Source organism: Bradyrhizobium sp. 23AC (assembly GCF_054863025.1).
In genome coordinates this window covers 341,323-454,608 of record NZ_JAVAYN010000006.1, presented here as the reverse complement: position 1 = coordinate 454,608, position 113,286 = coordinate 341,323, and the positions used below count along the sequence as shown (strand labels likewise).

At 62.3% G+C, this 113,286-nt stretch carries 83 protein-coding genes and 5 pseudogenes (1 of these 88 only partly in view); 63 read left to right on the top strand and 25 right to left on the bottom strand.

Annotation, left to right across the window (positions count from 1 at the left end):
- From RAD10_RS17960 to RAD10_RS17945, 4 genes and pseudogenes are all read left to right on the top strand, one after another.
- A pseudogene (locus tag RAD10_RS17960) lies at positions 1–426 on the top strand (Ig-like domain-containing protein); the annotation flags it as partial.
- A gap of 325 nt (positions 427–751) precedes the next feature.
- Positions 752–2,455, top strand: a complete 1,704-nt coding sequence (locus RAD10_RS17955; RefSeq protein ID WP_461618569.1) for a type I secretion system permease/ATPase — start codon at positions 752–754, stop codon at positions 2,453–2,455.
- Positions 2,452–3,768 (top strand): HlyD family type I secretion periplasmic adaptor subunit, encoded by a 1,317-nt coding sequence (locus RAD10_RS17950; protein ID WP_461618568.1) that lies wholly within the window; start codon positions 2,452–2,454, stop codon positions 3,766–3,768. Before RAD10_RS17955 ends, RAD10_RS17950 begins: the two co-directional genes overlap by 4 nt.
- A gap of 652 nt (positions 3,769–4,420) precedes the next feature.
- Positions 4,421–5,035, top strand: coding sequence for a transglutaminase-like cysteine peptidase (locus RAD10_RS17945; protein WP_461618567.1), 615 nt, complete (start codon positions 4,421–4,423; stop codon positions 5,033–5,035).
- 49 nt (positions 5,036–5,084) lie between these two features.
- Here RAD10_RS17945 and RAD10_RS17940 read toward each other — a convergent pair whose 3' ends face one another.
- The 3 genes from RAD10_RS17940 to RAD10_RS17930 form a co-directional block, all read right to left on the bottom strand.
- Entirely contained in the window at positions 5,085–6,086 is a 1,002-nt protein-coding gene (locus RAD10_RS17940) for a methionyl-tRNA formyltransferase (RefSeq protein WP_461618566.1), read from the bottom strand.
- Positions 6,083–7,051 (bottom strand): hypothetical protein, encoded by a 969-nt coding sequence (locus tag RAD10_RS17935; protein WP_461618565.1) that lies wholly within the window; start codon positions 7,049–7,051, stop codon positions 6,083–6,085. The genes RAD10_RS17940 and RAD10_RS17935 overlap by 4 nt, the downstream gene beginning before the upstream one ends.
- Positions 7,052–7,187: 136 nt before the next feature.
- Positions 7,188–8,069: a 2OG-Fe(II) oxygenase gene (locus RAD10_RS17930; RefSeq protein WP_461618564.1), complete on the bottom strand. Its 882-nt coding sequence runs from the start codon at positions 8,067–8,069 to the stop codon at positions 7,188–7,190.
- 239 nt (positions 8,070–8,308) lie between these two features.
- Here RAD10_RS17930 and RAD10_RS17925 point away from each other — a divergent pair, with 239 nt between their 5' ends.
- On the top strand, positions 8,309–8,530 hold the full coding sequence (locus RAD10_RS17925; protein WP_247972547.1) for a hypothetical protein: 222 nt from the start codon (positions 8,309–8,311) through the stop codon (positions 8,528–8,530).
- A 39-nt stretch (positions 8,531–8,569) separates the two neighbouring features.
- Here the strand turns inward: RAD10_RS17925 and RAD10_RS17920 are convergent, their stop codons facing one another.
- Positions 8,570–8,914: an H-NS histone family protein gene (locus RAD10_RS17920; protein ID WP_461618563.1), complete on the bottom strand. Its 345-nt coding sequence runs from the start codon at positions 8,912–8,914 to the stop codon at positions 8,570–8,572.
- 956 nt (positions 8,915–9,870) lie between these two features.
- Between RAD10_RS17920 and RAD10_RS17915 the strand changes: the two genes are divergently transcribed.
- Both RAD10_RS17915 and RAD10_RS17910 read left to right on the top strand, forming a co-directional pair.
- On the top strand, positions 9,871–10,560 hold the full coding sequence (locus RAD10_RS17915; protein ID WP_461618562.1) for a LuxR C-terminal-related transcriptional regulator: 690 nt from the start codon (positions 9,871–9,873) through the stop codon (positions 10,558–10,560).
- A gap of 554 nt (positions 10,561–11,114) precedes the next feature.
- Positions 11,115–11,423: pseudogene (locus tag RAD10_RS17910) on the top strand (hypothetical protein); the annotation flags it as partial.
- 650 nt (positions 11,424–12,073) lie between these two features.
- On the opposite strand, the gene RAD10_RS17905 reads toward RAD10_RS17910, so the two are convergent.
- Together RAD10_RS17905 and RAD10_RS17900 are read right to left on the bottom strand one after the other, a co-directional pair.
- On the bottom strand, positions 12,074–12,865 hold the full coding sequence (locus RAD10_RS17905; RefSeq protein ID WP_461618561.1) for a Crp/Fnr family transcriptional regulator: 792 nt from the start codon (positions 12,863–12,865) through the stop codon (positions 12,074–12,076).
- A 620-nt stretch (positions 12,866–13,485) separates the two neighbouring features.
- Complete coding sequence (locus RAD10_RS17900; RefSeq protein ID WP_461618560.1) at positions 13,486–13,638, bottom strand: hypothetical protein; 153 nt, start codon at positions 13,636–13,638, stop codon at positions 13,486–13,488.
- A gap of 183 nt (positions 13,639–13,821) precedes the next feature.
- Here RAD10_RS17900 and RAD10_RS17895 point away from each other — a divergent pair, with 183 nt between their 5' ends.
- The 26 genes from RAD10_RS17895 to RAD10_RS17770 all read left to right on the top strand — a co-directional run bounded on the left by RAD10_RS17895 (position 13,822) and on the right by RAD10_RS17770 (position 53,466).
- Positions 13,822–18,633, top strand: coding sequence for a LuxR C-terminal-related transcriptional regulator (locus RAD10_RS17895; RefSeq protein WP_461618559.1), 4,812 nt, complete (start codon positions 13,822–13,824; stop codon positions 18,631–18,633).
- A gap of 369 nt (positions 18,634–19,002) precedes the next feature.
- Positions 19,003–19,593: a secretin and TonB N-terminal domain-containing protein gene (locus tag RAD10_RS17890; protein ID WP_461618558.1), complete on the top strand. Its 591-nt coding sequence runs from the start codon at positions 19,003–19,005 to the stop codon at positions 19,591–19,593.
- Entirely contained in the window at positions 19,590–20,192 is a 603-nt protein-coding gene (locus RAD10_RS17885) for an RNA polymerase sigma factor (RefSeq protein ID WP_461618557.1), read from the top strand. Before RAD10_RS17890 ends, RAD10_RS17885 begins: the two co-directional genes overlap by 4 nt.
- A gap of 4 nt (positions 20,193–20,196) precedes the next feature.
- On the top strand, positions 20,197–21,186 hold the full coding sequence (locus RAD10_RS17880) for a FecR family protein (protein ID WP_461618556.1): 990 nt from the start codon (positions 20,197–20,199) through the stop codon (positions 21,184–21,186).
- 143 nt (positions 21,187–21,329) lie between these two features.
- Positions 21,330–32,939, top strand: a complete 11,610-nt coding sequence (locus tag RAD10_RS17875; RefSeq protein WP_461618555.1) for a filamentous haemagglutinin family protein — start codon at positions 21,330–21,332, stop codon at positions 32,937–32,939.
- A 163-nt stretch (positions 32,940–33,102) separates the two neighbouring features.
- Positions 33,103–33,906, top strand: a complete 804-nt coding sequence (locus RAD10_RS17870) for an STN domain-containing protein (RefSeq protein ID WP_461618554.1) — start codon at positions 33,103–33,105, stop codon at positions 33,904–33,906.
- Positions 33,907–34,331: 425 nt separating this feature from the next.
- Complete coding sequence (locus RAD10_RS17865) at positions 34,332–34,628, top strand: energy transducer TonB (protein ID WP_461618553.1); 297 nt, start codon at positions 34,332–34,334, stop codon at positions 34,626–34,628.
- 191 nt (positions 34,629–34,819) lie between these two features.
- The gene (locus tag RAD10_RS17860; RefSeq protein ID WP_092252027.1) at positions 34,820–35,362 is read left to right on the top strand and encodes an RNA polymerase sigma factor; all 543 of its coding nucleotides are present in this window, start codon (positions 34,820–34,822) and stop codon (positions 35,360–35,362) included.
- A gap of 411 nt (positions 35,363–35,773) precedes the next feature.
- Positions 35,774–36,763: a FecR family protein gene (locus RAD10_RS17855; protein ID WP_461618552.1), complete on the top strand. Its 990-nt coding sequence runs from the start codon at positions 35,774–35,776 to the stop codon at positions 36,761–36,763.
- A 319-nt stretch (positions 36,764–37,082) separates the two neighbouring features.
- Complete coding sequence (locus RAD10_RS17850; protein WP_461618590.1) at positions 37,083–38,747, top strand: ShlB/FhaC/HecB family hemolysin secretion/activation protein; 1,665 nt, start codon at positions 37,083–37,085, stop codon at positions 38,745–38,747.
- Positions 38,747–40,735 (top strand): DUF2341 domain-containing protein, encoded by a 1,989-nt coding sequence (locus RAD10_RS17845; RefSeq protein WP_461618551.1) that lies wholly within the window; start codon positions 38,747–38,749, stop codon positions 40,733–40,735. Before RAD10_RS17850 ends, RAD10_RS17845 begins: the two co-directional genes overlap by 1 nt.
- A 5-nt stretch (positions 40,736–40,740) precedes the next feature.
- Positions 40,741–41,145: an ExbD/TolR family protein gene (locus tag RAD10_RS17840; RefSeq protein ID WP_461618550.1), complete on the top strand. Its 405-nt coding sequence runs from the start codon at positions 40,741–40,743 to the stop codon at positions 41,143–41,145.
- 59 nt (positions 41,146–41,204) lie between these two features.
- Complete coding sequence (locus RAD10_RS17835; RefSeq protein ID WP_461618549.1) at positions 41,205–41,690, top strand: hypothetical protein; 486 nt, start codon at positions 41,205–41,207, stop codon at positions 41,688–41,690.
- A complete protein-coding gene (locus tag RAD10_RS17830; RefSeq protein WP_461618548.1) occupies positions 41,687–42,406 on the top strand; it encodes a TonB C-terminal domain-containing protein in 720 nt (239 codons plus the stop codon). The genes RAD10_RS17835 and RAD10_RS17830 overlap by 4 nt, the downstream gene beginning before the upstream one ends.
- A gap of 53 nt (positions 42,407–42,459) precedes the next feature.
- Positions 42,460–44,295, top strand: a complete 1,836-nt coding sequence (locus RAD10_RS17825) for a putative porin (RefSeq protein ID WP_461618547.1) — start codon at positions 42,460–42,462, stop codon at positions 44,293–44,295.
- A gap of 50 nt (positions 44,296–44,345) precedes the next feature.
- Entirely contained in the window at positions 44,346–44,897 is a 552-nt protein-coding gene (locus RAD10_RS17820; protein WP_461618589.1) for a hypothetical protein, read from the top strand.
- Complete coding sequence (locus RAD10_RS17815) at positions 44,894–45,940, top strand: peptidylprolyl isomerase (RefSeq protein WP_461618546.1); 1,047 nt, start codon at positions 44,894–44,896, stop codon at positions 45,938–45,940. Before RAD10_RS17820 ends, RAD10_RS17815 begins: the two co-directional genes overlap by 4 nt.
- Positions 45,941–45,958: 18 nt before the next feature.
- On the top strand, positions 45,959–46,474 hold the full coding sequence (locus RAD10_RS17810) for a YbjN domain-containing protein (protein ID WP_461618545.1): 516 nt from the start codon (positions 45,959–45,961) through the stop codon (positions 46,472–46,474).
- A 66-nt stretch (positions 46,475–46,540) separates the two neighbouring features.
- The gene (locus tag RAD10_RS17805) at positions 46,541–47,026 is read left to right on the top strand and encodes a hypothetical protein (RefSeq protein ID WP_461618544.1); all 486 of its coding nucleotides are present in this window, start codon (positions 46,541–46,543) and stop codon (positions 47,024–47,026) included.
- Positions 47,027–47,071: 45 nt separating this feature from the next.
- On the top strand, positions 47,072–47,767 hold the full coding sequence (locus tag RAD10_RS17800; protein ID WP_461618543.1) for a transglycosylase SLT domain-containing protein: 696 nt from the start codon (positions 47,072–47,074) through the stop codon (positions 47,765–47,767).
- A 70-nt stretch (positions 47,768–47,837) separates the two neighbouring features.
- Complete coding sequence (locus RAD10_RS17795) at positions 47,838–48,263, top strand: hypothetical protein (RefSeq protein ID WP_461618542.1); 426 nt, start codon at positions 47,838–47,840, stop codon at positions 48,261–48,263.
- A 474-nt stretch (positions 48,264–48,737) separates the two neighbouring features.
- On the top strand, positions 48,738–49,697 hold the full coding sequence (locus RAD10_RS17790) for a fatty acid desaturase (protein WP_461618541.1): 960 nt from the start codon (positions 48,738–48,740) through the stop codon (positions 49,695–49,697).
- A 229-nt stretch (positions 49,698–49,926) separates the two neighbouring features.
- Entirely contained in the window at positions 49,927–51,033 is a 1,107-nt protein-coding gene (locus RAD10_RS17785; RefSeq protein ID WP_461618540.1) for an ABC transporter substrate-binding protein, read from the top strand.
- Positions 51,034–51,146: 113 nt separating this feature from the next.
- A complete protein-coding gene (locus RAD10_RS17780) occupies positions 51,147–51,809 on the top strand; it encodes an ABC transporter permease (RefSeq protein ID WP_461618539.1) in 663 nt (220 codons plus the stop codon).
- On the top strand, positions 51,797–52,672 hold the full coding sequence (locus RAD10_RS17775) for an ABC transporter ATP-binding protein (protein ID WP_461618538.1): 876 nt from the start codon (positions 51,797–51,799) through the stop codon (positions 52,670–52,672). Before RAD10_RS17780 ends, RAD10_RS17775 begins: the two co-directional genes overlap by 13 nt.
- Before the next feature lie 68 nt (positions 52,673–52,740).
- Entirely contained in the window at positions 52,741–53,466 is a 726-nt protein-coding gene (locus tag RAD10_RS17770; RefSeq protein WP_461618537.1) for a Crp/Fnr family transcriptional regulator, read from the top strand.
- A gap of 97 nt (positions 53,467–53,563) precedes the next feature.
- On the opposite strand, the gene atzF is transcribed toward RAD10_RS17770, so the two are convergent.
- Positions 53,564–54,946, bottom strand: coding sequence for an allophanate hydrolase (gene atzF / locus RAD10_RS17765; protein WP_461618536.1), 1,383 nt, complete (start codon positions 54,944–54,946; stop codon positions 53,564–53,566).
- Between the two features lie 115 nt (positions 54,947–55,061).
- Between atzF and RAD10_RS17760 the strand changes: the two genes are divergently transcribed.
- The gene (locus tag RAD10_RS17760) at positions 55,062–55,592 is read left to right on the top strand and encodes a LysR family transcriptional regulator (RefSeq protein ID WP_461618535.1); all 531 of its coding nucleotides are present in this window, start codon (positions 55,062–55,064) and stop codon (positions 55,590–55,592) included.
- Positions 55,593–56,188: 596 nt separating this feature from the next.
- On the opposite strand, the gene RAD10_RS17755 is transcribed toward RAD10_RS17760, so the two are convergent.
- Positions 56,189–57,145: a LysR family transcriptional regulator gene (locus RAD10_RS17755; protein WP_461618534.1), complete on the bottom strand. Its 957-nt coding sequence runs from the start codon at positions 57,143–57,145 to the stop codon at positions 56,189–56,191.
- A gap of 212 nt (positions 57,146–57,357) precedes the next feature.
- On the opposite strand from RAD10_RS17755, the gene RAD10_RS17750 reads away from it, so the two are divergent.
- From RAD10_RS17750 to RAD10_RS17725, 6 genes are all read left to right on the top strand, one after another.
- Positions 57,358–58,437 carry an ABC transporter ATP-binding protein gene (locus tag RAD10_RS17750; RefSeq protein ID WP_461618533.1) on the top strand — a complete coding sequence of 360 codons (1,080 nt, stop codon included), beginning with the start codon at positions 57,358–57,360 and terminating at the stop codon, positions 58,435–58,437.
- 34 nt (positions 58,438–58,471) lie between these two features.
- Positions 58,472–59,188 carry an HAD family hydrolase gene (locus RAD10_RS17745; protein WP_461618532.1) on the top strand — a complete coding sequence of 239 codons (717 nt, stop codon included), beginning with the start codon at positions 58,472–58,474 and terminating at the stop codon, positions 59,186–59,188.
- 15 nt (positions 59,189–59,203) lie between these two features.
- The gene (locus tag RAD10_RS17740; protein WP_461618531.1) at positions 59,204–60,511 is read left to right on the top strand and encodes an NAD(P)/FAD-dependent oxidoreductase; all 1,308 of its coding nucleotides are present in this window, start codon (positions 59,204–59,206) and stop codon (positions 60,509–60,511) included.
- A gap of 28 nt (positions 60,512–60,539) precedes the next feature.
- The gene (locus tag RAD10_RS17735) at positions 60,540–61,586 is read left to right on the top strand and encodes an ABC transporter substrate-binding protein (RefSeq protein ID WP_461618530.1); all 1,047 of its coding nucleotides are present in this window, start codon (positions 60,540–60,542) and stop codon (positions 61,584–61,586) included.
- Positions 61,587–61,655: 69 nt separating this feature from the next.
- Positions 61,656–62,468 (top strand): ABC transporter permease, encoded by an 813-nt coding sequence (locus RAD10_RS17730; RefSeq protein WP_461618588.1) that lies wholly within the window; start codon positions 61,656–61,658, stop codon positions 62,466–62,468.
- The gene (locus RAD10_RS17725) at positions 62,465–63,250 is read left to right on the top strand and encodes an ABC transporter permease (protein ID WP_461618529.1); all 786 of its coding nucleotides are present in this window, start codon (positions 62,465–62,467) and stop codon (positions 63,248–63,250) included. Before RAD10_RS17730 ends, RAD10_RS17725 begins: the two co-directional genes overlap by 4 nt.
- A 433-nt stretch (positions 63,251–63,683) precedes the next feature.
- On the opposite strand, the gene RAD10_RS17720 is transcribed toward RAD10_RS17725, so the two are convergent.
- On the bottom strand, positions 63,684–69,560 hold the full coding sequence (locus RAD10_RS17720) for an AAA family ATPase (RefSeq protein ID WP_461618587.1): 5,877 nt from the start codon (positions 69,558–69,560) through the stop codon (positions 63,684–63,686).
- 426 nt (positions 69,561–69,986) lie between these two features.
- Here RAD10_RS17720 and RAD10_RS17715 point away from each other — a divergent pair.
- The 15 genes and pseudogenes from RAD10_RS17715 to RAD10_RS17645 form a co-directional block, all read left to right on the top strand.
- Positions 69,987–70,106: pseudogene (locus RAD10_RS17715) on the top strand (ABC transporter substrate-binding protein); the annotation flags it as partial.
- A gap of 418 nt (positions 70,107–70,524) precedes the next feature.
- Positions 70,525–71,409 (top strand): helix-turn-helix domain-containing protein, encoded by an 885-nt coding sequence (locus tag RAD10_RS17710; protein ID WP_461618528.1) that lies wholly within the window; start codon positions 70,525–70,527, stop codon positions 71,407–71,409.
- A gap of 200 nt (positions 71,410–71,609) precedes the next feature.
- Entirely contained in the window at positions 71,610–72,683 is a 1,074-nt protein-coding gene (locus RAD10_RS17705) for an ABC transporter substrate-binding protein (RefSeq protein ID WP_461618527.1), read from the top strand.
- A 60-nt stretch (positions 72,684–72,743) separates the two neighbouring features.
- Positions 72,744–73,568, top strand: coding sequence for an ATP-binding cassette domain-containing protein (locus tag RAD10_RS17700; RefSeq protein ID WP_183233461.1), 825 nt, complete (start codon positions 72,744–72,746; stop codon positions 73,566–73,568).
- Positions 73,565–74,821, top strand: a complete 1,257-nt coding sequence (locus tag RAD10_RS17695; protein ID WP_461618526.1) for a sugar ABC transporter permease — start codon at positions 73,565–73,567, stop codon at positions 74,819–74,821. The genes RAD10_RS17700 and RAD10_RS17695 overlap by 4 nt, the downstream gene beginning before the upstream one ends.
- A gap of 27 nt (positions 74,822–74,848) precedes the next feature.
- Positions 74,849–75,577, top strand: coding sequence for an SDR family oxidoreductase (locus RAD10_RS17690; protein WP_461618525.1), 729 nt, complete (start codon positions 74,849–74,851; stop codon positions 75,575–75,577).
- 22 nt (positions 75,578–75,599) lie between these two features.
- Positions 75,600–77,225 (top strand): FGGY-family carbohydrate kinase, encoded by a 1,626-nt coding sequence (locus RAD10_RS17685; RefSeq protein WP_461618524.1) that lies wholly within the window; start codon positions 75,600–75,602, stop codon positions 77,223–77,225.
- 167 nt (positions 77,226–77,392) lie between these two features.
- Positions 77,393–78,724, top strand: coding sequence for an extracellular solute-binding protein (locus RAD10_RS17680; RefSeq protein WP_461618523.1), 1,332 nt, complete (start codon positions 77,393–77,395; stop codon positions 78,722–78,724).
- Complete coding sequence (locus tag RAD10_RS17675) at positions 78,721–79,758, top strand: ABC transporter permease subunit (RefSeq protein WP_461618522.1); 1,038 nt, start codon at positions 78,721–78,723, stop codon at positions 79,756–79,758. Before RAD10_RS17680 ends, RAD10_RS17675 begins: the two co-directional genes overlap by 4 nt.
- Before the next feature lie 4 nt (positions 79,759–79,762).
- Positions 79,763–80,683: an ABC transporter permease subunit gene (locus tag RAD10_RS17670; protein WP_461618521.1), complete on the top strand. Its 921-nt coding sequence runs from the start codon at positions 79,763–79,765 to the stop codon at positions 80,681–80,683.
- 9 nt (positions 80,684–80,692) lie between these two features.
- Positions 80,693–81,454, top strand: a complete 762-nt coding sequence (locus tag RAD10_RS17665) for a glycerophosphodiester phosphodiesterase family protein (RefSeq protein WP_461618520.1) — start codon at positions 80,693–80,695, stop codon at positions 81,452–81,454.
- A 44-nt stretch (positions 81,455–81,498) separates the two neighbouring features.
- On the top strand, positions 81,499–82,980 hold the full coding sequence (locus RAD10_RS17660; protein ID WP_461618519.1) for an alkaline phosphatase D family protein: 1,482 nt from the start codon (positions 81,499–81,501) through the stop codon (positions 82,978–82,980).
- Positions 82,981–83,077: 97 nt separating this feature from the next.
- Positions 83,078–84,025 (top strand): sugar-binding transcriptional regulator, encoded by a 948-nt coding sequence (locus tag RAD10_RS17655; RefSeq protein ID WP_461618518.1) that lies wholly within the window; start codon positions 83,078–83,080, stop codon positions 84,023–84,025.
- Positions 84,026–84,177: 152 nt separating this feature from the next.
- Positions 84,178–85,197, top strand: coding sequence for a zinc-dependent alcohol dehydrogenase (locus tag RAD10_RS17650; RefSeq protein ID WP_104462127.1), 1,020 nt, complete (start codon positions 84,178–84,180; stop codon positions 85,195–85,197).
- A gap of 41 nt (positions 85,198–85,238) precedes the next feature.
- Entirely contained in the window at positions 85,239–85,616 is a 378-nt protein-coding gene (locus tag RAD10_RS17645; RefSeq protein ID WP_038946233.1) for an NUDIX hydrolase, read from the top strand.
- Positions 85,617–85,623: 7 nt separating this feature from the next.
- On the opposite strand, the gene RAD10_RS17640 is transcribed toward RAD10_RS17645, so the two are convergent.
- From RAD10_RS17640 to RAD10_RS17590, 11 genes are all read right to left on the bottom strand, one after another.
- Positions 85,624–87,243, bottom strand: a complete 1,620-nt coding sequence (locus RAD10_RS17640) for an inositol monophosphatase family protein (protein WP_461618517.1) — start codon at positions 87,241–87,243, stop codon at positions 85,624–85,626.
- A gap of 70 nt (positions 87,244–87,313) precedes the next feature.
- A complete protein-coding gene (locus RAD10_RS17635) occupies positions 87,314–88,618 on the bottom strand; it encodes an ABC transporter substrate-binding protein (protein WP_461618516.1) in 1,305 nt (434 codons plus the stop codon).
- 28 nt (positions 88,619–88,646) lie between these two features.
- A complete protein-coding gene (locus RAD10_RS17630; protein ID WP_461618515.1) occupies positions 88,647–89,471 on the bottom strand; it encodes a carbohydrate ABC transporter permease in 825 nt (274 codons plus the stop codon).
- Positions 89,472–89,521: 50 nt separating this feature from the next.
- Positions 89,522–90,451, bottom strand: coding sequence for a carbohydrate ABC transporter permease (locus RAD10_RS17625; RefSeq protein ID WP_461618514.1), 930 nt, complete (start codon positions 90,449–90,451; stop codon positions 89,522–89,524).
- Entirely contained in the window at positions 90,448–91,614 is a 1,167-nt protein-coding gene (locus tag RAD10_RS17620) for an ABC transporter ATP-binding protein (RefSeq protein ID WP_461618513.1), read from the bottom strand. The genes RAD10_RS17625 and RAD10_RS17620 overlap by 4 nt, the downstream gene beginning before the upstream one ends.
- A gap of 6 nt (positions 91,615–91,620) precedes the next feature.
- Entirely contained in the window at positions 91,621–92,445 is an 825-nt protein-coding gene (locus RAD10_RS17615) for a metallophosphoesterase family protein (protein WP_461618512.1), read from the bottom strand.
- 894 nt (positions 92,446–93,339) lie between these two features.
- Entirely contained in the window at positions 93,340–94,737 is a 1,398-nt protein-coding gene (gene lpdA, locus RAD10_RS17610) for a dihydrolipoyl dehydrogenase (RefSeq protein ID WP_461618586.1), read from the bottom strand.
- Positions 94,738–94,741: 4 nt separating this feature from the next.
- Positions 94,742–96,013 (bottom strand): dihydrolipoamide acetyltransferase family protein, encoded by a 1,272-nt coding sequence (locus RAD10_RS17605; protein ID WP_461618511.1) that lies wholly within the window; start codon positions 96,011–96,013, stop codon positions 94,742–94,744.
- A 1-nt stretch (position 96,014) separates the two neighbouring features.
- On the bottom strand, positions 96,015–97,028 hold the full coding sequence (locus tag RAD10_RS17600; RefSeq protein ID WP_461618510.1) for an alpha-ketoacid dehydrogenase subunit beta: 1,014 nt from the start codon (positions 97,026–97,028) through the stop codon (positions 96,015–96,017).
- Between the two features lie 3 nt (positions 97,029–97,031).
- A complete protein-coding gene (locus RAD10_RS17595; RefSeq protein WP_461618585.1) occupies positions 97,032–98,291 on the bottom strand; it encodes a thiamine pyrophosphate-dependent enzyme in 1,260 nt (419 codons plus the stop codon).
- Positions 98,288–98,551 carry a hypothetical protein gene (locus tag RAD10_RS17590; RefSeq protein WP_461618509.1) on the bottom strand — a complete coding sequence of 88 codons (264 nt, stop codon included), beginning with the start codon at positions 98,549–98,551 and terminating at the stop codon, positions 98,288–98,290. Before RAD10_RS17590 ends, RAD10_RS17595 begins: the two co-directional genes overlap by 4 nt.
- 135 nt (positions 98,552–98,686) lie before the next feature.
- Between RAD10_RS17590 and RAD10_RS17585 the strand changes: the two genes are divergently transcribed.
- The gene (locus RAD10_RS17585) at positions 98,687–99,199 is read left to right on the top strand and encodes an Lrp/AsnC family transcriptional regulator (RefSeq protein WP_183258897.1); all 513 of its coding nucleotides are present in this window, start codon (positions 98,687–98,689) and stop codon (positions 99,197–99,199) included.
- 107 nt (positions 99,200–99,306) lie between these two features.
- Here the strand turns inward: RAD10_RS17585 and RAD10_RS17580 are convergent.
- Positions 99,307–99,510 (bottom strand): annotated as a pseudogene (locus RAD10_RS17580) (MFS transporter); the annotation flags it as partial.
- A gap of 888 nt (positions 99,511–100,398) precedes the next feature.
- Entirely contained in the window at positions 100,399–101,277 is an 879-nt protein-coding gene (locus RAD10_RS17575) for a GNAT family N-acetyltransferase (protein WP_461618508.1), read from the bottom strand.
- 342 nt (positions 101,278–101,619) lie between these two features.
- On the opposite strand from RAD10_RS17575, the gene RAD10_RS17570 reads away from it, so the two are divergent.
- The 3 genes from RAD10_RS17570 (at position 101,620) to RAD10_RS17560 (ending at position 104,582) form a co-directional block, all read left to right on the top strand.
- Entirely contained in the window at positions 101,620–102,543 is a 924-nt protein-coding gene (locus RAD10_RS17570; RefSeq protein WP_461618507.1) for a 2-hydroxyacid dehydrogenase, read from the top strand.
- A 13-nt stretch (positions 102,544–102,556) separates the two neighbouring features.
- On the top strand, positions 102,557–102,913 hold the full coding sequence (locus RAD10_RS17565; protein WP_461618506.1) for a cupin domain-containing protein: 357 nt from the start codon (positions 102,557–102,559) through the stop codon (positions 102,911–102,913).
- A 211-nt stretch (positions 102,914–103,124) separates the two neighbouring features.
- On the top strand, positions 103,125–104,582 hold the full coding sequence (locus RAD10_RS17560; RefSeq protein WP_461618505.1) for an NAD-dependent succinate-semialdehyde dehydrogenase: 1,458 nt from the start codon (positions 103,125–103,127) through the stop codon (positions 104,580–104,582).
- Between the two features lie 112 nt (positions 104,583–104,694).
- Here the strand turns inward: RAD10_RS17560 and RAD10_RS17555 are convergent, their stop codons facing one another.
- Positions 104,695–105,384: a haloacid dehalogenase type II gene (locus RAD10_RS17555; RefSeq protein WP_461618504.1), complete on the bottom strand. Its 690-nt coding sequence runs from the start codon at positions 105,382–105,384 to the stop codon at positions 104,695–104,697.
- Between the two features lie 343 nt (positions 105,385–105,727).
- On the opposite strand from RAD10_RS17555, the gene RAD10_RS17550 reads away from it, so the two are divergent.
- Positions 105,728–107,104: an aminotransferase class III-fold pyridoxal phosphate-dependent enzyme gene (locus RAD10_RS17550; protein WP_461618503.1), complete on the top strand. Its 1,377-nt coding sequence runs from the start codon at positions 105,728–105,730 to the stop codon at positions 107,102–107,104.
- A 28-nt stretch (positions 107,105–107,132) separates the two neighbouring features.
- On the opposite strand, the gene RAD10_RS17545 is transcribed toward RAD10_RS17550, so the two are convergent.
- A complete protein-coding gene (locus RAD10_RS17545; RefSeq protein ID WP_461618502.1) occupies positions 107,133–107,609 on the bottom strand; it encodes an Lrp/AsnC family transcriptional regulator in 477 nt (158 codons plus the stop codon).
- A 113-nt stretch (positions 107,610–107,722) separates the two neighbouring features.
- Positions 107,723–109,050 (bottom strand): annotated as a pseudogene (locus RAD10_RS17540) (NAD(P)/FAD-dependent oxidoreductase).
- Between the two features lie 648 nt (positions 109,051–109,698).
- Between RAD10_RS17540 and RAD10_RS17535 the strand changes: the two are divergent.
- The 3 genes in view from RAD10_RS17535 to RAD10_RS17525 are tightly spaced (at most 55 nt apart) and all read left to right on the top strand, a layout consistent with a single transcriptional unit that may run on beyond the window.
- Positions 109,699–111,390, top strand: a complete 1,692-nt coding sequence (locus RAD10_RS17535) for an ABC transporter ATP-binding protein (protein ID WP_461618584.1) — start codon at positions 109,699–109,701, stop codon at positions 111,388–111,390.
- Positions 111,387–113,057 (top strand): peptide ABC transporter substrate-binding protein, encoded by a 1,671-nt coding sequence (locus RAD10_RS17530; RefSeq protein WP_461618501.1) that lies wholly within the window; start codon positions 111,387–111,389, stop codon positions 113,055–113,057. Before RAD10_RS17535 ends, RAD10_RS17530 begins: the two co-directional genes overlap by 4 nt.
- A 55-nt stretch (positions 113,058–113,112) precedes the next feature.
- Positions 113,113–113,286, top strand: partial view of an ABC transporter permease gene (locus tag RAD10_RS17525; protein ID WP_018321787.1) — the 5' end (the start) only. The gene runs 777 nt beyond the window's last position; the window shows 174 of its 951 coding nt (coding positions 1–174); it begins with the start codon at positions 113,113–113,115; its stop codon lies off the right edge, out of view.

Genomic DNA, 113,286 nt, shown 5'->3' with positions numbered 1-113,286 from the left:
GCCGACGGCAAGTGGAGCTTCCAGACGTCCGACCTGTCGGGCAAGAGCCACGCCTTTACCGCGGAGCAGGTTGACACGACGGGTCACGTGGTCGGAACCAGTTCGGGCGAGGCGATGATCGGCTCGGGCCGCAGCGACACGCTGACCGGCAGCACCGGCAACGACGTCATGGTGGGCAAGGCGGGCGCGGATACGTTCACGTTTGCGTCCAACTTCGGCCAGGACGTCATCAAGGACTTCGCTGCCCGTGGACCCACGCACGACACGATCGAGTTCAGCAAGAGCGTGTTCGACAGCTTTGCGAGCGTTCTCTCCCATGCGGCCCAGTCAGGCCACGACGTCGTGATCGCGACGGGGAGCGACACCCTTACGCTGAAGAACACGCAGCTCGACAAGCTGAACAGCCACGACTTCCACTTCGCGTAGGAGATGGGTCAGCCGCACAAGCTGATATTCAACAACTGCCTCGGGGGATCGCTTGGGGATCCCCCGACAAAGGCATCATTAAAGGGCAGGTGTCATGACTGACGTTGGACGGCGGGGGGTGATTCCCCCGCCTGCGAATCTTTATCGAATCCCCATTATGCATTTGTCAGGTCTATGGTCGGCCGGGCGCCGGCTGGCGAACGAGGCCGAAGCGCCGACATCGCGGCTCGTCGGCTGGGCAAGGCGCGGGGTTGAAGCCCTTCGGCAACGGATATTCGTCGGCCGTTTCCGGTCGGCGGAGGATTATGAGGAGCCGCACTCAGAGATGTCGGCATTTCTGCGGTCGTGCGGCCGGATATTCTGGGCGCTCGCGGCCTTCAGCGGGATGAGCAATCTCCTCATGCTCACCGGCTCCTTCTTTATGCTGCAAGTCTATGATCGGGTGCTGCCCGGGCGCAGCATACCGACGCTGATCGCCTTGATGGTCCTGGCCGCGGTCCTCTACCTGTTTCAGGGTGGGCTCGACTTCGTCAGAAGCAGGATCAGCACGCGGGTCGGCCGGTACTTTGATGAACGGCTCGGCATTCGCATTTTCGACGCGCTTGTCCGCCTGCCCTTGAAGACCAGGGCCGATGGCGACGGCTTGCAGCCGGTGCGGGATCTTGATCAGGTCCGTAGCTTTCTTTCGAGCGGCGGGCCGACGGCGCTCTTCGATCTACCCTGGATGCCGATCTATCTCGGCGTTTGCTTCCTCTTTCACTTCTGGATTGGCGTCACTGCGCTGGTCGGCGCGTTGGTGTTGATCGGCATTACCATGCTCACGGAAACCAGGACCCGCGGGCCGGCAAAGGCGTCCTCGCGCCTCGCAGTCTCGCGAACGGCACTCGCGCTCGAGGGTCGACGAAATGCAGAGGTTCTGCAGGCCATGGGCATGCGGCAGCAGGCGGCGTTGCGGTGGCGCGATGTCAACGCGAAGTACCTCGCGGCTCATGAGCGGGCCAGCGACGTAGCCAACAGCCTCGGAGGCGCCTCCAAGATCTTCCGGGCAATCCTGCAGTCGCTGGTTCTTGCCGTTGGCGCAGTCCTTGTCATCAACCAGGAATCGACGGCCGGCATCATCATCGCCGGATCGATCCTGAGCGCGCGGGCGTTGGCGCCCGTCGAACTGGCCATTGCGAACTGGAAAGGGTTCGTCGCTGCGCGGCAGTCGGCACAACGGCTTGATGCTTTGCTGAAGCTTCTCCCCGGCGAGGAAGAACGGCTGGCATTGCCTCCTCCTGTTGAAGCTCTCACGGTCGAGAATCTCTTTATCGGCGCTCCTAACTCGGAGCGGCCTACCGTCAATGACGTGTCGTTCCAATTGCGGCGCGGGCAGGCGGTTGGAATCATTGGGCCGAGCGGATCCGGCAAATCGACGCTGGCACGTGCGCTGGTTGGGGTATGGCCGGGCATTCGAGGCCGGATACGGCTCGACAACGCCGCACTCGACCACTGGTCTTCTGACGCCCTCGGCAAGCACATCGGGTACATGCCTCAGGACGTGGAATTGTTCGACGGCAGCGTTGCGATGAACATCGCGCGGTTCGATCCGCAGGCGACCGCCGCCGCTGTTCTGGAGGCCGCGCATGCCGCGGGCGCGCACGATCTCATCCTCTCGTTTCCGGACGGCTACGGCACGAAGATCGGCGAGGGGGGATTGGCACTGTCGGCGGGGCAGCGGCAGCGCATCGGGCTCGCCCGCGCCTTCTACGGCAAACCATTCCTCGTGGTGCTGGATGAACCCTCCTCCAATCTCGACGCTGAGGGCGAGGAGGCGCTGACCGAGGCGATCCTGAACGTGCGCCGTCGCGGCGGGATCGCCGTCGTGATCGCCCATCGTCCGAAGGCGCTTGAAGCCGTCGATCATGTCTTGTGCCTCGGGGAAGGCAGGGTTCAGTCCTTCGGCAAGAGAGAGGAGGTCCTCAAGAAGGTCTTGCGAAATCCCGTGCCGCTCAAGGTGGTCGCGGAAGCTCAAGGAGGCAACCGATGAACGGCCAGTTGGTAGCGCCGGCGATGCAATCCATCCAGCGTTACATGATCGTCGGTATGATCATGTTGGGTCTGGTGACTTTTGGGGTCGGCGGTTGGGCGACAACGAGCCAATTGTCGGGCGCGGTGATTGCCCAGGGCGTCGTCGTGGTGGATTCGAGCGTCAAGAAGGTTCAGCACGCCACGGGCGGGATCGTGGGTGAATTGCGCGTGCGCCAGGGCGATCGAGTCAATGCAGGCGACGTTCTGATCCGGCTCGACGAGACGCAGACGCTCGCGAATGCGACGATCGTCACGAACAGCATCGATGAGCTGCTCGCGCGCCAGTCTCGGCTCGAGGCCGAGCGCGATGGTGCCGAGCAGGTCGTGTTCCCCAAGCTGCTGCTCGACCGAGCCAAGGAGAGCAACTCCGAGGCGAGCCGTGCAATCGCTGCGGAGCGGAAGCTGTTCGACCTCCGACGTCAGGCAAGGAGCGGCCAAAAAGCGCAGTTGCAGGAGAAAGGTGCGCAGCTGGAGAATGAGATCAAAGGCTATACGGGACAGACCGAGGCCAAGCAGAAGGAAGTCGAATTCATCCGCCAGGAGCTGGAGGGCGTGCGCAGCCTCTGGCAGAAAAATCTCGTGCCGATCACGCGGCTCAATTCCCTTGAGCGCGACTCCGCCCGCATCGAAGGCGAGCGCAGCCAGCTCGCAGGAATGATCGCTCAGTCGAAGGGAAAAATCTCCGAAATCGGACTTCAGATCATTCAGATTGACCAGGACCTCCGAACCGAAGTGGGCAAGGACCTGATCGAAACGCGCTCAAAACTTTCCGAACTAGGCGAACGCAAGACTGCGGCGGTCGATCAATTGCATCGGATCGATATCAGGGCGCCGCAATCCGGCCGCGTCCATGAGCTCAGCGTCCACACGGTCGGAGGCGTGATCTCTCCCGGCGAGCAAATCATGCTGATCGTTCCCGATGCGGACTCGCTTGCGGTCGAGGTCAAGATCCCACCGAAGGATATCGACCAGGTCTATGTGGGGCAGACCGCGACGATGCGCTTTGCAGCGTTCAACCAGAAGACCACGCCCGAAATCGACGGCGAGGTCAGCATGGTCTCGGCAGATATCACGCAGGATCAGCGCGCCGGCACGAGTTACTACACGGGCCGTATCCTGCTGAAGCCGGAGGAGCTGGCGAAGCTCGGCTCCGCCAAGCTGCTGCCAGGAATGCCGGTCGAGGTCTTCATCAAGACGGCTGGTCGGACCGCGCTGTCCTATCTGCTTAAGCCACTGCACGATCAGGCGGAGCGTGCATTCAAGGAGCGCTGAGTCTCGGTGCAAGGCGTGGGCAGCGCTCGACGAAACGCACGCGGGCTGGCGCCCTACACCTGGGCGTCAGCGTCGCTGCGCCCACTCTCGCAGCAGATCGCGCGCCCGCCGACCGATCGGCCGCGGCGGATGCCTGTCGCGCCGCGCTGAGATCACGGGCTGTTCAAGCGATCGCCTGCTCAGCACGTCCATCCGCTTGGCGCGCAGGGCCATCGCGACGACGAAACCGAGTATTGAAGCTTCAGCTCCCACAATGACGAGCAACTCAATCGGCATATGAAATCGGTCCGGCCTGCGAGGGCTGTTTTTGCGATTTGAGCATGGCGACCAATTAAATCAATAAAATAATGTGCGGGCCGAATCCGTCCGTCTCGCTCTGGGGCGGCCACGCATGTTCCCTGTGATTGGGCTTCGCGCGGCCTGGATGAAAAGGGCCTGTCTGATCGGGGTTTTTCGATCCATCCGAGTTCCTCGCTTGCAAGCGTTGCCGGCCTGATCGTGTCCGCCGCGGTTTAAATGCAGATATTAATTCAGTTTAATCTTGCGAATTAAATTATAATATATAATTTAATAATGATGAGGTTGCGGCTGCAGCGTTCGGCTGGGTCGTGCCGCGGCCCGCGTCGATTTGGCATTTGCAGGAGAGCGGCAGGTGCAACGAACCTCAGGCTCGATCATCGCGACAGCCATCGTGATCATCATCGGGGGCGTTCAATGGGCGGGTGCGGCATTGCCGGCCGTGCCGAGGGCCCCGCAAGCGGACCCTGCGCGCATCGAGCTGGGGCGTCCGGCTCTTCCCCCCCTCACTTACACCACGTTTTGCCTGCGCTATGAGGCCGAATGCCGCCCGCGGCGCTTCTTCCGCGGCGGGCCGATCCGATTGACCGAGAAGCGATGGGCGGAGTTGCGGGAGGTCAATCGCGCGGTCAATCTGGCGATTGAGCCCGCCCGCAACGAGCTCGGCCTTGCGGGCGAGGCGTGGACCATTAATCCCGCACGTGGCGATTGCAACGATTACGCGGTGAGCAAGCGCCACGAGCTGCTTCGGCGCGGCTGGCCGGCGCGTGTCCTGCTATTGAGCGAAGTCGTCGTCAGTTCCGGTGAACATCATCTGGTGCTCCTCGTGCGGACCAGAAGCGGCGATCTCGTCCTCGACAATCTCACGCCACAGGTTAAGCCCTGGTCGCGGACGCCCTATCGCTGGGTTCGCGTGCAAAGCCCGGGGCGTGACGGGCTATGGGTCACGATTGGACGAGAGGGGGTGTAAGGTACCGGCGCGAAAGCCCCCGAGCCTTCCTTGGCCAGAGCGGTTGCGCTTACTCGTGAGCGCATTTGAGCCGCTCGAGCGAAGCGAGCCTGTCTTCAAGCGCGACGATCCGGCGAAAAAGATCTAGGCGCGACAACCCCAGGGTCGCGCGCGTCGATCCGATGACAGAAGCGGCAGCACAGGGTTGCTCGGCGTTGGGAGGAAGGACGCTGAACATGCGCAGGACGCCGTCGCCGGTCAGCACATCCACCCAGCCTTCGGAAGGTGACCGTCCCACGATCCGGCCTGGTACGCGGCCAATATAGCAGGGAGCATCAAGCCGCGGCGACGCGTTGGTGATGATGAGCCGCTGCCCGTCGAGGTGGCTGAAGGCACCGGGAAATGGCGGTGTTAAGCCGCGGATCAGCCGATCGATGGTGTCGGTAGGCTGGCGCCAGTCGATCTCTCCATCTTCCGGAACACGGGCGCAGCCATAGGAGGCGTTGTCGGTGTCTTGAGAAGTGCCTTGGTAGCCGGTGATCGCTCGTACGACGACCCCGCCGAGCTCACGTTCCTGAATCATGTTGAGGCGCTCGTAAAGTGAGGTGACCGTGTCATTCGCGCCGATCGGAATGGCCTGCTGAAACAGAAGATTGCCGCCATCAAGTTCCGGGATGACGAGGTGAATGCTGATCCCGGCGGTCGTCTCGCCGTTGATGATTGCCCAATTGACGTTGGCGCGGCCGCGATAATGCGGCAGAAGCGAATAGTGCACGTTGACGAAGCGACACAATGCAAGAATCTGCGGCGGGATGATCCGATCGAACGAAGAGATCACAACGGCCGCCGGGCGCAGCTCTGCGATCATTTTCTGAAGCTGGTTCAGGTCCTGCATTGCCGCGACCGGGATGCCGCGGTTGTTGGCAAATGCCCTCAACGCGCTCGCGTCGGGCTGGTCCGGTCTCCGGAATATCTGGACCACGCGGCAGTGCGCAGCCAACGAGCGAAGCGCTGCGAAGCCCGTTGGTCCGTCCGCGAGGAGTACGACATCGGGCTGCAGCCGCTCCGTCATGTCACCTCCGGCCATGGTACGAGCTGGGCGAAGCCGTCCTCTGTGACGGCACCGCCCCGGCGGACCCACTCGGCCGCGCGCAAGCCGCCCGTCTGCAATCGTATGATCGGCTCGGGGCCGATCTCCGACAGCAGAATGCCCATATGGCCCTGTCCGACCGATTGTGGGGGCCAGACCGCAAGACCATTGTCGGCCAGCACGGCTCGATCGATGTCGCCCCAGAACTGCACCACAACGGCGCCGTCGGGCGCGCATGCGGCCAGATGCGCAGCCTCCGCTCGGCCGATGCGCGGCGAGTCCGTTGGCTGCAACGCGACTACGAAGGCCTCCCATGCGCCAGGATGGACTGCCGCAATACTGTCGAACGTCTCGACGTTCGCCCCCAGGTTTGTCAGCCCGGTGTGCAGCGGGGAAAGGAAGTCATTGTCGCAGAGCAGGGCGATTTTGTTGCCGAGAACCGCCAGCCCGCAATCGTGCAGCTGCTTCACGGCGAGCGGGCCCAGGAATGAGAAGACGTCGATGGCGGGGTGTCGCTCGTTGACGCCGACCACCGGGATTTTGCGTCGCGCGCACGCTTCGATATCCAGGTCCTCGCGGCGAAACTCCCAGGCCTCGAACATCAAGGCAATCACGGCGTCGCCGCGCAGCTGGTCGATCAGCGCAGCTGTAAGCGGACGGAGGTGGCCACTGTTGGTCACGATGTCGACGCTGTGAAGCACTTCGGGGCTGATTTTTTCCAGAATCTCGATGCGGTCAGCGACGTCTAGGGTGGCCGCGATCTCGAACGTCTCCCGTTTGGTATCTGTCACAGTCCCATGGCGGCCAGGTTTCGTGAACGCATAGACCTGCTTGGCTCCGGCCATTGCAGCCAAGACTGGGGTGACCGCATAAGCGCCAGTCGCGGCTTCGGTCAGCACAGTCATTCCCGACATGTCCAGTCCCGTTTCAGCGAGGGCGCGCTTCATCAGCATTCGCAGTCGAACAGGTGAGAAACCTGGCCTGCGAAGTGCTCTCTTATCCGCATCAGATCGCAATTGCGCGACTGAGGTTCCGGTCGCGGTCATTGATGGGTCCCGCTGTTGCCGTTGGAAGACGCCGGCCTCATGGTGTTCTCGACCGGTGCGCTCTGGATATCCAATCGCGTGCCGCCCGGAGTACGTTGTGGAGCGGATCGGGTAGGAGCGCGCGCAAGTGATCCTGCCAGCTCATTTGCTCGATCCCCGGATCTTCGCCGGGTCGCGCTGCCCAATACCGCACGCGGCGTTCGCCCGATGCGACGACACGGCGCGTCGTCGTGTAGTAATAGGATGCGACGGAAAGGCGCATTCGACCGGGGGGACAGGAGACCGGATCCGGAAGGCCGTGGAGAGTGGCACCGTGCGTCTCCCAGAGGATCATGGTGTTGAACCGGGGAAAGATGCGGCATCCGAGCGCTGACATGTCCGCAGGCCACAATTCGAGGCTGCCGCCGTAGGCGTCGGGCCAATCACGATTGAGATAGATGAGTACATTGACCCGGTGGAACAACCCGGTCGTCGGGTGAACCTCGAAATCGCGGTGAATCTTCGTGAAGCCTCCCGGGGGCGTTCGATGAACTCCCGCAAATTTGTGCGTCGGATCGGAATGAAGATCTCGAACGCCGGTGACTGCCGAAATGAATGCTCGGAAGCTGGCGCTGTCCACCAGGCTCAGCAGATGCTGAGTGGCCGGCCCCAGTCCGTCCGATACCTCCTGCTTCACCAGGCGATCGGTGGTCGTGGTAATCAGGCGCGCTTCCGGGAGGGCGCTGCATTCGGCCGCCACCATGTCCAACAGCTTCTCCGGAAAGGCATCATTGAGGACAACGTGCGGCCAAGGTCTTGCGGCGGCGTATTCGGCGCGCAGGGAGCTGGCTCGGGCAAAGAGGCCGCTCAACGAGTGAAGCTGGAAATCAACATGCAATTCCGCAGACTCCGGCTGCGGTGCTTGGAGCTGGACCTCCAAGTCCGCCTTCAAATTAAATGTTATTATTAATTGATCCTGGATTAAATGTCAAAAATAAACCGTAGGCTGAATGCTTGAGCTCTGGCGCACCGGAGATTTCAACCTCCGGGCACCGCCGGCCAACGCAATCGTGATCCCCAGTCGCGTAATTCAAATCACTCGATTAACTTATTTAATTTGAGGGTCGACGATTTTGGGTCTACCTTGAGGATTGGGCTGGAATACAGCAGGACGAGCCGATGACCCAACTCGACGCGGAAGGCGATGATCGTCGTGAGTTCTTGAAGACCTGCGGAAAATTCGCCGCGGTTACTCCTCCGACAGTGACGCTGTTGCTCTCCACTTCCCTGACCTCGGCCGCGATAGCCAGTTCAGGGGGGCGCATTGTGCGTGGCAACAATGGCTTCGGGAATGGCGGCGGTGACGGCACTCCCAACGGGAAAGAGGACGACAATCGGTAAATTCGGCGGCCCATTGGGCCGCCGCGGTGCGGCTTGGAATCAGCCGGTCCGGCGGCGTCTTTGTGGGGGCGAGCGGTCGATCAGGAGATCGTTCAGCTTCTTGCCGGCGCGCAGCTGCGCTTTCAGCCAGCGGGGCTGTTTGCCGCGGCCGGACCAGGTTTCGGACGGATCCTTCGGGTTCTGGTATTTCGGCAGCACCGGCGGGTAGGGGCGGCGCGGACGTTCCCCGTTCGGGGACGAAACGGCGGTCCCCTCAATCTTGCGCAGCCGCTCTTCGAGCTTGACCTTTTCCGCGGTCATCCTGCGACCGAGAACGGTCGTGACCTCATCGTAAAGCCCCCACAGCTCGGCTGTGGTCAAGTTGACCCAGTCACTTTTCCCCATGGAAGCCGTCCCCAGCTACTTCCGAACCGAAACAGGAAGGGGCATTATCAGGTCATGGCAGGGTTGGGCAAGCGCGATCCCGGCGCGCGGCGGCGCTTGTGTGCAGCGCGGTACTTGGTGCTAGCGGTTAAGGCTGCATCTCCGACCGGGCGGTCGCTTCCTGAGCCCCCTCCGTCCGTGGGCCCGTCGCTTGGGCGCGAGCAATCGCTCCTCTGCTTTCAACACGCGATTACGTAAGTTCTGCAATTCTGTGAATTGAACGATGAGGGCCTTATGTGTTTGACGCAAAACTGCCGAAGAATACATGTGACCACCTACTCATTACCGACGACGAATCCGTGCCAATCATTGAAAATTTGCTGAATTGACGAAATTCGGCCTCAAGCGCGGTACTGGGACTTCCGTCGGTGCTACACGGGCTACGATCAACCGCAGCCTTGTTTTGTCCTTGATTGCCAGCCGTTGCTTGATGAATAGTAATACTTTCTCTCCTCCCTTCCCGGAGCGGGGCTTCGCGAACGGCCCCGCTTCAATGAAACTTCGTCGAATGTTAGATTTGAATCGTGAATGTCCCTATATATCGTTGGTAATATCCGGTTCTACTAAGTTAATTGGATGTTGACTATCATAGCAAGCCTGGTCGATCAGTGCGCCGATGACATTCTTGGCGGGAATTTTCAGATCGAAGCTATTAAAAATTGTTGTCGGAAGGTCGTTATCCTCGCAGAATTCGCGGTTTCGAATTTTGCATCGAGCACCGCATTCTTACGGTGCTGCACGCATTCTTTGGGCGAGTTACGATAGCGTGGCCATCGAGCGTTGCCGCCAGGTGCTGTCTTCGATCTCGGACCCTGCGACATTATTGACGGAGCTGACTGGTTATAGCTCGCGCGTCTCAAAAGGAGGGTGGGATTAAACGGCTGCAAGCGGGGTTGTTAGCAACAGGCAAGGGAAGCATGCGCCGTATCAGAATTGTTATCGCTGATCGACACCCGATCGTTTTGCAAGGGGTTAGGAGCGTTCTTGCGGCGCAGCGTGATTTTGCGGTCGTTGCTTCCTGCAGCGATGGCGCAAGCTGTGTCGAGGCAATTCGATTTCTTGCCCCGGACGTGGCGCTTGTCGATGCTGCGCTGCCCGACTTCAATCGACAGCAGATGCTAGCTCGTGCGAACGCCGTCGGCCCACGTGCTCCGATAATCTTCTTCACCGGTATTACGGCCGACAGTGAGTTAGAAAGGTTGGCCTTGAACGGCGCCTGCATCGTCCTCTCGAAGGATTCGGATGCGGAGATGCTGGTCGCAACCCTGCGAAAAGCTGCCCAGGGCCAAGCTGCGGTTCTGTCGAGCAACGGCCACGTCAGCGAGGCCCCCCTGGCCAGTGTGAAGCCTCTGACACAGCTAACTGACCGGGAGCGGCAGATCATGCGGCTCGTATCGGAGGGGCTATCGAACAAGGAGATTGGGCGTCGGTTGAATCTCGCCGACGGTACGATCAAGGTCCACCTTCACCATATCTTCCAGAAGCTGGAAATCAGCAATCGTACGGTTCTCGCGGCAATGGCGATCTCGCGAAGCGAGCTGCATGCAGCGCCAGGTGAGCCGGATTCCCTTGATCTGTTGCATCAGGATCCAGCCAGCGCGAACTGACGGGTACGTCTGGCGCGTCTTCGGCAATATGCGCGAGGGGCGGCCTATCGCGGTGCCAGATGCTCAATCATGTTGAGGCAGGCCCCTTCGGCCTCGGCCAACGTTCGAAAGGGCGAGCCGCCAATCTTGATTGCGGCCTGGTTATTGTGGAGCGGACGCCAACTCGCCAGATAGCCGGAGCGTCCGTGAAAACCCGGACCTCCCGGGCTTTCGAAACTGATCACGAACGAGAAGCCGTGGCTGCTCGCACTCCAGATCTCCATGTCCCGGACGGACCGATTGAATTGCAGTGGCATCGCAATGATCCATTGTAGCCGAGCCCGCGCCCGTTGGTTAAATTCAAGTTAACTAAATTAAATGCCCGAGCGCAACTCAAATTGGGTGCGTCGGCAAGGCGCGGCGGGAAAAATCGGAGGAAACACGGGAAATTGCCGGCTTTCTGTCCGGGACACGCACGCCCAGTAACCTCTCACCGGGCAAAGAAAATTCTTGGTTGAAAATCTATATTTAATATATAATAATGTAAAAATGACGTTTTAAATCGAGGAGGACGCATCGTGACCCGGGACGGCAACGAAGATGACGACCGGCGGGCATTTTTGAAGACCTGCGGAAGATTTGCAGCCGTGACGCCCCCCGTCATGACGCTGCTTCTGTCCACCTCCCTGACCTCAAAAGCCATTGCACGTTCGGGCGGCCTGCACGGGGCGAGGCAAAGCGACAGCGGCCAGTCGTTCTTCGACAATGATCGGTCGTCCGCGGCAGGGCCGGGGAGCTCCGGCGGCGGATCATCAGGGGGTGGGGGAGCACCTGGTGGTGGCCCTGCTGGATCTTCTCATGCCGGAGGGACATCCGGCGGCGGGGCCGGCGGTAGCGGCGGGGCCGGTGCTGGCGGAGGCAATGCAAAAGGGCCCTTCGCAACCGGCGGCGGCTCTGGAATTCCAAGTGCAAATGGTGGGGTCGATTGCGCAGACGAAGAGAACGAGGAAAAGCGCAAGGCCGATTGTCCCGGAGCTAGTACTCGGATTTCCAGCGCAACCCAATCCAGCCGGTAAGATCTTCTCAGCCCATGAAGGAGACCTATGGGCTGCCGTGCGGCCAAGCCAGGCTGGGCCCTGTGCTCCGATAGGCCAAACGCGAGGCCGAGAGCATATCTGGCCAGCCGAGCGGCCTCCCGGGAGACTCGGTCAGGAGGCGTGTCATGAATACCCGCATTCGAGCGGAGAGTCCTGCGGCCCTTCTTCGAAAGCGTCTCGAAGCGCTTGTCGCCCGGCTCGCAGAACTCGAGAAGCTCAGAGACCGGGTAGGTCGAGAAGAGAATCGTCAGCGCAAGCTGCGCGAGGCGGACAGTCCCCCATGCCCGAGCTCAGACCACGGGCAGTCGTTCCAGCTTCGCACAGGCGAAGCTCATGCCCGTGCTGCTCGGTTGCAATAAATCGCGGTGTAACGAGCGTCCCAAAGCGAATGGACGACCGAAACGGTGCGTGCGGATGGTTCGCAAAAGCGAACCGGCCTACGAGCCTGTCCCGGCTATTCGGCTACCTGGCGAACGGGAGGGGGGGCGCGCTGGAGCCCCAGGGATGAGCCCGACCGCGCCGTGCGAGACTATCCGATCGATTCTGCGGCTCATGACCTTGTAGCACTCGCATGCCACGGCTTCGAGCCGCGGCCGATCAATCTCGAGCTGGCCGCGCCGGCTGGATTTCAGCGCTCTTGACGCGCGCATTGTGCACACGACATGCGTGACCGTGGTGCGACGAACGCCGAGCAACTCCGACAATGTTTCTTGCGTCAGCGGGAGCAGGTCACCTTCATTCGCACGATCATGGATGTGAAGAAGCCAGCGCGCTAAGCGCGCTTCGACGGAATGCAGTGCATTGCAGGCCGCCACGTGCTGGAGTTGTGTCAACAACGACATCGTGAAGACCTGCACCATGGATGCGATTGCGGGGCTGCGATGTTGGGCTGCCAGGAATTGCGCAGGCGAGATCTGCAGCGCGGCCCCGGATAGGCGGGCGACCGCGGTGGCAGGCGCGGCGGATGCGCCAAACGCTGACGTCAAACCCACGGCGCCCTCGTGCCCGATGATCGCCGTGGCAACTGTTTGCCCGTTCGGCAGCTCCGTGATCGCGGCGATGGCGCCGCTGAGGGGGAAGAAAAGATGTTCGATCCGATCGCCCGATCGGATGAGCACGGAATTGCGTTCGATCACGACTTTCCGGAGATGAGGCGCAAGCAAAGCAAAATCCGCTGGCGGCAACGCTGCTAACAAACGATTACCAATTCTAGTCGCATGGTCCATCATGGGATTGGCTCCCGACGGATACTCGGCACTAGAACTCATGCCGATGTGTCGAGCTGCTCTGCGGCGTGCCAGCTCAACAGGAAGCCAACCGACCACCACAGATATGGTTCCCATGATCAATGGCGAGTACGGGTGGCCCGACAATCGCATGTCGCGTCGTAGGCATATGGCCCGCTAGTATCCGTGTTGAAGACGAGTTCGGGCGGCATCGCTTCAAGCTGAAGCCGAGTCTCCAGCGCCTTCGCGCGCTCGCGCCGCATTGGCGGTGCAGTAAGCTGGGAAGCCTCCTTAACATCGACGAGTTGGCAGTCTCACTCTGCTGGAGGCGTATCGTCCTTCGACATGCTTTCGCTGACGAGTGGCACGCAACGGGCTCGCAACGACGCGTCCGTACGGGAATGCCGGCCTTGCCCCGCAAGGCCAACACGTGACCCAACGCGGGCTTGGATCGTGCCAGGGTCTAGTGGCAGGGACTGCAGTCTAGCTCCTTGATCCTCCCGGTAACGTCAAACGAGAAAAGCGCACTCATGACGCTACTCTTGGTGACGTACGAGATAATGGCCCCCTCGTGCCAGGGATTGAGATCGTCCAACGTGCCCGCCGGATATTCTCGGAGGCGATCAATCCCAATAGGCACGAAGTGCCTCGTTGCCGGTAATGGTCTTGACGCCCCCGCAGCCGCAGCGAACCACGGCACCTTCGGCATACATTCCCAAGATCGCCTCGATGTCGCCCGCGCGGTAAGCATCGAGCCAGTCAATCGCAATGGCCATCGGGTCAAATGATATATCTCTCACCTAAATGCCATAAAAGCTAAATGCCATAAAAGCTTGCGATTTTAAGTCATTTTTAGCCCGCTAAGCCTCTTTCCCTATTCTATTAATTGTATTTTAATAATCCCGCTTGGCGTCGGCCATATGCCGAAGTACATAGATGGCCGGGCCGAGGCAGAGTCCATGTTAGACGTATCTGTGAAGCAGAGACGGATCCGGCTTCTGATCGTAGATCGACAACCGATCGTTCTACAGGGGCTGAAGTCGGTACTCGGGGCACAGCAGGACTTCGACGTTGTCGCATCGTGCAGCGATGGGACAAGGTGTCTCGAAGCAATTCGGAGTTTGACACCCGACGTCACGCTTGTTGCTGACAACCTGCCAGATCTGACGGTCCCCGAGATCCTCGCGATTGCGAAAGCTGAGAATCTCTCCACGCGCTTGGTGTTGTTTACCGAATCCGAAGCAGATCACGATCTAGCCGCCGCTATTGCTGCTGGCGCCTCCAGCGTAATCTCGAAGCATGCTTCCTCGGACACTATGCTGCGATTACTGCGCCTGATGACAGAGCGCAGTGTGTCGCGCGAGCAATCCGATCTCTTGCCAGCCGGCCAGGGAGCTGACGGCGGCGGCAAAGTGGAAACGATGCTGGAGCTGTTGACGCACCGGGAACTTCAAATTGTACGACTAGTGTCAGAAGGAATGTCAAACAAGGAGATTGCGCGCCAGCTAAACGTTTCCCCAGGGACAGTCAAAGTACACCTATACAACATATTTCAGAAGCTTGAGATTACCAACAGAACTGTGCTCGCTACGCTCGCGTTGTTGCAGCGACCGTCGGGCTTCGGCCTGCTTGCCCTGGCGTTTCTGGCGGTCGCAATTGCGGACGAACTCAAGGCGTCGGAAGCGAACGACGTGGATCCGGATGACGACAGCGTCGGTCGCGCGGGAGAGCATGCCGAATATGAGCCCTGGAAACGAGCTATTCTCCGACACTTCGTAGTCTGGGAATCTGGCGAGACGCCCACACAGAAGGACTCCTTTGCCAAGGCGAGCCTGGTCACGGACCCGGCGGCGGCAATAGAAACGCTGCGCCCGGCTGAGCAATCCGTAGGCTCGAAACCGTGGAAAGACTACGGCCCTGTTGGATCGGGCACGCCCAATCTTCCTACGCCATTGCTGCGGGGAACCAGCGACGCACAGATCGGTGTTGACCCGGCCGCTGAACATCAGTTCCCGCGGCTTGCTTCCACTCCGACGTTGAAACACGAAGGGTATGGCACCTTCGCCACTCTGACCGCTGCGTTGATCTACGCACTGAACGACCCCCATCTTGCCGCGCAATTGCATGACCCGGGCAAAGCGTCGATCGACAGCTTCGTGGTGGTCACCGGCGAGAATGCGACCACAAAACTGGCCGCGATAACCGATGCCGATACCAATGATGTAGACGGCTTTCCCCCGGCTTTCCCTTTGCACGATTTGCGCCTGCCTGCCGCGCTTGTGACCACCGGCAACGAACGCGTCGCTGGAGAAGGCGCTTCGAACGAAATGAGTCATGGTGCTGCGGACGACAACCTGCAAGAACCCCATGGCTCACTGGGCTCTGGTCGCGATGCCGGTATTGGCGGAGATGGCCGCGATCAACTGATGGGCGGCGACGTTGGCGAAAACGTTGTTTATCGCTCCCCGATCGATTCCAATTCGACCTCTTCCCACTCTGGATTCGATTTCGCATCTGGATCGAGCAGGATCAATCTTGCAGCTTTCGGAGCGCTTGCCTGGCTCCATATGACGGCAGCAAGCAAGTCCATACCGCCGCACACCCTCGCTTGGATCTACAATCCCGCAACCGACGAAACGATCGTCTACGTGAATCCGACCGATCGGAGTCTTGATGTCGGGGACCGGGGCCTGCTGGAAATCCATCTGCAGGGGATTGTCTCCATTGCGGAGTCGGATTTCGTCGGCCAGCCGGAAGGCGCGGCTGTCGCGATCACCCTGGAGCAGCTCGAAGCGCTGACATCGGCGGCCGCAACCGAAGCTGTTCTGAGTGCGGATAGTGCCCAAACAGTTATCGGGACGAGCGAGAGCACACTCGGGACCGCTGCAGTTTGGAGCACTCTGGCCGACAACGGCTTGACGTTCGAATTCGGGCAGGCTCGGACCGGCTCAGGGGGAGCGACCAGGTTCAGAACCTTCACTAGCGATTCGGTGGGTACAACGAATGAGAGCGATGATGGGTCCGGCGGGTCGGCTCATGTATCACCGGTCGCGCTTTCTCATAGCGCGACGGTCACGGCAGTTGAAAATCTCACATCGAAGAATGAGCCGATCAATGGGGGGGCTGGCTCTAGCATCGCAGCGGGCGATAACTCACAGCACGCTTCGGAGCCAGGGTCTGCAAGGGCGGCAGCGGAATCGACTGACGCCGGCTTCATGCAGGGGAATGGCGTCGGCAATGACAACGAGAATCATCCCGCCGCTTCGGAGGCTTCGCGAGGGGCAGCGAAGTCAGCAGAAGCCGATGGCGTGGAACACGGCAATTCGGGGCGGTCAGCCTCTGCAAAGCCACGGGAAGCAGCCGACCCTGGTGAGCCAGGCGTTGCAAAGGCCGGTAGCGCGGGCGGCGGTAACTCACAGTACGCTTCGGAGAAGCCGCACGCTTCGGAGAAAGAGTCTGCAAAGGCGGCAGCGGAGTTGACCGAAGCCGGCTTCGAACGGGGGAATGGCGTCGGAAATGACAATGAGCATCATCCCCCCGCTTCAGACGCTTCGCGAGGGGCAGCGAAGAGGGCAGAAGCCGATGGCGTGGAACACGGTAATTCGGGGCACTCAACCTCTGCAAAGCCACCGGAAGCAGCCGACCCTGGTGAGCCAGGAGTCGCAAAGGCCGGTAACGCGGGTGGCGGTAACTCACAGCACGCTTCGGAGAAAGGGTCTGCAAAGGCGGCAGCGGAGTTGACCGAAGCCGGCGTCGTGCGGGGGAATGGCGTCGGCAATGACAATGAGCATCATCCCCCCGCTTCAGAGGCTTCGCGAGGGTCAGCGAAGACGGCAGAAGCCGATGGCGTGGAACACGGTAATTCGGGACACTCAACCTCTGCAAAACCACGGGAAGCAGCCGACCCTGGTGAGCCAGGCGTTGCAAAGGCCGGTAGCGCGGGCGGCGGTAACTCACAGCACGCTTCGGAGAAAGGGTCTGCAAAGGCGGCAGCGGAGTTGACCGAAGCCGGCTTCGAACGGGGAAATGGCGTCGGAAATGACAATGAGCATCATCTCCCCGCTTCAGACGCTTCGCGAGGGTCAGCGAAGACGGCAGAAGCCGATGGCGTGGAACACGGCAATTCGGGACACTCAACCTTTGCAAAGCCACGGGAAGCAGCCGACCCTGGTGAGCCAGGCGTTGCAAAGGCCGGTAGCGCGGGCGGCGGTAACTCACAGCAAGCTTCGGAGAAAGGGTCTGCAAAGGCGGCAGCGGAGTTGACCGAAGCCGGCGTCGTGCGGGGGAATGGCGTCGGCAATGACAACGAGCATCATCCGCCCGCTTCGGAGGCTTCGCGAGGGTCAGCGAAGACGGCAGAAGCAGATGGCGCGGAACACGGCAATTCGGGGCACTCAACCTCTGCAGAACCACCGGAAGCAGCCAACCCTGGTGCCCCAGGTAACCCGGGCCACGGTTACTCACGGCACGTTTCAGAGCAGGGGCCTGCAAAGGCGGCGGCCACAGAGTTGACCGAAGCTGGTTCTATGCAAGGGCACAATTTCGGCAACGACAACGAGCATCATTTCCCGGCTTCGGATGCTTCGCCAAGTTCGGCGAAGACGGCAGACGCACATGGCGTGGAACGCGGCAATTCCGGGCACTCAACCTCTGCAAAACCACCGGAAGCAGCCGACCCTGAGCCAGGCCTCGGTAGCGCGGGCCGCGATAACTCACAGCACGATTCAGAGCCAGGGTCTGCAAAGGCGGCACTCACGGAGTTGGCTGAATCTGGTTCTGTGCAAGGGCACAGTCTCGGCAACGACAACGAGCATCATTTCCCGGCTTCGGATGCTTCGCCGGGTTCGGCGAAGACGGCAGACGCACATGGCGTGGAACGCGGCAATTCGGGGCACTCAACCTCTGCAAAATCACCGGAAGCAGCCGACCCTGAGCCAGACCTCGGTAGCGCGGGCCGCGATAACTCACAGCACAATTCAGAGCCAGGGCCTGCAAAGGCGGCAGTCACGGAGTTGACTGAAGCTGGTTCTATGCAAGGGCACAATTTCGGTAACGACAACGAGCATCATTTCCAGGCTTCGGAAGCTTCGCCAGGTTCGGCGAAAACGGCTGAAGCAGATGGCGTGGAACGCGGAAATTCGGGGCACTCAAGTTTTTCAGACGCACCTGAAGCAGCTGAGATCGGTGAGCCGGGCATCGCAACGGCCGGTAGCGCGGGCCGCGGTGACTCACAGCACGTTTCAGAGCCAGGGCCAGCAATGGCGGCAGCCACGGAGTTGGCTGAAGCTGACTTCGCACCGGGAAATGGCGCCGAGCATCGCGCGCCGGTTTTGGAAGTTGCGGCCGCGTCAGCTGGGGAAGAATCGACCGTCGTGGAGCATGGCAACTCCGGGCACGATTCACACGGCTCTGAAGACGCACCGGAAGCAGCCGAGATGGTCGAACCGAGCGTCGCAAATGGCAGTAAGGCCGGAAACTGGCCGCAGGCTGCGCAACCTGCTGCAACCGCGTTGGAACCCGTACAGCCGGCTAAAATTGCCTCCGAGATTGGCCGCGCGGAATTGGCGTTTCGCTTCGACAGCTATGCGACTCCTCCCACATTCGGCGCGGTAGTTGAACTTGATAGCCCGCTCGGTCCGCACGTTTCGCCCGGTCAGGAAAAGGACCTCCACGTCATCGGCAAATCGATTCCTAATGCAATGGACGAACACGCGGTCGCCCCCGTTCATAACGTTCCGCATCACGCCGCGCCTCATGACTTCCTGATTTGAAGCGCTCCATCGTTATTGATCGATGCAATCTTCGTGATTCACGCAACCGACCTTCTTTGAAAGCTCGGGCCAGTGCTCGAGAGCGGGCGCCGCGCCGATTGCGTGCTTCCGGCTCGGGAAGTGATCAGTGACATATCCTTGTCAAGAAACGTTCGTATATTGAGAACTTCTTGTGGCATCCAGGCAAGGGTTCGGGACGATCGTCATTCGCCTCTCGCGGTGCTGATGGCTTGCCGGAGCAATTGATCGGTGTCACGTCGCGTGCCGTATCTGGCTGTGTGTTTGATGTTTGCGGCCGTTGCAGCCGAAGCGGAGCCAAACGGTGCAACAATCGGGTCGCCGCGCGCGAGTTCGGAAATGTCCGCGCCTATGTCGTTCGACATTCCGGCCCAGCAGCTTGCCTCCGCACTCGAGCGATACGGCGATGCGACCGGTCGCGAAGTCCTCTACAGTCCGGCGCTTGCGCAGGGCCGCACCTCAGAAGCCGTCAAGGGCAACTTTGAACCGGAGACGGCGCTACAGCTGCTGCTTGCGGGCACCGGCCTTACCGCCCGCTTCCTGAAAGACGGCTCGTTCGTTCTAGCCCCGGCGCCCGAAGCTGCCGGACCGCCGGAAGAAAGTGCTGCTGCTCTCGCGCGCCAATACTATGGTGTCGTTCAGGCGCGGCTGCGCAATGCTCTGTGCCGGACCAACGGTGCGCGGCCGGGAAGCTATCGTATCGCGGCCCTGGTCTGGATCGCGCCGTCGGGGGCCGTAGCCAGGTTCGAACGACTTGGATCGGCCGGCACGGCCGAGCTGGACCGCGGCATCGACAGCGCGCTTCGACAGTTCAGTGTGGGTGCCCCGGTGCCCCCCGGCTTTGCACAGCCGGTATTGATCGTGGTCCTGCCGCAGGCCTCGGGCGTCACAATGAGTTGTGGTGCGACGGTGTTGCCGCAGGCGGCCGGAGGCGTGCGGTGACCGAGGCCTCCGTGGCGATGCTGCGCCGGCTGCTGCTCGACCGATATGACGATCTCAAGCGGGGCTTGACCCGCCGCCTGGGCTCGTCCGAGATGGCAGGTGACGTCCTGCACGACACTTGGCTGCGCCTTGCCCGCACGGATACGACGATTGGCACCTTGCACAATCCGGCCAGCTATCTGCTGCGCATACTCTTCAACGTGGCACACGACCATCGTCGCGCTGAAAAGCGCCGTTTAACGAAGATCGACATCGAGCATTTGCTCGAGGTCGCCGACGAGACGCCTGGTCCCGCCGAAGTCGCGGAGGCGCGGTCGGATCTGGATGCGATGGCCGCCATACTCGCTGAGCTGCCGCCGCGCCGTCGCACCATCCTGCTCGCGGCCAGGGTGGACAACATGGCGCGGCAGGAGATCGCGGATCGCCTTGGCGTATCCTTGCGCCTCGTCTCAAAGGAGCTGCAACTCGCCCATGAGTATTGTCTGGCGCGGCAAAGGCAAATGAGTGACACGGATTGCGCACCGGACCAGCGAAATTCGTCATTGAACCGAGACCTGTCGCCGCCGCGCGGTGATCGCGACCACGACCAGGCTGAATGACTCCATGATTCAGGGACAGACGCAAAGGCTCGACCTGCTGCAACGCGAGGCGATCGCGTGGGTCCAGCGCATCGATTCCGGACATGCGACGTCGGCCGATGCCGAGACCTTGCAGCGATGGTGTGCCGCGAGCCCGGAGCATGCGGCTGCCTTCGCTGCGGCGAGCGGTGTATGGCGCGACATCCGCCGGGCCGGCGCGAGCATTCCGCGCAGCCAAATCGAGGCGTTGCCCGTCCACCAGACGTCACGCCCGGTGCTCGATCGCCGGCTCCTTCTCGGGGGCGGGCTGGCTGCCACCGCGGCCGCCTATGTCGCTGTTGCCAACCCGCCGCTCGGCCTGTGGCCGTCCCTCCGCGAACTGAATGCCGACTACAGAACGGCCGTTGGCGAGCAGCGGCAAGTCAGTCCGGCGGAGAACGTCGCGGTCCGGTTGAATACGCAGACCAGCATTGCGGTCCACCCCGCTGGCGGGGAGGGCAATCGCCTGGAGCTGCTTGCAGGGCAAGCGCTCTTCGAGTCGGTCGAGAGCGTACGTCCGCTCGTCGTGTTGGCGGCGGATGGGCGTTCGATCGGCCGCCATGCACGTTTTGACGTGCGTTGCATGAACGGTCCGGCCGGCACGGTGGTGAGCGTCGCCTGCTTCGACGGACAGGTGCGCATCGAGCGCAACGACAGTTCTGCCGTCATCGGCCCGGCGCAGAGCTTGCGTTACGACGCCGGCGGGCTCGGTCGGGTTGCCGCGATTGACGCAGAGGCGGAATCCGCCTGGCAACGCGGAATCGTCCTGTTCCGGGCTACCCCGCTCGCGGATGTGGTGGACGAGGTCAATCGTTATCGCGCCGGCCGGATTCTCCTTGTCAATCCGGGCCTCGCGCAGAAGCCGGTGAGTGGCCGCTTCCGCATCGATCAGATGGATGAAATCCTCGTGCGCCTCGAACAGGCCTTCGATGTCAAGGCCCGCAAGCTGCCGGGCGGCCTGGTTCTGTTGGGCTGACGTCCCGCTGACAAGAAACTTTCACACAGAAACCGTGCGCGTTCGCCTACAGGCTTCCGTCTTAGAGCTAGATCGTCATCGCTGGGGATGACGAGGCGCGACCCTTCATCGGGTTTGGCCGTGCTGCCAGAAGGAATGCCGTCTTGTCCCACCGTCCCGTCCGTTTTCGCTCGTTCCGGTCCGTCAGGCACGCGATGTTCCTCAGCGGTGCCAGTGTGGCTGCGTTGCTGGTGGGGTCGGCTGCGGCCGATGCGCGCAACCTCGGCGGCGGCAGCGCGAGCCCGGTGGCAAACGTCGCCGTGACGACCAACGCGGCGGGGCAGGCGGCGTCGATCGCGTCGGCACAAGCGATGAGCCGGATCAACGCGTCGCTCCGCGCGATGCGCGATGTGCAGGCGGCGGCGAGAGCCGGCGCGTTGATCGGTCCGAATAATCTCGGCCTGAACAAAAATCATCCCGGCAATCTGCTTCCGAATGTGCCGAATGGTCTGGCTCCCGGAGGCCTCAATCCGACCAGCAATCCCGCCGCGGTGATCGACGGACAACCGGCCTGGACCGGCGCCGCTCAGCCGACCCAATCGACAAGCTCAAATGGGCGGGTCCAGGTCGAGGTCGTGCAGAACCAGCAGAAGGCGATCCTGACCTGGAACAAGTTCAATGTCGGACGCGACACCGACTTGTACTTCAACCAGTCCGCCGGAGGGGGTGGCGCCGCCAACTGGATCGCGCTCAACCGTGTGCTCGACCCAAGCCTCGTTCCCAGCCAGATTCTCGGCACCATCAGGAGCGAGGGGCAGGTTTATATCATCAACAAGAACGGTATCATCTTCGGTGGCTCCAGCCAGGTGGATGTCGGCACCCTCGTGGCCACATCTCTCGCCTTGTCGAACGCGCAGTTCCTGGCTGGGATCAACACCTCCATAGTGCTCACCAATGACATTCACCTGCCGACCTTCGGCGAATACAATCCGCGGCTGGCCAATTCGCAAAAGCCGGCCACCGATCCGAGCCAACCTGCGCGCTTCACGCCGGATGGCGTGCCGGGTGACGTCACCATCCAGGCTGGAGCTCAGATCAGCGCGAAGACTGGCGGCAAGGCGATGCTGTTCGCGCCGATCGTTTCCAATGCCGGCCAAATCAGCGTCCCCGACGGCCAGATCATCATGGCTGCCGGCGAACAGGTCTATCTGAGAACCAATCCGAGCGACGTGCGCGGTGTGGACGTCGCCGTGACGGCCCCGATGCCCTGGCTGTTCAACTACAACCATTTGATGGGTGCGATCGCCGGCTGGGACCTCTTCACGGAGAAACCCTGGGGCGAAAGCGTTCGCGACATCCTGCTGCCCGAGATGTACGCGCGCGCGGCATCGGTCGGCTACAAGGTCGTGAACACCGGCGTCGTGCAATCCGATCGCGGCAACATCACCGTGATGGGGCGCGAGATCTTCCAGGGCGGCGTGATGCTGGCGGCAACCGCGCTCAACAACCGCGAAGGATCGATCCGGCTGGATGCCTACAGCAACGGCATGATGGCCTCGAGCGGCAGCCTCGACGCCCAGCTGGTGTATTGGAAGACGGGTGACCTGCATCTTTCGCCGGGCAGCGTCACCGCCGTTCTGCCTGATGCCAGCGACACGAGTGAGATCGAGGAGACGGCGAAGGCTACGCGCTACAAGCCGGGGCGCGTCGAATTACGCGGTAACCTGATCGATATCGGGGCGCAGGCGAACATCCTGGTTCCCGCCGGCACCATCAGCATCGTGGCCAGCACCGTGCCCGCGCCCACCGAGGAGCCCATCAACGGCGAGACGCCGGTCCGTGACGGTAGCCGGATCTATATCGGCGAGGATGCCTATGTCAGCGCCGCCGGCGTGCAGGACGTCCTGATCCCGATGTCGCGGAGATTCGTGCAGGCCGAATTGCGCATCAACGAGCTGCGTGATTCACCGCTGCTCCGGAATTCGTGGCTGCGGGGCCAGAAGATCACGGTCGATCGCAGCGCCAGTGGCGTCTTCGCCGATGGCGCCATGGCCGGCGTGAACTGGGGAGGGGCCGCGGGCGAATGGATCGGGACGCCGCTGGGCGACGTCTCGGCCTGGATCGGCAACAGCAAGACAAATCTCGCCGAGCTGTCGACCATTGGCGGCAACATCACGCTCAAATCGGCCGGCTCGATCATCACCCGTCAGGGCTCGCTGCTCGATGTCTCGGGCGGGTCGTTCCGCTATCAGGACGGAATGGTCAACTCGACGAAGCTGCTCGGCGCCGATGGAAAAATCTATGACATCGCCTCGGCGACGCCTGACAGGATCTATGTCGGTTTCGCCGGCGGGTTCAATCGCACGCACAACAATTGGGGTAAATCGGATTCCTGGAGCACGCCGTGGTCGACGAGCCACTTCGAACGTGGCTTCACCGAGGGACGTGACGCCGGCGCCATCCAGTTCTACGCCACCGAAGGTGTTGCGCTGGAGGGCGGCTACTGGGGCGGCGTGATCGTCGGCGAGCGTCAGTCAGTAAGTGGCAAGACCGCCAAGGCCGGCTCGCTGACGTTTGGCGGCGACGGCGACGAAGATCGGCTCTGGCTGCTCGGCAAGCTCGTGATCTCCAAGGATCCCACACAGCTGCCGACGAATTTCACAGCCACGTCGCAGCTTCCGTCCACCTGGTATTCGGGCGCTCCCGGCAACCAGGATTCGTTCCGGTTGCGAACGACCTATCTCGACTCGGATGTGCTTGCAGATGCCGGACTGGGGAAGATCGAGCTCTACGTCTCCAATAACGTCACGATCGAGAAGGGCACGACGCTCGAGCTGACGCCGGGCAGCACATTTTCGATCAAGGCCAATTCCACCGTTGCATATAGCCAGGATTTCAAGATCGACGGGGTGATTCACGCACCCGGCGGCAGTGTCAACCTCTTGGGCGCGGAGAACGTGTCATTCGGAGCCGGTGCGGCCATCGACGTGAGCGGCCAATGGGTCAACCAGGTGAAAGGCGGCGCTGCTTCCGCGCTGCCGCCGGTCGTCAATGGCGGCAGCATCACGCTCGATCAGGCCCACTATCAGCCGGGCGTCGTGCTCGATGTATCCGGCGGTGGCTGGTACAGGCTGCGCGGCGGCAAGCCGCAAGTGAAATTCGGCGACGCGGGCAAGATTACGCTGAACACGACCGAAGTGGCGGAGTTGGCGAACGTCGATATGCGCGCTTATGCGGCTGGCTCCGGCGGCAGTCTGGCCATGAATCTGACTATGGAGTCGCTGCAGATCGGAGGCGGTACGCCGACGTCCCCCAACACCGTCCGCCTGTCGGAAACCTTGTTCGCGGAGCGTGGTTTCCGTTCGCTCCAGATCTCCACGGGCGGCGATATCACGATCGCCGAAGGAGTAAGCGTCACGCAGCTCCCATACAACGTTGATCTCAAGGGCGTCGACGTCTCGAGCTTCAGCACGGGCACGTCGATCAGCGAGATGGGTCCGCTCGCCGTGTTGTCGCCGTCGCAGCGCCTGGCGCTCAAGCCGACGTCGCTCTCGCTCAGCGGCGGGTCATTGACGGTCGGCGCGGGGGCGACGGTGCGGACGGACACCGGCGGCACGATTGCGCTGTCCCTGGTTAATTCTTCGACCGGCACGTTGCGGATTGCCGGCAAAGTGGAGGCGCTGGCTGGCACGATCAATCTCGCAACAAGCGCGGGATTGATCGTTGTTGGTAGTACCGGCGCGATCATCGCGCGGGGGACGGCCGTCGGCGAAACCGATGTCATGGGGCATCGCAGCGGCGTCGTACGCAATGGCGGCGCGGTCGCGTTCGAGTCCGCCGCGGTCGCGTTCGAATCCGGTTCGCTGGTTGACGTCGCGGGCGCCAGCGGCGTATTCGACATCGAGTCGGATGACCACCGGTTCGCGCCAGTCACCCTCGCCAGCAATGGCGGCTCCATCAGCGTCAAGGCACAGCGGGGGCTGGTCCAGGGCACTTGGCTCGGCCAGAGTGGAGGCAGTGGCGCACGTGGCGGCAAGGTGACGTTGGCGTCTGCGCTGTCGACCGTAATCCTGTCCGAAACGGCGGCTTCCCAGTCTGGTATGGTCGTGCGCAGCTCGAGCCTGCAGGGGGCCGGCTTCGCCGATCTCGTTCTCCCGTCGACGACACGGCTGGATGGTGTCGACCTCGCCTTCAGCGGCTCGATTTCGATTACGGGATCCCTGATCAACGGCAACGGCGCCAGCTCGCGATTCTGGGCGCCTTACATCTCGCTGTTCAGCCTGGCACCGAGCAATCCGGCGCGTGCGGGGACGCTGACGCTGGCCGGGTCCGTGATCGACATCGTGCAGGCAAACATCCGCGGCTTCGAACGAACGGTGCTCGAGGCGAGCGACATCCGGCTGACGCACAGCAATGTCAGCCAATCCGCGTTCCTGGACGTCGATGGCACGCTGATCATGAAGGCCGGTCAGATCTATCCCACCTCGCAGATCAATGCGACGATCAGGGCCAGCGACAAGTTGATCGTGGAGCAGAACGGAACTCCCGGTCTGGCGCTGTCGGCCGGCGGGACCCTGACGCTCGAAGCTCCGACTATCGAGCAGAACGGCACCCTGCGTGCGCCGTTTGGCCAGATCACGCTCAAGGCCAGCCAGCGCCTCACCCTCGGCTCCGGCAGTGTCACCTCGGTGACCGGCGAGGGCCTCGTGCTGCCTTACGGTGCTCTCAGCAACAACGAAAACTGGACGGTGACGACCGGGCCGTTGCCGACAACCATTGCCAGCCTGCCGGAAAAGCGCGTGACGCTCGAGGCGCCAACAGTCGAGCTCGCCCCCGGATCGGCGGTGAACATCAGAGGCGGCGGCGACTTGATGGCATGGGAGCACGTGCCGGGACCGGGCGGCTCGCACGACATGCTGGCGCTTCCGGGCATGTTTGCGGTCATGCCGGCTTTCGGGGGGGCGACTACACCCAGCTCGGCCTCGATCCGCAGCGGAGATCGCATCTGGCTCGACGCCGGCAGCGGATTGCCGGCAGGCTGGTACACGCTGCTGCCCGCCTCCTACGCGATGCTTCCGGGTGCTTATGCGATCCAGTCGGTCGCCGGTTCGACAGGCCGGGCGACGACGTCCGCGGTAATGGCCGACGGCACGGCGATCGTGTCCGGCTATCGCGCCAATGCGCTCGACGGCAGCCGCGACCAGCAGTCGTCCGCGTGGCGCGTGATGTCGGGCTCGGTGCTCCGGCAGTACAGCGAGTACAATGAAGCCTTCGCCAATACCTTCTTCGCCTCCGATGCGTTCAAGCTGACACAGTATCGGCTCACAGGTCAGCAGATCGTCACGCCGCGTCTGCCGGTCGACGGCGGCTCGGTGGTGTTCAAGGCGACGCAGGACCTGATCTTGAAGGGCGAGTTGCATTCTCAGGCCGCAGTGGGTGGCCGCGGCGGCCTGGTCGATATCGCCGCCAACAAGATCGCAATCCTGGGTGCCGACCAGAGCGCCGGCACCTTGCGGGCCGATGGTTATCTGGTCATCGATGCCGCTGCTCTGTCCAGCTTCGGCGCCGGCAGCCTGCTGGTCGGTGGTTTCCGCAGCGGCGACGTCGGCGGTCTGCGCGTTGATGTGCAGGCTCACGACATCGTCGTGCGCAACAGTGCAAATTCGGTGTTGACGGGACCGGAGATCATCCTGGCTGCAAGCGACACGATCGATGTCTCCGCAGGCAGCGTCATCGTCGCGCGCGGCGAGGCGCCGACCGGCGCCGGCGATCTCGTGATGGCCCCGCAAGCGTCCGATCGCGACTGGGGTGCTTTGATCCGCCTGTCCAACGGCGATGCGGTGCGGGTCCGCCGCAAGAACGTCGATACGACCGTCGGCGGCCAGGTGAAGATCGGTGCCGGTGCCGTCCTCGATGGCGGCAAGAGTCTTCTGATCGACGCCACAGGAAACGCCCTCGTCGCCCAAGCGCGCTTGGCGGGCGCAGCGTTGTCCCTGGCGTCGGGCCGGATCGGCTTCGGCGGTGGCAGCGGACTGGTGCTCGATGCCGCGGCGCTGACCGCGCTCAACAACACCCAGCACCTGACCTTGCGCAGCTATTCAACCATCGATTTTCACAGCGCGGTGGACCTGTCGGGCCTCCAGGCCGTAACGCTCGATGCCGCAGGGCTGGTGGGCCGCGGCAACAGCGAGATCGCGGTGAACGGCAATCGGGTTGTGCTGGAAAATACGGCGAGTACGTTCAGCGAGCCGGTTGGCGCTGGTCATGGCAGTTTGAAGCTGACAGCAACCGAGCTGACCCTGGGCGAGGGTGCCAAGGCACTGCGTGGCTTCGACACCATCGCGCTGACGGGAACGACACGCATTGCCGGCGAAGGCAAGGGCTCGCTCGATGTTGCCGGCGCGGCGCTGACTCTGTCAGCGCCGGTCATGACCGGCCGGGGCGGCAGCCAGCAGTCGGTCACCACGACCGGAATCCTGACGGTTGCTGCTCACGGGACGGCTAGCCCTGCGCGCGACCAGGACAGCCTCGGCTCCCGCTGGACGCTCACCGGCCGCGCCGTCGATTTCGCCGGACGCATTGACGCGCTGGGCGGAACGGTCAAGCTGAACGCCACCAATGGCAACGTCAATCTCGCGGCAGGTTCGCGAATCGACGTCGGGGGCTTCGAGAAGAAGTTTTTCGACGTGTCCGAATATGCCGATGCCGGAACCATCTCGCTGGGTGCCCGCGGCGGCTCGGTGCTGCTCGCGTCCGGCGCGACCCTCGATCTCGGCTCGGCCCGCGACTCCGAAGGACGTCCCATCGGTGGCGGTGCGGGCACGCTCGCGATCGAACAGGACAGCAGCCAGGTCACGCTGGAGGGCACGATCAATGCCAGGGCCGCGGCGGGCAAACGCGGCGGCTCCTTCTCGCTCGACATCGCCGCGTTGTCGGATTTCGGCGGGCTCAACCAGCGCCTGAATGCCGCCGGCTTCACCAAATCACGCAGCTTCCGGATTCGCTCTGGCGACGTCACGCTCGACGGCGCGACAACGACCGAGGAATTCGCGCTGGCTGCCGATCAGGGTACGGTGACCGTCGCAGGCTCGGTCGACGCGCGTGCGACCTATGGCGGCTCGATCTCGATCTATGGCGGCCAGGGTCTGACCGTGACGAATGCGGCGCTGCTGCGGGCAGGTGCGACCGACACGGTGGACGGGCTCGGCTCCGGCCGAGTCACACTGGGAATCTCGAACGGCGTGCTGCGGGTATTGGGCGGCGTGATCGACGTGGCGGGCGGCGAAGGCGGCAAGGTCACCCTGCGTGCGCCTGTCATCGAGCAGCCAGGGGCCGACAAGGTGAATGTCAGCTTTGCCGGCACGATCAACGGCGCGCGCGAGATCGTGCTGGAGGGCTACAAACGCTTCGACCTTGCGACGCTTGCATCCGATCCGCGCTTCGTCGGCGTCACCGTCAATAGCGGCGGCCAGGCCGAACTCGATCTCACGGCGGCCTCGGCCGGCAAGCTCAACGTGCTGGCGGATTACGGCGCCGGCACGCTGGTCGAATTCGTACGCGACTTCGACGTCAGTGCCGGCTATGCGGATCTTGGCTCACTGACGAGCCAGTCGAACTTCCACGCGCGCGCGGGCATGGAGCTCAATTTTTCCCGCGACATCGTGCTCAAGAGCAACTGGAATCTCGGCGCTGGCGTGGTCAATCAGGCCTCGGCGCTCGCTGCTGGCGTGATGGCGATCGAGCCGGTACTGGGCAAGGCCTATGTGGTTGCCGGCAAGGAAAGCGCTTTGCTCCGTGACCATACGACCATGGTGTATCGCACCGGCGGCAGCATTCTCGGAGAGCCGGGCGTCCTGACTATGCGCGCCGGGGGCAATATCGATCTGAAGGGCAGCGTGACGGATGGCTTCTTCCAGTTCGCCAACCCGCTGGACTCGACCTACGTCGCCGCCAAAGGCACCATCTCGACGAACCTGAGCATGGTGTTCAACGTCGGCCGCACCAGTACCACGTCCAATCTCTCGCCCTACGACAGCGCGAGTACAACCAACCCTTCAGTCTATGCCGGTATCACCTTTGCGACGGTCGGCACGAGGAAAACCGAAACCGTAACGCCGCCGCCCACGCTGGTCGGTGTTCCCTATAGCGCAGAGGCCAACTCTCCGGGCGCAAATGCGCCGAGTACGCTCGCTTATTCGGTCTTGTTCCCCTCCATCACCGAGCCGGACGGCTCGAGGGTGGCGGTGCCGTCCTGGAGTCTGGGGCTCGTCGCGGGCGCCACGCCGATGGGCGAAAGCGCCGACCCGATGCGCCTCGCGAGCGGCGCGACGGGCAAGATTACCCTCAGCGAGCAGGCGGGTTACACCTACGTCAGCGGCCTGAATTCCGTCGCCGCGACTGCTCTTGTCGACTCGGTTGCCAGCTTTGGCGCGGGCAGTGCGCCCGGTTCGACCACGATGAACCCCGCCGATTGGCCTGCGAGCCTGGAGTCCACCTCTGGCACCCGTCTCAACAGCAATTCCAGCGCACAGATTTCTTTCGGTCTGCCGACGGATCCAGCCTACGGCTACGTGCTCGACCTCTGGAATAATTACGCCGCAGCGAAGGGCCTGAACACCAATCCGGCGCAACCGCAGGCCGACTTCAGATGGACCAGCACGGCCGCGAGCGGCGGCAGCCGCCTCAACGTCATCACGAAGTACTCGACCTTCAAGGACTTCTACCTGACGAAGATCGTCCCCAATCTTGCGACCATCACTTCGCTCTATGCGACGACCAAGCCCGGGCCGACCACGACCACCGTCAATCCGATCACCATGGTTCGCACCGGCACCGGCGACATCAACATCGCGGCGCGTGGCGATCTGCAGCTCAAAGGCGGCGCCTCGATCTATACTGCTGGCCGGCGCGATCTCGCCGCGTTCAACGATTTCACCACCGCGCCGGCGAACGCGACCTACGGGGTGGGCGGCGGCCATCTCGCCGTTGCGGTCGGCGGCAATATCGACGTGGCCCTGCCGGCGGACCGCTCGCAGATGCAGCACTATTCGGAGTGGCTAAACCGGCAGGGAGCGACGGATAACGCCTACGTCTTCGGTCCCTGGGCTCATTCCGCATACGGCCAGATGCCGGCTCAACAAAGCTCCTGGTGGGTTGACTACGCTAACTTCCTGCGGGGGGTCGGCGCGCTCGGCGGCGGCAATGTCGAGATCCGCGCCGATGGCGATCTCAACAATCTGACGGTCGCGCTGCCGACCAATGGCCGTGTGCGGGGAGGGCGCTCCACGACGGAGACAAAGCTCCTGGAACTGCGCAACGGCGGCGCGATGACCGTTGAGGCGGGCGGCGCCGTTCGCGCCGGCTATTATTACATCGGGCGGGGAGCCGGCACGATTACCGCAGGTGAATTTGTGGTCGGGCGCGATGTCAAGGCGCTGGTAGGAACGCAAATCGTCACCTATCCGATCGCCCCGATCCTGTCGCTCGGTGACGCAACCCTGGACGTGCGAACCGCAGGCGACCTGCGGCTGCAAACTGTCCTCGATCCGCTTCTGGTCGGCAAGGGGATGTCCCACGAACTGACGTTCATGAGCAGTCAAAGTGAGCGCACCGCGCTCAACTTGACATCGACGGGCGGCGACGTGATCCTGGTCGGGCAGGCGACATATCTGTCCAAGGACATAACGACGCCGGCCTTGCAGGTGTTTGCGAATGTGAACTCGCTGGCCGCAAATATCTATCCGTCGAAAACGCGTGTGACGGCGCTGAACGGCTCCGTGCTGAACAGCACGCTGTACACGATGCCGAGCAGAAATCCGGAGCTGCGGCTTCTCGCCGCAAACGACGTCCTCGTCGGCGAGATCGCCATGTCCCGCGCTGCGCTCGAGATGATTCCGTCACCGTTCGAGCCTGTGGGAGGCACCGTTTCCTCTCCGGTCAACCTCGGTGGTTCCTCGCCGGACACCCTGAGCGGGCTCCACAACGTTTTGGTCAATCCCTTCTCCGCGCCGGCCAGCAATATCGCCGGCCACACGCTGCATCTGTACAATCTTCGCAATCCCGCCCATCTGCCGAACGAGGGGGACTACGAGCCGAGCCGCGTCTATGCCCTGAACGGGTCGATCGTCGGCTCGCTCACAACCCAGAGCGGTTCGATCTTCACGGCCGGCGTCATGGCCAACGAGCAGACCTGGTTCCGCGCCGGCACGGACATCCGCAACATCAACTACTCACTGCGTAACATTCATCCGACCGACGTGTCGTTGCTCGAGGCCGGCAATGACATCATCGGCGGCCCGGTGATGGGCTCGATCTATGTGCAGGGGCCGGGCGCAGTGCAGGTGAGCGCGGGCCGCGACGTCTACGCGCCGGAACTGTCGATCTTCGGGACCGGAAACCGGGAATATGATGCAAACAATCGGCCGAAAGATTTCACGGAGATCATCGGCCTGCCCGGCCGGAGTGCGGCGATCACGGTGATGGCGGGCCTCAAGGGCAAGCAGCCGTCCTATGACGCATTCCTGGCGGCCTATCTCGATCCGGCAAATGTCGGAAAGATGCCCGATTATCTCAAGATCACGCTGGCGGACGGCACGGTGGTGCCGCTCTATCTCACCGAGGAATTCGAGCTACGTTCCTCCGGGCCGCACCAAACGCGCGCGGGCATCATCTCCTTCATGGCGGACGTGACCGGCGAGCTGCTGTCGCCGCTCGATGCCTGGAGCAAATTCCAGGCTCTGCCAATGCTGGTGCGCGAACGCTTCGTGCGGCAGGTCTATATGCAGGAGCTGCGCGAGGCAGGCGACGACCAGAACACACTCGACGGCAACGGCAAGCCGCGCAACGGTGGATACAACCGCGGCTATGCCGCGATCGAGACGCTGTTCCCGGGTGCCGACTGGGCGGGCGACGTCAGGACCGGAAATGCCAAGTTCCGAACCATGTCGGGCGGCGGCATCGAGGTCTTGACCCCCGGTGGCGGCCTGCAAGTTGCTGCGCTCGGCAAGCCGGCGCCGGTGGAGTTCGGTCTCGTGACGCTGGGGCCCGGCGACATCAACCTGTTCGCCCGTGACAGCGTCACCGTGAACCGCTCGCGCATCCTGACCTTCGCCGGCGGCAACGAGATCATCTGGTCGACGCAGGGCGACATCGACGCCGGCCGCGGCGCCAAGACCGCGCGCGTTTCGTCGGCGCCGGAAATCCAGACCGATATCGATGCCGTGACGCGCGTGCTCGAGAAGGCCGATATTTCCGGCAGCGGCATCGGAACGATCCTCGGCTTCACGGGGGTGCCGGAAGGCGACCTCAGCCTGATCGCACCCAAGGGCACGGTGAATGCCGGTGACGCCGGCATCCGCGTCCACGGCAATTTCACCTGCGCCTGCTTCAACATCGTGAACATGGACAACATCCAGGTCTCGGGCCAGAGCAAGGGTGTGCCGAGAGCGGAGGTCAAGACTGCACCGCTCTCGCTCGAGACCAAGGACAAGGCCGCAACGGACGCCGTGAAAGACGTGACCAAACAGGGATCGTCGGACCGGCCGTCGGTGATCATCGTCGAAGTTCTCGGGTACGGCGGCGGTGACGGCGAGCGGCGCCAGCCCGACCCGGGCGAGGATGAGAAACGCCGGGCGCCCGACAAGCAGAGCTACGACCCGAACGGCATGTTCCGCGTGCTCGGCAATGGCGAGTTCACGGCCGATCAGTTGAAGGACCTGACAGAGGACGAGCGAGCCGTGCTGTTGCAGCGGCTGGGGCGCAAGGCGTCGCTCTAAGGCAGGGGCGCGGGCAGGCATCCGGGTCCGACGTGCGGTCGTGCCGGTTCGTATCGATCGGCCGGGTGGGGCCCCACCCGGCCGGATGCACCGGTTAGATCACTGTCATGCAAACGATATAGAGGAGGCATTCGCCCGCGCTTCAACGATCCAGACAGCCGAAGTGCGGTTTCTGGTCGACAAGAGCAGCCCGATGAAAGCAGTTACATTGCATGGCGTCGCGGCGTTGAATGCCGACGGTCCTCGAGGCGGTCGCCGCGCCGCGTTCCGCTTGCTGGTGCTATTGCCCGCCTGGCTGATGACGGTCATCCTCGGCGCCAATGCCGCTGAAGAAGACCGGGTGGCGCGTGCGGAAAGGCCGATCGCATTCCGCATTCCGGCACAGTCCCTGGCCGGTGCGCTGCAAGCCTATGGACAGACTACTGGCATTCAAGTGCTCTATGAAAGCAACTCCGCGGTCGGCCGAACGTCGGTCGCGGTTGAAGGAACGTATGCCGCCGATGAAGCTCTGAACCTGTTGCTCGCGGGCACGGAGCTGAAGGTGCGCTACATTCGTCCCGACGCCATCACGCTTGCTCTTCCCAGCGCAGAGGGTGTCGGCTATGCACCTCCGGCGGCTCCGCTCGCAACATCGGATCTGTTCCTGGGAAGACTGCGCGTGCGTCAGACCGGCGATGCCGACGACGCCGCCAGATTGCAGGATTATAGCCAAAGAGTGCAGATGGACATTCAGAATGCACTTCGAAAGAACGCAAGGACGCGCGATGGCAATTATCGCGCGGTGCTAGATATCTGGATCGATCCCGCACGCACGATCGAGCGCACCGAGTTGTTCCGCTCGACCGGGGACCATGAACGGGACCTTGCGGTGTCGGCGGCGCTTCGGGGCCTGACGATCAGCAAGCCGGCGCCAGCGAATACGCCACAGCCGGTCCGCGTCGTCATCATGGTGAAGTCCTTGCAATGAGCGACAGCGATGTCCGCCCCGGGAACGAGAAGGGACGAGCGGCGGTCTTTGGATCCTATCGAGACGACGAGCTGGATGCCGCCTCGCCATCGGGAGAGTTCTATCGCCTGCTGGGTATTCCCGCCCTGGCGGCCGTTCTTTTCGTGGGCGGCGTTTACTGGATCAGGATGCAAGTGCCAGCCGGCTCTCCTGGACAACAGTCGGCTGCGATCGTGCAGGTTCAGCTGCTTCCGCGGCCCGATGCCGTTCCGATAGCAGTCGCTTCGGATTCTCAACCGGAAACGGCGAATGTCGCCAGTCGCGCCGATACGCCATTGAAGGACCCAAATCCGACGCCATCCGACGATCCTGTTCCGGTCCCGAAAGCGAGAAGCTTCTCGCCCGGAGACGCTCCGCCCTCAAATGTCATGTCGGCGCCGTCGGCCGTGAGCGGACCTGCGAGCAGTGCCGCCATCAAATTTCAGCAGTCGCTGCTTCGGCACGTTTCGCGCTATCAGCGTTATCCCAACGCGGCGCGCGCGATGCACCTCGAAGGAACGGTCGTCACGCAGTTCGCCATGGCCAGGGATGGTACGCTGCTCGGCGTCTGGGTTCGGACGAGCTCGGGTCAATTGCTGCTCGACAAGGAGGCGATCGAGACCATCCGGCGAGCCCAGCCGCTGCCGCCGATTCCGCCCGAGCTGCCGGATCGGCTCAATATTCATCTGGAGCTCGAGTTTTGACCCGTCATGAGGTCCGTGCCCGGGCGATGGACAGGGCATCCGTGCAGTGGCGGGCCGGACGCGATGTCGTCGCTCACGCCTTGTGTCATAAATGTGTAGCCCGGCAACGCTACGACCTTCCGAACCTTTTGCAGTAGTTGCGTAGGCAATGTTTGCGCCGGAAATGCCAGAGTATGTTGGGCACGTGAAACGTGGCTGATAGCAATCGAATACGGCTGCGGGGGCAGTTGGTCGAGAACTATGAAGGCCTGATCCGGAAGCTTACGCGCCGGTTGGGATCGGCCGATTTCGCCCACGAAGCCTTGCACGAAACGTTTCTGCGTCTCGACCGAGTCACGGATGCCGAGCCCGTACGCAGTCCTGCCGATTACATCTTTCGTACCGCCATCAACATCGCGAAGGATCGCCAGAAAGCGCAGAACTACCGTGTCAGCGCGTCGGAGATAGATGCGCTTCTCGATATATGTGATGACGAACCCGATCCGGCCAGAGTGGTCGAGGCGCGTTCGGAAATCGAGGCTTTCAAGCGCGCGCTTGCCGAGTTGCCGCCACGGCCCCGCGAGGTTCTTCGGAGCATTTCGATCGAGGGGCAACCAGCGCACCAGGTCGCCGCGCGTCTCAATGTCAGTATCCGGACCGTCGAGAGCGATCTGAAGCTGGCGCTTGGTCATTGTGCCGACAGCCTCGAACATACATTGCGACGCCGTCTCGGCGGCCCGCGTCCGCGATCCTAGCGCGTCGATATTGCAACCCGGCGCATCGGAGGGCTTTTTTGCGCAGGCAGAAGGTTTGATCGATAGGCTATCCTTGCACGGTTTTTCTTCGGGATAGCCGGGCGCCATTCGTCTATCGAATAGATGCACCGGCAGGCGTCTCAGGCCGCGAGCTAAACAGAGGACTTCCGGGGGGATGACGCAGGTGACGGCAGTGACAGCGATTGCTAGGTGGGCTAAGCCGGCAGTCGCGGCCGCTCGCTTCCCCGACCGCGGATGTGTCTTGCCGTTGATTGCCGGGGCGTTGCGGCCGATGTCCCGGTCCAGAGGGCGCTGTTCGAAATTGAGGGGAATCGATAATATATCGCCTCTGACCGTCTTTGGCCCGGTGTGGGTACCGGTCTGGCGAGTGCGATAGATGGGCTAGGGATCTTGACCGCGACCAACGAAACAACTGAGCCGGATGCGCTTCTGCACGAAGCCCTGGACTTCGTCGTTCGCCTCAAGACGGGTGAACCGACCAGGGCAGATGTCGAGGCGCTGCAAGCGTGGCGTCAGCAAAGCGGCGCGCACGAAGCCGCCTTCAGGAACGCCGCCCTGGTCTTTCGTCATGCTGGCGTCGCTGCGCAGGAGTTGGCGGATCGGCCGGTGACAGGAGACGTCGCACGGCTGACGCGAAGACCGGTGTCGCGGCCCATTGGGCGGCGCGCCTTTCTGGGAGGTGCGAGCGCCGCGGCAGCGGCCGCGGTGGGGTACGCAATCGTTCGTCCGCCGCTCGGCCTTTGGCCGTCGCTCGGAGAACTCTCCGCCGATTACCGGACGGGAAAGGGCGAGTTGCGCAAAATCGCGGTCGCGCCGAACGTGTCTCTGGAGCTGAATACGCAGACCAGCATCGCGTTGCGTTCGGCGTCGAAAGAAACCCGGATTGAATTGATATCGGGCGAAGCCTCTGTAGCAGCGACGTCCGCCGCCACCCCCTTTGTGCTGCTGGCGGCGAATGGTCAGATCTCCGCGGTGGAAGCGGATTTCAATGCGCGTTGTCTCGATGGCGCCGTGTCGGTGACCTGTCTGAGCGGCAGCGTGGATGTCGCGCAAGGCGAGAGAACGGTGCGACTTGGCAGGGCACAGCAGGTGTCCTATTCGCCGGGCGGCATCGAAGCCTCGGTGCAGGTCGACCCGGGGCAGGTGACGGCCTGGCAATCAGGGCTCCTGATCTTCCGCGATCGGCCGCTTGCGGACGTCGTGGAAGAGGTCAATCGTTATCGTTCCGGGAAAATCATCATCACCAATGCGGATCTCAAACGCCGCATGGTCAACGGCACGTTTCAGATCGACAAGCTCGGGGATTTCGTGCCCCAGGTGCAGCAGCTGTTCGGGGCCCAGGCGCGGTCGCTGCCGGGCGGAGTTGTGCTGCTCGGTTGAACCCCATCCCGTCGGGTTCGAATATGCGCAGACTCGTTGCCGCGCCCATTCTCCTTACTGCGCGAGAATCGATGCAGGCACGTCACGCCGGATGCTGCTCGTAAAATAATCGCTAACGTTTCCCGATCTCGCAAAAAAGTTTTGCGGGTTGGGCAAAGCCCAGTCGTCTTTAGAGCGAGGGGACGTGATCACGGTGTCCGGCCGTGACCTCGTTTAGCTGGTTCGGGAGTCGGGCGGGGCATCTGTGAAAAGTCGAATTGATCGCGAGCACCGCCGGCGTGCGTCGGCGGGCACGGCGTTGTTTTGTCTGATGGCGGGCATGTTGGCCGGCGGCCTCGTTGCCGCGCTTCCAGCCCATGCGGCCAAGGTCTCCGCAGCCGGCGCGCCGAAGACGAACAACCCGTCTGCTCCCGCGGCAAGTGAAGCTGCTGCCGCGCAGCCCGCCGCCGTCGTGCAGCGGTTCGACATCGACGATTTCGCAATCCAGGGCGCCGAGACGCTCCCGCAGATCGACATCGAGGAGGCGGTCTATCCATATCTCGGGCCGAACAAGAGTGCCGACGACGTCGAGAAGGCGCGGACGGCACTCGAGAAGGCATATCACGACAAGGGTTATCAGACCGTCAGCGTCTCCGTTCCGCAGCAGAATGCGCAGGCCAGGATGATTACCCTCAAGGTGACGGAGCTGAAGGTCGGCCGTCTGCGGGTCAAGAACGCGCGCTATTTCCGGCTCGACAAGATCGCCGAGGGGGCTGGCTCTCTCAAGGAGGGGACGGTCCCGAACTTCAACGAGGTTACCAAGGATATCGTCGCGCTCAACCAGTGGCCCAACCGACGCGTAACTCCCGCGCTGCGCGCCGGTGTGACGCCGGGCACGGTCGACGTCGATCTGAACGTCGAGGACAAGGTCCCGATACATGCCAACGTCGAAGTGAATAACCGCAAGTCCCCCAATACGACGGCGCTGCGCGTCAGCAGCACGGTGCACTACGACAATCTCTGGCAGCTCGGCCACTCCGTGAATTTCAGCTACCAGGTCGCGCCGGAGCGTCCGGGCGACGCGGAAGTGTTTTCCGGCTCCTATCTGGCGCGGGTGCAGAACGTCGATTGGCTGAGCGTCCTGGTCTACGGCGTGAAATCGAGCAGCGATGTCGCGACCGTCGGCGGCACGAACGTGATCGGGCCCGGAGAGATCATCGGCAGTCGCGCGGTGATGACGCTGCCGACGCGGGAAAACCTGTTCCATACGCTTTCGGCCGGGGTCGACTACAAGCATTTCGATCAGACCGTGAAGCTCGGCGGTGTCGGCTTCTCGTCTCCGGTCACCTATTATCCGTTTGTCGCGAGTTATGGCGCGACATTCCAGGACGAGGGGTTCACGACCCAGTTCAATGCCGCCGTCACCTACAATCTGCGCCCGCTGGGCGATGGCGTGGTGCCGTTCGACAACAAGCGCTACGCGGCTTCCCCCAGTTTCACCCATTTCAACGTCGATGTCGCGCATACCCAGGAATTGCCGGAAGGATTCCAGCTTTACGGCAAGGTGCAGGGACAGGTCTCGGACGGACCGCTCGTCTCGAGCGAGCAGTTCAGTGTCGGCGGCCTCGACACCGTGCGCGGTTATCTCGAGTCGGAGACGCTTGGGGACAACGGCATTGTCGGCAATCTCGAGCTGCGCAGCCCCAATGTAGGCGAGATGCTGCAAAGCCGGATGAAGGACGAGACCGGGCAGGGCAAGGCGCGCTTCACGATCTTCAACGAATGGCGGGCGTTCGCATTCGCGGACGCCGGCATGGCGACCATGCTGAACGCACTTCCCGAACAGCAATCGCAGTTCAATCTGTGGAGCTACGGCGTCGGCAGCCGTTTCAAGATGTTCGACTACCTGAACGGCACGCTGGTCTATTCGGTGCCGATGGTCAGTCAGACCTACTCGAGCGCGAGGAGTCCGCGCGTCAATTTCCGAATCTGGGGTGAATTCTGATGACTGCGGGATGGGATCATATGGCTGGCGCGTGCCGATCGGCGCTTCGGCGAGCTCTGACAGGACTGTTGCCGGCCTTGGTTGCGGCCACAATGTTGTGTCCGTCGCCGGCCAAGGCGTGGTGGAACGATGAGTGGCAGCTCCGCAAGAAGATCACGATCGACGCCAGCGCATCGGGCGCCGGCATTACCGATCCGATCGGGACTGCGCCCGTCCTGGTCCGGCTGCATGTCGGAAATTTCCGTTTTGCGCCCGCAAAGGATGATGGCGCCGATCTGCGGTTCGTGGCCGGCGACGACAAGACGCCGCTGAAGCACCACATCGAGAAGTACGATTCGCTGCTCGGCGAGGCGCTGCTCTGGGTGGCCGTGCCCAACCTTCAGCCCGGCGCCAAGACCGACATCTGGCTCTATTCGGGCAACAAGAAGGCGGTCGCGACCAGCGATCCGAAGGGGACTTACGATCCGGATACGCTGCTGGTCTATCACTTCAACGAACGGGGCACGCCGGCGCTGGACGCGTCGGTCTGGGCCAACAATGCGCAAAGCGTCGGCCAGCCGGCAGACGGCTCGCTGATCGGCACCGGCTTGCGCCTCGACGGTCGCGGCGTGCTGACCCTGCCGGCTGCGCCGTCGCTCGCCTTGAGCGACAACGCTGCATTCACATGGTCCGCCTGGATCAAGCCGGGAGCGATGCAGCCCAACGCAGCCCTGTATAGCCGCCGCGACGGCACCAACGGTTTCGTTATCGGGCTGGATAATGGCGTGCCGTTCGTGGAGGTGACGAATGCGGGGTCTGCGCAACGCAGCGGCGGCGCTGCGCCGCTGGCACCGAATGGCTGGCATCATGTCGCCGTCGTCGCGAACGGCGGCCAAGTCGTACTCTACCTTGATGGTGCATCCTATGCGTCGCTCGCGGCACCGCTGCCGGCGCTTGGCACGAATGCCACGGTCGGGGGCGACGCAGCGCCTGCGTCACCCGTGGCCGGTCCCGCGGCGGCACAGCCATCGTCTGCAGCGGACGGTGCGGCAGCTCCGGATGCGTCAGCCCCGGCACCGGAGGCCGCAACCGCCGCCGCCGCGGCCATGGCCGGCTTCGTCGGCGACATCGACGAACTGCAGTTCGCAAAGGTTGCGCGGTCGCCGGGTTTCGTCAAGTTCGTCGCCACCGGGCAGGGACCGAACCAGGCCAAGCTCGTGACTTTCAGCGTCGACGAGGAGACCGCGAGCTGGCTGTCGGGTTACTTCGCAGTGATCCTGAAATCGGTGACGCTCGACGGCTGGATCGTGATCGGCATCCTGTTGATCCTCGCGGTCGTCAGCTGGGTCGTGATGTACGACAGGGCCTCCTACCTGAACAGGCAAGCCAAGGCCAACGCGCGCTTCATGAAGAGCTTCCGCGAGCTCGCGGCCGATCTCACCATGCTCGATCGCGGCGATGCCGACGAGATATGGACCCTGGGTGGCCGGATCGACGAAGTCGAAGCCAAGATGATGCAGGCGTCGTCGCTCTATCGGATCTACCATATCGGGGCCTCGGAGATCCGCCATCGCTTCGCCGGAAAGGGCGAGCGTATCCCAGTGCTCTCGCCCGCGTCGATTGCCGCCATCCGTGCCGCGCTGGACGGCGGCTCGGTGAAGGAGACGCAACGGCTCAATCGGCTCATGGTGGTGCTGACCATCGCGATCTCGGGCGGACCGTTCCTCGGCCTGCTCGGCACCGTGGTGGGCGTCATGATCACCTTCGCCGCTATCGCAGCCAGCGGAGACGTCAACGTCAATGCGATCGCCCCGGGCATCGCCGCCGCGTTGGTCGCGACGGTCGCCGGCCTCGGCGTCGCGATCCCGGCGCTGTTCGGCTACAACTATCTGATCTCCCGTATCAAGGACCTGACGACCGACATCCAGGTCTTCGTCGACGAGTTCGTGACGAAAATGGCGGAGTTCTACTCCACCGACCAGATCGAACGCAGCGTCGCCGCGGAGTAACGACGATGCAGGTCCAGAACGACTCCAAGCCGTATGACGACATCAACATCACGCCGATGCTGGATCTCGCCTACGTGCTGCTGGTGATTTTCATCATCATGACGACGGCGACTGTGCAGGGCCAGAAGGTCAATCTGCCGAAAGCGTCAGCTGCGCCGAGCCTCGCTACCCAGACCACCAAGGCGATCACGGTCGCCAACGACGGCAAGATCTTCCTCGATACGATCCCGGTGACGCTGTCGGAGCTCGAGCAGCGCCTAGTGCAGCAGAAGGCGTTGACGCCGGAATTCCCCGTGGTGCTCCGCGGCGATGCGCAAGCCCAATATCAGAGCGTGATGGACGTGCTCGACCTGCTTGGCCGTGTTGGCCTGACGCAGGTCGGGCTCGCGACCAAGCCGCTTGTGAAGTGACGGAACGAATGGGCACCTCCATGGTTATGCGCGCCGATCCGCGAAGGGGAGCCAGGGCCTTGTGGGCATGGCTTCGCGGGATATCGTCCGGTGCGGACTGGGCCGCCGTCGACGCGCCATCGACCGTCGTAAGCGCGCATTCGCTCGAGCCGCGGGCATCGACTGCTGGAATGCGGGAGGTCCAGCAAGCCGGCGTCGGACGAAGCGCGCCCGATACCGGCACGGTGCTTCATTTCCCGATTCGTGGCGAAGCCCTGCTGGTCAAGCTTGCGGACCTGCTGCGCAAGCAGGTCGCGAGCCGCGCCCCCGAACGCGATCCGTTGCTGCTCGTGATGTCGCGCCGTCCGGGCTCGCGCCTGTCGATCGATCGCGTCGCCTATGTCGACTTCCTGGCTGATCGGTCCACCTATCACGTCGTCATCGAGGCGGCTCCCGATGCCACGATCACGCTGGATACGACCGACTTCGATACGGTCGTGAATTTCGTCATGCAGTACGTCACCGGCAGGAATTCCGAACCGGTCGCGCTCGAGGCGGTGTCATGAATGCGCCGGAACAACAGGGCGGGCCGCGGCGGCTATCCCTGCCACGAGCGAAACCATTGCTGCGCTACGGTGCTGCGCTGGCCATCGCATGCGTCCTTGCCGTCGCGATATTCATGTTCGTCGGTCATGACGATATGCCGCCGCCGCGCCAGGTGCGCGAATTGACGGTCGTCAACATCACGCCGCCGCCGCCTCCGCCGCCACCTCCACCGCCGCCCGAGCAGAAGATGATCGAGCAGCCGAAGATGGCGGAGCCGGAGTTTAAGGAAGACAAGCCGGTCGAGAAGCCGAAGGACGAGCCGGTCAAGGACGCCAAGAACGAAGAGCCGCCAGGCCCGCTGGCGCTCGACGCCAAGGCCGTCGGACCCGGCGACCTGTTCAATCTCGGCAGCAAGGTGGGCGGCAGTCCCTATGGTGGCGGAGGCGGCGGCGGCAGTCGATGGGGCTGGTATCAGGCGATAGTGCAGTCGCAGATCGAGGCGGCGCTGCACGCCAACGGCAAGACGCGCAATGCGACGATGCAGATGCAAATCCGGCTGTGGGCCGATGCGACCGGCCGCGTCAATCGCATTCAGTTGGTCTCGTCGACCGGCGACGCCGAGCTCGACGCCATCATCCGCACCGACGTGTTTGGCAGCCTCGTGTTGCGGGAGCCGCCCCCCCGGGACATGCCGATGCCGATAGTGGCGCGCGTCACTGCGCGCCGGCCAAGCTGACGATCCGCAATCAATTCGTTCGAGTCGAGTGACTAGCAGAGGACTGGGGACTTATGTTGAGGAAGAGATACGACGCACGCCGCCTGACGTCGTCGACCGCCATATCGCTGTGTGCGCTTGCCGTCGCGGCGCCGGCTTTTGGCCAGGCCGCACCGGATCAGAGCCCGGCGGCGAAGAAGTCCGAATCGAAGCGTCCGACCGTGTCCGACGCCAAGCCCCTGTCGTCGAACACGACGATCAATCTCGTCAACTTGCTGGTGAAGCAGGGCGTGATCAAGGAGGAGCAGGCTCAGGCGCTGATCAAGCAGGCCGACGACGAAGCCTATGTCTCGCGCCAGGCCACGAAGGACGCCACCGCCAAGGCCGACGAAGCGGCCAAGGCCGCGACCGCGGCGGCCGCAGCAGTCTCGCCGCCCGGCACCCGGCACGTCACGTACGTGCCAGAGGTCGTCAAACGGCAGTTGCGGGAGGAGATCAAGAAGGAAGTGATGGCCAAGGCGCAAAAGGAGAATTGGGCCTCGCCCGGCGCCTATCCGGAATGGGCGCAGCGAATCCGCTTCTCGGGCGATGTGCGCTCGCGCTATCAGGGCAGTTTCTTTCCGGAAGGCAACGACCAGCTTCACGCATACAATTTCAACGCGATCAACACGGGTTCACCGTACGATCTGAACAGCAACAGCTTCGCGCCGACCTACAACGCCACCCAGGACCGCCACCAGGCCCGGCTTCGCGCTCGCCTGGGCATGGAGGCAGACATCTTCAATGGGTTCACCGCGGGCATACGCATCGCAACGGGAGAGAACAGTTCGCCCGTTTCCACCAATCAGTCGCTTGGTGCGAACGGAGGTAATTTCTCGAAATACGCATTGTGGCTCGATCGAGGCTATCTGAAGCATCAATCCTGGGACGGCAATCTGGCGCTGTCGGTCGGCCGCTTCGACAATCCATTCTGGTCACCGACCGATCTTGTCTGGCACAGGGACCTCGGCTTTGACGGTCTCGCGGTGCAGGGAAGGTACGAGATCGCCAAGGACGTCACACCGTTCGCGGTTGCCGGTGCGTTCCCGATCTACAATACCGACTTCAACATCGGTACCAATTTCGACGCGAGGACCGGTGGGGTCACGAAGTTCGCCAACCACGACAAATGGCTGTTCGGCGGTCAGGCGGGCGTGGCGGCGCGCCTCAGCTCCGAGACGTCGATGCGAGTCGCAGCCGCCTACTACGATTTCTCCAATGTCCAGGGACGCTTCTCCAGCCCCTGTCCGGTGCAGTCGGCATCGGATCTGTGCGATACCGATCTGACCCGGCCGTCCTTCGCGCAGAAGGGCAACACCTACACGACGCTGCGCAACATCGTCTCCGATCCTACGGTGCCGGTCCCGCCGCTCTATCAATATTTCGGTCTGGTCGGGCAATATCGGCCCGTCGTCGGCAGCGTGCAATTCGACCTCGGACATTTCCACCCGGTGCACATCGTGCTCGACGGCGAGTACGTCTGGAACAGCGCGTTCGACCGCAATCTGATGAATCGATATGCCGTCAACAACCGCGGGCCGGATGTCGCGGCCGGTGTGCCGGGTGCCTTCAACGGCGGAAATCAGGGATGGCTCGGCCGCGTCACCGTCGGCCATAGGGAGATCAAGCACCTCTGGGACTGGAACGTGCATGCGGGTTACAAATATCTGCAATCCGACGCCACCATCGACGCGTTCGTCGATTCCGACTTCGGGCTCGGCGGTACCAATCTGAAGGGTTACTTCGTCGGCGGCAATGTAGGGCTCAGCGATGACGTGTGGGCCAGCGTCCGCTGGCTGGGCGCGAACAACATTGCGGGCGTGCCTTATGCCGTCGATGTCCTGCAAGTCGATCTGAACGCGAGGTTCTGATCATGCATCCCCGGATTCCCGGTCTCGTGGCGGCGGTATTCGCGACTGCGATGTTCTGTGGCGAGGTTCGTGCCGAAAGCGAGACTGACCGCCTGCGCGAGGCGCTGCGCAGCGCCATCGCACAGGCGCGGCAGATGGAGGACCAGCGCACGGCGCTGCAGGCGAAGATTGCGGACGCTGACCGCGAGAAGGCGGCCCTGAAGGCGCAGATCGATGCGGCCAAGGCGGAAGCGAAGCAGCTTCAGAAGCAGCATCGCGAAGCAGTCGATGAATTCAATCAGCGCCTGGAGGAGCGCAACCAGACGCTGGAGAAGTGGAAGGTTGCCTATGAGGAGGCCGCCACGGTCGCCCGCACCAAGGACGCCGAGCGTGCCAAGTTCGAAAGCGAGGCAGCAGCGTTCAAGGCCAGCACCAAGAGCTGCCAAGCCAAGAACGTGCAACTCGTCAATGTCGGCCGCGACATTCTCAACCGATATCGCAGCCTGACACTGGGCGATGCCGCAGTCGCGAGCGAGCCGCTGACGGGTCTAGGCCGCGTCGGCGCGCAAAATTTCGTCCAGGAAAGTATCGACAAGCTGCTTGACCAGAAGGCAACACCATGAACCGTCCCAGCGTTATCCGATCTTCGAGATCGACCCTTGTTGTCGGAGCTGCCGTCGCGATCCTGAGCCTGTCGGTGGAGACGGCATTTGCCCAGACCGCGCCGGCGCCTCAACGTCCGGCTCAACCCGCGGTGAAGCCGAAGCCGACGGCTCCCGCCGCGGCAGCGCCGACGCCGGCGACCCCCGCACCGTCGACCCAGGGGCTCGCTTCCGCCAGGACGACCGGCGGCGATGATGTCATCGCCCGGGTCGGCGAGGCCAATATTTCGGCGGAGGAGCTCCGCGCTTATGTCGGCGCGCTGGGAGCGCGCGAGCAGGCGGCGCTCGCGAAGGACCCGGCGCTGCTGAGCCAGGCGGTTCGCATGCTGCTCGCCAACCGGCTGGTCTTGCAGGAGGTGATCGCCAAGAAGTGGGATCAGCAGCCAAAAGTCGCGGCGCAGCTCGATCGTGTGCGCGAGAACGCCGTGGTCGAGATCTATCTGCAATCGGTCTCGACCCCTCCAGAGAGTTTCCCGAGCGAGGACGAGGTCCAAAAGGTCTACGACGCGAACCGCGGCGCCTTGCTGGTGCCTCGTCAGTTCCACCTCGCGCAGATTTTCGTCGCGGCGACCGAGGGCGACAAGGCGGCTGACGACAAGGCGAAGAAGGCGATCGAAGCTATCCAGGCGAAGCTGAAGGCGCCAGGCGCCGATTTCGGCGCGATTGCACAGGCGGAGAGCGGTTCAAAAGGCGGCGGCGATCTCGGCTGGGTGGCTGAAAACCAGATCCGGCCTGAGATCAAGGCGCAGGTGCAGGGACTGGCCAGGAATACGATCTCAGAGCCTGTCCGGCTCGACGATGGCTGGCACATCATCAAGCTAATCGACACCAAAGCGGCGTACACCCGGACCTTGCCCGAAGTGCGCGATCAGCTGGTGCAGCAGATGCGCAGCGAGCGGGCCACCGCGCTGCGGCGGGCCTATCTCGCTGAATTGCTCAAGCAGAACCCGCCCATTCTCAACGAGCTTGCCCTTTCGGGCTTGCTCGACAATTCCCGGAAATGAGTCGCAGTGGAGTTAGCAATGTCCAATACCGTTATCGTCAAGCTCACCCTCAATGATCTGCGTTCAGCACTGCAACAGGTCGGCTACCGCGTGGAGGAGCTCACCGATCCCGTGGTCAATCTGATCTATCTCCGCTCGGCAACTGGCGGTCTGACCTTCGACATTCGTCCGGGGAATTGGCTCGCGGACGCGGAGAGTTTCGTCGATGCAGCCTTTACTGCGGTGCTCCAGGTTCAGGGCGAGCTTCCGCTCGATCTGGTCAATCGCTGGAACGCAACGCGCCGGTTTGCGCGTCTTCAACTCAGTCAGCAGTTCCTCGTGCTTGCCCTGGATGTCTCGGTCGTGGGCGGCGTGACCGCGGACCATCTGCGCGCGCAGATCGACATTTGGGATCGCCTGGTCCAGGAGCTGATCGTTTATTTGCGCGATGAACTTCGCGAGCTGTCGGCCAGGAAGGGAACGACGGTGCCGGTCGAACAGGCAGCGGAATACGAGAACGCCGACGTCAGCGGCCCGGCGGCCGCTCTTCAGTAGCTCGTCGCGATGTCCCCGAGGCGTTCGAAAAGAGTTCGCGCGCAAGTCCAACGAGACATGTTGACGATGGCCGATCGAGAATCCCGCGCAACGTGGTGGAATAGAATCGTCGGCTCGCTGGCTGCGGCGGCCGGTTTGCTTGCCGCCGGAGCTGGCGTCGACGCATCGCCCGTTGCCGCGGACAGGAGCGACTACCGTGCGGCCGATGCAGCTCCGCCGGCTTGGCGGGCTTTCGCAGGGCAATTGAAGGAGAAGATCGAGCAACGACTGGCGTCCGACGACGAAAGGGCACGACATTTCCAGGAGTACCTGGACAGCCGCATCACAGGCAGCGATGCGGTGCCTGTGACATTCGTTCTGCGAGCTTGGGTATCGTCGGACGGTCGGCTGCATCGCGTCGAGTTTGACGGACTCGGGGACCCCAAAGTTTCCATCGAGCTTCGGGCCTTGCTGACCGGACGCAATGTTGGTGTGCCACCGCCCGAGATGCTGCAACCGCTGCACTTGCGGTTCTCGCTGCGGGCGACGGATCGATTGCAGCAGGAGAAATAGAAAATGTCGGCTCGCAACGGGAGCGCTGGTTTGGCGCGGTCATGGATGTCGCTCCCGTCGACTGCTTTGGTCCCGGGATTGCTTCTGCTCGCCCAACTGTTTACGGCAGGCGCTCGCGCCGAGACGACCTCGGCACCGAAAACGGTCGACGCTCGTCACGCCGCGGTCGAAGCGCTGCCACCGCGTGCCCCCGATGCGGGTTCGCGTTATCGCGCCCTGATTGAAAAGGAGGCCGCGCAGGCCGGTCTCGCGCCCGAGATCGCCGAGGCGGTGATGGCTGTGGAGAGCGGATATGATCCTGGGGCCGTCGGCGGGGTCGGCGAGGTTGGCTTGATGCAAATTCTGCCCTCGACGGCACGCATGCTGGGGTTCTCCGGCTCGCTGGCCGATCTGGCCGCGCCCGAGATCAACATCCATTACGGTGTCGTCTATCTCGCGAAGGCTTGGCGCCTCGCCGGCGGCGACCTCTGTACCGCCGCGATGAAATATCGCGCCGGCCACGGCGAAACGCGCTTCTCGTTCCTTTCGGTGAACTACTGCATGGCGGTGCGTTCCAAGCTCACCGCTCGCGGCTTTCGCGTGACCGGCAGTGTTCCCGTGCCGACGTTTGGCGAGCCGGCTCCATCGGGCCGCGGCTGCGGGCGGAAATGTCCGGGCCTATCGCGAACGGGCACGGTGAATATTGTTGCGCTCAACACCCAGCTCAGCGCGCTCGTCGCGCAGGCGCGGGCGGGGCGATAGGGGCCGTGCGCACGAACGGATTGTCCGGGGTGAGCCAGTTCGCGCCCACTCTTTGGAAGAGGAGATCGCGATGCGGCTGATGGCGCCTTCGTTCGTTCTGACTGCCTGTCTCCTGTCACAAGCCGTGGCCGAAGAGCAGGTCAACGTTCTTCCGCCGATCGTGATCGGAAGCAGCGCCCCCAGGATCGCTCCTGATGGCCGCATGCCGGCTTCGCCCAACGCCAGCCGCGCGCCGGCCTCGCCAGACAGATGCGTAGAGGTGGAGATCGGATCCAGCCGATCGATGGACTGCCTCAACCAGAAGCTCAGGAGGGAGGTCGATCGACTCAATCCAAGCATCAATCTGCCGCCCATCGATGCCAGGTCGCCTGACCCCAAGCTCGGGGTCGTCAACATCCCCGGTGTTCAGCAGCAATATGGCCGGAACTTCGGCGTTTCCGTCGCTCCCTACCGGCGGCCGCCGCCGGTGTTCTCCTCGCCGATCGGGCATCGATGAAGGGATCCAAGGCCTGTTAGCGGAATGCGCTCCGACAGCGTCTCAGCTCTCGCGGCGGTTTGCTGACGAAGCAATCAGAATCCCGCGGCGACGCTGCTTTCGATGCTTCGCGAAGCCTGTCATCGGGCCCGGCGCAGTCATGAAATCTGCTTTTCCCGGGGAGGACTTGAACGTCTATATGGTCCGCATGTTATCTCACCGTTTTTCCGTGGCCCATGATGGATTGGAGTGAGAGTTCAAATTTATCAATCGGTTAGAAGGCTGCGTGTGCACGACATGTGCACCGGGAGATCAACAAACATCTTGTGACGGCCAATGCGGTGAGGCGAGGGCCGCAATCTCGGATGCCGGTGACGAACGCCCGCGAAATTAATTGCTTCTGCATTGCGGCGTCGCTCCCTAGGGTCGGTATGTGCTCGACGAATTCCAGCGTCCGCACGAGCGCGATCACCCCGGAAGGAGGCGGCTACGATCATGAGCAACGCGATCACTGCCACCGGAGAAAAGCCACTGACTCCAGCTATGCTGCGCGATTTGTCCGTGCGGTCCGATTGGCAAGGCCTGGTCCGCGCGGCCAGCCACTACGGCGTCATTGTCGTTGTCGGCGCGCTGATCTGGCTGGCCTCGTCGCGATACGGAATAGTCTGGGCGTTGCCGCTGGTCGTCATCCAAGGCTACTTTGTCGCATTCCTATTCATGGTGGTACACGAGACCGCCCACAAGACGGCGTTTCGTAGCCGCGCACTTAATCTCGCCTTCGGTCATCTCTCCTCGTTCGCAGTCGGCTTGCCTTACGAATACTACTGCCTGTTCCACTGGGATCATCACCGCTATACGCAGGATCCAAAGAGGGATCCGGAACTGCTGTCGGTTCCGACCCCGACCTCGGACGCGCAACTGGTGATCGTCTACAGCGGCTTGCGGCAGGTTGCCTTCCGGGTGCGGCTGATGCTTCGCCACGCGTTGACCGGAAATGCCACGTCGCCCTGGATTCCGGAAAGCAAGCGCCACATTGTCGTGACGGAAGCGCGCTTCCATCTGGCAGGCTACGTCGCGCTGCTGCTGGCATCGGTCGCGCAGCACACCTTGATCCTGTTGTGGGTCTGGGTCATTCCCGTGATCGTCGGTCAATTGTTTCTGCGTCCGTATCTTCTTGCCGAACACACCGGCTGCGATCGCACGCGCAGCGCCTTCCAGAATACCCGCACCACCTATACCGCCATGTTCGTGCGATGGTTTGCATGGAACATGCCCTATCATGTCGAGCATCATGCTTATCCTTCGATTCCGTTCCATGCGCTGCCGAAACTGAACCGGATCGTCGCCGATCAGATCGTCTACCGGGGCCCAGGCTACATCGCAGTGACGCGGCAGACGTGGGCCTGGTTTCGCCGCGCACGCAACGGCATCGAAAGTCCCATCGGTTCTGATTGAATCGGGATCACGGCTTCATGAGAGGCAGCAGGGTGCCGTTGCCGCAGCCGGCGGCGCCGAAATGCCACCCGCACTGCGAACACGGGTCCCACCAGGCGCCTTCTCGGCATCTCGGGAGGCGACTCCGGGCCCGAACAGATCAGCCTCAGCCACGATGCGCCCAAGGTGTGGGCAGCTTGATGAATTTATTGCCCAGGCACGGTCGGGAGCTGGTCTACTTGCGGGAAAATTGGACAGCGTCGAGCCTTGTCGATTAATTGCTTCACGGTCTCCCGTCTTCAGACGACCCTTTCGTCACGGTCGATCACTCCGATCGCCGGCATCACAGAGGTTTGGCATGCGATCAACAACCGCTCTTCGCTTTGCCGCGTTTGTCCTATCTGCGTCCCTCCTGTTTGCGACGCCCGAGTGCGCGACAGCCGAAGAATTGCTGAAGGCCCGTCTCGCCCAGAATCTCGGGCCGATCTCGGGACTGGCGATCGTCGCGAATGCGAAAGGCATTTTCGCCAAGCATGGGCTTGATATCTCGGTCTCCAATTTCACCAGCGGGAAGCAGTGCCTCGATACGGTGCTTGGGGGAGGGGCGGATATCGCGACAACCGCCGAGGCGCCGGTCACGGCGGCCGCGATGGCGCAACAGCCGATCGCCTTCGTGGCGGGGATGGAATATTCGGATCTCAAGACCATGACCGCGGCTTCTGCCGGGATCAAGACGAAGGCTGATCTGCGTGGAAAGCGAATCGCCTTTACGGCCGGAACCGGCAGCGAAGTTTACACGTCGGTTCTGTTGAAAGCGGCGGGCCTGACGTCGAAGGACGTGACGCTCGTCAACCTGCGACCTCAGGAGATGCTTCCCGCCATGGCGGCCGGGAGCATCGATGCGTTCGATACTTGGGAGCCGCACGTCGCGAATGCGAAGAAGGCTCTTGGCGAAGGCGCGATCCCGCTTGAGACCAAAGGTCTCTACTCGGAGACCTTCAATATTGTCGTGACGCAGTCCTACCTCGCGGCCAACCCTGCGATCGTCAGTAAGTTCCTGGCGTCCCTCATCGAAGCCGAGGGCTGGCTCAAGGCGCATCAGGATGATGCGATCGACGTCATCGCCACGGCGACCGGGATGAAACGCGATGAATTGGCTGCGATCTGGCCGGACTATGTTTACCGTGTGCGCCTCGACGACAGGATTCTCACGACTCTGAAAACCCATGCCGCCTGGCGGCTCGAGACCGGCAATCATCCTCCTGGCGCGAGCATGCCCGATTTCTCGAAAGTCCTGGTGACGGCGCCGCTGAAGGCGCTCGATCCGGCTCGCGTCACACTGGAGGCGCGCCCGTGAGCGGTGGGGGACGCAGGAGTGCCAGCGCGACCGCACGGCTGAGCGTACTGGTCGCCGTTCTCTCCGTGCCCGCCTTCACAGGCGTGTGGGAACTGGTTGCGCGCTCCGGCATCGTGAACGCCGTGCTGTTTCCGCCGCCATCGACCGTCGCTGTCGCCGTTCTCGAATGGATCCGCAGCGGACAGTTCTTCGGCGACCTGATGGCGAGCCTCTCGCGCGTGGCCGCGGGATTTGCGATCGGGGCCGCGGGCGGGATCGTGCTCGGCGTCCTGACTGGCCGGTTCCGGCTGGTGTCCAGCCTGCTTTCACCCTTGTTTCACATCCTTCGTCCAATTCCTCCCATCGCCTTCGTGCCGATCGTCATCCTCTGGTTTGGCCTCTCGGAGACAGGCAAGCTATTCCTGGTCGTCTGGGGCGTGTTCTTCACGGTATGGCTCGCGACCCACATCGGGGTGCAGAAAGTCGACCGCGGACTCATCCGTGCCGCCCAGATGCTCGGCACGCCGCAGCCGCAGATGCTGTGGGAGATCGTCCTTCTTGGCGCGCTGCCCTACATCACGGTCGGTCTTCGGACCGCGGTGAGCATCTCCTTCTACACACTGGTCGCCGCCGAGTTGGCGGGAGCGTTCGCCGGTATCGTTTATCGTATCGAAATTGCGCAACAGAACATGCAAACGGGTCAGGTCATGGGCGGGTTGGCGGCTCTCGGCCTCCTTTCCTTCATCGCCGACCGTTCCTTTGCGACTCTTGCCGAACGTGCCGTGTGGTGGCGATGACCCCGAGCTTGCTTCGTCCAGACCAGCCGCTCAGGCTCGTGGATACGTACCCGCCATCCGCCCCGGCGCGTCAGGCGATCATCCGGGTCGAGGATTTGAGCATCGTCTTCGATGCGCCGAGCGGACAGGTCATCGCGGTCGACCGCGTATCGCTGGCGGTAGCCCAGGGAGAATTCGTCTCGATCGTCGGTCCATCCGGCTGCGGCAAGTCCACGCTCCTGAATGCAATGGCCGGCCTCGAGCGGCCGTTCGAAGGCCAAGTGCTGATCGCCGGCGAAGCAATGCGCAAGCCACGGCCCGAGATCGGGATGGTCTTCCAGCAGCCACATCTGTTTCCGTGGAAGTCGGTGCGCCGGAACATCGCGCACGGGCCCCGCGCCCTCGGCAAGCCGAAAGCGGAGGCGCTGCGGATCGCCGACGACCTCATCGAGATGATCGGACTGACCAGATTTGCGTCGGCATATCCGCACACGCTATCGGGAGGCATGCAGCAGCGGGTTGCGATTGCCCGTGCCCTCGCCAATCAGCCGCGCGTACTGTTGATGGACGAGCCGTTCGGAGCGCTGGATGCCCAGACCCGGGCGGTCATGCAGGACAATCTGCTCGAGCTCCGCGAGCGGATCAACGCGACAATCGTCTTCGTCACACACGACATCGATGAAGCGATCCTTCTTTCTGACCGTGTGCTGATCATGAGTGCGGGCCCTGGCCGCATCCTCAAGGATCTTCAGGTGAGCCTGCCGCGACCGCGCTCCAGCGCCATCGTTGCGGAGGCTGCCTATCTCGCCCTCAAGCGGGATTGCCTTGACCTGATCCGCTCGGAAGGCCGCCGAGCTTTCGAGCAAATGGAAATCAGGACGTAAGCGCCTGAACGCCAGATCTGGCATGGCTCTTGAATGGTTTTCCCTTCCAGCGGCAAGGGAGCGAGCAGATGTCAGTAGCAAGTCTCAGGAATACGACAGGCATCATGCTGGCGGGATCGGATGCTCTGGTCGGGCCGCTGCCCGGCTTGTTGGATCCGTTGTGTGAGACTGACCGGCGTCGTGTCCTCGCCATCGGCCGCGAGGAGGTCCTGCCGGCAGGCAAGCATGTCTGGCGTCAGGGCGATCTGCAGAACGGCATTTATCTGATCGAAGAAGGGCGTATTCGCAGCTACTACGCGGCTCCTTCCGGACGCGAGGTGACGTTGGCCTACTGGTTCGCCGGCAATTTCGTCGGCGGCCCGGATCTGTTCGGTACTGGTGCCCACGTATGGTCTTCGGTTGCAGTGGAACGGAGCCGGGTGACGTTCTTACCCGGCCCAGCCTTGCGCGCGCTGGCGCATCAATCAGCAAGTATCGCGGTCGCGCTGTTGGATGCGCTCGCCTTCAAGGCACGGTGCTACTCGGCCATGGCGCAAATGCTGGGGACCCGCTCGGTGACCGAGCGGTTGCATCGTCTGCTGGTTTTTCTCTCGAATATCTACGGCTCGCAGCAAGGTCGTGAGATCGTGATCGGGATCCCGTTCACCCATGGTGATCTCGCCAATCTGATCGGCTCAACTCGCCAATGGGTGACGGTGCAGCTTTCCCGCATGCAGGCAAGGGGCGTCATCCGTTATCACCGGGGCCTGATTGTGATCCTCAATATGCGCGCTCTCGATCTCGAAGTCGTCTAAAGCATGATCCGGAAAAGTGTGCAGCGGTTTTCCGAAAAGATCATGCTTAAACAACAACCTAAAGCGCGATGACGATTCATCCTAATCGCATCGCGCGTTAGGACGCGGCCTTCGGATATACTTTTAGATCGAACAGCGCAGCCTTCCCATCGGGCAGCCATCGCTCGGCAAGGTCGAGAAGAGCATGGTCACGCCACGCAGGCGCTAGCAAAGTGATGCCCATCGGCATGCCGTTGCCGAGCGTTGCGTTGGGAACTGCCACCGCGCACAAGTCCACGAGATTGGCAAAATAGGAGTAGTAACCGAGGCGGCTGTTGAGCGTGATGGGATCTTCCATCATCTCCGAGATCGTGAAGGGGCGTGGCGCGGTCGGCACCACCAAGACATCGATCTCCTCGAAAAGCGATTGGATCTGGCGTCGCAGCGTCAAAAGTCGATGTTGCGCGGCGAACGCATCTGTTGCGGAAAACCGGGCAGCTGCGCTCAGCACGTTGCGGATGACATCAAGCAGGTCTCCATGATCGATGTCCAGGAGCTTGCTGATCGCCGCGTGACGTTCGGCAATCCAAGCCCCTGAAAACAGCATTTCACCGGCTTCGGCGAAGGGCGCGAAGTCAATTTGCCTGGTTTGGCCTCCCAGTCCCGAAAGTCTCGTGCAGGCCTGCCCGTACAGTTCATTGCATTCCGGCATGCCGAATGAATTCAGATGACCGACAGAGACCTGGCCGAATCGGAATTTGCGAGGTGATAGGGAGGACGAGGCAATCCGTTGGCGGCTAAAAGGATCGGTATCGTCGAATCCTTCAATCAACTCGAGCAGAAGTCGACCTTCGGCAATGGAATTGCAGAAGATCGAGGGACAGTCGAGCGTCGGACAGTTCGGCACAAGCCCCCGGGATGAGACGAGGCCGACGGTTGGCTTGATCCCGATGATCCCATTAAAGCCTGCGGGAATCCGGCCCGAGCCGCCGGTATCTGTGCCGAGAGCGAAGGCAACATGGCCGGATGCTACGGCAGCAGCCGAACCGGAACTCGAGCCGCCGGAGATATACAGATCGTTGGCCGCGCTGGAACAGGCGCCATAGGGGGAGCGGGTGCCGGACAGTCCGGTTGCGAACTGATCCAGGTTGGTCTTACCAAGACAGATCGCACCTGCGGCCGTCAAACTCTCGACGCATCTGGCCGATCGCGCAGCCACATACTCGAATGACGGACAGGCTGCTGTTGTTGGCATGTCCTCAACGTCAATATTGTCCTTGACGCCGAATGGCACGCCAAAGAGCGGCAGGACTTCACCCTTCTCCGCTCGCTGTACAAGGGCATCAGCCTCGGCCAGCGCTTCTTCTATGGGCCGCACATAGATCCAGCAGTTGCGATGCCGGTCCCGTTCGATGCGCTCATAGGCGGTTGTGATGATGGAGGGTAGCTCGGCAGGCGAACGTAGAGGCCGATTCTGCGCGGATAAGATAGCTTGCGGCACGGAATAAAACTCCTGAGGGGCATGACCCCCATAAATATGAAGCCGCTGCCCAGCAGTGAAAGCAACTAAGCGCCTCTGCCGCACCGGCGGCACTCGAACCTGCAACCACACTGTTATGAGCGGCGGGGTCACGACCGGACCCGTTGATTTCCTTCGGTTTTTGCGTCGGTTGAGCTCGTTTGTCTTGGTTCGTTCGGGTTGTTTCTGGTGCAAAACCGGCGCGGTCCGCGGCGCCACGGGTCACGAGACTTGCTCTTTGATATCATCTGGGCTCCTAGACTCTCGAACTCGAGTCGGAGGCCGGGAAAGGTTGCAGGTATTGATGCCCATTTCACATGTAGAAGCATTTCGAGCCGTGATGGTCTCCGGCTCCACAACCGCTGCTGCCCGCATTCTGAATACGTCTCAACCAAACGCTAGCCGATCGATCGCTCAGCTGGAGAAGTCTATGGGGTTAAGGCGGTCCACTATGGATCGGCTTGGATATTGTCGGCTGTCGATAGCTCAAATTGGCCCATGGAGATTGGAGCGAGAGTTTAGTTTTTTCAATTGGTTAGAGGGTGGCGTGTGCACGAGGTGTGCACTGGGAGATCAAGAAAAATCGATTGAAGGCAAGTTTATTGAAGGCAAGTTTGGAGTGGAGTGATCTGGCTTCCGCCGACCCTGCTCGAGCTAGAGAAGCAGCCGCAAGGGCCGGGCGCTCGCGCAAGACCTCTCGGGAGTGATGTAGGGCAGACCCACGAGACAATGAATGGATGACCCGATCGGCACAAAGCCGCGGCGCCGGTAAAGCATCATACCGCCCGGCCTCGTGTTCAGCGCCCTCTTCGCGGAACGTATCGGCGCTGAGAGGAGGGATCTTTGGCGAGCTGCGGCGCCAGCCGGGCATTTTCCAAAGCAAGAGCCTAGCTCGCCGCATCGATGCGAAGAGATGAGCAGCGGTCGGCTAGATCACGTCGACCTTGCGGCTCCCGTGATTAGAACCTGGGGCAGTACAATCGGTCTCGGTGAAGTCAGGAGGTGTCTCTGTGCCTGGTCGGCTCGAATAGGACATCGGTTGCTAGAGCTTGCTCGTGGTCGGCCTCGGCGAGGCGGAGTATTGCCGGCGTGGGGCCGCCTAGAGGCCCCAAGGTTCGCTAGTTCCTGTTCAATCAATCGAAATAATGGGGGTGTTGCGGCTTCCCGATTTGAACCAGCTCGCAGGCGATTTTTGGTTGCTCTTTCGCCTATCGGCTATCAATTCTAGGATGTAACACTCAAGCCGTAGCAAGCGGACATCAATCCAAGTTGCGGATATTGCCGGTCGATCGCGGCCACCTCTTGTCGCATCTGTGCGACGATCCAATCTCGGATTTCGGCGGCGATGGGCCGCATGGGCCGATGGCGGGGCGGCAGGAACTCGCAGAGGCGGCGTGTCGTGGCTAGTGTATCGGAGGCCGGCACCAGTGCGCCCGTCAGAAGCCAATGCGAGGTCACCGTCAGCCAGCCGAGAGCAATTCCCTGACCTAGCAGCGCGGCCTGCACCACCACGGCGTAATCGGTGAAGCTCAGCCCCTTGGCTACGCCGCGGCGCCCGGTCAAAAGCGTTGGGTAATCCGCGGCCCAGTCGCCCGGCGTCTCGGCGAGACGAATGATGGTGTTGCCTTCGGCAGAATCGGTCTCCCCCAGATAGCCGGGGCTGCACATCGGCAGCATGACTTCCTTCATCACCAGCGTGCCGCCGGAGGATGGCTCGTCACGATCGCGGAAGCGCATGCCGAGATCGACATTCTCCACCGGTCCGCGTAACGCGCCGGAGATAAGTTGGAAGCGCAGGTCGACCTGGGGAAACTGCTTCTGCAGCTTGTCGATGCGCGGCATCAGCCAATGCGTAGTAAAGGCGGAGGAGACCGACAGCGTCACCGTCTCGGTGCCCTTGCGGCGCCGCTCGATCTCGACGAGCCCGCTCTCGATGCTGCGGAAGCCTTCGAGCACGCGGCGATAGAGCAGCTCGCCTTCCTCGGTGAGCACCGCGCGGCCCGCCTTGCGATCGAACAGACGGACGCCGAGATGCTCCTCGAGCTGGCCGAGCATCCGGCTCACGGCTGGCTGCGTCACGTTCAATTCAGCGGCCGCCGCGGTGAAGCTGCCATTGCGCGCCGCTGCGTCGAAGACGAACAGGGCGTTGCTGGACGGCAGCATGCGGCGGAGCTCGGGCATAACGTGATGTTATGAGCGCGGTGAGAATTTGGCAATTGCTTGATTTTGCCAAGTCTGGTGTCATCGACATGACAGCCTAAAGATAGGAGCTTCCGGGGGAAGTTTGGTTGCGGCGCACGCTGCAACCACCAGTGCTCCGAAATCCTATCTATAAAGCAGGCTTATGGCGTGCAGTGAGGCACGCCATTGCTAGGGATGGACGGAGTCGATCGTTGGACAAACGAGCGGAAAGCGTCGAGATCAGGTCGGCCAGCAAGGCCTACGGTGCCGTTCGCGCCCTCGACAACGTATCCCTCAATGTCGGCGCCGGCGAATTCGTCTCGCTGCTCGGCCCGTCCGGCTCCGGCAAGACCACGCTGCTTGGAATTTTGGGCGGCTTCATCCTGCCGACCTCTGGTGCCATCCTGTTCGGCGGCCGAGACGTCACCTACATGCCGCCGCACAAGCGCGACATCGGCGTGGTGTTCCAGAACTACGCGCTGTTTCCTCATATGAGCGTCGGTGAGAACGTCGCTTTTCCCCTGCGTGCACGTCGGCTGCCGAAAGCGAGCTGGCCGGACAAAGTGCGCGCGGCACTCGGCATGGTCGGCCTTACCGGCTACGAGGAGCGCGGCATCGCGCAGCTCTCCGGCGGCCAGCGCCAGCGCGTGGCACTGGCGCGCGCCATGATCTTCGAGCCGCGCCTGATCCTGATGGACGAGCCGCTCTCCGCGCTCGACAAGCAGCTCCGCGAGTCCATGCAGATCGAATTACGCGAGCTGCACAGGCGCATCGGCGCCACCATCATCTATGTCACTCATGATCAGCGCGAGGCGCTGACCATGAGCGACCGCGTCGCTGTCTTGAAGGACGGTCGCCTGATCCAGATCGACGAACCGGCGCGCCTACACGATCATCCCGCCGATTCCTTCGTCGCGAGTTTTATCGGCGAGGCGACCATGCTTCCCGTCCGCCGCATCGATGCCTCCACTGTCGCGCTCGGCAATGCGCTGCTGCGCAGTGCCCGCGCCATTCCCGACGGCGACTCCCTTATGCTTGCCGTGCACAGCGAAAAGCTGCTGATCGACAACGGCGTGCAGGATGCCGCCTGCAACCGCCTGACCGGGACGGTGACCGACATCGTCTATCAGGGCGAGAGCCTGCGCATCTTCCTCTCGCTCGCGGACGGCATCGCGCTCAGCCTGCGTCAGCCTTCCTACCACCAGGCGTACAGCCGCATTCCGCCGCTCGGCGGCAGCCTCACCGTCACCCTTCACCCCGAGGACACCATCATCGTGCCCCGAGTAGACTGACCCCTAGCCCTGTCTAACCTGAGAGAAAAACGACATGTCGACCCAAGCCGCGTTCAGCAATTTCAAGGTTCTCACCTTCGACGTCGTCGGCACCTTGATCGATTTCGAAACCGGTGTGCTCGAAGCCGTGCGCAAGATCGGAGGCAAGAGGGCGGCCGAACTCAGCGACGAGCGGATCTTCGAGCCTTACAAGCGCGGCCGCGACAAGCATTACGAGCGCTCGAGCGAAGTGATGTTCCACGTCTATCGCCATCTCGCGACCGAACTCGGACTGCCGGCCGATGATGCGTCCTGCGACGTGTTCCAGCTTTCGGTGCTGCGCTGGGGGCCGTTCCCTGACTCGGTCGAGGCGTTGAAACGTCTACGGACGAAATTCCGTCTGGTGGCGATGACCAACGCGGACCGTGTCGCGCTGTCCTGCTACGCGCACGCGCTCGGCAATCCCTTCGACGACACCGTCTGCGCCGACGACACCGGCGTGGCAAAGCCGAACCCGGAATTCTTCGCCTACAACAAGGGCCGCCAGTCCGCCTTCGGCTACAAACAGTCCGACATTTTGCACGTGGCGCAGAGCCAGTATCACGACATCGGGATCGCGCGGAAGCTCGGCTACAAGGTGTGCTGGATCGAGCGTCGCCAGGGCATCGCGGGCTTCGGCGGCACGCCGGCGGTGGAGACGCTGACCAAGCCGGACTTCCATTTCCCGACCCTGAAGGCGCTCGCCGACGCTGCGATCGGTCCGGCGGCGTAACGGATGAGCGGCGGCATGACACGGGACTGGAGCGCGCTGCCATCGGCCAATTCGCTGTGGGAAGCCACGGCGCAGCCGGCGCGCGACTATCCCGTGCTGTCGGGCGAGCAACAGGCCGATGTGGTGATTATCGGTTCCGGCTACACCGGCCTCTCCGCCGCGCATCACATTGCCAAGAGCGGGCTCAGCCCCGTCGTGCTCGAGGCCAACCGTCCCGGCTGGGGCGCGAGTGGCCGCAATGGCGGGGTGATCACCGCAAAGTTCCGCCTGTCGTTCCGCGAGATCGACGCCGCGCATGGCCGCGCCATGGCGAAGCGCATGTACGAGATCGCGCATGAATCGACCGACATGGTCGAGGAACTGGTCTCGGAGTTCGGCATCGCGAACGCGAATCTTGTGCGCACCGGCCAGGTCAAGGCCGCGCATAACGAGACGACGCTCAAGGCCGCGATCGAGGAAGCCAACTGGATGACGCGCGAGATGGGCTCGGCCGAGGTCCGCATCCTCGACAAGAACGGCGTGCGTGACGAAACCGGCTCCGACACCTTCGTCGGCGGTGTGCTCAATCCCGGCTCGGGCGGTATCCATCCGCTAAACTATCTGCGCGGTCTCGCCGACGGCGTAACGCGCCGCGGCGTTCCGATCTTCCAGGAGTCGCCGGTTGTCAAACTTCACCGCGACAAGGACGGCATCGTCGCCGAGACGCCGCGAGGGGCGGTGCGCGCAAAGCAGGCGATAATTGCCACCAACAGTTATTCCGATCTGACCGGCGCCACCGCGCATCTGCAGCGCACGCTGATCCCGTTCCGCAGCGCCATGGTGGCAACCGAGAAGCTGCCGGGCAATCTCGCAGGGAAGCTGATGCCGACGGGGCGCACCTATACCGAGACCAAGCGCATGATGCGATGGTTCCGCATGGTCGACAACCGCGTGATCTTTGGCGGCCGCGGCGCCTTCGGCAGACAGGATTCGCAAGCCGCATTCGATGCCTTGCGCAAGGCGATGGTCGGCATCTTCCCCGATCTCGCCGATGTCCCGCTCGCATACAAATGGTCGGGCCTCGTCGCCATGACGTTGGACTCGGTGCCGCATATCGGCCGGCTCGACGACCGCACGATGGTGTCGATGGGCTACAACGGCGCCGGCGTCGCGATGTCGAGCCTGATGGGCCGCTATCTCGCGGCCTTCGTGCGCGGCGAGAGCCCGGATGTCGGCCTGCTCGACGTCAAGCGGATGAAGGCGATCCCGTTCTATCCGCTGCGTGAGCCCGCCGTGCGCGTGGTCGCTGGCTGGTACCAGTTTCTGGATACGATCGGTCAGTGAGATCACTTTGGCGATGGAGGAGGCGAAGATGAACATGAAGCGCAATTTCGGACTGGGCTGCGCGCTGTTGGGCGTATTCGGATCGACTAGCGCGGCTGATGCCGCCGAGCAAATCACCTTCGTCTCGCAAGGAGGCGCCTACCAGCAGGCGCAGACGGTCGCGATCCTCGATCCCTCCGCCAAGAAGCTCGGCATCACCATCAACCAGGATTCCATTCCCGACGCCTGGCCCGCGATCAAGACCCAGGTCGGCAGCGGCAAGCCGATCTGGGACGTCGTGGATACCCCGACCGGCAACTGCCTGCGAGGCGGCGAGCAAGGGCTGATCGAGAAGCTCGACTTTTCGAAGATTCCAAACGGCGCGGCGATGCCGGAGGCCTATCGCAGTCCCTATTCGGTCTCTTATGAGTTCTATTCCAGCGTGCTGTCCTACAGCCAGAAGACATTCCCGAAGGACGCGCCGAACAGCTGGGCCGATTTCTGGGACGTGAAGAAATTTCCCGGCCGGCGCGCGCTGCGCAACCACCCGTTCGCGACGCTCGAGGCCGCGCTGATGGCCGACGGCGTCGCGCCGGACAAGCTCTATCCACTCGACGTCGACCGCGCCTTCAAGAAGCTGGAGGAGATCAAGCCGCACATCACGGTATGGTGGACATCCGGTGCGCAGTCGGCGCAGCTCCTCAATGACGGCGAGGTCGACATGGAGATGGCCTGGAACGGCCGTGTCAGTGCGGTTGCCAAGGAGGGCGCCAAAGTGTCCTTCACCTACAACCAGGGCATCTTGCAGAGCACCTCCCTCTGCATTCTCAAGGGGGCACCAAACCTTGCCGCCGCCGTCAAGTTCCTCAACGAGGCCATCGATCCCGTGCACCAGGCCAACCTGCCGCTCCACATCGATTACGGCCCGGGCAATCCCAAGGCGTTCGAGACGGGCGTGATCAAGCCCGAGCGCGCCGCGCAATTGCCGAGCGAGCCGGCGAACGCGGCCAAGCAGGCGCTCATGTCCTACGCCTGGTGGTCCTCGCCCGCCGGCGAAGCCGCCGAGAAGCGCTGGGCATCGTTCATGCAGAAGTAAGCGAGATCAGCCTTGGCGACATCCGTGCCAGATCCATCGCAAAAGCATCAGCGCCGTGAGAACGGCCTGATGGTGGCATTGGTGTCGCCGGCGCTGCTGGTGATCCTGGCTCTTATCGTGCTGCCGGTCGGCTGGCTGGCCTGGCAGTCGATCTACCATGACGGTTTCACGCTCGAGAATTACCGCCGAATCTTCACCGAGGACATCTACTGGCGCAGCTTTGCGCTCACGTTCGAGATCAGCCTCGCGGTCACAGTGATCGCGCTGCTGCTCGGCTATCCCGTGGCCTACCTCGCCAATTCGGTCCCGAAGGGATTGAGCATTCTCATCCTGTCGCTGGTGGTGCTGCCGTTCTGGACCAGCGTGCTGGTGCGCGCCTATGCTTGGCTGGCGCTGCTCCAGCGCACCGGCGTGATCAACCAGTTTTTGCGCTATCTCGACGTCATCTCCGAGCCGCTCGCGCTGGTCCACAATACGTTTGGCACGGTAGTCGCGACCGTGCACATCCTGCTGCCGTTCATGGTGCTGCCGCTCTATGCCACCATGCAGAAGATACCGAACGATCTGATGCAGGCCGGCGCCAGCCTGGGTGCGAGCCCTTCGCTGACCTTCATGCGCGTGTTCCTGCCGTTGTCGCTGCCCGGTGTGCTCGCCGGCTGCACCATGGTGTTCGTACTCTGCCTCGGCTTCTACATCACGCCGGAGCTGCTCGGCGGCGGCCGCACCGTGATGGTGTCGATGCTGGTGAGCCGCAATGTCGAGCTCTACAACCAATTTGGAGCTGCGAGCGCGGTTGCCGTGGTGCTGCTCCTCAGCGTGCTCGCGATCTTCTTCATCGTCAGCCGCTTCATCTCGCTCGACCGCGTGCTGGGGCAGAAATGATGCGCACCTCGCCCGCACGAATTGCTCTCTACGTCATCAGCGCGCTGGTGCTGGTCTATCTGATCCTTCCCGTCCTGATAATCGCGCCGATCTCGTTCTCCAGCGCGCGCTTCCTGACCTTCCCGCCGCCGTCCTTCTCGCTGCGCTGGTACGAGCAATTTTTCTCGAACTCCGCCTGGATGCAGGCGACGCGGGTGACGCTGACGGTCGCGCTGCTGACCGTGGTGATCGCCACCCCGTTCGGCGTTGCGGCCGCCTATGCCATCAGCCAGTCGAAGCTGCGGATCACGCGGCTGATCCACATGGCGCTGCTGCTGCCGCTGGTGGTACCGATCATCATCACTGCGGTCGGCATCTTCTTCGTCTATGCCAAGGTCGGCCTGGTCGCGACCATGCCCGGCCTCGTGCTGGCGAACGTGATGCTGGGATTGCCTTACGTCGTGATCTCGGTGCTCGCGGGCCTGCAGAGCTTCGACCCGGCGCAGGAGATGGTGGCACGCAGCCTCGGCATGAACCGCCTGCGCAGCTTCTTTGCCGTGACGCTGCCGCAGATCAAGTCCAGCGTGGTTGCGGGCGGCGTCTTCGCCTTCATCTCGGCGATGGACGAGACCATCGTCGCTCTGTTCATCTCCGGCGGGCAATATCAGCCGCTGACCAAGCGCATGTTCACCGCGCTCCGCGACGAGATCGATCCGACGATTGCCGCGATCTCGACGCTGATGACGGCGGCTTCCTTCTTGCTGGTGCTGCTCGCAACTGGGCGACGCCGCAGGGATGCCTAATGTATCGCGAATATGGAAATATCCGGTCGTTGGACGCATCAGAGCTAACGCATGGCGAAACGCCCGAAGCCAACGACTTCAGCAGCCTTTTGCTGGAGTAGGAACTACGCCAGCCCCAAATTTGCGGCTGCGGGGCATCGGTACCGAGGGGCGTTTCCCTGGTCCAGGTGCGGTACGTCACAGGCCGGTTTGCCGATTCCAAAAGGTTGCTGAAGGAAAGCTGTTCTGACCCGAAAGTGCGCGCTCACTTCGTCGATAAGCTCGGTCGAGAGCGCCGAGAAGTTGTTGACGAAGTTCAGTGGGTTCTTGATTTCATGCGCAATACCCGCGGTGAGCTGGCCAGGAAAAGGCGAGTTTCTCCGTCTGGATTAGGCGGTTCTGCGCGGTCGAAGTCGGACTCGTCCTATCGTGGAGAAGCACGGGCAGGCGATGATCAGGAAGCGTCTGCGCGACGGACCGGCACGGTGAAGTGAAAAGTCGCTCCGCGGGGCCGGTTAGGCGTCACCCACAAGCGCCCGGCATGAGCTTCGATAATCGAACGGCAGATGGACAGTCCTACCCCGAGCCCGTTCGGCTTCGTCGTGTAAAAGGGGGTGAAGACGTGCTCGAGATTTTCCACTGCCAACCCCGGTCCCGAGTCCTGCACCTCGACAAGAACACGATCCGGGCCGACCTCACCGGTGGTGATAAGCACCCTTCTGGCGTCGTCCGCCACGGTGCCCATTGCCTGGACTGCATTGACAATCAAATTAAGGACCACTTGCTGCAATTGGACACGATCGCCCTCCACAAGCGGTAAGCTGTCTGCAAGTTCCGCTTGTACCGAGACGCCGTTCTTCATCGCTTCGCCGCGGGTAAGCTCAATCACGTCCCGGATCGCTTCGTTAATATCCAAATTATCCTTCCGGGGCGGTGCTTTCTTGATGAGATCGCGAATTCGCTGGATGATGTCGCTGGCGAGCGCAGTATCGTTAATGACCCAGTCCAGTGATTGCCTGACCCTTTCGAGATCGGGTGGGTCTCTAGCAAGGAACCGCGCGGCCGCACCAGCATTCATGGATGCCGCGGCGACCGGCTGGCTTACTTCGTGGGCGATCGAGGCCGTGAGTTCGCCCATGGTGGCGAGGCGGTTGGCATGCGCCAACTCCATCTGCATCTCGCGCAGGGCCTCCGTGGCGCGCTTCTGTTCGGTGATGTGGCGTCCTACGCCGCGATAGCCGATGAACTGGCCGGACTTGTTGAAAACCGGCATCCCGGAGACGGAGACGTAGCGCTTGCGGCCGTCGGCCGTAGGGCGCGCGAGCTCGAAGTCACGGAACGGCAGGTGGGCATCGAGCGTCTCCCGATGCATGCGCCAAGCCTCCTCGTCGGGCTCCAAGTAGGGCACTTCCCAGCGCGTTTTACCAAGTTCAGAGCCCGATGTGGGAGCGTCAGCAACGGTTTCGGCGAACTCCTGGCGGATGAAGCGATGGTCCGCATCTGATTCCCAGTACACGTCGAAAGAGAACTGTACGAGAGTACGAAAACGCTCTTCGCTCGCCCGCAGAGCCTCTTCGGACCGTTTACGCTCCGTCAGGTCGACGACAAAGGAGACACCTTGGTCCCGTTGCTCGTCGAACGCGGCCATTCCGATCAAGACCGGCACGCGGCTTCCGTCCTTACGGAAATACTCCTTCTCGAACGGCTGTACGCTCCCCATCTTCTTGAGTTCCGGGATCCACCATCGTTCGTGCCGGTCGAGCCATTCCGGCGGTGTCAGGGCAGTCCAGAGCAGGCGACCAGAGGCGAGATCCTCACGGTCGTAGCCCACGATGCGCAGAAACGCGTCATTGGCCTCCAGAATGGGACCTTCAAGCTCCCAGATGATGATCCCAATAATGTTGGCGTCGACAAGGCGGCGGATCTTCGCTTCGCGTTCTCTGACATCGCGGTACAGAGCCGCATTTTCCAGCGCGATTGCCGCTTGTGAGGCGAGAAGTTTTAGAACAGCAAGTCTCGCGGGTGCGAAAACGTGGGGCGTCAGTGTGTTCTCAAGGTAGAGCACCCCGATAAGCTTCCCATGGTGGATGAGAGGCAAGCAAAGAATGGAACGAGGCTTGCGCCGACCAAGGTAGGGGTCCGTAGCAAAAGGAGGTTGGCAGGCGGCATCCTCGAGAACAGCGCACTCTCTGGTCCGCATTACGTAATAGAGAACAGATTCCGGAACCAGAGCCTCGGTCACCGCTGCATCGCACAGTTCGACGGTTACTCTCTCGCCGGTTGTCGTGGCTTCCGCCTCGATGCGCGGCTCGTTGTTCTCGTGCGACAGGATCAACAGACCCCGTTCAGCGCCTGCTTGTTCAATGGCCGTGTGCATCAGCGTCTTGATGAGCTTTTCCAAGACCATCTCACCTGATACCGCTTCAGACACCTTGATCACCGTCGTGAGGTCGAGATGCTCGACCGGCGCCCCGATGGTACTCATCGGGCCGGGCTCTGATCTCACCTCCTTGAGGTGCAGATGGATATCCTCAAGTTGCCGCACCTTGCCGTCCGCCCCCCAACGAACATAGCAATCGCGCGCATTTTGCAGATAGATGCGAGCAAACTCTTCGAAGCCACGCGTGCCGTAAAAGCGGGCGGCCATTTCGTAAGCAAGTCCCTCGTGGTGGACGAAGCCGTTGCCGCGGGCGGAGCGGATGGCTTGTTCATAGAGACGCTCCGCGTCGAGTTCTCTGCCTTGGAGGCGGGCGATTTCTGCGCCGGCGAGTACAGCGCGATTCGCGAAGCTCTCAGGGCAATTTTGCGCCCACAATTCGAGCTGCTGCTGGTGGACCGTCAGCGCTTCAAAGTGCCTTTGCTGTTCTTCAGGAGGGGCCAAATCCCAGCATGCAGCGTGGGCCAATGCTGCATAGAACTCGTATTCCGCCGTTTCGAATAGCTGAGGTGGTGACCACGGTAGGCTCCGAGCCCTGGCTGCGGCGGCAGCGGCCGACACATAGTCGCCGGCAAAAAAGCACGCTTGCAGCTTGCGTATCCAGTACCAGCTCTCAGGTAATGCGAGCGCCCGATCAGCAGCCAGATGCCGCTCGAACCGAAGCTCGTCGGACTGGTTGTCGTGAAGAGCGCCGAACCGCCGCGTCAGGCCACGCAGCATCCGGATGAGCCAAAGTTGCGGCTTTATGATGTCGCCGATCAGCGCAAATTTCGCCTTCTCGGTCAACCGCAATCCGTGCTCGGCTTCGCGTTGTGCGTCTGCAAGCGGATCGCCCGCCGCAAGGAAGTTTGTATTCAGGCTGGCGCAGCTGAAGGCAGCGAACGTGATATCGCCACTGTTGCTCGCCGCCTCAAATGCGCGTCGAAACGCGTCTCGCGCGTGCCGGAGGGGCTTTGTCCATGAAAGGACAAGGTTGCCATAGTTCAGGTAGGTCCTCGCTTGAACGAGCGAAAATCCCCGCCGCTCGACCAGCTCAGTGCCGATACGGCTCAATCGAAGCCCCGCCTCATAGTCGTCGAAGCGCGCGCCGGCAATGGCGCCGAACATGACGTAGGGAACGCAGGAAGCATCGTTGTTCCCCCACTCCAGGCTGAAATCCACCGCCTTGATGACCACCAGCGAGCGAAGGTTCGTATCGGTGAAGAATGCAGGCGGCATGAGAGCCGTCAAAAGATCCAACATGGCCAGTGCGAGCGGGTCGGTCATCAGCGGCAGATCCAACACCTCCTCGATGGCTTGGTCTCCGAGGCGAGATCGGACGCGCTCGTATTCCTGTCGGACGTGATCATCGCTCGGGTGGGCCAGCCATCGAATCCCGAGTTGCTCCAGACAGCTGAGACCGGCGCCCACAGCGCGGTCCGGCTTGCTTAGCGCCGTGTACAAATCCACCAGCCGGCGTGCGACGACTGCAAGGTCAGTTGCACTCGAGATTCGCGTCGTAAGTTCCTGTAAGCGCTGTTCCGCCTCAACGACAGCGCCGGTCACGAACTCGCATTCGGCGCGATGCAACTCGAGCGAAAAAGCAAGCCGCTGGAAGCGCTCCCAACGGTCGTGCGGTAACAATGCCGCACCAGTTACGGCGTAATTGAGCGATGCCGCGTAGGCCGCCGACGCCCGCGCGCGCAGGCTGGCTGTCAGATTGAGCTCCGCAAGCTGCACACGTTCATCTCGCGAGGTGATCAAGGCCGCGCCGCGGTTGAGCTGATTGACGATTGCGAAGATCGCCTTATCGCGCTTCCCCCCGAATGTCTGCGCCAGCAATTGCCGCCCGATTCGCAGATGGAGCGCCGCGCGTTGATGCTCCGGGATCAGCGAATAGCAGGCTTCTTGTACGCGGTCGTGGACAAACCTGTAGGCGTCAGCCTGTTGCTCGATCAATTCCTGGCGGACCGCCTCCCAGAGCGCCGCATGAACCTGCTGCTCGGAGAGCCCAAGGACGACCGAGAGTGTCGTGGTTTCGGCGAAATTTCCGAGACAGGCCAACTCCCGCAGCGTGTTCTGTGTGTCAGCCGGCAGCTGTGCCAGCTTTGCGATCATCAAATCCACGACGTTGTCGGTGTGCCCCTTAGCGTGAATGCGATCCAGATCCCAGCACCAGCACCTCGCATCATAATCAAAGCGGACGAGACCTTCTGCCGCAAGCACGTGGAGGAACTGATTCACGAAGAATGGATTGCCGGCCGTTTTATCGTGGATCAAATGCGCGAGCGGCGCCGCATGCAGCAAATTGCAGCCTAGAGCATCAGAAATCAGGTGCGAAATGTGTTCGCCGGCAAGCGGCGCAAGAATGATCTGTTGTAGGTTTGCGCCAGCGTTCTCTATGGCTTCAAGCCGACGCCGTAACGGATGGGCGGCGGTGACCTCGTTGTCCCGAAAGGACCCGATCAGCATCAGGTATTGCAGATCGGTCCGGGTCAACAGATCCTCAATGAGATCCAACGTGGCGGCGTCGACCCATTGAAGATCGTCGAGGAAAAGTACCAACGGATGCTCGGAACGTGCGAATACCCCTATGAAGCGCCGCAGTACGTGATGAAAGCGGTTTTGTGCCTGCGGTGGCGGGAGATCAGGAACGGGAGGCTGCTCTCCTATGATCAGCCGCAATTCAGGAATCAGGTTGGCAACAAGCTGGCCATTTGCGCCCAGCGCATTTTGAAAGGCTTGGCGCCAGTTCGCGAGTTCGACGTCATTCTTGCTTAGAAGAGACCTCGCGAGGCTCCGAAATGCCTCGACCAGCATCGAATACGGAATATCGCGTTTGTACTGATCGAACTTGCCCGATGCGAACAGTCCGTGCGACGGAACAAGCCGATGATGGAGCTCATTGACCACCGAGGACTTGCCCACGCCGGAATAGCCGGAAACCAGCACCAATTCCGGAGCGCCGCTCTTGAGCATGCGGTCGAACGCGCCCAGCAAGATTTCAATCTCGCGGTCTCTTCCATAGAGCTTTTCGGGGATCAGCAGTCGGTCGGGCGTGTCATATTGCCCGAGGGCAAAGTTTTCGATCCGACGTCCGGTTTCCCATTCATGCAGGCAGCGGCGTAGATCATGCTCAAGGCTCGACGCGCTCTGATAACGTTCCTCTGCGGACTTGGCGAGCAGCTTGAGTACTACGGCCGAGATTGCAGTCGGTACAGTGCTCAGGCGCTCGTTGGGCGGTACGGGCTTTCGCGCGATATGACAATGGACCCACTCCATCGAATGTGCCGCGGTGAACGGCAGCGAGCCAGTCAGCATTTGATAGAGCGTCACACCAAGCGAGTAGAGGTCGCTACGGAAATCGATCGAGCGGTTCATCCAGCCGGTCTGTTCGGGTGCCATGTAAGGGAGCGTGCCCACGATGAACTCGGGCGGCCCGGGCGTGCGTCGCTCCCGGACCAGGCGCGAAGCGATACCGAAGCCGGTGAACCGGATCCGTTCGTCGTCGCAGTTTACCAGTATATGCGCCGGTTTAACGTCCTTGTGAACGAGGCCGCGCTGATGCACTTGGTTCAAGGCTCTCGCGATCTCGATTGCTAGTCGCAAAAAGGGCTCGATGTCCATGGGCGCACCAAGCAACTGCTCGAGTGGCTGGCCGCCAGGATACTCAAGCAGCAGAACAGGGCGACCACCGTCGTACTCCAGCCCGAGCGGCCGCATTGCCCACGCGCCATCCAGTTGGTCCTTCAGTTCGAACTCGTGAGCGAGCCGATCGAGGATGCCGGACGAAGCGTGCTTCGCCTTGGGAAGTACCGCCAATACAGCTCTGCAGGTGGTATCGGAATCCGGACACAAAGCCCGGCAAAAGATGCGGGCATCGTCCTCCCATAGCACTTGGAACCTGTTGTCCATGCGCGTCGAACCGAAAACGATGGGGTTCAACCGGAAGCCTCCAAGTGACCCAATGCTGGGTGAGGAGGTGCTTTCCTAAGCTCTGAATCTGCCACAAACGGGCAGGTGTGCCCAGCCTAAGCTGCAGCTGCCAAAGCACCGCGAAGAAGCGGCGCGGATCGTCCGCAGACGTTTTCTCGCAATCACTGGTTTATGCCCGTTCAGCGCTATCGGAAAGAGGGCTGGATCGCGCTGTGGCACGTCAGCCGCTGACATCACATCGCTTGTTGCATCTTCAACGCAACGTCGTGCCGAACTTCGCGTCGGTTTGACTGCGCAATGCTGCCAGATCAAAAATAGGCTCTAGTCAGTTGAGATCGCCAGATGGATTTCACGGTGTCCATCTGCGTAAGGGACTTAATGTCCATCTCGGACGGCCAACTTCGTAAGGAGGTGTATCTGAACAGCGGCCTGTCCACGACGAGCGCAACCGAGCACAACGGCTACGACGAGCGCTCGGCGTTTCTGATCAAGGTGGAAGCGGGGCGCTTCAGGTTGACGAAGTAGCCTGGCAATCGGTCGATCGCATCTGGCGTCATCGGGTCGGCTCTGCTCCTTCCGCTTGTGCTCCTCCATCAACATGGCGCCGAATTCTGTCACTTTCGGTGCGCATCTTTTGCGGGAACATGGCGGTTTTCCTCGCTTCGGCAAGATTAATTGCTGCAGAATATGCAACCTCCGCGCGCGAGACCGCACTTTCGGTAGAGCCCCTGTTGTGAGACGCCGTTTCGCGGAGACTGCGGACGCCGTTACGGGGTCGCTGTGTGCTGCACATCAAAAAAGTATCAGTTGCACATTGAAATGGTGGTGGCGTGCCTAGGTACCGGTCGCTACTCTCCCGACGAGAGGAAACGCTGAGCAAATTCAGCCGATAAGGGAACAGGGGCGGATCATTGCAAGCCGCACCGGCCCGAAGGGAGCGGACATGGAACCGGACCTGGAAGTTGTCCAGATACGGCGTGGCGAGTCGTTCAAGGCGTGGTCGCACGGCTACCCATTCCACACGGTCCGCTGGCATTTCCATCCCGAATACGAGCTCCATCAGGTTGTAGCCACCTGCGGTCGCTATTTCGTCGGCGACTTCATTGGCGAGTTCGAGCCGGGCAATCTCGTGCTCACCGGCCCCAATTTGCCGCACAATTGGGTGAGCGATCTGCCGGCGGGGACCACCATTCCGCTGCGGGGACGCGTCCTCCAGTTCAGCGAAGAATTTCTAGGCGACCTGATAAAGGTCATGCCCGAGCTTTCGGGCCTTGCATCGCTGCTGGAATTCTCCCGCCGCGGCGCGCTTTTCACCCGCAGCACGAGCGAAGCGGTCGCCCCACTCATGGAGGAGATCGTGACGGCGAACGGCGTGCGTCGAATCGAGCTGTTCTTGATGGTCTTGGGGACACTCAGTCGCTCGCGAAATGCGCGTCCGCTCTCCAGTCCGAAATATCTGCCCGACCCGTCTGGCTATATGTCTGCGGGCATGAATAAGGCACTCGCCTTCATCCGAAAAAACCTGACGCAGCCTTTCGGTGAAGCCGAGCTTGCGGCCATCGCCGGCCAATCGCAGAGCGCGTTCTCGCGCTCCTTCCGCCGGCACACGGGCATGTCGCTGGTGCAATACGTCAAGCGCCTGCGCATCAATCTCGCCTGCCAGATCCTGATGAGCGACGAGCAGGCGTCCATCACCGACATCTGCTTCGAGGTCGGCTTCAACAATCTCTCCAATTTCAACCGGCAGTTCTTGGCCGAGAAAGGCATGCCGCCTTCGCGCTTCAGGCGATTGCTCGCGCAGAACATCAATACGGCACGCGCGGCCTAGCCGGCGAAAAGCAAAGGAGGAGACCACCACGGGAAGAATGACGCGGGCATGCCGATGGCAGCCCGCGACAGGAATCGCTTGTCCAGGAATTCCGCGCGGGCTTCGGAGCACCGGCACTCATCGCCGCCGGGGACGGGAGCCGCGAAGGCCCATCTTCAAGGATCAACCACAGCACTCTAGTTCTGGAAAGGAAAGTCCGAATGAAAAGGTTCTCTCCGAAACATACGGGCACACTGGCCCTGGCCCTGTCCCTGCTCGGCACAACGGCCATGTTCTCGCAGGCCGCAGAGGTGAAGGACGCGACCGTTGCCTTCCTGATGCCGGATCAGGCGTCCACCCGCTACGAACAACATGACTATCCGGGCTTCGCTGCGGAGATGAAGAAGCTCTGCGCAAGTTGCAAGGTGATCTACCAGAACGCCAGCGCAGATGCGGCACGGCAGCAACAGCAATTCAACTCGGTGATCTCGCAGGGCGCCAAGGTCATTGTGCTCGACCCTGTCGACTCGACCGCTGCGGCCTCCCTGGTCAAGATGGCACAGTCGCAGGGCATCAAGGTCATTGCCTATGACCGGCCGGTCCCCGACGCCAAGGTCGATTTCTACGTCTCCTTCGACAACGAAGCCATCGGCAAGGCCATCTCCGACTCGCTCATCAAGCATCTGAAGGCCGCCAACGTCACGGCGAAGGAAGGTGAGGGCGTGCTTGAGATCAATGGATCGCCGACCGATGCCGCTGCGGGGCTCATCAAGAAGGGCATCCACGCGGGCCTTGATAAGAGCGGCTATCCGATTCTCGCCGAATACGACACGCCGGACTGGGCGCCGCCGAAGGCGCAGCAGTGGGCGAGCGGCCAGGTCACCCGCTTCGGCAAGAAGATCCTCGGCGTCGTGGCCGCCAATGATGGCACGGGCGGTGGTGCAATTGCCGCTTTCAAGGCCGCAGGCGTCGATCCGGTGCCGCCGGTGACAGGCAACGATGCGACGATTGCCGCGCTCCAGCTCGTCATCGCCGGTGATCAGTACAACACGATCTCCAAGCCCAGCGAGATCGTGGCCGCTGCGGCCGCCCAGGCGGCGGTGAAGTTCCTCTCCGGCGAGACGCCCAAGGCGGAAACTACGCTCTTCAACGCGCCATCGAACCTGTTCGTGCCGGCGGTCGTCACTCAGGAGAACCTGAAGGCGGAGATCATCGACAAGAAGATCCAGACGGCCGATCAGCTCTGCACGGGCCGATATGCCGCCGGCTGCAAGAAGCTTGGCATCACGCAGTAACTGCGTCCGTCCCGGCCGCTCGCGGCGGCCGGGACGAACGACGAGAGGGCGGACTGGGACATGACCATGATCTCGGATGTCGATCACCCGGAAGGCGGACCGCGCAAACCGGTCTTGAGTCTTCGCGGAATTTCCAAGCATTTCGGCGCCGTGTCCGCCCTGACCAACGTCGATCTCGACGTGCATGCCGGCGAGGTCGTAGCGCTCGTAGGCGACAACGGTGCCGGAAAATCCACGCTGGTGAAGATCCTTGCCGGCGTGCACCAGCCCAGCTCTGGAACGATTGCCTTCGGCGGCGAGCCGGTCGTCCTGTCCGATCCGTCCACTGCGCTCGGCCTCGGCATCGCCACCGTTTTCCAGGATCTGGCGCTCTGCGAAAACCTCGACGTGGTCGCAAATATCTTCCTCGGCCGCGAGCTCAATCCGATGCGGCTCGACGAGGTCTCCATGGAGCTCCGCGCCTGGACGCTCCTCAACGAATTGTCGGCGCGGATCCCGAGCGTGCGTGAGCCGGTTGCGTCGCTCTCCGGCGGACAGCGCCAGACCGTGGCGATCGCGCGTTCGCTGCTCACTGAACCGAAGCTCATCCTGCTCGACGAGCCCACTGCCGCGCTCGGCGTCGCCCAAACCGCCGAGGTGCTCGACCTCGTCGAGCGCGTTCGCGCCCGCGGCCTCGGCGTCATCATGATCAGCCACAACATGGAGGACGTCCGCGCGGTCGCCGACCGGATTGTGGTGTTGCGCCTCGGCCGCAACAATGGCGAATTCGAGCCCGACGCTTCGAACCAGGATCTCGTCACCGCGATTACCGGTGCGGACGAGAACTCGGTCTCGCGCCGCGCCAGCCGGCGCCGCGCCCATCAGTCGCCGGAGCTTGGGCGATGACCGACGACACGCAACAGGTTTCGACCGCGCGCCTGCTCGACCGCAGTGATGAGCGGGTCAGGCACGCGGACACATTTGGGAACATGTTCAGCGCGTTTGTGGATCGCGTGCGGTCGGGCGACCTCGGTTCGCTGCCGGTGGTCGTCGGGCTCATTGTCATCTGCACGGCGTTCGAGAGTCTCAACCCTGTTTTCCTGGCGCCGAACAACCTGGTCAATTTGCTGTTCGATTGCTCGACGGTGGGGGTGATCTCGCTGGGCATCGTCTGTATCCTGATGGTCGGCGAGATCGACCTCTCGGTCGGTTCGGTGAGCGGGTTCGCTTCGGCGCTCGTCGGCGTGCTTTGGGTCGGTCAGGATTGGCCGGTCGCTGTGGCGATCGTCACGGCGTTGGTGCTGGGCGCTGCCATCGGCGCGCTCTACGCATTTCTGTTCAATCGGCTGGGGATGCCGAGCTTCGTCTCGACCCTCGCCGGCCTGCTGGGGTGGCTGGGCCTGCAGCTGTATCTGCTCGGCTCCTCGGGCTCGATCAACCTTCCGTACGGATCGCCGCTGGTCAATTTCGGGCAGATGCTCGTCATGCCGCCAATCGTGTCCTACGTGCTGGCGGCGGTTGCGAGCCTTGTGATGTTCGTGACCAGCTATCGCACAGCGTTGCGCCGGCGGCAGGCGGGGCTATCGGCCAGTTCGCTCGGCCGCATGGTGCTGAAGGCGCTGCTGGTCACCGTCATGCTCGAATTCGTCGTCTATTATCTCAATCTCGGCCGCGGCATTCCGTGGATGTTCGGTCTGTTCGTCGGCCTGTGCGTGGTCATGAACTACGCGTTGACACGGACCAAATGGGGCCGTTCGATGTCTGCCGTCGGCGGCAATCGCGAGGCGGCCCGCCGGGCCGGCATCAATGTTCGCCGGGTCTATCTGACCGCGTTCGTGCTGTGCTCCACGCTGGCGGCGGCCGGCGGCATTCTTGCCGCGGCGCGGCTGGCATCTTCCAGCCAGCAGGCCGGGACCGGGGATGTAAATCTCAACGCGATCGCCGCCGCGGTCATCGGCGGCACGAGCCTGTTCGGCGGTCGCGGGAGCGCCTATTCCGCACTGCTCGGCGTCATCGTCATCCAGTCCATCGCGAGCGGCCTGACGCTGCTCGATCTCTCCTCGTCGCTACGGTACATGATTACGGGCGCGGTCCTTGCCATTGCGGTCATCGTCGATTCGCTGGCACGACGCTCACGCCTCTCCCATGGCCGAGCTTGAATAACCCGCACAAGAAAAGGACAAGCCTTGGCCCAGGAACTTGCAGGAAAAGTTGCCGCGATCACCGGCGCCGCATCGGGCATCGGTCTCGAATGCGCCAGAGCTTTGATCGGCGCGGGCGCGCGGGTGGTGCTGATCGATCGGGCGGAGGAGGCGCTGAGCAAAGCCTGCGTCGAGCTGGGCGATCAGGCGATTCCGTTACGCATCGATCTCACCGATCCCGAGAGCATGCAAACCATGATGCCGCTGCTGCTGGAGAAGGCGGGCCAGCTGGACATCTTCCATGCGAATGCAGGCGCCTATGTCGGCGGCGAGGTGCTGGGCGGCGATCCCGACGCCTGGGATCGCATGCTCAATTTGAACATCAATGCGCTGTTCCGGTCGATTCATGCGGTGCTGCCGCACATGGCCGAGCGCAAAAGCGGCGACATCATCGTCACCAGTTCGATCGCAGGTCTCGTCCCCGTCGTCTGGGAGCCGATCTATACCGCCTCCAAGCACGCGGTGCAGGCGTTCGTGCATACGCTGCGGCGCCAGGTCGCCAAGCATGGATTGCGCGTCGGTGCCGTTGCACCTGGTCCAGTCGTGACCGCTCTCATCAAGGACTGGCCCAAGGAGAAGATCGAGGAAGAAATGGCGGCAGGTGGCTTGATGCAGCCGGTGGAGGTCGCAGAGGCGGTGCTTTTCATGTTGACGCGTCCGAGGAACGTCACCATCCGCGATCTCGTCATTCTGCCGCAGAGCAACGATCTGTAGCATTCTCCGATTGGCGATCCAGATGACCAAACAATCCGATGACCGCCATTTTCTTGGCATCGATGTCGGCACCGGCAGCGCGCGGGCCGGCGTGTTCGGTCGCTCCGGCAAGCTCGTTGCGAGTGACAGCGCTCCCATCGCACTTTGGCGGGAGGCCGGCGACGTCGTCGAGCACTCGAGCGAGGACATCTGGCGTGCCGTATGCCGCAGCGTGCGCGGCGCGGTGGCGCAGGCCGGTGTCGCGCCGAACAGCGTCGCCGGCATCGGCTTTGATGCGACCTGCTCGCTGGTGGTGCTGGGCGAGGGGGGCGCGCCGCTGCCCGTCGGGCCGTCCGGCGATCCCGCCCGCAACGTCATCGTCTGGATGGATCACCGCGCCGCCGATCAGGCGCGCCGGATCAACCAGACGGGCGAGACTGTTCTCGACTATGTCGGCGGAACGATCTCACCCGAGATGGAGACGCCGAAACTGTTGTGGCTCGCCGAAAACATGCCCGACACGTTTTCCCGTGCGTGGCAGTTCATGGACTTGACCGATTTTCTTACCTGGCGTGCGACGGGGAGCCTGTCTCGCTCCATCTGTACCGTGACCTGCAAGTGGACCTATCTGGGTCATGAAAACCGCTGGGATGATCAATTCTTCCGCAGGGTCGGCCTCGGCGTGCTGGCGGACGAGCAATTCCGCAGGATCGGCACCGAGATCGTGCCCGGCGGAACGAGGCTGGCGGCGGGCCTGACGGCGGAGGCTGCGGCCAATCTCGGACTCGCGACGGGTACGCCGGTCGCTGCCGGCCTCATCGATGCACATGCCGGCGGTGTTGGTACGGTGGGCGCGCGTGGCACGGCGGGCACAGTGCTGACGCGCATGGCCTATGTGTTCGGAACGTCCGCCTGTACCATGACGACCACGCCGGATCCGTCCTTCGTCCCCGGCGTGTGGGGACCCTATTTCTCCGCCATGGTGCCCGGGCTTTGGCTCAATGAAGGCGGGCAGTCGGCCGCCGGCGCTGCCATCGAGCATCTGTTGCAGATGCATCCGCATTCCGCGCAAGCGACGCAGGCTGCACGCCAGAAGCAGCAAACGCTTGCCGATTGGCTCGCTTCGGAAACCGAATCCCGCGGCGGTGACGGAATGATTCCGCAATTGGTCGGCGAGGTTCATGTCGTTCCCGAATTCCTCGGCAATCGCGCGCCGTTCGCAGACCCTGACGCGCGTGCGCTGATTGCCGGGCTCGATATGTGCTCGGATCTGGAGAGCCTGCTGGCGCTTTATCTTGCCGGGCTGTGTGGTCTCGGTTGCGGGGCCAGGCAGATCGTTCGCGCCCAGCAGGACAGGGGCATCGCGGTCGATACGATCGTGGTCAGCGGTGGCGCCGCAAAGAGCCGCCTTGTGCGGCAAGTCCTCGCCGATATGACGGGTTTGACGGTGGCTGCGTCGGCATCCCCGGAGGCCGTCCTGCTCGGCTCCGCGATGCTTGGATCAGTTGCATCGGGCGACTATGCCAATCTCGGCGAGGCGATGCAGGCGATGTCGGTTCTGGGGGACATCCATCAACCCCAGGCCGCTCTGGCGGATTGGGCCGATCGGCGCTTTGGAGCCTTCGAAGCGCTGCAGAAGGTCGGCCGGGCAATTCGAAGCGCTTCGTAGCCCCTTTGCCGACCGGATCCGGCGTCCCCAGGCACGGCTTGCTCCCGACGCCGGCACTGCCCGAAGGAGAGGGCGTTCGACCCTCTTTCATCATCCCGACACATATGTCATGATAAAAATACAAATGTATATTCCGGGTCTTTTTGCCCGGCGAGGGAGGGCTGCCCATGGGTAGGAAAGTCGCATTCATTGCGGCCTTGTTCGGCGCGTTGGCATTGGTTGGTCCGGCGCAGGCGCGGGTCGAAGTCCAGTGGTGGCACGCCATGAGTGGCGTCCTCGGCGACCGGCTCAATGAGCTGGTCGAGAAGTTCAACACGTCGCAGGACAAGTACACGGTCGTCGCGGTCGCCAAGGGAAACTATGACGAGGTGACCAACGGGGTGATCGCCGCCTATCGCGCCAAGCGGCCGCCGGAGATGGTGCAGATCGCCGAGCGCGGTTACATGACGATGCTGCTTTCAGGGGCCATTGTCCCCGTGCAGGATTTGGTGGAGCAGAAGGGTTACAAGATCGACTTCTCGGACTTCATCAAACCCGTCGCAAGCTTCTGGAGCTACAAGGGCCGGATGTCGGCGATGCCGTTCAACTCGTCGACGCCGATCTTCTGGTACAACAAGGATCACTTCCAGAAGGCCGGCTTCGACAAGCCGGCCGACACCTGGCAGGAGCTGGAGAAGCAGCTCTACACCATCAAGTCCAAGGGGATCAGCGAGTGCGGCACGGTGCTGCCCGGCGATTTCTACTGGAGCCTGCTCGAGAACTACAGCGCCATCAACAACCAGCCCTACGGTACGCTCGCGAACGGCTTCGACGGGCTCGGCACCGAATTCGTCTACAACAAGACGAAGGTGGTCTCGCAAGTCGCGCGGCTCAAGAAATGGCTCGATGACGGCGTGATGCAGATCGCGGGCCAGGGCTTCAGTCCCGAACAATTGTTCACGTCGGGCCGGTGCTCGACCTTCGTCAATTCGACCGCATCGCACGGCAACATCGAGCGCAATGCGACCATCAACTGGAGTGCCACCTTCCTGCCGCACGAGAGCGACATCAATCCGCCTCTCAACAGCACCATCGGGGGCGGGGCCATCTGGGTCATGAAGGGCCACACGCCGGAGCGATACGAGGCCGTCGCGGCCTTTCTGGATTTCGTCGCGCAGCCGGAAACCCAGGTCTGGTGGCATGGCGCAACCGGCTATGTTCCCGCCACCAATCGCGCCTATGCGGTCGCGCGGGAGCGGGGCTACTACAAGGATCATCCGACCAGGGAGATCGCGGTGCTGCAGCTTTCGCGCGGCACGCCGAACGAGAACTCGCGCGGCTTTCGCTTCGGCAACTTCGTGCAGACGATGCTGGCCCAGCGCCAGGAGGTCGAGGCGGTGTTCGCCGGTCAGAAGCAGCCGCAGCAGGCCATGGATGACGCAGTCAAGCGGGGTAACGAGATCCTGCGGCAGTTCGAAAAGCTGAATGCCGGGAAGACTCCGGAAACCGAGCGTCCATGACGTTGCGCCTGTCCATCCCGTGGCGCGAGGCACGCGCACCCGTGCTTCAGGGAAGGCACGGGGGCGGTGGGTCCAAGGCCGTGCCGGCGGCTGCCGCCGGCAGATCGCGTCCGTCGGGGAGAACGCGGCCGCGTGAGGAGGCCGGACTGAAGCGGGCCAATTTCGGCGACGGTCCCGGCCTGCCGACTTTGCTGTTGCTGCCGCAATTTCTGATCCTGCTGTTCTTCTTCTTCATTCCGTCGCTGCGGGCCCTGATGCAGTCCGTTCTGCTCAGCGATCCGTTCGGGACCAACGTTCAGTTCGTGTGGCTCGACAATTTCAAGACGCTGCTTGCGAGCAGCGACTACCGCCAGTCGATCGCGGTGACGTTCTGGTTTACGGTGGCGCAGAACGTGCTCACATTAGGCAGCGCGCTCGTGCTGGCCTTTGCCACCGACAGGATCGTACGCGGCCGTTCGGCCTATCGCACGATCATCCTGTTGCCCTATGCCATAGCGCCCGCGATCGCCGGCATCCTGTGGGCCTTCTTATTCAATCCCGCCGTCGGCCCGCTCGCGCAGGTGCTGCACGGGCTCGGTATTGCATGGGACCCCAACCTCAATCCGACCGATGCGCTGATCCTGGTGACGCTGGCCGCGTCATGGAAGCACATCTGCTACGACTATATCTTTCTGGTCGTGGGGTTGCTCGCGGTGCCCGTGTCGCTGATGGAGGCTGCCGCCGTGGATGGCGCGGGACCGATCCGCCGCTTCGTCTCGATCGCGCTGCCGATGCTCGGGCCCACCATCTTCTTCCTCACGGTGATGAACTTCATCTATGGCTTCTTCGAAACCTTCGCCATCATCGATGCCGTGACCAAGGGCGGCCCGGCCGGTGCAACCAACATTCTGGTCTACAAGGTCTTCGTCGACGGCTTCGTCAATCTCGATCTCGGCTCTTCGGCTGCACAGTCGGTTCTCCTGATGAGCTTTGCGCTGATCTGCACGCTGCTGCAATTCCGCTACTTCGACCGCAAGGTCAATTACGGGGTCTAGCCGCATGGTGGAACGCTCACCGATCCTTAACATGCTCTGCCACGCGATCCTGATCGCCGGCGCGCTGATGGTCTGCGTACCGCTGTATTTCGCATTCGTGGCCGGCTCGCTCACGGTGGCCGAGGTGCAGAAGGTGCCGCTGCCATGGCTGCCGGGAAGCCAGTTTTTCGACAATCTGCAGCTGGCCTGGAGCAAGGGCAATTTCAGCCGCACCTTCGCGAATTCGATTATCGTGGCGCTCGGCATCACGGCCGGCAAGATCGCGGTATCGCTGCTCTCGGCCTTCGCCATCACCTACTTCCGATTCCGCTATCGAATGCTCGCATTCTGGCTGATCTTCACGTCGCTGATGCTGCCGATCGAGGTCCGGATCGTGCCGACCTTCGAAGCCGTGGCAAATGCGGCGCTGCCGCTGCAATGGCTCTTGGATACGCTGCATGTCGCCGATCTCTGGCGCTGGATCAGCGGGCACGAGGTCGCGATCGCGCTCGAATGGAACATGGTCAACACCTATCCGGGGCTGATCCTTCCGCTGATTGCCTCAGCCACTGCCACGTTCCTTTTTCGCCAATTCTTCCTGACGATCCCGGAGGAGCTGTGCGAGGCAGCGAGGCTGGATGGCGCCTCGCCGCTGCACTTCTTCTGGAGCATCCTGCTGCCGCTGTCCGTTCCGAACATGGTGGCGCTCGCCATCATCCTGTTCCTGTTCGGCTGGAATCAATATCTCTGGCCCTTGCTGTTCACGACTGACAAGGACATGGCAACGGCGGTCATTGCGTTGAAGGGCCTGATTCCCCGCTCCGACAGCGAGCCGGCCTGGAACATCGCCATGAGTGGTGCGCTCCTCACGATGTTGCCGCCGGTGTTGGTCGTCCTGCTGTTGCAACGCTGGTTCATCAAGGGTCTTGTCGACAGCAGCAAATAGGGAGTGATCATGGTTTTCATCGCCGGGCATCGCGGCGGACGCAATCTTTGGCCGGAGAACAGCCTGACAGGCTTCCGCAACGTGTGCAGGGAAGGGGTCGACGCGGTCGAGTTTGACGTCCATCAGAGCACGGACGGCGGGCTTGTCGTGATCCATGATCCGCTGCTCGACCGCACCACATTCGAGAGCGGGCCGGTGGGCGAGCGCAGCTTGCGGCAACTGACGGCAACGCGTCTTCGTGATGCCGGCGATGAGCGCATTCCGACCTTGGACGAGGTGCTCGACGTGTTCGGCGAAACCGCGCTCGAGCTCCACATCGAGATCAAGACGGATGCGCTTGGCAATTCCTATTCGGGCCTCGAGGGGCGGCTGATCAGCGAGATCAAGCGTCGGGGCCTGGAACGGCGTGCAATCATCACCTGCTTCGTGCCCGGCGTGATCGAGACCGTGCTCCGGCTGTGGCCGGAGGCGCGGATACTCGTTTCGCTTGACCGTCGTTCGGCAGAGATGATGGGCGGAATTGAGCCCGCGTTGACTCAATTGGCTGCCATTCCCGGCTGCATCGTCGCGGTCGAAAAATCGCTCCTGGGGCTCGCGTTGCCGCTCGCCCTCAAGATGCTCGGATCCGAGCGTCTCGGTGCATGGGTGACCAACGAGCCGGAGGATATCGCTTACTGGCTTGCCCAATCGGTCCGGCAGATCACGACCGATCGGCCGGATCTCGCCGTGAGCATTCGCCGCAGGCTCGAAACGATGCCGGCGCGCCCATGATTCCCCGCCGCCGCTTTCTCGTGGGATCGCTGGCGAGCGCCGCCTTGGCTGGGCCCGCCGGGTTCGTGCGGGGAGCGCCGGTTTCGTTTAGCGCAGATCCTTTCACGCTCGGTGTTGCGTCCGGATGCCCGCGGGAGGATCGCGTCATCCTGTGGACGCGCCTTGCGCCGCAGCCGCTCGACGGCGGCGGCATGCGGGACGCGCCAGTGGACGTCGAATGGCAGGTTGCTGACGACGAGGCCTTCTCGCGCATTGCCTCCCACGGCGTCGTGCGGACGACCGCGGAGCTCGCGCATTCCGTGCACGCCGAGGCGACGGGGCTGCGGCCGGACCGCGTCTACTGGTACCGCTTCCGTGCCGGCCCGGCGCTCAGTCCGGTGGGACGCACCCGAACCGCGCCCGCCGGGGCGGCGCGGCCTTTACGTTTTGCTTTCGCATCCTGCCAGCAATACGAGCAAGGCTATTTTACCGCCTACCGCGACATGGCCGCGCGTGATCTCGACCTGGTCGTGCATCTCGGCGACTATATCTACGAGAAATCCTGGGGATCGCGCCACGTCCGCCAGCATGGCGTTGGAATTCCGACGACGCTCGAGGAATTCCGCAACCGCTACGCGCTCTACAAGAGCGATCCCGACCTGCGAGCGGCGCACGCTGCCTTTCCCTGGCTCTCGGTCTGGGACGACCACGAGGTGATGGACGATTATGCCAATGATCGCTCCTACACCGTGCGCGATGCCGCTCAGTTCCTGAAGATCCGTGCGGCAGCTTATCAGGCCTATTACGAGCACATGCCGCTGCCACCCACGGCGCGCCCGCGCGGCGCCGACGCCACGATCTATGAACACTATCGCTTCGGCGAGACGCTAGACGTGCTGCTGCTCGACGACCGGCAATATCGCTCGGCATCGGCCTGCGTTGGAAGCGGGCGTCCAACCTGGGTGGCTGACTGTGTGAGCCGGACGGATGAAGCGCGGACGATGCTCGGCGAACAACAGGAACAGTGGCTCGATGCCCGCCTGAGCGACTGTCGCGGCCGTTGGACAATCGTCGCGCAGCAGACATTGATGGCGCAGGACAGGCGGGAAGGGGATGACGGCGCGCGCTTCTGGATGGACGGCTGGGACGGTTATCCCAATGCCCGCCGCCGGCTGATTGATTCGCTTGTCGCGCAACGCCGGCGCAATCCGATCGTGATCGGCGGCGACCGCCACGCCTTCTTTACCGCCGATCTGAAGCATGATTTCGCCCGGCCGGAAGGACCGACCATTGCGACCGAGTTCGTCGGCACGTCGATCACCTCAGACGGTCCGAGCGAAGCCAGCGTGCGCAAGGCGCTGGCGGAGAATCCGCATCTGGTCTATGCGCGTGGTGACAAGCGCGGCTATGCGACCGTGGAGCTCGACGTCCGGCATTGCACTGTGGGATTCGAGGCGCTCGACGATGTCAAGGATGCCGCGAGCGCGGTGCGCCGGCTGACGAGCTTTGTGGTCGAGGATGGCGTGCCGGGCGCGAAGGCCGCATGACGAAATCCGCATCGCAGAAATTTGACGACCAACGAAAGATCGCCTCAAATGCTCCGACGTCTGACTGTGCCTTGGGGCCGCTGCGGGGGGCTGCGCCGTGACTGATCAAACCATCCTGCGGGTCGCGTGGCTCTACTACATGGAGAACCTGACCCAGGCCGAGATCGGCGAGCGGCTGGGGCTGACGCGCGCCCGCGTCAATCGCATGCTGTCGGATGCCCGGCAGACCGGTATCGTCAACATCCGCCTCAACTCGGCCTTTGCGAGCTGCACGGAGCTGGAGCACCGCTTGCGCCGGGAATGCAGTCTCGAGGACGCGGTCGTCATCCCGAGCCCGGAGAATCCCGAGCAGGTCGGCAGCCTGATCGGGATGGCGGCGGGCGCGTATTTATCGAAATTCCTCGAACAGAAGCGGCCGCGCATCATCGGTATCGGATGGGGCGCGACCTTGCGTGAGACCATCCGTTACGTCACGCCGGCGGACTATCCCGAACTGTCCATCGTCTCCATGATGGGGGGGCTGTCGCGCGGACTCGAGCTCAACACCTTCGAGATTGCGGGTGAGCTCGCGCACCGGCTGCACGCCCAGTGCAGCTATCTGGCCGCCCCGATCTTTGTCAGCAGCCGGCGCTCGCGCGACACCTTCCTGGCCCAGGAGGTCTATCAGGAGGTGCTGAACAGCGTTGAGAAGATCGATCTAGCGCTGTTGAGCATGGGAGATCTGACGCCGCGCTCGCTGCTGATGCGGCATGGGCTGCCGCCGGACGTTCGTGCCGAGCACCTGCGGGCGGCAGGCGCCGTCGGCGACGTCCTGGCGCAATTTCTCGACAAGACCGGCCGGCCCATAGATCACGGCATCAACAGCCGCGCCATTGCGCTGCCGCTGGAGAAGCTGACGCGCGTGCCGACGTCGATGCTGATCGCCGGGGGGCTCAACAAGGCGCCGATCATCGCCGCGGTGCTGCGCGGCCGGATCGGCAAGGTGCTGGTGACGGACGAGAACACCGCCGTCGCCGCGCTGAAACTGATCGACAAGCAAAAATAGCCGCGTTCTCGCAACGGAGAGGGGCTCTCGCGCCTTCGGCACCGAGGGCGCGATAGCCCACGCGCGTGCCGAAAGGCGTGCAAAAGCATTTGTCACCTCAAGGTTACATATGTAATATAGGAGAGACAACTGCTCAGAAGGATGGCGTCGACATGCGCGCTGCGGTGCTCCAGGACATTCGTGACATCCGCGTCCTCGATATCCCCGAGCCGAAACCGCTCGCGGAGGACGAACTCATCATCCGCGTCAAGGCCGTCGGCGTTTGCGGCAGCGATTTGCATTCCTATCTCGAGGGCGGAACAACTGGCCCGACCCAAGTCAGGCCGTTCGTCCTGGGCCACGAGTTCTCGGGTGTCCTCACGCCGGACTCGGCGCGAAAAGCGGGGTTCTCGGCCGACGCGTTGGTGGCGGTCGATCCTTCCATTCCCTGCGGCCGTTGCGAATGGTGTCACCGCGGTCACACCAATCTCTGCCCCAACGTGAAATTCCTGGGCTACGCGCCTCACAACGGCGCCATGGCCGAATTCGTCTGCGTGCCCCGATCCGCCGTTCATCTGGTGCCTGACAGCATCGACCCGGCCGGCGCGGCGATCCTGGAGACGCTTGGCGTCGCGATCCATGCGATGGATCTGGCGCGCCCGCGGCTTCTGGAAAGCGTGGCGGTGCTGGGCTGCGGGCCGGTGGGATTGCTGCTCGTGCAACTGGCGCGGCTTGCAGGTAGCGGAAAGATCATCGCGATCGACCCTGTCGAGCAGCGTACTGCACTGGCCTGCGACCTCGGGGCGGACGTGGCATGCCGCAGCTACGCCGAGGTCGGGGACGCCACCGAAGGTCGCGGCGTCGATCTGGTGATCGAGGCAACCGACTCATCGCACGGCTTCGAGCATGCGGCGCGCTGCGCCCGCATCGGTGGCCGGGTCGTCCTCGTCGGCATCCCGGAGAATAATCAGTACATCCTTAGCGGCGCGGAGTCGCGTCGAAAGGGCCTGTCGATCAAGTTTTCACGGCGCATGCCGGAAGTTTATCCGCGCGCCATCGCGCTTGCGCAAGGCGGGCAGGTCAAGCTGGCGCCGCTGGCCACGCATCGTTTCTCGCTCGACCAGACGCCTGCCGCGTTCGAGCAGCAGGTCGCGCGGCGCGACGGCATCATCAAGGCGATCATCTGCCCGTAGATTGAGCGCTATCTCGCAAGTGCTCGGCAGGACTGGTGCCAATGGCGAAATCGTCGAAGCTGGTCGTCGCAAGAAAGGGACGCGTCCTGATGGTCAGACGCAGGCGCGACGGGCTCTGGATGTTTCCCGGCGGCCGAAGGCGAGCAGGCGAGAGCGACAGGAGATGCCTTCGTCGCGAGATCAAGGAGGAGCTTCCCAAGCTGAAGCTCGGGCCGTTGAAACTATGGAAGGAAGTGAAAGCGAGAAAGAGCCGAACCGGCCGGCGGATGAGTGATGCGATCTTTCTGGCCAAGAAGGTGTCGGGACGCCTGAAGGTCGGCGACAAGAAGGAGATCGATCGAGCGGTTTGGCGCAAGCCGCGCGGCGCCAGACTGACCCCGACCTCGCGCTACATCCGCGATAAGCTGTTTCCGAGATAAAACTCCGTCATCGCAGCGCCTGGCGCAGGAGAGCCAGCAGTTCCTCGTGGATCAATCCGTTGGAGGCGATCTTGTCGAGATCGTCGTTGCGGCACGGACGCCCCGTCAATGTCGTGACCTTCCCGCCGCCGGCCCACACCATCGGCAAGGCGGCAGCGTGCGAAACGATATCGGCTTTCAACGAGACAAAGCCGTCTAGGCGACCCGAGGCCACCATCGTCGTTTCGAAGGCGCCCGAGACGACGATACGCACGCCGCGCGCCACTTTGCCGAGCAGTTCGATCACACGCGTCGTCCGCTGGACTTCGTCGGGCGAGAAATGCGAGGTCAGAATCACCGAGACGACCGCATCCGACAGCGAACGCGTCGTGGAGACGCGGGCGGGCACGTCATCGATCGTTGCGCCTTCCCCCGCGAGATAGCGCGCAGTCAGTCCGATCTTGGGAGCGTTGATCAGGCCAAGTTTCGTCTCACCGCCGACTTCGTAGGCGACCGTCACGGAAAACCAGGGCAGCCCCCGCGCGTAGTTGATCGTGCCGTCGAGCGGATCGATGATCCAGCGCGCAGCGTCGCGCCCTTGGCTCGCGCCGCTCTCCTCGGCCAGGATGCCGGCATCCGGCGTCAGCGCCTTCAAGCCCGCGACGACGATCGCCTCGGAGGCAAGATCCGCCTCGGTGACGATATCGAGCCCGTCCTTGCGCTCTGTGCGTAGCGGCGTGGATTGCATCGCGACCAGCCTGGCCGCCGCCTCAGCAACGATGGCCTCTGCGCGCCCTAGCAGCGTCGCAAGGCTCTTGCACTCCTCGATTCCCGGATCGTCCTGATCGGGCGCGATGTCGAACGGACGACCATAGTCTCCGATCGGGACGAGATGGCTGCTGATGCCCATGTCCGGCCGCCAACAGTGCAAGGCAAATCCCGGCGGCTCCTTGATGAAGCGGTTACCATGACCGGGCCGCAGGTCGAGCGCGACCTGGTGCGCCGTGCTTGGCGCCACATAGCCCACGGTCCCCGCGTAGCGCACCGTGATCGAGCGGTGATAGTGACCGCACAGCACGCGTTCGATATCCGGATGGTCCTTGATGATTGCGTCGAGCGCTGTAGCGTCGCTGATACCCAGCTCGTCCATTCCGTCGGCTCCGACGAGGAACGGCGGATGATGAATGATAACGGCTGTGGGCTTGCCGCCTCCAGCCGCGAGCACTTCGCGTAGCCACTGCTGCCGTGCCGCGCAGAAAGTCCCGTGGGTCTGTCCGACCTCGACGCTGTCGAGGAAAATCAGCCGGACCGGGAAATCGTCCACGACAAAGTTGATGAAGCCGTCGGACGGAAGATAGCGGTAGCGTGGTCGCAGCGACCGTCTGAACTGCTCGCGCCGGTCATGGTTGCCGGGAATAACGAATACCGGCATCGGTAGTCTGGCCAGGCCAGCGGCGACAGTCTCGTATTCCTCCTCGAGCCCGCAATCCGTCAGATCTCCGCTGACCACGACGCAGTCGGGTTGCGGATCGAGGTTCAGCACGGCGTCGATCGCGTCGTGAAACATCGCGTTGGAATCGATGTCGCCGGAAGCTTTCTTGCCATGCGGACGTGCGTGGAAATCGCTCAGCTGGGCAATGATGAACACGGGAGTCCTGTTCCGGGGAGAAGGGCCTTTTCGAGCGCTTGGCCACCTGCTGTGGCCGGCTGTCCGTTGCTTACGAACTCTTCATCAAGGCGTTGCTTTCCTTGACCATGCGATCGAGCCCGGCCTCGGCGGTCGTCTCGCCGCGCATGACGGCATGGATGATCTCGCGCTGCGTGCGCCAGATCTTCACGGACTGTCCGCCCGGATAGCCCTGCCATGGCTTCGCGCGCTCGATCTGCTGCGACACGGTGCGGAAGTTCGGGTTCTTGTCGTAAAACGGAGCCAGGAAGTCGGGCCCCGAGGCGCGCAAATTGGTCGGCATGTAGCCCGTGGTCTCAACCACGATCTTCTGCGCTTCCGGTCCGCTCACGAATTTCAGGAACTCCCAGGCGGCCCGCTGCTTCGCCGGATCTTTCGCCGTGATGATGGCCGCGTTGCCGCCGGTGGGCAGCCCACCTTTCTGCTTGTCGTCGATCGGGAAGGTGCAGGTGCGCAAGGTGAACTTGTCGCCGATCAGGTCCGTGACCTGGCGCAACCGGGCCGGCGTGTCGGCGAAAATGCCGATTTTCCCGGCGATGAACTGCTGGCGTGAGGAGTCCCAATCGATCAGCGGCATCTTGGCATCGGCCACGAACCGCCGGCAATGGGCCAGGGCCTTCAGCCCGGCCTCGTTGCCGAAACCGGCAGTGGTTTCGGATGCGTCGAGCATCTGACCACCACCTTGCAGGATCAGGGAACGGAACAGCCAGTCGTCGGGCCAGTCATGGATGTTATAGGCTAAGCCGGCGACATCGGATCCCTTGCTCTTGATGTTGACGGCGAGGGCGACCATGTCCGTCCAGTTGTCGGGCATCTTGTCCGGATCGCCGCCCGCTTCCTTCACGAGCTGCGTGTTGAAATAGATGACCGGCAGCGACGCATTGAATGCGAGGCCGTAGATCTTGCCGTCGACCGCTCCGAGGGCCAGGATTCCGTCGGAATAGTTGGCCTTGCGCCAGGCGGCGTCCTCCTTCTGCAGCAGCGAGGCGACCTCGGTGATCTGGTTGCGTTTCACCAGGGTGCGCACGAGCTCGGCGAGCAGGTGATAACCCGAATAGTAGACGTCGGGCAGCTGGTTGGTGACGGCCTGCCGCAGCATGGTCTGATGACCTTCGTCATAGCTCGCCGCCGGCGCCCGGAACTGGATCTTGATGCCCGACTGCCGCTTCATGAACTCCTGCGCGATCGGCTCATGGAATTTCGCGAAGGCAGGAAAGGCATAAAGTGCATCCAGCGTCACGTCCTGCGCGTGAGCCAATCGCGTCAAGAACGGGCTTGAAAGCGCGGTCGTCCCGACGGCCGCGGCGCTCTTCAGGAGGTCTCGGCGATGCAGCATGACGGTGTCTCCCTGGCGGTTGTTGAAGTCATTTGATTCCGGTCATCGTGATGCCGGCAATGAAATGCCGCCGCGCGATCAGGAATGCGATCACCAGCGGCGCCGTGATGATGGTAGCGCCGGCGGCGAGCGCCCCGTAATTCGAGCCCAACTCGGAATCGGCGAAATACATCATGCCGAGCGGCGGCGTTGCGAGCTTAGTGTCGGAGACGACGATGAGCGGCCAATACAGGTCGTTCCAGTGCGCCACGACAGAGAAGATCGAAAACGCCGCGATCGCCGGCCATGCGCTCGGCACGACGATGCGCCACACGATTTCGAACTCACCGACACCGTCGAGCCGCGCGGCCTGGATGATCTCATCCGGATAGGACTTGAAGAACTGGCGGAACAGGAAAATCGCGAACACCGACAGGAAGAAGGGCATCATCATCGAGAGGTAGGTGTTGAGGATGCCGAGCTCGGCGAACGCGATGTAGAGCGGGAGCGAGGGCGCCTGGACCGGAATGCAGAGTCCGAGCAGGACCAGCGAAAACAGGATCGGCCGTCCCGGAAACTTCAGCTTGGCGAGCGCATAGGCGCAGGGAATTGCGACCAGCAGCTGGACGACGAGGATTCCGCCGCAGACGACGAGACCGTTGAGCAGAAAACGCAGGAGAGGCGCGGTGCTCAGGGCAGATTCGAAGTTCTGCCATCCATAGAACTGGCGCGGCCAGAGCCGGAACGTCGCCTCGAAGATCTCACCCGGCGGCTTGATCGCGCTCGTCAGCATGAAGACGAACGGCAGCAGCATGAAGACGGCGCCGCCGATCAGCACCCCGTGGACGAGCGCAAGCGACACGAGGCGCCGCATGCGGATCGCCACGGGTGTCGGCGGGCGAGTGATTGTGGCCGAGTTGCGCATCAATAGTGCACCCGTCGATCGAGGATGAAGGTTTGCAGCACCGAGAACACCAGCGTGAACGCCAGGAAGACGAGTGTGAGCGTCGCCGCGTAGCTCATGTGAAAGTACTGAAATCCCTCCAGATAGATGGCATACAGCAGCACCTCGGATGCGCCTCCGGGGCCACCCCGCGTCATCACCGCAACCGTGTCGAAGATCTTGAACGCGGTGATGAAGGTCGTCACGGTCACGAACATCGTCGTCGGACCAAGCATCGGCCACGTCACTTTCAGGAAGCGGTCAATGGGATGGCTCGCGCCATCAATATCAACGGCCTCGTAGAGATCGCGGGGGATCGCCGAAAGGCCGGCAAGGAACAGCACCATGTTGAAGCCGACGAGCTGCCAGATGCCGATCGCGGCGAGCGTCGGGATCACGAGGCGCGGCTCGCTCAGGAAAGCCGTCTCGGCAAAACCCAGCCCCTTGAGAGCCTGATTGATGAGCCCCAGGGTCGGGTGCAGCAGGAACTGCCACATCGTGGCCATTGCGATGAGCGTCGAGGTGACGGGAAGGAAATAGATCACTTCATAGAGGCTGCGCGTGCGCTTGCGCTGGTGGATCAGGATTGCGACCAGCAGCGAGATCAGGACGCCGCCGGGCACGACAATCGCCACGTAGAGCAGGGTATTGGCAACCGAGCGTCGAATCACGGGATCCTGCAGCGCCGCGCCGAAATTCTTGAAGCCGACGAACGAGAAGTCGAGCGCACCCAGCTCGTAGTTGGTGAAACTCAGGAAGGTGAGAGCAGCCAGCGGCGCCAGATTCGTCAGGACCAGCAGGATGAAGGCCGGCGCGGCAAAGCCCAAGCCCGCGAACCGCTCGACCCATCGCTGGCGGCCGGCTGGCGGCGCCGCGTCGAGCGGAGTGACTTGAGCAGCGACCGTGGTCATCGGGCCTCGCTCGCGCGGCGCACATCGCGGCCGGCTGCATTGCGGCTTTCCACCTCGATGCGGCGGCCGTTGTTGTCGAAGACGTGGCAATCCCGTGGCTCGAAGGCGAGCGGGACTTCGCCCTCGGGGATGGGGATGCTGTTGTCGACCCGGCAGAGCACCGCCACTTCCGGGGAGGCCACGAGATCGAAGTGAAGGATGCTTTCCGAGCCGAGATTTTCGCGGCGCCGGAACCTGCACGTGACGGCGCACGGTCCGCCTCCGATCCGCATCGCTTCCGGACGCACGCCGACCGTCAGTTCCGGCGTCGGCGCGTTGCGAACATCGATCGGCAGCGTCCGGCCGAGCAGCTCGACGTGACCGCTGGGCCCCACATGGGCCGGAAATAGATTGATCGCCGGACTGCCAATGAACTGCGCGACCGCGGTCGTGGCGGGCCGTTCATAGACCTCGGCGGGGGTGCCGAGCTGGAGTATGTTGCCGTGATCCATCACGGCAAGGCGATCGGACATCGTCATCGCCTCGATCTGGTCGTGTGTCACGTAGATCATCGTGGCGCCGAGACGCGCGTGCAGCTCGGTCAGCTCGCCACGCATGTGCACACGCAGCTTGGCGTCGAGGTTCGACAATGGCTCGTCCATCAGGAAAGCCTGCGGATGACGCACCATTGCGCGGCCGAGCGCGACGCGCTGCCGTTGCCCGCCCGAAAGCTGTCCGGGGCGGCGGTGAAAGAAGGATTCGATGCGAAGCTGCTCCGCGATGGCCCGCACCTCACGCGCGATCTCGTCCGTGATGCGCCTGCGGCGAGGCGACAGATGACGCATCAAGGGCAGGCGCTCGAACAGGTTGAGGCGCGTCATGGTGAGGGGCAGCGCGATGTTGTCGAACACCGACATGTGGGGATAGAGCGCGTAATTCTGGAACACCATGGCGATTCTGCGCTCGTGAGGCCGCATATGGTCGACCGAAGTCCCGCCGATCGACACCGAGCCGCGGTCCTGAGATTCGAGGCCGGCGATGATGCGCAGGAGCGTCGACTTGCCGCAGCCGGAGGGGCCGACCAGCGTCAGAAACTCGCCGTCCGCAATATCGAGGTCGATGTCGTTGAGGACGGATGTGTCGCCGAAAGCCTTATGGATGCCGCGCAATGTGAGGCCTGCCATCGCAGCTCACGCCTCAGCTTCGCGCGGCGGATAAACTTCGTGCACGACGTCGTCGATCCAGTAATCGGTAAGGCCGGGCACCGGACGAATGCTCACGTCGATGTTCTCGCCGTCGATGTCGTAGACCACCGCCCCAAGCCGTGCAGCGCCGCCCATCGGCGGCGCCAGTTTCTCACCGACCAGAAAGCCGGCCGCCGGCCCCCAAATGTAGTGCGTGCCGTTCAGCCGGATTTCGTGCCACCGATGCAGATGTCCACTGGCCACGATCTCCACCCGGTAGCGTTGCAGCAGCTCGAGAAGGGCGCGGCGCGGCTCCGGCTTGACCGACCAGTAACCGGTGTCGGCCTCGGTCGGTGACTCGATGAACAGCGGCCGGTGCGTGAACCAGGCAAGGCGACGCCCCGCAGCGTTGGCCATCGCGGCCTCGAGCCATTCGGTCTGCCGCGCCTCTTCGGGGCCGCCGCCGAAGATCATCGAATTGAGGCCGATCAGGCGCCAACCGTCCACATCGCGTAGCCAGCGGTCGTCACCGAAGTGGCGGCGAAAGCGATCGAGCCGCTCGCCATTTACCGGCTGATGCGGATTGCCGACCTCGCCGACGTCATGATTTCCCGGAACCGCCACGACAGGGACGCCGAGCGAGGCCAGTTGGGTCGCGCAATATGCTGCGTCGGTTTCCTGATCGGCTGCATCGACCGTCACATCGCCGGTATGTATGACGAGATCTGGCTTATGCTGCGCGATCCAACGCGCAAGGGGCGCCCAGTTTGCCTCGAAGTGCTGCTTGCTGGGGCTGAGATGCGTATCGGAAATCTGAACAACTCGGACCATGACGCCTCTGCTATGGGTCGCGTGTCACGCCGCGCGTCGACCGCGCAGCGGTCTCTCGCTCGATTCGAATGCGCTGCCCCGCGCCGCGCGGAGTGGGGCGGTCATTGTAGTCGTGAGATCTGAAGCTTCCGGCGCTCTCCCTGGCTGACGATGCCGCTTAAGCGGCTTGTGTCATTTCAATCAACTATACATATGAACTGTCATTGTGACAAATGTAATTCACGACAAGACAAGCAAGATCATGCGCGGATGTGAGCAACCGGGTGTGTGTCGTCTGACCAGGGCGGGAAATTTCGGTCTGCGCGGTCGCGATTGAATGAGCTCAGCGTCTGCGCAACCTGGATTCACATTGCCGATTGAACATGATCGAAGCCGATATCTCCCAGCTGAGTGCTCGAGCCTTTGATGCATGTCCTGTAAGTGGCGTGCGCCCTCTCGCTGAGGGTTTGCGTGACGCGTGCGCCGGGATTCCGAAGACGCGATTTCCGCTTCCGATTCAAGGTTGCGGAAGCCTTGTCACACCAGATTTCTCAATCGGTCCAATCACATCAAGGGCCGGGCAGAGGCGAATATCTCAGTAAATGAACGGGTTAGGTCGGAAGTTTTCCAAAGCCCCCATGATGGATTGGGAGTTTAGGTCTTTCAATCACTTAGATGGCAGCGTGTGCACTACGTGTGCACCGGGAGGTCAAGAAAGTTGAGCAGGCCCTTCGAAATGGGACAGGACCGAGCCAGCACTGCCCGGTAACAGGGGCAACCCATTGGTGCTGCAAGAATGACGACCGCTGCGACTGCGTTGTGGCGCCAAGAACCGAGTTCTGGCGGCGACTCGAATTTGATGGGCGCTCGTTGTGGCGCCAGGTGGCAGCTCTACGGCGCAGGTGGTGCCGGTGCTTAGATATGAATCGCATGCCCCAGCGACTTCAGCGCAGCTTCGTGAAAGGCTTCGCTTTGGGTTGGATGCGCATGGATGGTCATGGCGATATCCTCCAGCCGCGCGCCCATCTCCAGCGCAAGAGTGAAGGCTGCCGAAAGCTCGGCGATGCCGGCGCCGACGCCCTGGATACCCAACAGGAGGTGATTGTCGGCTCGCACGACCGTCCGGATGAAGCCGTCTTCCCGATCCAGCGTCAATGCGCGGCCGTTGGCCTTGAACGGGAAGAGCTCCGTCTTGACGTCGAATCCCCTGCTGCTCGCCTCGTTGGGTGACAGGCCGACCGTCACGAGCTCGGGGTCGGTGAAGCAGATCGCCGGGATCGAAACCCGGTCCCAGGCGCGACGGCGGCCGGCAACGATTTCGGCCACCATCTCGCCTTGCGCCATGGCGCGATGCGCCAGCATCGGCTCTCCCGTGACGTCTCCGATCGCAGAGATGCCGTGCATCGAGGTGCGACATCGGTCGTCAATTCGAATGAAAGGTCCGTCCATATCGAGATCGAGCTGCTCGAGGCCGAAGCCGCTTGTCAGGGGGCTGCGGCCGACCGTGACAAGGATCTTGTCGGCTGCGAGAGCAATCTGCTCACCATCGGCGGTCTCGACCGCCAGCGCCGTTCCGTCGGTGGCGAGTGCTTTCACCTTTGCGTCCGTCAAAACCGTGACCCCGAGCGCGGTCAGGCGCCTTGCGACGGGCTCGCTCAAGTCGCGATCATATTGCGGGAGAACGCGTGGCGCGGCCTCCACGACCGTGACGGTCGCGCCGATTTTCGCGAATGCAGTACCGAGCTCGAGCCCAATGTACCCGCCGCCGACCACGACGAGCCTCTTAGGGATTTCGGTGAGCGCCAAAGCCTCGGTCGAGGAGATCACGCGGCCACCGAAGGGAAGAAACGGCAGGGCGACCGGCTCGGAGCCTGTCGCAATCACCACCGTTTCGGCATGGATCACCTGCCGGCCGGATTGCGTTTCGACCTCGACGGTCTTACCGTCGCGGAAGCGAGCATAGCCGGCCACGAGCCTGACACCGGCCCTTCTCAAGAGACCAGCCACACCGCCGTTCAGACGTCGGACGATATTGTCCTTCCAGGCGATGGTCTTGGCGAAGTCGAGAGACGGCTTCGCCGTGGTGATGCCCAGTGCGCTCTCGCCCGCCGAGGCGCGCGCAATGGTTTCATACTCACCGGCCGCATGGATCAAGGCCTTGGAAGGAATGCAGCCGACATTGAGGCAGGTTCCACCCGGCTTCTCGGCCTCGACGATGATCGTATCGATGCCGAGCTGGCCGGCACGGATCGCGCAGGTGTAGCCGCCGGGGCCCGCGCCGATGACAAGGAGCTTGCAGGTGATCTCGGTCATCATCCTACCCGTCAATGAAGATCATGGCGGGTGTCTCCAACTGGGTCTTGATCCGCTGCACGAACTGGGCTGCATCGAAACCATCGATGACCCGGTGGTCGAAGCTGGACGACAGGTTCATCATCTGACGCGGCACGAAGGCGGCGCCATCCCAATGCGGACGGATCGCGATACGGTTGACGCCGACGATCGCGACCTCGGGATGATTGATGATGGGCGTCGTCGCGAGCCCGCCCAGCGCGCCGAGCGATGTGATGGTGATGGTCGAGCCGGTGAGCTCGTCACGGGTGGCGGTGCCGTTCCGAGCCGCTTCCGCGAGCCGTGCCACCTCGGCGGCGCAACTCCAGAGGTCGCGCGCTTCCGCATGCCGGACGACGGGGACCACGAGGCCGGCCGGCGTTTGCGTGGCGATCCCGATATGAACGCCTGCGTGCTGGTGAACGATCCCGGCCTCGTCGTCGAAATGGGCATTGAGATGCTGCTGCTCGGCGATCGCGCGCACCATGGCGCGCATCAGGAACGGCAACATTGTCAGTTTGGGTCTACCCGGCTGCTTCTGGCTGTTGAGCTTCGCGCGCAAATCCTCGAGCGCGGTGACATCGACCTCTTCGACATAAGTGATGTGCGGAATGCGCGAGCTCGCAACGGACATCTTCTCGGCGATCTTGCGTCGCAAGCCGACGATCTTGATGTCAGTGACCGCGGTTTGCGTTGGATACGGCGTCGCCGTCGTTCCGGTGCGGCCGCGCGCGAGATGGGCGTCGAGATCATCATGGGTGATCCGCCCGGCGGGACCCGTTCCCCGGATCTGACGCAAGTCGACGCCTGCCTCCCGCGCGCGGAGCCGAACCGCGGGGGCGGCGAGAGGCCGATCGCCTGCGTGGTGGGGTGGCGCCGCAGAGGGCTGCGACTTCAGCATGTTGGGCGGCTCGCGCGCCATGCGCGGGGCGCTTGCGGCAACGTCAGGCTTTTTGGCCAAAGTGCTTGCCGTGGACGATGCTGACTTCACTGTCTCCGCCGCTGGCGCGCTTTTGCCGTCCACCTCCAGCCGAACAAAGTCCGAGCCGATGGCGAGAACGTCGCCCACACTGCCGGCGAGCCAGATGACCTGTCCGTCCGTCGGCGAGGGAATCTCCACCGTCGCCTTGTCGGTCATGACGGCACCGAGCACGGCGTCTTCGCGCACGACATCGCCGACCTTCACGTGCCATTCCACGAGCTCGGCCTCCGCAATGCCTTCGCCGACGTCGGGCAGCCTGACCACGCGCTCGGCCATCTCAAGCCTCCAGCGTTTCGATCAATGCGCGGCCGACACGCGCAGGGCCCGGAAAATAGTCCCATTCCTGCGCATGCGGGTAGGGCGTGTCCCATCCGGCGACACGCACGATCGGGGCTTCCAGATGATAGAAGCATCGTGTCTGGACCAATGCGCAGAGCTCAGCACCGAAGCCAGAGGTCAGCGTCGCCTCGTGCACGATGACGCAGCGTCCGGTCTTCTTGACCGAGGCTTCGATGGTGTCGAGATCGAGAGGCAGCAGCGAGCGAAGATCGATGATCTCGGCATCAATGCCGGATTCGGTCGCGGCGGTCTCGGCGACGTGCACCATCGTGCCGTAGGCGAGGATGGTGACGGCCTCACCCGGCCTGCGGATCGCGGCGCTGCCGAGCGGAATTGCAAAATGTCCGTCGTCGACTTCGCCGAGATCATGCTTCGACCACGGCGTTACCGGCCGGTCGTGATGACCGTCGAATGGACCGTTATAGAGCCGCTTCGGTTCGAGAAAGATCACGGGATCGGGGTCCTCGATCGCAGAGATCAACAGGCCCTTGGCGTCCCGTGGGTTCGACGGCACGACGGTCTTGATGCCGCAGACATGCGTGAACAGAGCTTCCGGGCTCTGGCTGTGTGTCTGGCCGCCAAAAATGCCGCCGCCGGTCGGCATGCGCACCACGAGCGGGCAGGTGAATTGACCGTTGGAGCGATAGCGCAACCGCGCGGCCTCGGAGACGATCTGGTCGTAAGCCGGATACATGTAGTCGGCGAACTGTATTTCGACACAGGGTTTCAGGCCGTAAGCCGCCATGCCCACTGCGATGCCGACGATACCGAGCTCGCTGATCGGGGTATCGAAGCAACGGCTCGTTCCGTATTTCGCTTGCAGGCCCTGGCTGGCGCGAAACACGCCGCCGAAATAGCCGACGTCCTCGCCGAACACGACGACGTCGCCATCGCGCGACATCATCACATCCATGGCCTCGCGAATCGCCTCGATCATGGTTTTGCGCGGCATCGCTCAGACTCCCGCTTCCTGGCGCTGGCGGCGCAGATGTGGCGGCATATCCGCGAATACGCCCTCAAACATGTCACGCGCCGAGGCATGCTGAGGTGAATGCAGCGTGCCGTAGCCCTCGGCCTCCTTCTGCGCCGCGATCACGGTGTCCATGATCTCCGCCTCGGCCTGCTTGTGTCGTTCCTCCGACCAGGCGCCGCGCACGATCAAATGATTCTTCAGCCTGATCACGGGATCTCCGAGCGGCCACGCTTCGGACTCCGTCTTCGGCCGATAGCCCGCGGGATCGTCCGAGGTGGAGTGCGCGCCGACGCGGTAGGTCACGTGCTCGATCAGGGTCGGGCCAAGATTGCGGCGTGCACGCTCGCACGCCCATTTCGCAACCGCGTGGACGGCGAGGTAGTCGTTGCCGTCGACGCGTAGAGCCGGAATGCCGAAGCCGAGGCCGCGCGCCGCGAACGTGCCGGAGCCACCTCGCGCGATGCCCTGGAAGGTCGAGATGGCCCATTGATTGTTGACGATGTTGAGTACGACCGGCGCGCGATAGGTCGAAGCGAACACGAGGGCCGCGTGGAAGTCGGATTCGGCCGTTGCGCCATCGCCGATCCAGGCGACCGCGATCTTCGTGTCGTTCTTGATTGCCGAGGCCATCGCCCAGCCGACCGCCTGAATGTATTGGGTGGCAAGATTTCCCGAGATCGTGAAGAAGCCGTGCTCCCTTGAGGAATACATCACGGGCAGCTGGCGCCCCTTCAGGGGGTCGTGTGTGTTGGAATAGATCTGGCAGGCCATCTCGACCACGGAGTAGCCGCCGGCGATCAAAAGCCCGGCCTGGCGATAGGTCGGAAAATTCATGTCCCCCGGATTGAGCGCTTTGCGGAAGGCGCAGCTCACGGCCTCTTCACCCATGTGCTGCATATAGAACGAGGTCTTGCCCTGACGCTGCGCCATCTGCATGCGCGCATCGAACGCACGCAGCGTCATCATGTGACGCAGGCCCTCGAGCAGTTCGTTGTCGGAGAGCGCACCTGCCCAGGAACCGACGGCCTCGCCGTCGCGATTGAGCACGCGGATAACCGAGAAGGCGAGATCACGAATCGTCTCGGCATCCACGTCGACGTCGGGACGATTGACCTGGCCTGCGCGCGGAATGCGGATGTTGGAGAAATCCGGCGTACCACCCGGGCGCACCGCCGGCTCCGGCACGTGCAGCCTCAGTGGCGGATGCTCGGCGGATGGAGCCGCCCCGTCTTGCGGGATCATGTCACGGATGAGTTTGGGGTCGGACATTGGCTTTCACCTCTCACCTCGATTGCATCGACGCAGAATAACGCACCAACGCGGCGAACGAGCCGGTCGATGACGTCGCGGTCATTGATGTCTAGGGAAGCCGAGATGCGGCAGGCATCCGCATCCGCCCGCGCACTGAGAGCAGCAAGCGGCAGCCCTGCGACACGGGTCTGGTCGAGCAGGCGGCCGAGTGCGGCGTGCATATTGCTGGTCTGCAGTTCGAGAACAAACACCGCATGCGTCTCATTATGTTAAGTATATTGTACTGGCAAAAGCCAGGATTGTTGTTCCTTTGATCTGGGTGTAGTCTCAAAATGCGATAAAAATTTTCCAGGTACGAATAGCAAAGCGAGAATAGGATTCTTGGTATGGCATCGGTCGGACGTGCCAGAGGGCCTGTCAAAGCTCCGCGCAAGGATGCACTTCGGCTCGACGAGATCGATCGCAAGATCCTGCGTGCCTTGCAGCAGGATGCGCGCCTGACGACGGCGCAACTTGCCGACAGAATCGGGCTCTCCACCACGCCATGCTGGAACAGGCTGAAGCGTTTGGAGACCCAGGGCTATATCGATGGCTACGTCGCGCTGCTCAATCAGGACAAGCTTGGCCTCCCCGAAACGGTCATCATAGAGCTGACGCTCGACCGCCACGACGAGGAGATGCTCGAGCGCTTTGGCCAATTGCTTACGAATTTGCCGGAGGTGATCGAGGCCTATCTCACCACCGGCGACTACGATTACATCGTGAAGGTCGCGGTCGAAAGCACCGCCGGCTATGAGCGCTTTCTGCGCGAAAAGCTCTATCGCATTCCGGGCATCCGCCACAGCCGGTCATCGTTTGCGCTGCGCTGCCTGAAGAAGCTGACTTCGGTCCAGGTCTAGTAAAGGATCAGGGTACTCCGTCGCGCCTTATCGCTTCTGACGCTGAGTCCCCCATAACCCAAGTTGGGATATGGGCCTCGCATTTGCCGGGGCGATGCTGGAAAGGCTTACCGCCCCAGCTCGGCGAACTCGTGCTTGCTCTCGTGGCCCCCGGCGAAGACCAGGATGCCGGCGATCAAGGGCAGGATCGCGAGCACGAGCAGCCCTGTCGAGGTTTGCCCTGTCGCTTCCTTGACCCAGCCGATCAGATAAGGGCCGCCAAAGCCGGCGAGATTGCCGATCGAGTTGATCAGCGCGATCGCGCCGGCCGATCCAATCACGGCGGCATAGGCGGCCTTCGCCTCCACTGAGTATAACGCGCTCCCAATGGACACTTGGTCGATGCGTGCGGTCTAATGTCTGCGCTCGATCAACGCGATCGAGTCGCCCTCTCATCCCTCGCGCGCGCCAGTGCAGGAACAAATCGAAGCAACCTGAATGATTGATCCAACGTGATCATGCCGTTCACACTCTATTGAGCCGCTTCCTCAACTACGTCGAGATTGTCACAGCGACGATCTCCTATCGATGAGCTTGATCGACACCGATCTCCTGCCGCGCGCTATGAGGGCCTGATGCATGCAAAGTCTTTGGAGAGGGTAGAGCCATTGCGCTGCGGGCAGCTTCGCCCGGCGCGCTGTTTGCGTTACGTGTGCGGTGAGAGGTCAAAAAACAGGTTCAAACGTGTGCAGTTTCGACTAATTTGGAGCGCACCTGTTTCGGATTCATCCGATGAATACATAAGGTAAGCCATTGGAATCGCAGCATTATATGTTTTCCGTCGCCCCCATGATGGATTGGAGCGAGAGTTTAAGGTTTTCAATCGCTTAGAAGGCGCCGTGTGCACGACGTGTGCACCGGGAGACCAAGAAAAATCTCACCACAGCCAACGTGCGCAGGCTTTTGGCACATGTGCAGGATCTGAACTTCCGAGGGTAGGGTGCGGGCGAGTGCTTTCGACGCGGAATGGTCGAACGTCGTGAGTTTGACTCACATCTCTCCGCCAATTGCGCGATTGCGCACGCCAAACTACGATTTCGTGCGCTTGGGTCCGCTTCGCGAGCGACTCGCCCCTCCGCTAGCCGCGCTAGCCACGGCCGTCTCTGTAGGGTCGCGATCGGCCGTTGGTACCAGTCCCCACGGAGCTTCGCTTCATAGCTTCAGCTCAACGCGTGACCGGCTAGCCCGTACACCCACGGCTCATTTTCCTTTCGGTTCAGGAATCGCCGGCCCTTAGACATCGTCGTGACGGTGTCGGTCATTCCGAGGCGGCTCTGTTGAAGGAAGTCGGCAAACAGACCCGTCTGCTCCCGCGTATCGACGCGGACGAATTGTCCCGCGAGATTCCTAAGATGCACAGCGGTGAGATGGATCGCGTCACAATCATTGCTGGCAACGATCGGGCCGATCACATGACCGCGGCCGAATTCGCGCTTCATGGAATAACCGACGGTCTCTCCGCCGCGGCGCAGGACGGAGATTGACGCACCTTCAGAAAGCAACGCGAGCAGCTTCTGCCGGTTAGTTCCGAACGCGCGTTCATCCAGTGCCGCGATCTCTCCGATGTCCGCCGTGGACAGCGAGCTCAACTCACCGGCCAGACCCGGCACCGGCGGGGGTGGTAAGACGATCTCTCCTTGCCACAGATGCACGGTGGCTTCCTTCGTGAACCCCAGCGACAGATACAGATGATAGGCGGCATGGGTTGAATTGAGGGTCAAATTCCGGTCGCCACACCGCTCGAAAACCTGCTCCATGAGCCAGCGGCCAGTACCTTGTGCCTGGGTTCGGGGTGATGTGATCACCAGGCCAATCGTCGCGAATTCCTGGCTATAAGGGAACCACATCGCGCTGCCGAAAACGCGGCCTATGCCGTCAACGGCGACGATGCCGTGGCCGGCGCGGCGCAGGAAATCCCAGTCCTTGGGGCGATGCGGCCAGCCGACACCGATCGAAAGCGCGTGGAGCAGCTTCACATCAACGTCGTTGATGTCCTTGGCCACCAGTTCAAAGGACTTCACGCGTACCGTTCGTCCCATTCCGCTCATCCATTCCTTTGCGGGCTCAAAGGGCGCGGCCTATCCCCCGCCGGCCTTCTGTTGGGTGCCGCACAAGCCCTCTTTTGCAGCAGCATAGCGCGGAAGGCCAGCAGGTTTCGCCTGTTTGGCGGGCGGTACTCGGAATGTTTCGCCGCCAGTGGAGCTCGATTCAGCAGGGAAAGCTACTGGTTGCGGCCTATCGATATCCGGCAACAGCAGGCAGGGTGACCCCAGTGAACGTTGAAGGCTTCGTAGGGCTCGCCGCCTTTCCAGCCCTCGGTGGCCGGCCAGTCCGGTCTCAACGCGCCGCATCCCGGGCGAGGACCTGAGAGGACCACGTCGATGGCGTTCCTTTTCAATTCCGATGCTGCTCGGGCGGCTATATTCCGGCAGGCCTTTGCGCGCGAGCTCCCTGATCTCGAATTCTATCATTCCAGCGAATGCTTCGAGCCGGAAAAGGTACGGTACCTGATAACCTGGAACGCGCCCGACGATCTCTCGCGTTTTCGAAATCTGGAAATGCTCTTTTCCACCGGTGCGGGGGTCGATCAATTCAAGCCGGAGACCCTACCTGGCCACGTCAAGCTCGTGCGCATGATCGAGGATGGCATCATACGCATGATGCAGGAGTACGTCGTGCTTGGTGTGCTGACACTCCATCGCGAGATGCTTGCCTATCGGGAGCAGCAGGGAAGAGGCCTATGGCAGGCTCTTGCAACGCCCCAGGCGGCCGATCGGCGCGTCGGCTTTCTGGGCTTCGGCATGTTGGCGCAAGCTGCGATTGATCGCCTCAAGCCGTTTGGATTTCCCCTTGCCGCGTGGAGCCGCAGCAACAAGACGATCGAGGGCGTCACCTGCTTCCACGGCGATGGTCAGCTTGGCAGCTTCCTGAAAGGAACGGACATTCTCGTCTGTCTTCTGCCCCTGACGGAGCAAACGAGCGGCATCCTGAACGCACAGCTGTTCTCTCTCCTGCCGGCGGGAGCAAGGCTGCTGCATGTCGGCCGCGGTCCGCAGCTTGACAAGGGCGCACTCATCGAAGCGCTCGATAGCGGGCGCCTCGCCGAAGCGATGCTCGACGTGACCGATCCCGAGCCGCTGCCGGGAGCCCATGCGCTCTGGTCGCATCCGAAGGTGATCATCACGCCGCATATCGCGTCCGTGACGCAACCGCATACGGCCGCGCAATCCGTCATAGAGAACATCCGGCGCCACCGCGCCGGACGAAATCCGATCGGCCTCGTCGATCGACTGCTCGGTTACTAACAGGAAAGATGCCATGTCACTTCTGATTGCCATCGACACCAATCCGGATTTTGTACCGAAGAAGGCCGTGCCAGATCCGGAACGGCTCATTTCGGGCAATCCGTCCTTCAAGACCTGGGCGCAGGACGCCTCGAAAGGCGAGAAAGTGCTGACGGGCGTCTGGGAGGCAACCCCCGGCGAGACCCATTCCATCAAGGGCACCACCTTCGAGTTCTGCCATGTCATCTCGGGTCTTATCGAAATCGAGGAAAAGGGTGGCGAGACGAAGACTTTCCGCGCCGGCGACAGCTTTGTGATGAAGCCGGGCTTTGTCGGCGTCTGGCGCACGATCGAGACCGTGCGGAAGATCTACGTCTGTCACTATGACTGAGCACGATGCCTGACGGCGGCCTCACTGAACGACGGCCAGAATAATCGACTTTCGAAATCCCATCTGACCGGATTCAACGCGGTCAGACGCTTCCTTCTCGATGAAAAATGCGGCGCGCGGTGCTGTATGGCTCAGATGAGACGGCTTGTCTCGCCAATCGCATATCCGGCAGTGTTGGCGGTTTGACCCCGAAGAGTAAGGGAACAAATACATGGTTGCATTGAAAGACAAGGATCTGTTTCGCCAGCAGGCACTGATCGGCGGCCACTGGCGCGACGCGAGTGCGAAGGCGACGGTTGATGTCATCGATCCTGCCAGCCAGCAAGTTCTTGGCACCATCCCCGATATGGGGTGCGAGGAGACCAAGGCTACCATCCGCGCTGCGGCCGACGCGTTCAAGCATTGGAAGACCAAGGCCCATGCAGAGCGCGCCGCGCTGCTGGAGCGCTGGTATGAGCTCATGCGACTCCATGAGCAGGATTTGGCTCTTCTGCTCACGCTGGAGCAGGGCAAGCCACTGGCGGAATCGCTCGGCGAAATCCGCTATGGAGCCTCCTTCGTCAAATGGTTTGCGGAAGAGGCGCGCCGGATCAACGGATCGACGATCCCGTCTCCCACGGTCGATCGCCGCATTCTGGTTTTGAAAGAGCCTGTCGGCGTCTGCGGGATCATTACGCCCTGGAATTTCCCCAACGCGATGATTACACGGAAAGTGGCGCCCGCGCTGGCCGCGGGCTGCACCGTCGTCATCAAGCCCTCTGAATTCACGCCGTTTTCGGCCCTCGCGATCGGTGTGCTGGCGGAGCGGGCGGGGATTCCACCTGGCGTGATCAACATCGTGACGGGCATGCCGACGGACATTGGCAAGGAGCTGATGGCCAATGAGTCCGTCCGCAAGATCTCGTTCACGGGATCGACCCGCGTCGGCGCGCTGCTGATGAAAGGCGCCGCCGACAACATCAAGCGGCTCAGTCTCGAGCTCGGCGGCAACGCGCCGTTCATCGTCTTCGACGATGCCGATATCGACCGCGCCGTCGAGGGCGCAATTGCGTCGAAGTTCCGCAACGGCGGACAGACCTGCGTCTGCTGCAATCGCATTCTTGTCCAATCGGGTGTCTACGATGCCTTTGCACAGAAGCTCGCCGGCAAGGTCGCGAAAATGAAGGTCGGTGCCGGTACGGAAGATGGGGTCGCAATCGGGCCGATGATCAATGGCGCAGCGATCGAGAAGATCAAGCGGCACGTCATGGACGCGCTGGATAAAGGCGCAAAGATCATCGCTGAGAGTGAGGCGGTGCCGGAGGGCCGGCAATTTGCTCGGCCTCTCGTGCTCGGTGGCGCGACGACCGAGATGCTCCTGGCTTCGGAGGAGACCTTCGGACCGGTCGCGCCGCTTTTCCGGTTCGAGACGGAGGACGAGGCGATAGCGATCGCAAACGGTACGCCCTTCGGTCTTGCGGCGTATTTCTACACTGAAAACCTGAAGCGTTCCTGGCGTATTGCCGAAGCGCTGGAGTTCGGCATGGTCGGCCTGAACACCGGCCTGATCTCGACGGAGGTCGCGCCTTTCGGCGGTGTCAAACAGTCGGGCCTGGGACGCGAGGGATCTCAGCTCGGGATAGAAGAATATCTCGAGAGCAAGGCCCTTCATGTCGGCGGCCTGGATTGAGCGTCCATCGGATCTGAAACAGGAAAAGGGGGCGGTTGAACCGCCCCCTTTTCTTTGACCAGCGCAGATCTCTATTGCTGAAGTGCCGCGAGCGATCCCGAAAGAACTGCGCTCAGGCGCTTTTACGAAGAGGCTCCAGGCCGACTGCGGCAGCCAAGCCGCCGATGCCAGAGACCTCGGTGTATTCATAGAAGGGGTTCGCCGGCTCGTGACCGCGGTTCACCCATACCTTGCTCTTGATACCCAGATCGTAGGCGGTCATCAGATCGTAGCGGAACGAGGAGGAGACGTGGGTGATATCTTCCGGGCCGCAGCCCAGCTTGTCGAACATGTATTCGAAGCCTTTCATGTGCGGCTTGTAGGCGCCAGTCTCCTCGGCCGTGATGACCATGTGGAAGGGAGCGCCGAGCTTCTCCACGTTGGACATGATGAGGTTCTTCATGGAGTTCGACAAGATGACCAGCGGGATCTCTTTGGCAACCTTGGCCAGACCAGCCGGGACGTCGGCATGTGGACCCCACGTGTGGATCTCTTCATTGATGCGCTGGGCATCCTCCGGCCGAAATACGATACCGTTGCGCTTGCAAGCGCGCTCTACTGAATTATGCACGACCTCGAAGTACGGCTTCCACGCGCCAAGAACTTCGTCCAGGCGATAGGCGGCGAAATCCTTGATGAAATTAGCCATCGTCGTGGCAGAAAGTTGAGAGCCATAGACTCTCCTCGCCGCGCCGGCCATGTCGAAATTGGTCAGCGTGCCGTAACAGTCGAAGGTGATGTATTTGGGTCTGAACGTCGCCATAGCTCCAATCCTTGCGATCTCACGCACCGCTTGCCGGTACGACAAGCATCATAGCGAGCACCCGACAAGATAAAGCACCGATGTCGCGGTGACCGGGAGCAGATTGTGTCGTATCGGATCGGAGCTGTGGCAGAGAGTTGTGCGAAATAGGCGCATCCGACGTGAGCGCCAATGCCTGGCGCAAGCCGATGCCGGCATAAGATGCGGCGCCGATCGTCAATGACAGTCAAAATGCCCTTCGTCCATGTCCAGCCTGGGAGCAACTGCTGTCTTGGTCATCCTACGTTGAGTGCGAAAACATCGGGGTGGCCGCACAAACATTGCGGTTGATCTGGAGGACGACATGTTGAGCAACTCGCTGATTGAACTCGATCGCGCGCATCTGATTCACCCGGTCTCATCCTATCGAAGCCACGAGACGACGGGTGTCCGCTTGCTGAAGTCAGGGAAGGGCGCGACGCTGACCGATGTCTCGGGACGTCAATTGCTGGACGGCTTCGCCGGCCTATGGTGTGTCAATGCCGGCTACGGACAGGACAGCATCGTTGAAGCGGCTTTGAGGCAGCTCCGCGAGCTGCCTTATGCGACGGGTTATTTCGGGTTGGGCTCCGACCCGGCCATCCGATTAGCTGCAAGGCTGGCTGAATTGGCGCCTGGCGATCTGAACCATGTCTATTTCACCTTGGGCGGCTCAGATGCCGTAGACAGCACGATCCGGTTTATCCGGTACTATTATCATGCCAAGGGTACGCCACAGAAGGATCAGTTCATTTCCGTCGAGTCTGGCTACCATGGATCGTCGACGGCTGGGGCGGGCTTGACCGCACTGCCGGCCTTTCATGCGGGCTTCGGCGTGCCATACAATTGGCAGCACAAGATCCCGTCGCACTACGCGTATCGCAATCCTGTCGGCTCCCATCCCCAGGCAATCATTGCGGCGTCGGTCGCGGCCTTGCGAGCCAAGATCGCCGAACTGGGCGCCGAACGCGTCGCCGCCTTCTATGTCGAGCCGATACAGGGGTCAGGAGGCGTCCTCGTTCCGCCGCCGTCCTGGCTGAAGGCGATGCATGCGGTCTGCAAGGAGCACGATATTCTGTTCGTTGCCGATGAGGTCATCACCGGCTTTGGCCGTGTCGGTCCGCTCTTCGCCTGTGAAGAGGATGACGTCGTGCCGGATCTCATGACCACGGCAAAGGGGCTAACCTCTGGCTACGTGCCGATGGGGGCCGTTCTCATGTCCGACGGCGTCTACAACACGATTGCCGATGGCGCCGGCAAGGCGGCCGTCGGCCACGGCTACACCTATTCCGCTCATCCCGTCAGCGCAGCCGTTGGGCTCGCGTGCCTTGATCTCTATGAAAACGGCTTGCTGGAAAACGGCCGGAAGGCCGGGCACCGGCTGATGGAAGGTCTTCGGGCGCTTGCCGATCATCCGCTTGTCGGCGATATCAGGGGGCGCGGCATGCTGGCTGCAATCGAGCTCGTGACTGACAAGGAGCTCAAGACGCCTCTGCCGGCGGAAGCCGACGCGGCGCGCCGCATCTTCGACCGCGCGTGGGACAATGGTCTCGTGATCCGCGCCTTCGCGCAAGGCGTGCTGGGCTACGCGCCGCCGCTGTGCTGCACCGATGACGACATCGACGGCATTATTGAGCGGACAAAGACTACGCTCGACCAGACGCTCGAAGACAAGGACGTCCGCGCGGCGATGAAGGGATGATCACCGCGCTGCCGGTCGGAGATTGTTCTTAGCTATCGAAGATGCTTTCGAGCGGCAGATGGGATTTCACGATCGGGGACTTCAGCACGACGAAACTGAAGTACTTGTCGATGCCGATATCCATCTCGACCAGGCGTTCCATGACAGCCTGATATTCGCTGATTCCCGCGGTGATGAACTTGACGAGATAGTCGTACCCGCCCGAAACCAGATGGCATTCGACGACCGAATCGATCTTTTCGATCGTCGTGAGAAAGCGAGCGAAATCGATCTGCCGATGATTCTTCAGGGTGATTTCAGCGAAGACCGTCAGAGTTTGTCCGAGCTTGGCAACATCGATCTGGGCGGAATAGCCGGTGATGAAGCCCTCCGTCTGGAGCCTCTTGACGCGCATCAGGCACGGGCTCGGCGAAAGATTTATCAGCTCTGCGAGCTCGACGTTGGAAATGCGCCCGTTCTTCTGCAGTTCGCATAAAATCCTGACGTCGATCTTATCGAGCTTCATAGCAATGCCATCGGATGGGGCCGACAACGGCGTCGGGGCTTTGAGTCTTCAGCGTCATATGCAACTTCATAGCATCAACCAGCAGCTTTTCCCAACGAGGCGGAAACTGCAATTCAGAACTCGCTGACCTTCCCCCAGGCGCTCATTTTCAGCCGTTCCGGCCTGTAGGGACGCGGGTCGACGATCGGTGCTCGACCGGTGATGATGTCGGCGATCATGTGCCCGGTGCCGGGCCCAATCCCGAAGCCGTGCCCACTGAACCCCGCCGCAAGGATGAAGCCAGGAATGGATTCAACTTCGCCGATTGCCGGAATGCCGTCCGGTGTGCTGTCGATGTAGCCGGCCCAAACGTTTGAGATGGCGAGGTGCCGCAGCTCGGGGACCAGCTTGCACGCGCGTCGATGCGTCAGCCGAATCTGCCTCATGTCGGGGCGGGGATTGAGCGTTCGGTTCAGCTCCATCGGGGTCACCTCGTCGAGCCTCCATTTCGCCAGGGATTCGTGGCCTTGCCGCATGCCCTCGAAGGCGCCGGGGCTGAGGCTTCGCCAGCGGCGGGCGAACATGGGGAGGAATTCGCGGCCGAACCTGACCTGCTGCGGCGTCGGATCTAGTCGCGCGCGCCCGCTGATGGCCAGCGTGTATCCGCCATTGCCGCGGCGCGTGGCCGACACGAGCCCTGCGTAAAGGGCATTAGGCAGGCCGGCCGCGCCCGGGGCCAGGGCGAGAATCGAAGAGCGCACGGATGCCTGCGGGAAGCGAATTCCGAGCTGGTTGCAGAACGAACATGCCCATGCGCCTCCTGCCATGACCACCGTCTTCGTCCGGATTGTGCCCGCCTCGGTCACCACGCCGTTGACCCGGCCGGCACTGAGCTCGATGCCGCGCGCGGCGCAGAGCTGGTGCACCGTGCCGCCCGCCGCCATGATCGCACGCGCGGCGATGGGGACGGCCTTTGAAGTGTCCGCCGTCCCGTCTGTCGGCGAGAAGACGCACCGCCCTTCCACTTGCGACCCGTCGCCTTGCCCCGACCGCTCGCTTCTTCCGAGCTCAACAGATGCGTCGTGACGCCAACGGTCCTGGCGAAGTCTCGCCACTTGGCCCAGCCTGCCAGCTCATTCTCGTCATTCGACAAATACAATAGGCCGCAGCGGCGAAAGCCCGTGTCTTCACCCGTTTCCTGGGCAACTCGTTCCCAGAGATCGAGGCTCTTGGTCGCAAGCGGCAGCTCGCGTGCGTCGCGGTTCTGTTGGCGGCACCATCCCCAGTTGCGGCTGGACTGCTCGGCGGCGACGCGGCCCTTCTCGAGCAAGGCAACCTTGAGGCCGCGACGCGCGAGATAGTAGCTTGTGAACACGCCTACGACGCCGCCGCCGATGACGACGACGTCCGCCTCACGAGGAAGGGATGGACTGGATTCGATATGCAGGAGCGGCGCGCTCATCCGACAGGGATCTCCGGTGGCCGCCGTAGCGTAACCGAGGAATTGCGGCAGCCCCCGCGGACTTTCGTCGTGAAACCGAATATCCTGCGGTTTACTGCCTTTGGCGCAGGCAAATATTGCGAAAATACCTTGCTTGCGTCGCAGCTTGCAGGCGACGAGACTGATGCACGTGCTCCTGCGATCCGTCGCGCGCCTTCCTGGCAGGGGGCACGGCGGGCGGCGCAGATTGAAATGCCAAATCGGACTTCGTTTTCAGAAGTTCGTGCTGCCCGGATGCCGGCTTTCGGCGACTCCGCGGGGATTGAAATCATCAAGATCGGCACAACGGATCGAAGGATCGAAGTCCATAGAGGCAACCCGCATGAGCCTTGTCGAGGAGCAGATCTTGGCGGAAGCGATCAAGCTATGAGGTCGGCGCCATCCATGCTTCGCTTCGATCGAACTGACCCGTTCGGTCGGCGCCGCGCTCCGAAGAAGAGTTCTTGCCTCTTGCGCGAGGAGGCCTGAATCATGTCGCAGCCTCCAATGGAGGAATGGCACGTTGAGCGTCAAATCGTCGACCTGTCGAAGAAGCGTGGCAAGGCAAAGAACCGAAGGCGCAGCTCGCAGCAGGATGGCCGAACGAAGCTAAAAAGGGAGGATGTTCCGATGGCCTCTGGTGAGCCGGCTGCAGCCCCCGCCGATGTCGCGCTCTCCGTGCGGGAGCTGAGCGTAAGTCTGCCGCAAGGAATGGAGCGGGCCTACGCCATCGAAAACGTCTCCTTTGATCTGAAGCGCGGACAAATTCTCTGCATCATCGGGGAATCTGGATCGGGCAAGTCGGTCACCGCCAATGCGATCATGGGGCTTCTGCCGAAGGTGATCAGGGTCACCTCGGGGGCGATCCACCTGAATGGGACGAACATCGTAGGCCTCGCGCCTGAGAAGCTCCGCAGTCTGCGCGGCCGAGTGGTCTCGATGATCTTTCAAGATCCTCTCTCGGCGCTCAACCCGCTTATGACCGTGGGCGCGCAGATCGAGGAGGTGATGGCCGCGCACGACGTTGGTACGCCGGCCTCGCGTCGCAGCCGGGCCAAAGACTTGTTGATTGAAGTGGGTCTGCCTGATCCGCAGCTCATGTATCACCAGTATCCCTTCCGGCTTTCGGGCGGGCAGCGGCAGCGGGTGATGATCGCCATGGCTCTGGCCCTCGAACCTGCGATCCTGATCGCGGACGAGCCGACCACCGCACTCGACGTGACGACCCAGGCGCAGATCCTGCAATTGATCCGCGACATTCAGCGCCGCAAGGGAATGAGCGTCATGTTCATCACCCATGATTTCGGCGTCGTCGCGGAGATTGCCGACCACGTTGTGGTGATGGAGAAGGGCCATTGCGTGGAGCAGGGCAGTGCCGCGCAGGTGCTGAAGTCGCCCGGTCATCTCTATACGCGCCGCCTGATCGCAGCCGTGCCCCACCTGACCGGCAAGGACCGCGTTCCCTCGGAAGCCGGGGAGCGAGCGTCGATCCTGAAGGTCGAATGCCTGGCAAAGACTTATCGCAGCGGCAGCGCGCTTTTCCGTACGCAGCGCATCGTGCCTGCGGTCAATGGGGTCAGCTTCGACCTCACGTCGGGTCGCACGCTCGGCGTCGTCGGGGAAAGCGGGTCCGGCAAGTCGTCGCTCGGTCGGCTGCTGATCAAGCTCATGGAGTGCGACGGCGGCTCGATTCTGTTCGAAGGCCGCGACATCGCTGGGCTTTCCGAAGCCGAGTTTCGGCCGCTACGGCCGAACATCCAGATGATCTTTCAGGATCCTTTCGCATCGCTCAATCCGCGATCGACGGTCGGGCAAATTCTCACTGTCGGCCCGGTCGCGCATGGCATGCCTTATGACAAAGCTTGCGAGCGCGCGCGGGAGCTTCTGTCCCACGTCGGCCTGGATGCGGGCGCCTTTGAGCGCTATCCGCACGAGTTCTCCGGCGGGCAGCGCCAGCGCGTCGGGATCGCGCGGGCGCTGATGTTCAAACCAAAATTGCTGATCGCCGACGAAGCGGTCTCAGCGCTCGACGTATCGATCCAGGCCCAGATCTTGAAGCTGCTCGACCAGATCCAGCGGGAGACCGGCGTCTCGATGATCTTCATCACGCATGATCTGCGCGTCGCAAGCCAAATCTGCGATGAAATCGCCGTCATGCATCGCGGACAAATCGTGGAACGCGGACCGCCGTCCCAGATATTCCTCGATCCGAAATCCACCTACACGCGAGAACTGGTGGCAGCAATTCCGGGCGAGCAACCCCTGAGCATGCCCGAACATGCAGAGTACGGCGGACAGCACAAGGGAGGAGAGACGTTATGAGAAAGGGTTCTGCAACGACATCGAGCTACTCGCGGCGTGATGCTCTGCGAATGGTGGCGATCGGCGGAGCTGCCGGCCTGATCGCGCCCAACCTATTGGGCAAGCCGGCCCACGCGCGCACTTCTCCGACAAAGCCAACCGGCCGCGTGATCGTCGGGCTTGGACAAGAGCCCACCGTCTTCAATCCGCTGATGGTACACATTGAAGTCGATGATGGCGTGCACTTCTCGGTCTTCGACGCGCTGTTCCGCATCGATCCTCAAGGCGTTATTCAGCCCAACCTGGCCGTGGAAGTGCCGAACCAGAAGAATGGCGGTATTTCGGAAGACGGTCTCAAATGGCGTATTCGTTTGCGTGACGATGTCCGCTGGCACGACGGCAAACCGTTCAGCGCCGAGGACGTGAAGTTTACGCTCGAGCTGATTACGAATCCGAACTTCCGGAGTTGGCGCACGGCCGGCCATGCCCTCGTGCGCGACATCACGGTGGTCTCGCCGACGGAGATTTCGTGGCGAATGGAGGAAGCCTTTGCGCCCTATCTGTCGTTTCTGACCGAAACCTTCATCGTCCCCAAGCACATCCTCGAGAAAGAGGCCAATCCCAACAACGCCGCCTTCAACCAGGCGCCGGTTGGTACCGGCGCCTTCAAGTGGGGCAAGAGGGTTGCCGGTGATCATCTCGAACTCGTTGCGAATACCGAGTACTTCGGTGATGGCCCTCACATCGAGAGGCTGGTCTTCAAATACATTCCCGATCTCACGGTCCTCTACACCCAGTTCAAGAGCGGCGACATTGATCTCGTAGGTCAGCCTTACATCACGCCCGATCATTACGTGGAAGCCAAGACGCTGCCAAACCGTGTGGTGACGCTCGTCCCAAGGACCTCGTTCGAATCCTTCTACCTGAACCTTGAGCGCCCGCAGTTCAAGGAGCTTGCCGTTCGCGAGGCGCTCTACGCGGCGATCGACAAGGAGGCGATCATTCAGGGGCTCTATTACGGGGTACCTACCCCGACAGAGACGTTCATGCCGCGGCAGTCCTTCTTCTTCCACGCCAATCTGCCCCTGCACCAATTTGATGTGAAGCGCGCGGGCAAGATCCTCGATCAGGCCGGCTGGGCAAAGGGCGCGGACGGCATTCGCGCCAAGAACGGCGTTCGCCTGTCCTTTACCAATTCGACCACGTCGGGCGATCCCCTTCGTGAACAGGTGCAGCAGTTCCTGCAGCAGACGTTCGCGCAACTGGGGGTCGAGATGAAGATATCGAACCTGCCCGCCGCCGTGATGTGGGGCGATTTCTGGGTGCAATCGCAGTTCGATTCCGTGATCGTAGGCAGCTCGTATCTGATTGGCGCCGATCCGGACGTCACCAATCGCCTCCACTCGCGCTCGATCGCAGCGAAGGGCGGCCGCGGCTCGAACAATGCCCAATACGCAAATCCGGAGGTCGATGCCCTCCTCGACAAAGGCGCACGCACCTTCGATCCCGAAACGCGGCGCGCGATCTACTCTCGCGTACAGGAACTCGTGCGCCGCGATCTGCCTTTCCTACCGCTGTATCAGAGCAACTCGGTCGAAGGTCTCAAGAAGGGGATCAATGGATTCGTGCCGAATGGCAACACGCGCACGGAGTCCTGGAACGCGCTCGCCTGGTATTGGGCGAGCTGATGTCTCGCCGGACGGACCGCGTCGGACGGTGTTGTCACGCTAATGGAGGACTCGAATGTCCGCCTTCCTGCTGAATCGTCTCTTGCAGAGCATCGTGCTGCTGGTGATCGTCTCGATCATCGGCTTCACGGTTCTCAACCTCATGCCGGGTGGTCCTCTGGCGCAGTTCGGGCTCGATCCGGGGATGACCCAGAAGGATGTGGAGCGGCTCGCAGCGCAGCTCGGGTTG

Bases quoted from the DNA above. Each gene is read 5' to 3' on its own strand.
- RAD10_RS17905 (WP_461618561.1), bottom strand. From the start codon at position 12,865: ATGATGGACCATGCGACTAGAATTGGTAATCGTTTGTTAGCAGCGTTG.
- RAD10_RS17680 (WP_461618523.1), top strand. From the start codon at position 77,393: ATGGGTAGGAAAGTCGCATTCATTGCGGCCTTGTTCGGCGCGTTGGCA.
- RAD10_RS17820 (WP_461618589.1), top strand. From the start codon at position 44,346: ATGTTCTGTGGCGAGGTTCGTGCCGAAAGCGAGACTGACCGCCTGCGC.
- RAD10_RS17555 (WP_461618504.1), bottom strand. From the start codon at position 105,384: ATGGCGACGTTCAGACCCAAATACATCACCTTCGACTGTTACGGCACG.
- RAD10_RS17890 (WP_461618558.1), top strand. From the start codon at position 19,003: ATGTCGTTCGACATTCCGGCCCAGCAGCTTGCCTCCGCACTCGAGCGA.
- RAD10_RS17705 (WP_461618527.1), top strand. From the start codon at position 71,610: ATGAAAAGGTTCTCTCCGAAACATACGGGCACACTGGCCCTGGCCCTG.
- RAD10_RS17685 (WP_461618524.1), top strand. From the start codon at position 75,600: ATGACCAAACAATCCGATGACCGCCATTTTCTTGGCATCGATGTCGGC.
- RAD10_RS17545 (WP_461618502.1), bottom strand. From the start codon at position 107,609: ATGAAGCTCGATAAGATCGACGTCAGGATTTTATGCGAACTGCAGAAG.
- RAD10_RS17675 (WP_461618522.1), top strand. From the start codon at position 78,721: ATGACGTTGCGCCTGTCCATCCCGTGGCGCGAGGCACGCGCACCCGTG.
- RAD10_RS17625 (WP_461618514.1), bottom strand. From the start codon at position 90,451: ATGACCACGGTCGCTGCTCAAGTCACTCCGCTCGACGCGGCGCCGCCA.
- RAD10_RS17915 (WP_461618562.1), top strand. From the start codon at position 9,871: ATGCGCCGTATCAGAATTGTTATCGCTGATCGACACCCGATCGTTTTG.
- RAD10_RS17800 (WP_461618543.1), top strand. From the start codon at position 47,072: ATGTCGCTCCCGTCGACTGCTTTGGTCCCGGGATTGCTTCTGCTCGCC.
- RAD10_RS17770 (WP_461618537.1), top strand. From the start codon at position 52,741: ATGTCAGTAGCAAGTCTCAGGAATACGACAGGCATCATGCTGGCGGGA.
- RAD10_RS17850 (WP_461618590.1), top strand. From the start codon at position 37,083: ATGTTGGCCGGCGGCCTCGTTGCCGCGCTTCCAGCCCATGCGGCCAAG.
- lpdA (WP_461618586.1), bottom strand. From the start codon at position 94,737: ATGACCGAGATCACCTGCAAGCTCCTTGTCATCGGCGCGGGCCCCGGC.
- RAD10_RS17925 (WP_247972547.1), top strand. From the start codon at position 8,309: ATGACCCAACTCGACGCGGAAGGCGATGATCGTCGTGAGTTCTTGAAG.
- RAD10_RS17630 (WP_461618515.1), bottom strand. From the start codon at position 89,471: ATGCGGCGCCTCGTGTCGCTTGCGCTCGTCCACGGGGTGCTGATCGGC.
- RAD10_RS17535 (WP_461618584.1), top strand. From the start codon at position 109,699: ATGGCCTCTGGTGAGCCGGCTGCAGCCCCCGCCGATGTCGCGCTCTCC.
- RAD10_RS17755 (WP_461618534.1), bottom strand. From the start codon at position 57,145: ATGCCCGAGCTCCGCCGCATGCTGCCGTCCAGCAACGCCCTGTTCGTC.
- RAD10_RS17585 (WP_183258897.1), top strand. From the start codon at position 98,687: ATGGCATCGGTCGGACGTGCCAGAGGGCCTGTCAAAGCTCCGCGCAAG.
- RAD10_RS17955 (WP_461618569.1), top strand. From the start codon at position 752: ATGTCGGCATTTCTGCGGTCGTGCGGCCGGATATTCTGGGCGCTCGCG.
- RAD10_RS17565 (WP_461618506.1), top strand. From the start codon at position 102,557: ATGTCACTTCTGATTGCCATCGACACCAATCCGGATTTTGTACCGAAG.
- RAD10_RS17745 (WP_461618532.1), top strand. From the start codon at position 58,472: ATGTCGACCCAAGCCGCGTTCAGCAATTTCAAGGTTCTCACCTTCGAC.
- RAD10_RS17725 (WP_461618529.1), top strand. From the start codon at position 62,465: ATGATGCGCACCTCGCCCGCACGAATTGCTCTCTACGTCATCAGCGCG.
- RAD10_RS17900 (WP_461618560.1), bottom strand. From the start codon at position 13,638: ATGGCCATTGCGATTGACTGGCTCGATGCTTACCGCGCGGGCGACATC.
- RAD10_RS17700 (WP_183233461.1), top strand. From the start codon at position 72,744: ATGACCATGATCTCGGATGTCGATCACCCGGAAGGCGGACCGCGCAAA.
- RAD10_RS17810 (WP_461618545.1), top strand. From the start codon at position 45,959: ATGTCCAATACCGTTATCGTCAAGCTCACCCTCAATGATCTGCGTTCA.
- RAD10_RS17570 (WP_461618507.1), top strand. From the start codon at position 101,620: ATGGCGTTCCTTTTCAATTCCGATGCTGCTCGGGCGGCTATATTCCGG.
- RAD10_RS17575 (WP_461618508.1), bottom strand. From the start codon at position 101,277: ATGGGACGAACGGTACGCGTGAAGTCCTTTGAACTGGTGGCCAAGGAC.
- RAD10_RS17595 (WP_461618585.1), bottom strand. From the start codon at position 98,291: ATGATCCCGCAAGACGGGGCGGCTCCATCCGCCGAGCATCCGCCACTG.
- RAD10_RS17635 (WP_461618516.1), bottom strand. From the start codon at position 88,618: ATGCTGCATCGCCGAGACCTCCTGAAGAGCGCCGCGGCCGTCGGGACG.
- RAD10_RS17645 (WP_038946233.1), top strand. From the start codon at position 85,239: ATGGCGAAATCGTCGAAGCTGGTCGTCGCAAGAAAGGGACGCGTCCTG.
- RAD10_RS17815 (WP_461618546.1), top strand. From the start codon at position 44,894: ATGAACCGTCCCAGCGTTATCCGATCTTCGAGATCGACCCTTGTTGTC.
- RAD10_RS17730 (WP_461618588.1), top strand. From the start codon at position 61,656: ATGGTGGCATTGGTGTCGCCGGCGCTGCTGGTGATCCTGGCTCTTATC.
- RAD10_RS17720 (WP_461618587.1), bottom strand. From the start codon at position 69,560: ATGGACAACAGGTTCCAAGTGCTATGGGAGGACGATGCCCGCATCTTT.
- RAD10_RS17805 (WP_461618544.1), top strand. From the start codon at position 46,541: ATGGCCGATCGAGAATCCCGCGCAACGTGGTGGAATAGAATCGTCGGC.
- RAD10_RS17950 (WP_461618568.1), top strand. From the start codon at position 2,452: ATGAACGGCCAGTTGGTAGCGCCGGCGATGCAATCCATCCAGCGTTAC.
- RAD10_RS17935 (WP_461618565.1), bottom strand. From the start codon at position 7,051: ATGAAGCGCGCCCTCGCTGAAACGGGACTGGACATGTCGGGAATGACT.
- RAD10_RS17615 (WP_461618512.1), bottom strand. From the start codon at position 92,445: ATGGTCCGAGTTGTTCAGATTTCCGATACGCATCTCAGCCCCAGCAAG.
- RAD10_RS17845 (WP_461618551.1), top strand. From the start codon at position 38,747: ATGACTGCGGGATGGGATCATATGGCTGGCGCGTGCCGATCGGCGCTT.
- RAD10_RS17605 (WP_461618511.1), bottom strand. From the start codon at position 96,013: ATGGCCGAGCGCGTGGTCAGGCTGCCCGACGTCGGCGAAGGCATTGCG.
- RAD10_RS17650 (WP_104462127.1), top strand. From the start codon at position 84,178: ATGCGCGCTGCGGTGCTCCAGGACATTCGTGACATCCGCGTCCTCGAT.
- RAD10_RS17620 (WP_461618513.1), bottom strand. From the start codon at position 91,614: ATGGCAGGCCTCACATTGCGCGGCATCCATAAGGCTTTCGGCGACACA.
- RAD10_RS17710 (WP_461618528.1), top strand. From the start codon at position 70,525: ATGGAACCGGACCTGGAAGTTGTCCAGATACGGCGTGGCGAGTCGTTC.
- RAD10_RS17825 (WP_461618547.1), top strand. From the start codon at position 42,460: ATGTTGAGGAAGAGATACGACGCACGCCGCCTGACGTCGTCGACCGCC.
- RAD10_RS17840 (WP_461618550.1), top strand. From the start codon at position 40,741: ATGCAGGTCCAGAACGACTCCAAGCCGTATGACGACATCAACATCACG.
- RAD10_RS17760 (WP_461618535.1), top strand. From the start codon at position 55,062: ATGAGCGGCGGGGTCACGACCGGACCCGTTGATTTCCTTCGGTTTTTG.
- RAD10_RS17880 (WP_461618556.1), top strand. From the start codon at position 20,197: ATGATTCAGGGACAGACGCAAAGGCTCGACCTGCTGCAACGCGAGGCG.
- RAD10_RS17600 (WP_461618510.1), bottom strand. From the start codon at position 97,028: ATGCCGCGCAAAACCATGATCGAGGCGATTCGCGAGGCCATGGATGTG.
- RAD10_RS17830 (WP_461618548.1), top strand. From the start codon at position 41,687: ATGAATGCGCCGGAACAACAGGGCGGGCCGCGGCGGCTATCCCTGCCA.
- RAD10_RS17790 (WP_461618541.1), top strand. From the start codon at position 48,738: ATGAGCAACGCGATCACTGCCACCGGAGAAAAGCCACTGACTCCAGCT.
- RAD10_RS17695 (WP_461618526.1), top strand. From the start codon at position 73,565: ATGACCGACGACACGCAACAGGTTTCGACCGCGCGCCTGCTCGACCGC.
- RAD10_RS17665 (WP_461618520.1), top strand. From the start codon at position 80,693: ATGGTTTTCATCGCCGGGCATCGCGGCGGACGCAATCTTTGGCCGGAG.
- RAD10_RS17795 (WP_461618542.1), top strand. From the start codon at position 47,838: ATGCGGCTGATGGCGCCTTCGTTCGTTCTGACTGCCTGTCTCCTGTCA.
- RAD10_RS17740 (WP_461618531.1), top strand. From the start codon at position 59,204: ATGACACGGGACTGGAGCGCGCTGCCATCGGCCAATTCGCTGTGGGAA.
- RAD10_RS17920 (WP_461618563.1), bottom strand. From the start codon at position 8,914: ATGGGGAAAAGTGACTGGGTCAACTTGACCACAGCCGAGCTGTGGGGG.
- RAD10_RS17560 (WP_461618505.1), top strand. From the start codon at position 103,125: ATGGTTGCATTGAAAGACAAGGATCTGTTTCGCCAGCAGGCACTGATC.
- RAD10_RS17895 (WP_461618559.1), top strand. From the start codon at position 13,822: ATGTTAGACGTATCTGTGAAGCAGAGACGGATCCGGCTTCTGATCGTA.
- RAD10_RS17735 (WP_461618530.1), top strand. From the start codon at position 60,540: ATGAACATGAAGCGCAATTTCGGACTGGGCTGCGCGCTGTTGGGCGTA.
- RAD10_RS17530 (WP_461618501.1), top strand. From the start codon at position 111,387: ATGAGAAAGGGTTCTGCAACGACATCGAGCTACTCGCGGCGTGATGCT.
- RAD10_RS17940 (WP_461618566.1), bottom strand. From the start codon at position 6,086: ATGACGGAGCGGCTGCAGCCCGATGTCGTACTCCTCGCGGACGGACCA.
- RAD10_RS17670 (WP_461618521.1), top strand. From the start codon at position 79,763: ATGGTGGAACGCTCACCGATCCTTAACATGCTCTGCCACGCGATCCTG.
- RAD10_RS17550 (WP_461618503.1), top strand. From the start codon at position 105,728: ATGTTGAGCAACTCGCTGATTGAACTCGATCGCGCGCATCTGATTCAC.